Below are 111072 nucleotides of genomic sequence, written 5' to 3'. Positions count from 1 at the left end.
ATGAACCAGGCTGGCAGAGAGACCACCCAATTCAGTGACGGGCCGTAGATCTGCGCGTTGCCAGATTCATTAGAGCCTAAACCGATGACGATGGCGTAGGAGACGACGACCGAGACGACGATCATCGCCGGCCAGCCGAATTTCCGTGAAATGGGAAGGAACAGCGGGTAGAGCGAATAGTAAATGACCTCGCAAACCACGGACCACAAGATGTAGCCGTCGACCGGGTTGTAAGCACGAAGTCCGACCCACTGCGCCAGAACCAGAGCTACAGCGGTCGGAATCATGATCCTGAGGTAACGCCTCTTTAGAAAAGCCACCGCCGACATTTCGGCCGTTCGGAATGGAAAGTGAATACAGAACCCCGAGATGACAAAGAAGACTATGACGGCGGGGTGGCCGGTGAAGATGTAACGCGAAATGCCAGGCATCGACGGCCCAAGCAAATGCGCAAACACAACAGACAGGGCGGCAACTGCTCTGACGGTATTCAGGCCTTCGATTCTATTTGAAAGTGGAAATGATCTCATTCCGCTAACGTAACCGTTAAGCGAAAACTTTAGCAAGAGACAACTATTAGTGTACCTCGCGGTACCTATATTGTGTTGCTGCGCCGGGAAGTCAGCCCTACGCGGCTCTCTGCCCGGGAGCCGGTCGCCCCACGACACCCACACAATCCCGGAGCCCACCCCATGCTCGTCCCTAACCGGCGCGCGGTGCTGAGGCGCGCCTGGTCGGTCCGTCTGATGGCGCTTTCCTGACGAAGCTGTTCAAAAGGGATCCGAAAGGAAAAACCCGACGGGATGCTTCGGGTCTTCATGGGGGATTTGTCTCAGCGAATTGGAAGTCACTCCCAAGGGGTGTCCGGTTCCTGACTACGGCAGAGGAAATAGCGGCACTTTCAATCCCGGCAGGATTGCGTTATTCCGCCGAGAGACGGAGGGATTGGACTTGGATGCTCCTGCACATCAAGAGTTAGACATACAGGCGCGCGGTCGCATACGCGGCTTAGATGGACTTAGAGCAATATCGCTACTTCTGGTGCTGATGGCTCATTGGTCACCGCTTCCCTTTCTCAACAACGTCGCCGAATGGGGGCGAGGCGGGCTCTTAATATTCTTCGTGATCAGCGGATTTCTGATCACAAGAATCCTCGTCGACTTAGCCGGCCGAAGGCGTGAGGCTGAGGGGTTCCAGCTTCTCCAGGGCTTCTACGGCCGCCGGTTCTTCCGCATTCAGCCCGTCTATTATCTGGCTCTCGCATTTGTCATTTGCATAGGACTGAATGACGCTGTGCGGGAGGATGTGATTTATCACGTCTTCTTCGTGCAGAATCTCTCAAATGTATTGATTCGAAACGACATCGGAACTTATGGGCCGGCCGCCCCCTGGTGGTCGCTTGCGGTTGAAGAGCAGTTCTATGTTTTCTGGGCACCAATCGTCATCTTTCTCCGACCGAATGCCTGGAAGCTTACGCTATTGGGGGCATTTGCCCTTGCGATCGGCTGGCGCGCTTTTGCCTGGTATGCCGATCTTGGGCAAGCGAATGTTCTCGTCACACTCGGAAATTTGGATTCATTGGCTGCTGGCGCAGCGGTCGCCATCATCACGTCGACAGGCCGGATTACGCCTGCAGTGTCGCGCTGTTTCTCCGCTATGATGGCGGCTGGCATCGCGGCGCTCTGCCTGCTGTCATTGACAGAGATGAGCGAAGGTATCCTCGCGTTTCGGAGTAGTTTTGTCGGTAAAGTACTTGCCGACGTGCCGGTTTATATGATTGCCTCATCGCTGATATTTTTCTTGGCTGTCGGCAAGGCGACGACCGCAGCGAAGGTGATGGAAACCCCGGTTCTAGTGTTCATAGGCAAGCGTAGCTATGGTGCCTATGTCTATCATCAGGTCGTGAACTACACGTTCTTTTTCTTCGTGACACCCCATTGGCTGGAGCCAAGTTTCGGCGTGAAGCCTGAATTGCATGGTCCCGGTGAGTTCTTGGTTTTCACCTCAATAACACTGCTGCTCGCGGCCCTGTCCTACAAATACATCGAGCAGCCGATATTCAGGCTTCGTGATCGGATCTATCCGACTATTCGATAGCGTTCGTTGAACGTGTCGCCTTACTGAGTAACCAAAACACATCGCCCGTCTCCTGCGAGACGGCTGCTTTGCCACACCCCAAAATCCGGAGCCTCCCATGCTCGTCCATAACTGGCGCGAGGTGCTGAAGCGTGCCTGGTCGGTGCGGCTGATGGCGCTGGCGCTGCTCTTCATCGTGCTTGAGCCCGTCATCAATTTCGTCGCCGCAACCTGGGTGTCGCGCAACCTCTACATCCAGCTCGCCATGTCGGCGGCAACGGGGCTTTTCGCCGTGGCGGCGATCGTTGCCCGGATCTTCGTCCAGCAGAAAATCTCAGGAGAATTGAATGGCAAACCGCCTGCAGAAGGGTAGTGCCGCCGCGGCCATGGCTGTGGCGCTTGTCGGCTCGTTCGAGGGATTGCGCCAGAATGCCTATCCCGATCCGGCCACACAGGGACAGCCGTGGACGATCTGCTATGGCAGCACCAATGGCGTGAAGCCTGGCGATCACAAGACGGTGGAGCAATGCAAGGCGCTCTTGGCGCTGGAGCTCAAGACCTATGCGCGCGGCGTCGAAAGCTGCGTGCGCGTGCCGCTGCCGGATGCCCGCTTCGTGGCGCTGACCTCGTTTGCCTATAATGTCGGCGTGAGGGCGGCCTGCGGCTCGAGCGCGGTCAGGCTCATTAACCAGGGCAGGACGGCCGAGGGCTGCGAGGCGCTTTTGAAGTGGAACCGCGCCGCCGGCATCACCTTTCCCGGCCTGACGCGGCGCCGGCAGAAAGAGCGCCAATTCTGCCTGGAGGGCATCTGATGTTCTCCCTGCTCGACACGCTCAAGATGGGCGCCGGCATCGCCGCCGGCCTGGTGCTCTATCACCTCTATGCCGTTTCGATCGGCTATCCCTCGGCGGCCCGTGAGGCGCGGGCCGGCTATGTCCTGCTGGCCGAAAAGAGCGCCGCCGATGCGAGAGCGGCCGAGATGGAGCGGCAGCGCAATGCGGCGGCCGAGGTCACCGAAGAGCACCGCAAGCGCCTTATGGCCGCAGAGGCATCCGAGCAGGTGGCCAAAGACACACTCGAAATCGAGATCCAATCCTATGAGCTTCAGCTTTCGGAAAAGAACCGCGCTTGCGCTGTCACTGCTGCTGATCGTCAGTGGCTGCTCCGCCACGGTGCGGCTGAACAAGGCGGCGGTGATGAAGGGGCAGGCGGCGGCCGGCATCGCGCTGCCGCCCTTGCCCGATGATCTCCTGAGGCAGGAGGCGCATGCGCCTGTTGTGGAAGGCGAGCCTGTCATCGCCATCCTCGCCCGCGAGCGCCAGGCGCTCGACCGCGCCAATGCCCGCCAGGGCCGCACCATTCGCTTCTATGACGACCTCACCAGCAGATTTGGAACACGCCGATGATGAATGCCATTTCGCTTGCCCTTGTTAATCCGATGCTGAGTGGCGGGGGCGGGGGCGGAGATCCCGATCGCTATATGTTCTTCGCGTCGCGCAATCGCATGCCGTCGGGCACGATCGTCACCGCCGCATCAGGCACGAATTACGTGTGCAGCAAGATCGTCGTCAACACGCCGCAATATAAGACCAGAACCTTCCGCTTCCACTTGTCCGGCTTCGCCTCGACGGAAGGCGGCAACGCGCCGCAGGAGACGGTTGTCACCGGCACGATCGGCACGCCAGGCAATTCTGTGGTCGCCGATGCGATGTTCATCCGGGTCGCCGGTGTCTTTTACCAATGCACCTTCGCCGGTCTGAACACGCTGACGGTTGCCGACCAGACGAACGGCGCCTGGACCGATGAGCTGACGATTCCCGATGTCGACCCGGAAAGCGAAATCGAAATCTGGCTATTCTATCATACCGCCGTCGGCGACAAGATCTGGCCCGTCTACCGCATCCAGAAGCATCGCGGCGAGCGCGTCTGGGGCGCCGGCGATCTCGCCACCCTCTTGGCCTTCAAGGACACCCCGCTTGCCGACAGCACGGCGGCACTCGATACCAATTACGCCACGCAGACGCAGCCGCAATATTACGGCCCCGACTTCATGGTCGCCAAGGGCGATTGGGACGGAAGGCCGGTCGCGCTTGCTATCGTCGACAGCCTGGGTGAGGCGCGCCAGCAGTTTTCCGCGGCTGCCGACGCGCGCGGCAATCTCGGCTGGTTTCGCCGCTGGCTCGACAGGAACGGCGGCATCGGCCGCATTCCCTTTCTGATGATCGGCATGCCGGGATCCGGCTCCGTGCGTGAGCTAACCGGCAGCGGTGCGGCGATCGCGACCCGGCGCTGGGCCATTCTCGATGAGATCGCCACCTTCAACAGCGGCAAGAAGCCGTTCACCGTCATCGCCAACCAGATGGGCCAGAACGACACGGCCGCCACCTACGCCGTCTTCTTCACCACCAACTACAGAAGCCTGATCACAAGGCTTCGGGCGCGCTATCCCGGCGTCAGGATCGTCGCCTTCCCGCCGCTCGGCCGCACCGTTTCCACCCGTACGGTGACCTTGACGTCGGTCGGCACAGTCGTAACCGCAACGATCGCATCCGGCATCAGTGGCCTGGCGACCGGGCAGACGGTTTCGATCTCCGGCGCTGCGCAGACGGAGTACAACGGCAATGTGGGGATCACGGTCACCGGGCCGACCACCTTCACCTATAATTTCGCCGGATCGGCGACGTCGCCGGCAACGGGCTCCATCAGCGCCAACGACCTCTATGCGAGAGCGGAGTATCAAAACGTCTCGGCCAACAACAGCTGGCCGGCGGACGGCACGGATGCCTCCGGCAAATGGCGCCTTCGCAACGACATTCTCGCCAAGACGAGCGGCTGCTGCGACGATGCGATCGACACCTATGCGGCATGGGTTTCCAGCGTCCGGGATGGCGTCTGGCCTGGTATGCTGGAGCTGCCGAGCACCACGGTGACGGTGCAGGCGGGAACGGACGGTGTCGCGAACTACACGACGATCGAGGTTGCGGATGCAAGCATTTTCGGGCCGGAACAAGAGATCAACACCTATGCCGGACCGGATGGCATTGCCCGCCTGTCGACGACCTCGATCGGCAGCATCTCCGGCAACACGATCACGATCTCGATCCCGCGCGCCACGGTGCTGCCGGTCGGCTCCATTGTCCGCCCGAGCGTCACGCCGGATGGCGTTCATCCCTATGGCGCCGTAATCGACCGTATCGCCGGCGGCATTCCCCAATCCGAAAAGCTGAAATTTTATCCCTAAGGCGTAGCGAGCGGTTACAGAGATGACATCCAATGACGATATTCTCCGCGCTCTCGGGCGCGTCGAGGGAAGGCTGACCGGCATCGAGGAAAACGTGGCACTTCTGCGCAATGAGGTCAGCGATGAAAAGGCCAATGCCCACGATAGCCGCGCCGTGATCCATACGCGGCTCGACAACCAGGCAAGGCAGATCGCAAATCTCGATACCAGGGTGGCGATCAGCGGCGGTGTCGACGCGCAGATCCGCGAGGAGATCAAGAGCCTCAAGGGGACCGTCGAGAAGAACCAGGAGGCGGTGGCGCCGGCGCTGGAAGAATGGAAACGGATGAAATCGATCGGGTACGGGATATCGGGGCTGATCGCCTTTGCCGGGCTGACGATCGGGGGGATGATTGCCTATGCCAGCGACGGCGCGGTGGCAGCGTTAAGGCATTGGTTGAAGATCAGTTGAGCAATTGCTCACGTATTCCGTGCTGCTGTCATTTTGTTGCCGACAACGGAGCAAGTAAAACAAATTTTAGACTTTGCTAACGAACAAATCTGTTCCGTGGTGGTTTTCCTCTCAGGAGGAAACAGTCATGAAGAGCATGAACCATCGCCAAGTTCGCATTCCCGGTCCGCGGGAGCATGATGTCGCCGAGCATTGCCGCAAGTTCGGTATCGGTCCGGCGGAGGAGAAGAAGCTGAAGAAGCTTCTCGGATCCCGCGCGCCGCTGCACGAGATCCAGGCCAACGCTCCGCCGCGGCAGCCGCGGTGGCGCTAGCGACGCTTCAACGACCTGTCACCCTTTCACGCCGCATTACGACGATGATTCAAAGAGTGAGAGAACGGAGCAACGAGCCCCAGAGGCGAGGGAGAAAAATCCCGCTAGCGGGCTTCCCAGGTCGCCGATAACGCTGCCGACCCACTCCGACTCGCTCAAAACCCCGCTCAGGCGGGGTTTTTGCTGGCTTGTGATGAAAGTTCTCTGTCTTCCCCGGGGTCGAAGCATACAAGTCTAACGATTGGAACATGACGGGAACAATTGTGACTTGTTCCTCCAGCGGATGTTCCGGCACGCGGGCCTATTTGCGGTGCCGTTCCCTGCGGAACTTCCGACAAAGACTGGCGTTGTGGCCGACGGACCGCGTAGCAGGTCTCGTCTCCTGTACCAACTGCTACCCCTGCAGTCGCTGCGCGGTCCACTCACCCATCTTATATGGCGGAAGCGCTCTGCTTCCTGGCGATGAACGGCAACGATCTCGGCCCGTCAACCGCTCGTGCAGACAAGGCGCGAGCCTTGCAAGCGGATCAATGCTGCAGCTGGCGCGACAGCATGAGGATGTAGTCGTCGGCGATATCGGCGACCACCATGGCGGCTTCTGCCGGCTGATATCCCTTGCAGACCGCGTCACTGACGATTTTCATCACCGCCGATTCAAGCGCCTCCCGGCAGTCGGACAGACTTTCGACATGCGGGGATTTTGCACGAAATTCTAAGACGTTATTCATTGCATACCCTCCATTTGATGTTGCCCGGCCCCTATGCGTGGAAGCTGCCTCTTCGCTAAGAGGCAGGCCACGGTTCCGGCGAACTGCTTCAGGAATAAGAAACGTTACCCTGAGGATACGATGGCACAGGGCCTGACGTATTCAAGCGTATGCTGATATTAAGGTAAGCCAGTAGGGTTAATTCGTCCGCTGATGTTGCATCGTGGCCTCGCAAGCAGATGCGGGGAGCTGTTAGAGTTCCACGCCGGCAAGTCCTATCCTGCTTCAGGCGCTGATGCGGCGGCCGGCCTTATCAGCCTCTTTGCGATTGGCGCCGTATTTTTCGATGATGTCTTTGGCATCCTCGTTGGAAATACGGTGTTTCTTCGCGAAGTAGATGACGTCGTAGGGTCCGTCGGTCGCGGCCGCGTTTTTCGTTTTGTCATTGGTCATGATTTTTCCTTTCATGGAAATGTAGAGCCGAGTGGCGCGTCACGTCAGGACGCGCCAGCTGCATCGTCTCATCAGGATTTGAGAGCCGGCATCACGTCAACGTCAGCCGGATGGGCTTCGTTCCGGATTATCGATGAGACCGGGCTGTCGTATGTTTTTCCCAGATCTGGGTTGCCTGAGCTGCGGTGCCGGTCTTGTGGAAGCGCAGCAGGTGAAGCCCTTCCGCCCGTCGTTTTTCGTCGAAGGCGCTGTTTTCGTAGTCGGAGCCTTCGACGATGCTCTCGCTTTGAAGAACGGCCTTCAGTTCCTGTACGAAGTGTCCGGTGATGTTGAAAAGAGTTTCGTTCTCGGGTGCCTGGTTCATGGTTTTCCCTATCGGTGGTCGCGTGCCATTAAACGCGATGCTGGCTCAGCAACCGCGTTGGTAAAAAGCATCAAGCAATCCGCGCCCCTATGGGAAGGCTGGTATCGGACAGCGCTTAGCCGTGTCTGTCTGGAGTTCCATATATGGTGCAGCAACGCCGCCCTGCGAATCGAGGGGGCACGGCAGGTCTGAAGGCCGCACCTTAAACCACTTGCCTCCCAGATACCATATCAATCGAAATGCCGAAGAATATGGAGGGAGCAGGACGGTCTTCGCTTTCCGAGTTTAAGGCAAGCGATCCGGGTTCCCACCAAAACGGTTGCTTTTGCAGAAGGGACCAGGCGTGGATGCGCTCGTCATGCCGGGCCGGCGTATCGGTCAGCTCATCAGAGGTACCCTGAACAAGCACGCTCTTCCACGTTCGGTTTTCGCTGAATTCTTCAACCTGAACACAGGCGGGTGAATTGGCCCGCAATAGATCAACCTTCAGGCCCGGCATGGAAAATATAAAAAGCCGGTCCTTTTCATACGCATAATGAATGGGAACGATATAGGGATATTTGTCGCCCAGACATGCCAGGTGCCCACGGGTGTGGCTTGCCAGAAAGGCGAGGCAATCTTGTTCACCCATTTCTCGCAATTGCATTTGCGTTGTCCAGTTCCGTCGTCAGCGTTACAGACCCTCGTTTGACAAGCACAGCGAGGCGCGTCTTGGCCGTGGTCCACGGTGTTCCAGCGCCTACCAGAACACATCCTTGAAGACGACATAGACGATAAAAGCCACGCTGATCGCCGGCGTCAATTTCACCAGAAAGTCGATATAGCGGAACTTGCCGACATGCTGGACCAGGCTTTTCCACGAATGGATGTTTGCCGTGGCTGACATGATGCCCTCCTTTGGGGCCGGGGAACTCTAACGACCACTGAAGCAGTGCTCGTTCACAAACTGCCACTACACCAAATATGGGTGCCAAACGTCTGCGCGACAAGGCGTGGCCAATTCCCGGTCAGGCAGAGAGATCACGCCGCTGCGCACAATCGCCAAGCGCGGCGCGAGCGCGCCGCGAGGACGGGGCGCGCCCATAGAGGATTGTGCTTTTACCTCAACCATCGCTTCGATCAGTTTCAGGCGATCGAGTTTTTGCCGCTGATCGTCGTAGAGCCTGCCCAACAGCTCGTAGGCTAATCCCGAGGGGCTGCCTTTGACCAGTAGTCTCCCGATCACCATTTCCTGATGGGCAATGCGGCGCGCGGCCTTCACGATATGACAACGTGCAAGCTTGAGGTCTTTCGGCCGGTATCGTGTCGAAACCATATTCTTAGCTCCCCCGCATTTCCGTGATTCCTGAGAAAAACGGAAATACTCTAGCGAAAATCTTCGGCCTTGAGCGTGAAGTTGTTTCCGCGTCGATGCTGATAAGCTCTCGATGCGGCCTCCTGAATGGAAGAACGGGCGGCATCGAAGGCATTAAGGTATGCGGCCTCGGACGAACTCTGCGTGATAGTACTGCCGAGTGCGCCTTCTTCGACCAGAAACCGGACCTCGAACATGCCGTCATAGCCGGTGAAACGCACGCCTTTTCGCACTTCGTCGAAGCTCCGGCTTCTATTTGGAAAGATAAGTGCCATGGCGGTCGATCCTTGGAGGTGGGCGCGGGCCGTTGACTCGGAGCCGGCGATGAACTGGATGCACGTAGAGAACGAGGCGCTTGATGCCAAAGCCTGTCGGCATGCCCGACCGCCGACCAATGTTAATGGATAGTCTGCACGATGACCCTGTTCTCAAGCAAGGCCTCAGATGTCTTGATCAAGCGCACGGTGCTCGCGATAACCTCGTCGGAATAAACAGGGTCCGCACGGGAAATTTCATCCGTCATATCGCGGAGAACGCTGTTTATCTCAAGCAGAGACGGCACAAGGTCGAGCAATCCATCAGCCGCCAGCCCGTAAGCCAGGCGGCCGATCGCCTCACTGAGGTGATCTAAAAGCGCTCGCCTTTCGGAAACCGCCAATGCCGACGGCCTTGTGAGGGTCGCTTCACCGTTGAACTGCATGATGCGTATCCTCCCCCCTCTAAAATGGGTTTTGCGACGGCATTATCAATGGCTGCCGGCGAATGAGGTTGCGGCCAGGTGGCAAAGAGCGCAAGCTGAGCGATCGGCGGGCACGATAAGGGCACCGTCGCTTGGGGCGCGCACGTGAACCCTAGCCCCAATGAAGGAGGACACAATGTCTTCCCCATCTGATCCGTTTTTCGATGTCACCAATTTGAGAATGCTGGAGCGCATTCTTCGAAAGGCCGGTTTCCGTGGCGGCGAAACTTACGCGATCGATATCAGCGAGATCAGCGCGACGAGTTTCCTCATTCATTGTTTCCAAATAGGCATCGTCGATGAGGCCGCGCTGAGATCGGCTTTGAGAATGTATCTTGCAACCCAGTTGAGTTCGAACCCGCGTCCTCAGGCGATCGAAGACGCGTCTTTTGCAAGATGGCAGGATGACGGCGGCGCTCCGGAGAAGGCCTATCGGATTGGCCGGTATACGGCGCCCCGGCGTGCCAACGCATCGCGACGGCCGGTCGGTTATCGCTTTCCAAAAACCAGGCTGCCTGAACGATGATCGGTGAAGGCCGCCGAACGCGACAGGGCAGAATTATCGCTTCTAAATCGCCGCATCGAACCTGATTCATGTTCGTAGTTAGGCGTGTCGTTTTTCCTGAACGGCTACACGCGTCTGAACGGCATGCATCGCGATCTGATGTGACACGACGAAAAAGGATGAAAACATGTCCCGGAACCGCGCCGATCAAAAGGACGACGCCGGGAAACGCGCGATCATCGCTTCGGCGCAGAAGAGCGCAACGTCAAGCCCGACTGCCGACGATCTGATCACACAGGCTCGTCACGCCCGCTCACCGTCGGCCGAGCACGGGATCGATAGGGGTGCTAACCAAGCCTATGGTGTGGCGCGGACACACAAAGGTCCGTTCGACAACGCCACGGCATTCAGCGCGCCCACCTACGAGCATGATCTCCCGACGAGGCAGCAATTGGAGGCCGCCCAACGCAGCCAATCCGATGCGATAAATCAGCAGGAGGCAAACCGTCAAAGAGGCAACCACGGCAGTCAGACAAAGAGGGCGAAGCGGAAATCTCCCTGAGCAGACGTAGGGCGAGAGCGACCGCATTCTGCAGGTACGCATCCATGTCTTCGCCGACCAAGCCGAACACGGTTCGAACGCCACCACGCCGGTCGGTCGAAAGCCCGCTCTCACGGGCTTCTCCTTTCAACCTTCAACTTGAGCCCTCAGGCCGCGCTGAACGGCACGGCGACGAAGGTCTTGCTACCAGACGCGGCCTTCAGACCGCGGCAAATGGCACGGCGACAAAAGTCTTGATACCGTCGCGTTCGACGAGCAGCAGCACCGATTTGCGGCCGGCCTTGCCGGCGTCGGCAATCGCGGCCTTGACGTCGCGGCTGTTGTGAACCAGCTTATCGTTGACCGAGACGATGACATCGCCCGACTGGATGCCGGCGGCAGCGGCCGACTTGTCGGGATCGACGCTGGCGACCACCGCGCCGCTGACGGCGCGCGGCAGGTTGAGCTGCTGGCGCATGTCGACTGTCAGGTCGGCAAGTCCGATCCCGAGGCTCGGCTGGCCGCTGCTCTCGCCCTTGTTGTCCGAGCTTTCGGCCGCAGCCTGCTTCTGGCCGTCCTCATTGCCGCCGACAGTGACGTTGAGATCGATCGTCTTGCCGTCGCGCCAGATGCCAAGGGATTTTTTGGCGCCCGGCGAAAGGTCGGCCACCAGCCGCGACAGATCCTTCGGCGTCTTGACGGTCTCGCCGCCGACCGAGGTGACGATATCGCCCGGCTTAACGCCGGCCTGCGCCGCCGGCGTATCGGCGGTAACGGCGGCAACCAGCGCCCCGCCTGTCTTGTCGAGGCCGACGGCATCGGCGACGTCTTTCGTCACCGGCTGGATCTGCACGCCGAGATAGCCGTGATCGATCGAGCCGTTTTTCTGCAGCTTGGCGACGATCGCCTTGGCTTCATCCGAGGGGATGGCGAAGCCGACGCCGACGCTGCCGCCGTTCGGCGAATAGATCGCAGTGTTGATGCCGACGACATTGCCGCTGCGGTCGACGAGCGGTCCGCCGGAATTGCCATGGTTGATCGGCGCATCGATCTGGATGAAATCGTCATAGGGCCCGCTGTGCAGGTCGCGGCCGCGCGCCGAGACGATGCCTGCCGTCACCGTCGTGCCGATGCCGAAGGGGTTGCCGATCGCCAGGATCTGGTCGCCGAGCTTCAACTGGTCGGAATCGCCCCAGGCAATCGTCTGCAGGGGCCTGGGCGCCTCGATCTTCAAGACGGCGACATCGGATTTCGGGTCGGTGCCGATCAGCTTGGCCGGCAGTTCCGTGCCGTCGTCCAGCGTCACCTTGATGTCGATGGCATTGTCGATGACATGGTTGTTGGTGACGATCACGCCGTCCGGGCTGATGATGAAGCCGGAGCCGAGCGCCATCGCCTGCTGGGAAGGCCGGTTTTTCGGTGCCTGGTGCGGCAGCGGGATGCCTTGATCCTCGAAGAACTGGCGGAACTGCTCGTCCATCGGCGAGTCCTGTTGGTCGGCGCTGACGTCGGTCGCCTTCATTGTCGTGGTGATGGTGACGACGGCAGGTTTGTCGGCATCGACGATGGACGCGAAGGAGCCGCTCGCGGCCAAGACGCCGCCGCTATCGGCTGGCGCGGCAATGGCGTTCGAGCCGTTGATGGTGAAGGGCAGACAGGCCGCGCCGGCGATGATGGCCGCCCCGACCAGCGCTGCAGCGCGGTGTTTGCTTAAGATGTGTGACATGGTGATGGTCCCTTGCGAGAGTGTTGGCTTTGGATGGCGTCGTGGTTCCACGTCTTGGGACCTGGCGTCGGATGGCGTTTGGCGCCAATGCCTCCGATCGCAGCGCAGTCGTTGGGGTGGCGACCGGGACAATCGAAGAATTCGCGCTCGGGATTCATATGATCGCGGCCGGCGGATTTACAAATTAAATATTGATCATGTTTATATTGCCGATTTGTAAGACATTACTGGAATTTAATCTTTGTGCCGACGGTTTTTGAACCGGGTGCCACACGCTGGGTCTTCCGGCCGAGGTTTGGCTTCGCAGCGCGTTCTCCCCAGCGATTTTCATTCGAAAATAAATGGACTTATTCCCGAATCCGTTGATCCGATCGCCGCATGCGCCCGTAATTTTGCCGACAGATGATCATGCTGCTGTTTCTGGAAATTGTCTGCCCGAAACTTGTTGCGAATATAAAATGTTAGTAGACTCTAAATTATTTCTTCTGCAGAAAGTATAGACTGCGAATCGGCGGGTTTCGCGGCAGCATATGAGGGGCGATGGGCAAGGCAGTGGAGCGGGGGCGCAACGGCAAGCGCGGCGCGCATGTGACGTTGAGCGATGTGGCGAAGAAGGTGGGCGTCAGCCCGATCACCATCTCGCGCGCGCTTCGTAATCCTGAGATCGTCTCGGAGGATCTGCGCGAGGTGATCCTGCGCACGGTCGACGAGATGGGTTATATCCCCAATCTTGCCGCCCGGGCGCTGGCCGGCCGCCACAACGGCAGCGTCGGCGTCATCACGCCCGCCTTGCATCAATACGGCTTCACCGGCCTGATGACCGGTATGGAGGATCGCTTCCGCGGCACCGAGTTCACCGTGCAATATTCCAATACGCTGAACCATGGCGAGGGGGAGGCCGGCCTGCTGAAATCTTTCCTGACGCAGAAGCCGGCCGGCGTCATCATCGCCGGCGCCGAATCCTATCGTGATCTTCTGCCGCTGATCGAGCGTGCTGCCTGTCCCATCGCCCATATCGCCGATCTCAGCCAGGAGCCGCAAACCCTGGTCGTCGGCCTCGATCACTATGCGGCCGGCGCCGAACCCACCCGTTTCCTGCTGTCGAAGGGCTATAACAGGATCGCTTTCATGGGCCGCGGCGCGGATGTCCGCTCGCGCCGCCGCATCGAAGGCTATGAGGCTGCGATGCGGGAAGCCGGGCGTTTCGACCCCGATCTCATTATCGGCGGCGATGCGCCAAGTCGCACCGGCCTCGGCAGGCAGCTGTTTTCCAGCCTGTTGCAGCGCGTGCCGGATATCGATGCGGTCTTTGCCCAGAGCGACGAACTGGCGCTTGGCGTTCTCATCGAATGCGCCGTGCGCGGCATCCGCGTGCCGGAGGATGTCGGCATCTGCGGCTTCAACGATCTGGAATTTTCGGCCTTCACCGAGCCGTCGCTGACGACGGTGCACATACCGCGCTACGATATCGGCTACCGCGTCGCCGACATGCTGCTGCGCGCCGTCCGCGGCGAGCCAGCTGATGAAGACAAGGCTGACTTGGGCTTTACCATTATTCCGCGGGGTTCCACGCGGTAATCTGGTCAGACACACCGACAATAGACGTGGAGCCTAGCCTTGCGGAAGCTTGGACTGGGCATAGCCAAGATTATTCCGTATATGGGTGAAATGACAATCACTGTGCTGAAAAATGGATAAGGCGGGACTGTCTTTTGACAGAATGCGCACCTTTATTCGCGTCGCCGAGCGCAGCAACCTGTCGATGGTCGCAAAGGAACTGGGCGTCGGCCAATCCACCGTGACGCGGCACCTCAATGAACTTGAGGAGGCTGTCGGTGTGCCTCTTCTCAGCCGAACCACGCGTCGCGTCACCCTTACGGAAGAAGGTAGTCGCTACTATACCAACTGCCTTCAGATATTGCGCCTGGTCGAACAGGCTGCTGAAGAAGCCAGAGATGCCCGTCAAGCCCCTGCTGGCGCAGTTCGCCTTTCCTGTACCGCAGCACTTGGCGTAATGCATGTCACGCGAATGATCTTTGACTTTCAGGACAGGCACCCGGATATCCGCGTCGACCTCAACCTGACGGACGAGCGTATCGACCTGGTTCGCGAAGGCGTCGACGTGGCGCTCCGTCTTGGACCTCTCGCCGACAGCTCGATGAAGCTTCATGCGCTCGGAGAGAGCCAGCGGCTGCTGGTCGGCGCTCCGGCTTATTTTTCTGTCCGCGGACGGCCGCAGCGCCCGGCCGATCTGTCGCGCCACGAAACCGTTGTGATGTCCAACGTGGCAGGCAGCAATCAGCTCCTTCTTTCCTCTCCCGATGGCGCCAGCCTGATGGTCCCGGTCAGCGGCCGTTTGCGCGTCGATCACGGGCTTGCGGCGCGCGAAGCCCTTGCCGCCGGCCGCGGCATTGGTCCCACACATCTCTGGCTGGTTCACGATCTTCTGGAAGACGGCCGGCTAGAGGTCGTGCTTGGCGACTATCGGCCTTCGCCGGTTCCTGTAAGCTTGCTGATAGTTCCGGAGCGTGCAGCCATTGCCCGCGTTCGACTCCTCGTCGACTTTCTGGCCGCCGAGGTCGCTAAGCTGCCGGGAATCCGGCCATCGTAAGCCTCTTGTTTTCAGGCATCCCGTTCTCGCAAAACCGCTGCCGCACCTTTGCGAGACGCTTCAACCTCCGAAAGAGCGCTTGTCGCCGCGCCACCCCGACGTCCGCAGAAACTGCTCCCAGCCGAGCGTTCCGGGATTCAGGCGACGGCTCCATTCGAGATCGTGCTCCTTGCCGAAATAGCCATACTCGACAGCATATTCGACCATCCCGAGAATCTCTCGAACGAGAAGTTCGTTGGCGGCAAACTCCGGAAAATAGGCGAGCAGGCCGTCCCTGGTGAACGCATTTCGATACTCGGCCTTGAGGCCGGTCACGCGTTGAAAGGTTGCGACCATCTCGCGCGGAGAAATGATATCGCCGACGATCGGCAGCGTTTTGCCGTTGTAGCGCTCGGGGTTCGAGAAGATCTCGAGGACAACAGGCCCGGTCGCCGTCAGCGGATCGACAAAAGGTGCTGCGAAATCTTCCGGCAGATAGATCGGCAAGAGCAGGGTGTCGCCTTCCATGCGCGGCGCATAATATTCACTTAGATTCGTATAGAAGAATGCCAGCATAATGAAGGAATGAGAGATCGGCAGGCCGCGAATGTAATCTGCAACGCGCGCTTTATCGGTAAAATGCGGCGCATATTTCGTCCCACCGGTGATCTTGTCGATATTCTCGAGCGTGCTGAACACAATGTGCCCGACGCCGGCCTCGACGGCCGCATCCGCCAGCTGCCGGCCGAGCGGAGCCTCGCTTGTCTCCGGCGGGGCGATCGGCGGCGTCATCAGAAAGGCGCCATCCGCGCCCTTGAACGCAGCAACGAACTCATTCTGGCGGCCGAGTTCGAGAGGCACGGTGGCGATTTCAGCGCCGAGCTTCTCAAGACGTAGAGCTTCGGGCGAATCCTTTTTCCGAGTGAAGGCACGGACGCGGAAGCGCTGGCTCTCAAGAAGCGTTGCAACGACGCTGCGCCCCTGTTTGCTCGTTGCACCGGTAACCGCGATCAATGGCTTGTTGTCTGTAGACATAGCTTCATCCTTTCCCTGTCATTTGCCGCCGACCAGAGTGGCAGGCGTCTTTACAAGGCAGCGCAGTCGGTCCGTGCCGATAGCCACCTCGACTGTGTCTACCCTATCGAAACAGGCTCTATCGCTGTAGATGGCTGAAAAGCATAAGATAATGCCGTTTTATGGATAAGTGGCGCCCGGCCGGGCGCCGATACCAGTCGGTAGCGCATCACGGATCGGAAACACCGGCAGTCAGGGAAGGACGGGCGGCTCGATCTCTGCCATCCACATCACTTTTCGCAAAGCCTTCGGCCGCCGGAATATGGCTGATAGGTACAATCGGACGGTCGAAAGGAGCGGTAGCTGCGCGAGCAGGCGGTGATGTTACAGGACTGCGGCGCGCCTTGGCCCTCGACGGCTGCTTCTGTCGATCGCACTCCGTCCAACGTCGGTTCGGTCGTCGCCTCGCGCATGAAGTCCCGCCAAATATGCGCTGGCAGGGCGCCGCCGGTCACCCCCTTCATCGGCGCGTCATCGTCATTTCCAACCCAGACACCGACGACGAGGGCTTCCGTAAAGCCGACGAACCAGGCATCACGATTGTTCTGGCTCGTGCCGGTCTTACCGGCGGCAAACGTGCCGGGATCTGCTCCGCGTCCAGTACCGCGCTCGACCACCAACTGCAGAAGGCCGAGGAGATCGGACTGGTAGGGCGAAAGATCGACATTCGGCTTTGATTGTGAGCCAACGCGAAACGTCTTGGGCTGCCCTGCCGCTTGAAAGTCGATGATGCCCCAGGGTTTGACAGGGGCCCTGCCGAATTTGACGGACGCATAGGCGCTGGTGAGGTTAAGCAGATTTACTTCGGATGTGCCAAGCGCCAATGACGGCGTGTTGGCCAGCGGCGCATCGATGCCGAGTTCGCGCGCGGCTGCGATCACATTGTCTAGACCCACCTCTTGCGCAAGCGTCACTGACGCGGCATTGAGCGATCGCGCGAACGCCTCGGCAAGCGTTACCCAACCGCGATAGTTGCCACCGGAATTTTCTGGCGACCAGCCGTCAATGTCTATTGGCGCGTCCAGAACCTGGTCGGACAGAGTGAGCCCAGCCTTCAATGCTGCGTAATAGACGAACAGCTTGAAGGTGGAACCCGGCTGGCGCATCGCGGTGACGGCGCGGTTGAACTGGCTCGCCTTGTAGTCGCGCCCGCCAACCATCGCAACGACCGCGCCGTCGGGCGTCATCGCAACCAACGCCGCCTGCGATGCTGCGACCGTCTTTCCTTCACTGTCCAGGGCTCTTTTCACGACCCTTTCGGCGATCTGCTGCAATGTCGGCACCAGCGTGGTGCGCACCGTAGTCGAACCCGGCGAGGAGCCGGCGATTTCGCTCGCTTGCGGCGAAATCCAGTCGGCAAACCAGCTTCCGGAACGCGGCGTTGGTGTCGTTGGGTGCAGGCTGGCAAAGCTCGTCTTGGCTTCCGCCGTCTGCGGCGCGGTGATCTTGCGATTGGCCGCCATCGCGTCGAGGACGACCATGGTGCGCTGCCGGGCGCCTTCGAAATTGTCGATGGGATTCCATTGGCTCGGCGCCCGCAGCAATCCCGCCAGCATCGCCGACTCAGGCAGGTTGAGGGCGCCGACATCCTTGTTGAAATAGATGCGCGCGGCGGCAGGCATGCCGGTAGCCCCCGCGCCAAGATAGACGCTATTCAGATAGCGCGTCAGGATTTCCGCCTTGCCGAGCTTCCACTCCAGCCAGAATGCGATCACGACCTCCTGAATCTTTCGTTTTATTGTTCGGTCGCTGTCGAGGTATTGCAGTTTGATCAGTTGCTGGGTGATAGTGCTGCCACCCTCCACCACCGAGCCGGCCTCCAAGTTCCGCAAAAGCGCCCTCGCGATGCCCCTGGGATCGATGCCGAAATGACCCATGAACCGGCGATCTTCAATCGAAAGGACGGCATCGATCAGATGGGGTGGAAACTGGTCATATCGAGCATATGGCCCTTGATAAGGTCCCTGTCTTACCAGCGGCGCGCCGTCGGCGGTTTCCAGCACCACGACCGGCTTTAACGTTCCATCCCGGATTTCGCTCCAGGGCACGTCTTTCAGTGCCCACACCAGAATGCTTCCGACGAGGAGGCAGACAACAAGGAAGGACCCGAGAGCGAATTTCCACCAGCCCGTAATGAGCGATGCGCTCCAACGGCTTTCACGCTTTGAACGCCGATCGCGAATACCGCGCCCGGCTTTGACCAAAGCAGTCGCCATCCAGTTGTGCGGAGCTGGCGGGATTCCAAGCGGCGCCGACCTCCTTGGCTTCGTCCTCCAAGACAATGCGGCCGTCTTGATCTTTGCTAAAGCAGAACTTGCCTGCAAATCTTGACGTATCGCACGTAATAGAGTCCTGACGGCCCGTCTGGTTTGGTCGAAGGATCCGTGGGGCGGCTGCGGGTCTTCGCCTTGGGTGGTTCCCGGCGAATCCAAGGCGGCCGCTTGCGCTGCCGAATCTGGGGTCTGATCGCGACCCGAGCTCGAGCTGCTAACGCTTTCACCTGAGGATTCGGGAGAATTGGGCATCGATTACCGCTAAAAAGCCAACGCACAATGACCTATATAGCCGGGGATGCGGACTGTTCCACCGCAAAAGGCCCCAACGGACTGCTGCGATGACAATGACGGCAACTATGCACCAGACATCGAGAGGGCAACCGCCACGTTGAAGCCGCTCTCAGCCAGCCAGGAGGTCAAGACTTGGCGAGGGGATCAGAGCTGGGCTTCGAGAGAAGTAACGGGGTTTCTCCTGCCTCCCAGGACCATTTCAGATAGCCCCAATCGGCCGAAAGCCCAGGTGGAGAGCTTGTCGCAACGTCCCAGGACCTGATCGATTTCATTACTGCAATTTGCGCCATCGCCGTTCGGCAGGAATCCGCCGGCCGCAGTCACCGGATTCGGCCTCGCATAAGAGGCCAGTGTTGCTGGCCCCTTATCTCTTATCAAATATCACTTGCAGCGCTCGACCAGAGGTCGGCCGCTTCGGCGGCCGTCATGCGCCGCACTTCGGCCTCGTGGCTGCGGCTGGCGAAGAGTTCGCTGGCCATGATCTGTTCGGCAAGATCGGCCGGAAGCGAGAGGATGACGCGGCCTTCGCCATTGTGCAGTCCGCCGAGTTCGGTACGCTTGCCCGTCACCATGCCGCCGGCAACCGTATTGTTGGTCTCCGGGTCGATTAGGATGAAGGAGCCGGACAGCCGGTTCTGCTCATAGGGGTCGAAGATCGCCGCTTCCTCGAAGACAAGCCGGACTTTGCCGATGGCGTTCATGTAGAGCCGCTGGGCGGCAGTCCAGGTGCCGGTCTTCAGCTCGAGTTGACTGAGCGGCTGCACCTGAACGCGCTGGCGGCGCGAACCGCTCTTCAGCCAGTAGCGTTTTCCGGGCTCGATGCCCTCAGGCTGCAGCGCGACGATCTGCGCGTCGAAGGCAAGGCCGACCTGCGGCTGGGCGTCGATCGAGACGATCATGTCGCCGCGCGCCACATCGACCTGGCGGTCGAGCACCAGCGTGATCGCGTCGCCGGCAACGGCAGCGTTGCGAACGAGATCGAAGGTGACGATCTTCGAGACATTGGCGACCATGCCCGACGGCAGGATCATGACGCTGTCGCCTGGCTTGACCGAGCCGCCGGCAACCGTGCCCTGATAGCCGCGGAAGCTTTCGCCCGGGCGCGACACGCGCTGCACCGAGAGCCGGAAGCCGACCGTCTGCGACGAGCGTACGGTCGCAAGCTCCAGCGTCTCCACCAGCGTCGGGCCGCTGTACCACGGCATGGCTGCCTGGGCGGAATAGACGACGTTTTCGCCCTTCAGCGCCGACATCGGAATGGCGGTGATCTGCTTGACGCCGAGCGACAGGGCAAATTCCCGGAATTCATGGGTGATCTTGTCGAAGCCGGCGCGGTCGTAGCCCGTCAGGTCGATCTTGTTGACGGCAAGCACGAACTGCTTGATCCCGAGCAGCGAGGCGATCGTCGCATGACGGCGGGTCTGCTCGAGAATGCCGAAACGGGCGTCGACCAGCAAGATGGCGAGGTCGGCCGTCGATGCGCCGGTCGCCATGTTACGGGTATACTGCTCGTGGCCGGGCGTGTCGGCGACGATGAAGGAGCGCTTGTCGGTCGAGAAATAGCGATAGGCGACATCGATGGTGATGCCCTGTTCGCGCTCGGCCTGCAGGCCGTCGAGCAGCAGCGCGAAGTCGGGCAGGCCGAGATCGTTCTGCTTGCCGGTGGAATCGCGCTGCAGCGTGGCGGCCTGGTCTTCCTTGACCGCCTTGGTGTCCCAGAGCAGGCGGCCGATCAAGGTCGACTTGCCGTCATCGACGCTACCGCAGGTAATCAGTCGCAGCGGGCGCGTGTCGCGCTGGGCCTTCTGCGGCTCGGCGGCGGGCAGGCTGACGACGGTGGCGGCCGAGACGGCGGTTTGGGCTGCGGTCATCTCAGAAATATCCTTCACGCTTCTTCTTTTCCATGGAGCCGGACTGGTCGCGGTCGATGGCGCGGCCCTGGCGTTCGGACACCGTTGCGATTTCGAGTTCGGCAATCACCTCTTCGAGGGTGGTCGCCTGTGAGCGGATGGCGCCGGTCAGCGGGAAGTCGCCGAGGGTGCGGAAGCGGATCATGCCTTCCTGGCGGACTTCGCCGGGCAGCAATTCCAAGCGCGGATCCTCGGCCAGGATCATCATGCCGTCGCGCTCCACGAACGGCCGCTTCTTGGCGTAATAGAGCGGCACCAGCGGAATGTCTTCGGCCTGGATGTAGCGCCAGATGTCGACCTCCGTCCAGTTCGACAGCGGGAAGGCGCGCACGCTCTCGCCCTTGCGGATCATGCCGTTATAGACGTTCCACAGTTCCGGCCGCTGGTTGCGCGGATCCCAGCGATGGTCCGGGGTGCGGAAGGAATAGATCCGCTCCTTGGCGCGGCTGGCTTCCTCGTCGCGCCGCGCGCCGCCGAAAGCGGCATCGAACTGGCCGGCATCGAGCGCCTGGCGCAGGCCTTCGGTCTTCATGATGTCGGTGAAGGCCGCCGAACCGTGGGTAAACGGCGTGATGTTTTCGGCCGCGCCGCGCGGATTGATGTGTTCGATCAGATCGAGTTCGTACTTCTTGGCGGTCGCGTCGCGGAAGGCGATCATCTCCCGGAATTTCCAGCCGGTGTTCACATGCAACAGCGGGAAGGGCACGCGGCCGGGATAGAAGGCCTTGCGCGCCAAGTGCAGCAGCACCGAGGAATCCTTGCCGATCGAATAGAGCATGACCGGACGCTCGAATTCGGCGGCGACCTCGCGGAAGATGTGGATGGATTCGTTTTCCAGCGCCTTGAGATGCGGGTCGAGTGGCGCCTTGGCGCTCTGGGGATTGCTGAGTTCCGTATCCGGACGGCTATCGGGCATGTTTTACTCCAGACTGTCGATCCTTTGCGGTTTGCCGCAAAGCAGTTCCTGATGCTGGCTTTCCCAAGGCTGCGGCGGTGGCCGCGCCCGGGTTCGGTAAGCCGTGAATTTGATTATTGTGCGGCGATCACCGCGGCCTCTTCGGCGACATGCAGGCCGCATTCGCGCGTCTCGTCCTGCTCCCACCACCAGCGGCCGGCGCGTTCCGGCTCGCCGGGCTTGATTGCCCGCGTGCAGGGCTCGCAGCCGATCGAGGGATAGCCACGCTGATGCAGCGGATTGACCGGCACGCCGTTGTCGGCCACGAAGGCCTTGATTGCCTCCAGGTCCCAATCGGCGAGCGGATTGACTTTCAAGAGGTGGCGTTCGGCGTCGTATTCGGCAAACGGCGTTTCGGCGCGATTGGCCGATTGGCCACGGCGCAGGCCGGTGATCCAGATCGCAGCGCCTTCCAGCGCACGCGCCAGCGGCTTCAGCTTGCGCATGCCACAGCAGGCATGCCGGGCTTCGACACTCTCGTAGAAACCGTTGAGGCCGTATTGCGCCGCATAGGCGTCGATGTCGGCCTGTTCAGGCTCGAAGCGGCGGATCTGAATGTCGTACTGGCTTTCCGTCTCTTCGATCAGCGACAGCGTCTCGGCAAACAGCCGGCCGGTCTGCAGCGTCGCAACATCGATCGGCAGGCGGTGCGTGCCGATCTCGGCGGCGATCACCTGGTCCTCGATGCCGAGCGAGGTGGTGAACACCACGCGGCCGCCAAGGCCGGAGACCAGCGACAGACGTCCAGCGAGGTCAAGACCCGCCAGTGCGTCGTTCAGCGCCTCGGCTCTAGCAATCGGCCCTTCTTCCGCAATCGTATTGTTAACAGTCATGGGAATCCTGTCCTTTGTTGACGGGAGTATCGCAGCTCAGGCTTGGGTCGGACAGAAAAAGGGATTTCGAAAGCTGCGGCCGGAGGAGCAAATATCTCTCCGAAGCTGCCGCGATGCAGAAAAGCAGCCGCCCGCGGACGAAATCCGCGCTGGCAGCCTGAATGTCTATAAGATTTGTAGACTTACACGCGGCCTGTCAATCCGAAATCTGAAGTGATGCCGAAAAAGATGCGGAAGACGCGGTTTAGGCGTAAATTGCGCCGGCTCGGCCGAGGGTGAAAACAAGGCCGAAAACGCTTGATCCTCAAGGCTTTCTCCGGTGCGTTCAAATTCCGTTCATGCTGGCTATGCCATAGAGGCGAAAGTACTTCCGTAGCGGTGCGAAGATTCGTGCCGCCTGTGTGTGTCGATGGTCTGAGATGATTACGCAAAAGGCGAAATATGCGCTGCGGGCGCTGACGGTTCTGGCGGATGCCGATGCTGACGAACCGGTGATGATTTCCGATATCGCCGCGCAGCAGAAGATCCCGAAAAAGTTTCTCGAACAGATCCTGCTCGACCTGAAACATCACGGCATCGTCGTCAGCCGCCGCGGCAAGCAGGGCGGTTATCTCCTCTTGAAACCCGCCCACACCATCACCTTCGGCGAGATCCTGCGCATCGTCGACGGCCCGCTCGCGCCGCTTCCGTGCCTGTCGATCACCGCCTATCGAAAGTGCGACGATTGCGACGGCGAGCAGAACTGCCAGATCCGCCACGTCTTCGCCAAGGTGGCTGACGCCACCCGCAAGGTGCTGTTTTCGACGACCATCGCCGATGCCGCCCAGCCGGCCCGCACCGCGGAAGTCACCCGGCTGCTCGCCTGAGCGACGATCGGCCGGTTTGCCCAGTGCTGTTGCGCGTCATTCACAACGGCAGGGTGTTGCGACCATCGCGGATGCCGTGGGTCGAAGTCACGCCTCTCGTGGACCGATCTCAGCTTTCCGCCAGTTCCCTGGCGCGCCGGGCCCTGATCGCTGCGGCAATGAAGACGCGCGACAGGCCGTGATAGAGCGGCTCTCGCGACAGCAGGCGCGAGGTGACGTAGCCGATCATCGATACCGCCATGATCGGGATGACGGCCTGGTGATCGCCAGTCATTTCCAGAATGATGACGAAGGCCGTCATCGGCGCCTGCACCACGCCGGAGAAATATCCGGCCATGCCGAGGATCGCCGCAAGCGCGATGCCGCTGCCCATCAACTGGCCGACCGTGCTGCCGAAACCGGCGCCGATGGCGAGTGAGGGCGCGAAGATGCCGCCCGGAATTCCCGAAATCATCGACAGGAAGCCGGCAGCAAGCTTTTCGAGGAAGAACAGCAGGGGCAGGGGATTGCCTTCGACCGCGCCCTTCGCCTGGTCGTAGCCGGTTCCGAAGGTCGTACCATCAGACAGGATACCGATGACGGCGACGGCGAGGCCGCAGGCCGTTGCCAGCATGACCATCCGCCGCAGCGGCTGCGAATGCGTGAAGCGGCGGACATGCTGGCCGATATGGAGCGCAAGCCCGCTGAAGGCCGCACCGAGCGCGCCGCCGCCGATGCCGCAGACGAACACCAGTTCCCAGTCGCGCAGCGATGCCGGCGCCACCGCGGTAGAGCCGAAATAATTGTAGCTGCCGGCAAGCCCGAGGGCGGCAAGGCCGGACAGGATGACGGCGGTCAGAACCAGGCCGTTGGCGCGCGATTCATAGGTCCGGCTCATCTCTTCGATCGCAAAGACGATGCCGGCGAGCGGCGTGTTGAAGGCGGCGGCGATGCCGGCCGCCGAACCGGCAAGGATCAGTCCGCGGGCCTGCGCCATGCCGCCGAAGCGGGCAACCGCCAGCATGATCGATGCGCCGACCTGCACGGTCGGCCCTTCGCGGCCGATCGATGCGCCGCTGAGCAGCCCGAGCACCGTCAGCACGATCTTGCCGAAGACCAGCCGCAGCGACAGCAGGCGGGTGCGGTCTTCCGGATCGCGCAGGTGCCGGGCGGCAATCGCCTGCGGAATGCCGCTGCCCTGCGCATTCGGGAAAAACGTTGCGGCAAGAGTGGCCGACAGCATGAAGCCGAGCGGCGTAATGACGAGCGGCAGCAAAAAGCTCCATTCGCCGGAGGTGGTCACGCCGGCAAAAGCGCGCTGGGCGAGATCCGCCAGCCTGGCAAAGCCGACGCTGATGACGCCGATCGCAAAGGCGCCGAACCAGAAGATCAGCCGCGGGCGCCAGAGCGCGAGGGAACCCCATAGAACACGGGATCGACGAAGAAGTCTGGACTTGCGATACAACACGGGCATGCCGGAGCGGATGTTGAACAGAGCCTCTTCCTAAACCGGTTTGCAGGGAAAGAACCATCTCTTTCTTCGAAATTCGCCGCCGACGAACTTCGCCGACAGGCAACGATAGCTCTCTCCAACCATCACCGATCGCTCACCGCCGCCCTTGGATTGACCCACGGTTCCTGGTTCGAGCGCGCCAGCGGCTGTTTGCCGAGGATATGGTCGGCGGCCTTTTCGCCAGTCATGATCGACGGTCCGTTGAGGTTGCCGTAGGTGACGTGCGGGAAGATCGAGCTGTCGGCGACGCGCAAGGCCTCGACGCCGATCACCCGGGTCTGCGGATCGACCACTGCCATCGGATCGTCCTTGGCGCCCATCTTGCAGGTGCCGCAGGGGTGATAGGCGCTTTCCAGATGCTCGCGCAGAAAGGCGTCGATCTCTTCGTCGCTCTGCACGCCTTCTCCGGGCTGGATCTCCGCCCCGCGATAGTGGTCGAAGGCTGCTTGCCCGAAGAGCTCGCGGGTGAGGCGCACGCAGTGGCGGAATTTCTCCCAGTCCTCGGCATGGCTCATATAGTTGAAGCGCAGCACCGGGTCGGCTTTGGGATCGGCGGAGCGCAGCGTCACGCTGCCGCGCGATTTCGACAGATTGTAGCCGACATGCACCTGGAAGCCGTGGCTTTTGGCCGCCGCCTTGCCGTCATAGCTGATCGCCACCGGCAGGAAATGGTACTGGATGTCGGGTTGCTTCAGCCCGGGCGCGGAGCGCAGGAAGGCACAGGCTTCGAACTGGTTCGAGGCGCCGAGCCCGCCCTTGGAAAGCAGCCATTGCGCGCCGGCCACGCCTTGCCAGAACCAGGGCAGCCAGGAATAGAGCGACACCGGCTTGGTGCTCACCTGCTGGAAGTAGAATTCCATATGGTCCTGCAGGTTGGCGCCGACGCCCGGCCGGTCGGCCTTCACCTCGATGCCCATTTCTTGGAGATGGCCGCCCGGACCGATGCCCGACAGCATTAGCAGCTTCGGCGAATTGAACGAAGAGGCCGAGACGATCACCTCGCGGCTTGCCTTGACGACCTCTATTTTGCCGTTGCGCTCGATCTCGACGCCGGTCGCCCGGCCGTCCTCGATGACGATCCGGCGCGCCAGGCCGTAGATGATCCCGACATTTTTCCGCTTCAGCGCCGGTTTCAGATAAGCGTTGGCGGCTGACCATCGGCGGCCGGAAAAGATGGTCTGCTCCATCAATCCGAAGCCTTCCTGCTTGCTGCCGTTATAATCCTCAGTCGTCTCGAAGCCCGCCTGTGTGCCGGACTCGATAAAGGCGTGGAACAGCGGATTGGTGAAGCCGCCGCGCTGGACGTGCAGCGGCCCGTTTGTGCCGCGCCAGCCTTCCTCGCCGCCATGCGAATGCTCCATCCGCTTGAAATAGGGGAGAACATCGGCATAGGCCCAACCGCCGGCGCCGAGTTCCTCCCAGCGGTTGAAATCCTCAGCATGGCCGCGCACATAGACCATGCCGTTGATCGAGGAGGAGCCGCCGATCACCTTGCCGCGCGGCGCGGTGATGCGCCGGTTGTTGAGATTGGGCTCCGGTTCGGAAAGATAGCCCCAATTGTAGCGCTTCATGCTCATCGGCCAGGCAAGCGCTGCCGGCATCTGGATGAACGGCCCGAAATCGCTGCCACCGGCCTCAATGACGAGGACGCTATTCTTGCCGTCTTCAGAGAGGCGATAGGCGAGCGCCGAGCCGGCGGAGCCGGAGCCGATGATGACGAAATCTGCTTGCATGGTTTTTTCTCTCGCGTTTTGCTTCAGCCGTCGCGTCGCGTCGCCCCCTCATCCGGCTGCCGCCACCTTCTCCCCAAAGGGGAGAAGAGACGTGCCGCGGCCTCTCGGTTCCCCCTTCTACCCTTGGGGAGAAGGTGCCCGGCGGGCGGATGAGGGGGCTGCCTGCGCTGCGATCAATAAGGCGCCGCCACCGGCCCCATGCCGACATAAACCGTCTTCAGCTCGGAATAATGCTCCAGCGCGGCCAGCGAATTCTCCCGGCCGAAGCCGGATTGTTTCGAGCCGCCGAAGGGGATTTCCACCGGGCAGAGATTGTAGGTGTTGATCCAGAGCGTGCCCGCCTCGAGCCGGTCGACGACGCGATGGGCGCGGGTGAGGTCGGCAGTGAAGACGCCGCCGGAGAGCCCGAATTCGCTGGCATTGGCGCGTGCGATCACCTCGTCCTCGTCGTCGAAATCGAGCACCGACATGACGGGCCCGAAGATCTCCTCGCGGGCAATGCTCATCTCGTCGGTGACATCGGCAAACACGGTCGGCTGCACGTAATAGCCTTCGCCGGAGACGTTGTTCGGAATGCCGCCGCCGGCAATCAGGCTCGCACCCTCGGCCTTGCCCTTCTCGATGTAGGAAATCACCTTCTCGCGTTGCGCCCAGGAGACCATCGGCCCGACCTGCGTCGCCTCGTCCATCGGATCGCCGATCAGCATTGCCTCGGTGCGCGCCTTCAGCCGCTTCAGGAATTCGGCCTTGATCGCCTTCTGCACGAAGACGCGGGTGCCGTTCGAGCAGACCTGGCCGGTGGAATAAAAATTGCCGAGCATCGCCCCGCCCACCGCCGAATCGAGATCGGCGTCGTTGAAAACGATCAGCGGCGACTTGCCGCCGAGCTCCATCGTCACGTGCTTGAGATTGCCGGCCGCCGCCGCCGCCACCCGGCGCCCGGTCGGCACCGAGCCGGTCAGCGACACCTTCGCGACATCGGGGTGGTTGACGAGCAGCGGCCCGGTGTCGCGGTCGCCCTGGATGACGTTGAAGAGCCCCTTCGGCAGCCCCGCCTCATGCAGGATTTCGGCGATCTTCAAGGCGCCGAGCGGGGTGTTTTCCGAGGGTTTGAACACCATGGCATTGCCGCAGATCAGCGCCGGCGCCGCTTTCCAGCAGGCGATCTGCTGCGGATAGTTCCAGGCGCCGATGCCGACGCATACGCCGAGCGCCACGCGCTTGGTATAGGCAAAATCCTGGCCGAGCGGGATATGCGAACCGTTGAGGCCGGCCGGCGCAACGCCGCCGAAGAATTCGAAGGCATCGGCGCCTGAGGTCGGGTCGGCGACGATCGTCTCCTGGATGGGCTTGCCGGTATCGAGCGTTTCGAGTTCGGACAGCGCCCGGTTTCTCTCGCGCATGATGTCGGCCGCCCGTTTGAGGATGCGCCCGCGCGCCATCGGGCTCATCGCCGCCCATTCCGGCTGGGCGCGCTTGGCGGCCGCAATCGCCTTCTCGACGATCGCAGGCGTTGCCGCGTGCAGCCGGGCGATCACCTCGCCGGTGGCCGGATAGAGGCTCTCGATGACGGTGCCGTCGGTATCCTCGACATATTCGCCGTCGATGAAGTGCGAGGCTTTCGGCTGGGCTTTCATGTCATTTGTCCTTGGGTGGTGCGATGTGGCTTTTCCTTCTCCCCTGGGGGAGAAGGTGGCCCGCAGGGCCGGATGAGGGGGCGGCAGTCTCGGCCTTTCGGCCGTTCGCTCCTGCGTCGCTCACCCCCTCATCTGTCCCTCGGACATCTTCTCCCCGCTGGGGAGAAGGGGAAACGACGGCCAGAAGCGCATTCAGATAATCCTCGGTCAGCGCGATCGAGGCTTCGATGCCGATCGGCGCCGATTTCAGACTTTGCCTGATATAGAGCCCGTCGATCATCGCCGCAGCGCCCTCGGCGATGCGTTCTGCGGCGTCGGCGGGCAGCAGCGCCTTGAGATCGACGAGCAGGTTGGAGCGCAGCCGTCGGGCATAGATCACCAGGAAACGCCGCGTCTCCTCGGAGCGCTGCGCCTCGGCGTAAAAGGCAAGCCAGGCGGCGATCGTGTCCGGCGCAAACTGGTCGGCGTGGAAGCTGACCCGGATGACCGCCGAAAGCCTGGCGCGCGGCGTCCGGGCTGCACGGAGCGCCGACACCGTATCGCTGCGCAATTGTCTGAGAAGCGAGCGGATCGTCTCGATCAGCAATTGTTCCTTGCTGCCGAAATAATGATGCGCCAGGGCAGGGGAGACGCCGGCCTGGCGGGCGATGTCGGACATGGTGACGGCAAGCGAGCCGTGATCGCCGATCACCCGCAACGCCGCATCGACAAGCGCTTTCCGGCGCACCGGTTCCATTCCAACTTTAGGCAACCGCCAACTCCCCTATTGTCGGTAAGGATATTTTTGATTGACTGATCAATCAACAAAAATATTTGCTGAATTGATTTCGCGCACATCTTTTAGGGAAGAACTGGGGCAACATATTAGGAGTTGATCAGGAGGTGTTCTATGACCAGCGTCTTCAACGAAATGCCCGCATCCTCGCTGCGCTCGAAATGGGCATGGTTTCTCGGCCTCGGCGTACTGCTTCTTATCTGCGGCCTCATCGCTCTCAGCAACCTGTTGATGGCGACCGTCGCCTCGGTCTTTTATGTCGGCATGCTGATGCTGGCAGGCGGCGTCATCTACCTCGTCCACGCTTTTCAGTTGCGCCGTTGGGATCAAGTGCTCTTCTGGGCCCTAAGCGGCGTCCTTTATGTGCTTGCCGGCATCTGCGCCTTCATCAATCCTATCTTTACCTCGGCGGCCTTGACCCTGTTTCTGTCCATTGCCCTGCTGGTGGCCGGCATCTTCCGTCTCTGGGTTGGAATGCGGATGCGACCGCTGAAGGGCTGGCGCTGGATCGTTGCAAGCGGCGTCATAACGGCGCTGGCCGGCTTTGTCATCGCCCTGGGCTGGCCGGTGAACAGCCTCTGGATCCTCGGCCTGTTCCTGGCCGCCGATCTCATCATCCAGGGCTCGACGATGATCGCCTTCGGCCTCGGCATCCGTAGTTAAAGCCTTTTTGATACGCCTATTTTGACAAGGGCATGACAGGGGATTAGACTTAAGGGGTATGGACCGCTCGCCAAAAGCGGGTGGCCCTGTGTGCGATCGCCGCAAATGGTCATGCGTCCCCCAAAGGCAGGGTTCTGCCTGAATAAAAAAGGGAGGAAGTTCATGCCGATGGTCACCGTTTCCATCTCTCCGCAACAGGCAGCGGGCATCCGCGCCGCCGTCGACAATGGCGGCTATGCCTCGAGCAGCGAGGTCGTCCGCGAGGCGCTCCGCCTCTGGGATACCGCCCGCAAGCTCAACGAATTCCGCGACAATGTTCTCGACGACGAGGGCGCTCCATCCGGCGGCAGATGTGTCGCCGATATGTTCGCCGATCACGAGGCCGAGCGCCGCCGCTCCGCCTGACGAAGCGCCTGATTGTATTTTTGAATTCAAAGTAAACGCGGAACGCGTGGCCGCGTCCTGCGTCTTTCACAAAACTTTCATATTGGCGAAAGGGTTCATTGATCCTTCCGGGGCATCTTCCTGACCAAGAAGAACAAGTCACAGTGGAGATCAGCCAAATGAAGAGCGGGACTTCCCTGGCTGCCAACGTCGAGCCCGGCGTCCTGCGCCGCTATGCTAGCGACCAGATCGTCACGTTTGCCAAGCTCGTGGTCGAGAACGCTTTTCAGCCGATCGTCGAGGCCGGCACCGGCACGGTGTTCGGCTATAAATCCCTTATGCGCGGCCAGGAGCGCATCGGCTACGACACGCCGGTCGACATTCTCGATGAGGCTCATCAGGCAGGCCAACTGCTGCAGCTGGAGCAGATGCTCGCCAGCCGCGCGCTCGCCAAATTCGCGACGCTGTCGAATTTTTCCACCTCGACGCTGTTTCTCAATCTCGATGTCCGGCTGATCCCTGATGGCGAACGCCTGGTCGAGAGCCTGCTACAGCACCTGCGAAAGGCGAATGTTCCGCCATCCTCCATCTGCTTCGAGTTCTCCGAACGCTTCGACAACACCAGCGTGCCGGAATTTTCCGCCTTGGTGTCGAAGCTGCGCAAGGCCGGTTTCAAGCTGGCGATCGACGATTTCGGCGTCGGTCACGGCGAGATGAAGCTGCTTTGCGATCATTCCGTCGATTACCTGAAGATCGACCGCCATTTCGTCGCCGAGATCGATCGCAGCCCCCGCAAGCGCCACCTGCTGAAGAGCATCGTCAACATCGCCCATGTGCTCGGCACCCGCGTCATCGCCGAAGGCATCGAGACCGAGGCCGAATTCATCACTTGCCGCGAATATGGCGTCGACCTCGTCCAGGGCTGGTTCATCTCCCGTCCGACGACGCACATATCCGAGCTGGCGCCGTCTTTCCCGCATCTGCAGGAACTCGGAAAAAGCAAACGTAACAGCCAGTCGCTCGACGAAATCCTCATCCGCAAGCAGATCGAACTCTTGCCGACGGTTTACGAGAACGACAGCATCGACAGCGTCTTCGAACTCTTCCGCCGCAACCCGCGCCAGGCCTTCTTTCCCGTGCTCAACGCCAATAACGAGCCGCGCGGCATCATCCACGAGCAACACCTCAAGGAATATATCTACCAGCCCTTCGGCCGCGATCTCCTGAAGAACAAGATGTACGAGCGCAGCATCTCGCATTTCGTCGAAATGGCGCCGATCGTCGGCCTCGACAGCGACGCCGAGCAGCTGATGGCGATCTTCGCCAATATGGAAGGCAGCAACTGCCTGATCCTGACCGATAACATGCGCTATGCCGGCGTCGTCTCCGCCGCCTCGCTGATCAAGGTCATCAACGAGAAACAGCTGAAGACCGCCCAGGACCAGAACCCGCTGACCGGCCTGCCGGGCAATCGTGCCATCCGCGATTTCATGCGCCAGTCCGGCCGAGACGGCGATGAGGTCCGCCACTTCTGCTACTGCGATTTCGACAATTTCAAACCGTTCAACGATGCCTACGGCTTCCATCTCGGCGATCACGCGATCTCGTTGTTTGCCGCGCTGATGCGCCGCTATTTTTTCGCCGAGCGCCATTTCCTCGGCCACGTCGGCGGTGACGATTTCTTCATCGGCGTCGTTGGCTGGACCAAGGAGGAGCTGACGGAAATCCTCGACCGGCTGATCAGCGATTTCCACGACGATGTGCTTGACCTTTATTCCGACGAGCACCGCGCCGCCGGCCGCATCCTCGGTCACGACCGCGCCGGCGCCGAAGCCTTGTTTCCGCTGATGCGCTGCTCGATCGGCGTCATCGAACTGCCGGAAGGCCTCGTCATCGACGATATCAACCGCGTCAGCGCCGAGATCGCCGTCATCAAATCGGCCGCCAAAGAGAGCGAGGAAGGTCTCATCTTCCATCTCCTCCAGCGCCGTGCGTCTATTTAGACGCGCAAGGACGCTGCAGAGCTTATGCAGCGGGCGAGGCGAATTGACGCCCTTGCCATTTCCGGCCTTCCCAAGCCTGCAGGGCTGACTTATTTCCTTGGCGCAGAGCATTTCAAGCAAAAGTGTGCAGCGGTTTTGCGTCCGGAATGCCTGAAAAATGCTTCAGGGAGGGTCGCGCTATGTCACTGCCTCAGGAAATGCGTTTCGTCGATCTGCCGTCCTTCGGCGGACCGGAGGTGATGACGATTGGCAAGCGCCCGTTGCCGGTGCCGGGTGAGGGCGAGGTTCTCGTCCGCGCCGAGGCGATCGGCGTCAACCGCCCCGATGTCGCCCAGCGCCAGGGCAGCTATCCCGCGCCCAGGGGTGCGAGCCCGATCCTCGGCCTGGAGCTTTCTGGCGAAATCGTCGCGATTGGCGCAGGCGTCAGCGGCTATCGCGTCGGTGACAAGGTCTGCGGTCTCGCCAATGGCGGCGCCTATGCCGAATATTGCCTGCTGCCGGCCGGCCAGATCCTGCCCTTTCCCAAGGGTTATGATGCGGTCAAGGCTGCCGCCCTTCCCGAAACCTTCTTCACCGTTTGGGCCAATCTTTTCCAGATGGCCGGGCTGACGGAAGGCGAGACCGTGTTGATCCATGGCGGTTCCAGCGGCATCGGCACGACGGCGATCCAGCTCGCCCGTGCCTTCGGCGCCGAGGTCTATGCCACGGCCGGTTCAGGTGAGAAATGCGATGCCTGCGAAAAGCTCGGCGCCAAACGGGCGATCAACTACAGACGCGAGGATTTCGCCGAGGTGATCAAGGCCGAGACCGGCCACGGCGTCGACATCATCCTTGACATGATTGGCGCCTCCTATTTCGAGCGCAATCTCGCATCGCTTGGAAAAGACGGCTGCCTGTCGATCATCGCCTTCCTCGGCGGCGCCGTTGCCGAAAAGGTCAATCTCCAGCCGATCATGGTCAAGCGGTTGACGGTCACCGGCTCCACGATGCGCCCGCGCACCGCGGAAGAAAAACGTGCCATCCGCGACGACCTGCTCTCCGAGGTCTGGCCGCTTTTGGAAGCCGGCACCGTCGCCCCCGTCATCCACAAGGTCTTTGCCTTTGAAGAGGTCGTCGAAGCCCATCGGCTGATGGAAGAGGGCAGCCACGTCGGCAAGATCATGCTGCGCCTCGGCTGAGCGTTTTATCCGCGTTGCGGGCGACGTGCATCAATGTCAGTGAGACGCCGAGAGCCAGAACGCCGGGCAGCGCCATCAGCAGATAGAGCCAGTAGGCCGCCGACAGCGCCCCTGATACACCGCCGGGATCGACGAGGCCGGCGCCATTGGCGATGACGCCGGCAAAAGCGGCTCCGAAAGCGCCGCCGAGCGAACTCATCGTCGGGATCGCCGAGGACGCCTTGTCCTGTTCGTTGTCGGCAACCAGCGTCAGGACCATGGCGACGAGATGCGCCCAGCCAAGACCGACGCCGACGCCCATCATGAACATGCCGATCGCTGCCGGCACGATGATGAGCACATGCGCATTCGGATTGTCGCTGGCGAGGAAGAGCGCGAGGCAGGCCGTCGCCGCCGCCTCGATAAGCGCACCGGCAACGATGGCCAAATACGCCTTCCGGCCGGTCAGCGAGCCGCTGAGGAAGGCCGCAAACGTCCAGCCGAGGGCGACGAGGGCGACGAGATAACCCGAGACAAGCGGCGTCACCCCGTGCAGGACCTGGAGGAAATAGGGAATGAAGACGTCGCTGACGAGCACGACCGTCATGGCGAGCATTGTCAGGTAAACGCGTGCAATCGGCCTGGAAAGGCTGACGGCGCCGGAGGGCAGCAGCCGGTTCGGGCTTCTCCCCTCGATGAAAAGCATGCCGGCGACCGCGGCGATCGAGGCCGCGATCAAAGCGATTTTCGCAGCCGTCGTTTCGATCGTTCCGGCGGTGCTGACCATCAGCACGGCGCCAAGCAGCAGCCCGATCTGGGCAACCGGCGTCTTGGCCTGCTCACGGTCGTCTTCGACCTCGGGCAACAGCCGCGGCGCCAGCACCGCCATCACTAGGCCGAGCGGCACCAGCACGATGAAGGCATAGCGCCAGCTGCTGCCGGCGGCGAAGAAGCCGCCGAGCGTCGGTCCGATGACGGTCGCCACACCCCAGATCGCCGCATAAAGCGTCGACGCCTTCGTCCATAGCGGCTCGGGATAGACGAATCGGATGAAGGCATAGCCAAGCGCTGCCAGCGCCCCGGTGCCGAGACCCTGCACCGCGCGTCCGAGCAACACCACCGGCATCGACGGTGCGGCTGAAGCAATCAGGCTGCCGACGCCGAAGACCAGCGCGGCGATCACATAGATGGCGCGAAGCCCGATCCCCCGCGGCCGCATGGCGACGAAGATCGAGCCGAGCACAGCTGCGGCGACGAACAGGCTGGTGACCCAGGAAAACAGCGCCAGCCCGCCGATGTCGCGCACGATCGAAGGCGCGATCGTCGCCATGATGTAGCTCTCCACCGCATAAAGCGCCACGCCGCCGGCAAGCATCAATGTTGCCGGCAGGTGCTCGGGCAGGAAAAGGCGGAGGAGGGAGCTGGCATTGGGGGCGGCTGTAGTCTGTTCGATATCGGACATGGGACGATCCCGAGTTTTTGCTGGCGAAGGATTATTTTCCAAGTTATAAATTGGAAATTATATGCAATCCGGATTAAAACAAGATGTCACTTGGAAAAGTATGCGTCAGTCCCCCGCCAACCGCATCCTGATCCTGATAAAAACCGAGGGCCCGCAGCTTGGCGCCGCGATCGGCGATGCGCTCGGCATTTCGGGCGAGGCCGCCCGTCAGCAGCTCGCCAAGCTGGCAGAGCAGGGGCTGGTCGAACCGGTCACCGTCGGCGCCACGGGCAGGGGCCGGCCGCGTCAGCTCTGGCACTTGACCGCTGCGGGCAACCGTCAATTCCCCGACGGCCATGCCGAATTGGCCGCCGGCCTGCTCGGCACGCTGGTCGAACAGCTTGGCCCCGCAGCCCTCGACACCGTCATCTCCGCCCGCGAGGCGGAGACGTTGCAGCGCTATCGGCAGGAACTGGAAAGTGTCGGCGACCTTGCCGCGCGTATCGCAGGCCTGGCCGCTATCCGCACCCGCGAGGGCTATATGGCCGACAGTTGGGGCGAGGCGGACGGCTCGTTCATGCTGGTCGAAAACCACTGCCCGATCTGCGCGGCGGCCACCGCCTGCGCCGGCTTCTGCCGCTCGGAACTCGAAACCTTCCGCGCCGCCCTCGGCGCCGACGTCGAGCGCAGCGAACACATCCTGCTCGGCGCCCGCCGCTGCGCCTACCGCATCACGCGTCGTTGACCGATACCGCTCGCAAGCAGCTCGCGCTTCAGGCCGGCTGCTGCGCCTGACGCTTGCTGCTTTCGAGATAAAGCAAGACTCCGATCGACGCGAGACCTGCAGCGGCGCCGACGAAGGCGGTTCCGGAATAATCGGTGATCGCAGTGCCGAAGGCGAAGAGCCCGGCGGCGATGCCGGTGCCGATGAAGGTGTTGAGCGAGATCAGCGAGGTTCCGAGACCCGGTCGGTCCGCGATCAGGTCCTGCAGATAGGTGATCGGCACGCTGAGGATCACCGCCGCCCCGCAGGCGTTGAGGAGGAGCAGCGCATAGATGTGCCAGGGCGCCGAGGCAAATCCGAGCAGCAGCAGATAGCAGCAATAGATCAGCGCTCCGAAGGCGAGCACATGCACGGTGCGGAACCGCCGTTGCGCCATGCCCCACATCATCATGAACGGCATTTCGAGAAAGGCCGTCAGCCCGGCGATGAAGCCGACATCGACCACGCTTCCATCAGCCGCATGGGTGATGATCAGCGGCAGAAGCATACTGTTTAACCGCTGCAGCCCGAAGAGCAGCGCCATGACGCCATGACGATGACGCGCGAAAGTACATAGGGCATGAAGATCCGCTTCAGCGATGCAAAGAACCCGGGCTGATCGGGGGACGGACCGGCCGTGCCGTTTCCGGGCGCGAAGAAGAAATACAGGCAGAAACAGGTGAAGCTTGCGAAGGCCGCGATCCCATAGGCCGGCGTCATCGACGGCGAATTGACCAGATAGAGGCCGATCATCCCCGGCGCCAGCGCCCATGAGCCGGAAAACAGCGCCCGCACCGTTGCGGTGATCCCCGCCGCCTGGCCGCGATCCATCTGGTTGGTCCTGGCGCGCAGGCTGGCAAACAGCAGCGAATAGGTGGAGTTGCTCATCGGCACCAGCAACAGCGTCGAGACGATGAAGACCGCCGGGCTGTGAAAGATCGCGATCGATCCGAAGCCGAGCATGCCGGCGACGGAAAGTCCCAGCACCAGCGGCCGCCGCTCTTTCAGCCTGTCCGACCAGATGCCGAGCGTCAGGCTTGTGGTAACGTTGACGATCGCCGAGAAGAAGATCAGCGCCGAATAGACGCCGTTGCTCAGGCCCAGTTCGTTGATCCCGATGATCGACTGATAGGGCGCGGTCGAGGCATAGGTGAAGGCCAGCGCGACGAGCGTCACGGCCGGAATGCGGATCCGGTTATCGCGCAGGATCAAGGAAAAAGTGGATGGCATGGGGCGGTTCCTGATGCACCACCTTTAGCCGCATCGGCTACATCAGAGAAATGATAGTTTTCGATCACTTCGGTCAATTCTTGTGATGATCGTTTGGATGCTGTGATGGCTGTGCGACGGAACATCGGTACTTGCCGGATTGAGCGAGGCCTGGATCCCAGGCTCAGGGCTTGGGATGACGGAGATTGGCTGCGCGTTTCCGCCAAACTCGCCACGCGCGGAGCGGTAGCCGCTAAGTGGCCGTCGCTACACCGGGACAAAACGTCAACACCGTTGGCTTTCGCCCCCTGACGCGTTATGCCTGCCGCAACCCGTCAGAACCCGGATGAGAGCCCATGACCAATCCCGTCACCGTCGAAGTTACCCGCGGCCTGCTTGTCGAAAGTCGCCATCGCGGCGCGGTGGCTGTCGTCGATGGCGACGGCAAGCTTGTCTTCTCGCTGGGCGATATCGACGCCGCCGTCTTCCCGCGTTCGGCCTGCAAGGCGATGCAGGCGCTGCCGCTGGTCGAAAGCGGAGCAGCCGATGCTTACGGTTTCGGTGACAAGGAATTGGCGCTGGCCTGCGCTTCGCACAATGGCGAGGACGAGCATGTAGCGCTTGCCGCGTCGATGCTGTCGCGCGCCGGCCGAAATGCCGACGTGCTGGAATGCGGCGCCCATTGGTCGTTCCACCAGAAAACCCTCATCCATCAGGCCCGCACGCTCGATGCGCCGACCGCGCTGCACAACAATTGCTCGGGAAAACATGCCGGCTTCATCTGCGCCTGCTGCCACCAGGACGTCGATCCGAGAGGCTATGTCGGCTACCAGCATCCGCTGCAAGTCGAGATCCGCGCGGCGATGGAAAGCCTGACCGGCGCCGTGCTTGGCGCCGAGAGCTGCGGCACCGACGGCTGCTCGATCCCGACCTATGCCGTGCCGCTCAGGAGCCTAGCCCACGGCTTTGCCAAAATGGCGACCGGCGTCGGTCTGGAGCCCTTACGCGCCAAGGCATCTCGCCGCCTGGTCGAGGCCTGCATGGCCGAGCCCTTCTATGTCGCGGGCTCCGGCCGCGCCTGCACCACGTTGATGCAGATCGCCCCCGGTCGCATCTTCGTCAAAACCGGCGCCGAGGGCGTTTTCTGCGCCGCCATCCCGGAAAAGGGCATCGCCATTGCGCTGAAATGCGAGGATGGTACCACCCGCGCAGCCGAAGCCATGGTGGCGGCGACACTCGCCCGCTTCTTCGAGGCCGAAGAGAAGGTGCATGCCGCCCTGATGGCCCATGCCGCAACGTCGATGCGCAATTGGAACGGCATTCATGTCGGCGATGTCAGGGTCACTTCCGCCTTGGCCGGATGAGTGCGAGGCGCATGTATAAGTTATTAGAAAAATAAGAATTACCTAATATAAAGAGGGTGCGTCCTACGATCGCGGATTCACCCCTTCGGGGCGACGTGAGCACAGTCCAAGCCATGAGGGCAGGGCATGTTTGCAGGCCGCTATCTCTGGTGGATGCTGATGGGTATCGGCATCTTCATGTTCACCGCGCTAAGCCGCGACTATATCACCTGGCTCGTTATGCAATTGTCCGGCTGTGGGAATATGGCCGGCGCCTGCGAACCGGCCATCCTGACAATATCGAGCGTGCTCAAACCCGCCTGCATCTGGACCGCGATCGGCGTGCTCTTCATGGCGACGCTGCTCCGGCTTCACTATCTCTCGCTCATCTGGTTCTGGGGGCCGATTGTCGCGGTCTGGTTCGTCGCATCCACGCCGGTCCTCCTCTTCCTGGCAGCGGACGCAACGGCTCTGACGCGACCCGCCACGGTGGCGGCGCTGCCTGTCGCCTTCCTGTTTCTGGCCGCTTTCGTCGCCTATCTCATGCTTACCCTCGAGGATGGCGACATGCCGCTCGCAGCCTCGGTGCCGTTGCGCTTCACACTCGGCCTGACGGCCGTCTACGGCGCGCTTGCTGGGGTAGCCTTCATGTCGGAACTGTCGCGAGCCGCCGGAACCCTGCTCGACATGCCGGCACTTTCCGTCGCCATCGCGCTGGTGCAGCCACATCTGCAGACAGCGCTCACTCTTGGAACCGGCAGCATGGCGCCCGCTTATGCCGTGCTGGCGGCCTTCGTCGCGGCTCTTGCCGCAAGCCTCTTGCTGCATGCTGCCGCGCCGCCGGCCCGCCGCGCCATCACGCTGCGGCGATCGCGCCGTTGAGGTCGCGATAGGGCTTCAGCCGCTCGGCCGTCATCTCCGCCGGCACGATCAATCCCGCCACCTCGGAAATTCCAAGCACAGGGCAGGGCGAGACGAGATCGAATTTCTCCTCCGTCAGCAGCACATGCGTTTCGGCCGCGCAGCCGGCGATATGCCGCTTGATTGCCGCCTCCTCGAAATCGCCGGTGGAAAGCCCATGCACCGGATGCGCGGCAGTGACGCCGAGGAAGAACAGGTCGGGGCGCAACTGCGAGATCGCCGCTGCCGCTGCCGCGCCCGTTGCCACCATCGAATGTTTGTAGAGCCGGCCGCCGGTGAGGATCACCTCGGCGGTCGGGTGGTGCTCGAGTTCGGCGGCGATCGTCGGGCTGTGGGTCGCAACCGTCAGCGGCATGTCGCGCGGCAAGTGCCGGGCGATCTCAGCCGTCGTCGTGCCGCCGTCGAGGAAGATCATCTGTCCCGGCCTGACCATCGCCGCCGCAGCAGCACCGAGCCGTGCCTTGATCTCTGACGAGACGCTGGCCCGCGCGGTGAAATCCGGCAGGTCGGGCGAAAGCGGCATCGCGCCGCCATGCACCCGTTTCAACAGCCCCTCCGCCGCCATTTCCCGGAGATCGCGGCGGATCGTGTCTTCCGAAAGGGAAAAATCCTCGGCGACGCGCTTGGCGATCACCTGGCCATCACGGCGCAATATGTCGAGGATGAGGGTTTTGCGTTGTGACGTCAGCATGGGGTCTCTGCACGAAATTAAACATATTAGCCCGATATTGCACGAACAGACTCGACATTCAAGAAATATCATGCATTTTCACGAAATCCCGTGCATGAAGCCGGGAGTGCTCACGCAGAAGCGGAGCGATGGAGTGGATGATGTTGATTTTGATTGCCGGCCCATATCGGTCCGGAACCGGCGACGACCCGGAAAAAATGGCCGCCAACTTGAAGCGGCTGGAGCAACCCTCGCACGCACTGTTTGTCGCCGGCCACGTGCCGATGATCGGCGAATGGTTGGCCCTGCCGATCTGGCACGCCGCCGGCGGTAAGTCGGTCGGGGACGCGCTTTACGAGGAGATTTTCCACCCAGTCGCCGGCCGGCTGCTGCAGCTCTGCGAAGGCGTGCTGCGCCTGCCGGGCGATTCCAAGGGGGCGGATAACGACGTGCGCATCGCCAGGGAGCGCGGCATCCCGGTCTGGCATCGGCTGGAAGACGTGCCGGGCTGCGGCTGAAGACTTGCGCGGCGCCTCAGCGTTGCTCTTCGCTTAAGCTCAGCGCATTTGCGGCTTTGCTCACTCCCTCGACCGACCCTTCGGGGCGGTTGAGGGAGACGGCACGGCATGCCGATCATTGCTCCTCGCCCGCGCCGACGCAGAGACAAAACCCAATCTCCCCAGTTCCGGCGCACCCATCCCTGCGCTATATCACGTGCCGAAAGGGAGTGGATCACGATGCTGACATTGTACTACGCGGCAGGAACCTGCGCGCTCGCAAGCCTTATTGTCCTGGAAGAATCAGGCCTCGCCTTCGAAACGAGAAAGCTCAGCTTCGCCAATGGCGAGCAGCGCTCGCCGGACTATCTGAAGATCAACCCAAAGGGCCGTGTGCCCGCCCTTGTCACCGAGCGCGGCGTGCTGACGGAAACCCCGGCAATCCTCAGCTTTATCGCTGAAAGCGCGCCGGACGCCAAGCTGGCGCCGCTCGGCGATGCCTTCGAATTGGCAAGGCTGCAGGCCTTCAACAGCTATCTCTGTTCGACCGTGCATGTGAACCATGCCCATCGCCCGCGCGGCTCGCGCTGGGCCGGCGATCAGGCGGCGATCGAGGCGATGAAGGCGAAAGTGCCTGAGAATATGGCGGATTGTTTCACCCTGATCGAAGAGACGATGTTCAAAGGCCCCTGGGCGATGGGCGAGGCCTATTCGCTCGCCGATCCCTATCTCTTCGTGATGACAGGCTGGCTGCCGTCCGACGGTGTCGATCCCGCCCGCTTCGAAAAGGTCAGTGATCACCACGCGCGCATGCTGCAGCGCCCCGCCGTCCAGCGGGCGCTGGCCTACGATCGAGGCTGATATCCGGAACGGGCAGCAAGTTTCCTCGGCGCCCGGAACAGCCAGGCGCCGATGAGCCGCAACCGTAATTCCTCGTCGCCGATCACGGCGGCGCGCACTGGCAGATGGGGCCAGCCGATATAATGCGCGGTCTGGAAATAGATGTCGGGCGCCATTTCGAGCAGATGATCCTTGTCGTCCAGACCTATCGAGATCACGATCGTCTCGGCGTCCTTCACCGCGACGAAGCTCCTTCCGGCGACCTTCAGCGCCGGGTTGCCATAGGAGGTGCTTTCCTCGACATCGAGCAAGCCTGCTTCCGCAGCCAGCTGCTTGAGGCGCTCAAATATTGCATCGACGTCGCCGGCCATTGTCTCACCTTCCCCTCATTGATCCGAAACCTGAAACCACGCCCGCTTCGGACAGAAAGCGGAACCTTTGTCAGCCTGCCGATGCGGCGGTGAACACCGCCAGCTGGGCCGCGAAAGCACGCTGATAGGCCGGCCGGGCTTCGCCGCGGGCGACATAGGCGGCAAGGTTTGGATATTCCTCCAATAGACCCGATGCTTGCGCCCTGAGCAGCACCGTCACCATCAGCAAGTCGCCGGCGCTGAACGCACCATCGAGCCAGTCGGCATCGCCAAGGCGAGCGGAAAGGCTCCCCAGCCGCTTGAAGATGCTGTCTTCGAGGGCACGCAGGCGCTGCTCGTACCAGGGTTCGTCGCGCTCGAGGATTGTGGCGAGGCTGCGCTCGAAGATCGGTGGCTCTACTGTGTTGAGCGCGGCAAACATCCACGTGACAGCGCGTGCCCGGGCATTCGTATCCGCCGGCAGCAGTTCCGCATGGCGCTCGGCGATATGGAACACGATCGCGCCGGACTCGAACAGAGCGAGATCGCCTTCTTCATAGGTCGGAATCTGCCCGAAAGGATGAAGCGCCAAATGCGCGGGCTCCTTCATCGTCTTGAACGAAACGAGACGAACCTCGTAAGGCTCGCCCGCTTCCTCGAGCGCCCAGCGAACGCGCATGTCACGCGCCAGACCCCGGCCGCGATCCGGCGAGCGTTCAAAGGCGGTAATGGTAATCATCATCGCTTCCTCCCTATAATTTTATCCTTAGATCGATGCCGATGTAAGGCGTTATACAATGGCTTGAAGACGGCTGGCGAAACGAGATTCCGACACCGATGCTCGCGATAATCCTCGCCGGGGCCAGATCAATTCAGCGCGGCAAGCCTTGAGACTATCGCCAGATCCCTCGCAAGGCCCCGCCAGACGGGACATGAACCGTGGAGCCGGGCTGGATGCCGGCCGTAACGAGATTGCGGACCGTCTTGTTGGTGAAGAGGCCGCGCATCATGGCTTACCAGTTTCCACGGCGCGATGAGAAGACGTTCAGGTCGCTTGGATTGTCGCCGCGCTCGATCAGATGCCGACCTACTTCCGCTCGACCGTCAGTACCATCGGCATGGCCCAATTGGCCTCGGAAATCGGCCAGCTGAGCAGGTTTACGCTGTCGTCGTCCACCTGAGCTTCCCATCTAGCGTAGAATTTTTGCCGATAGTCATTCAGCCGGACACTTCGGCAGGCGAGAGGACCGCCGTCGAGATTGAGGGCCACCTTGAGATTGAGCGGCGAGGTCTTCAGAAACTCTGCCAGCCGGTCGAGAGAAAAGAACGCGTCCTTTGTCGTGCCGATGACGATACGTCCCAAATCGTCCCTGGCGACGAAGGTTCGGTTGGCGAGCCAGCGGCTTTTCACATTCACATGAGTCTGCCCGTCGTCGCCGATCAGGAGCGGATAGGAAACCATGGCGTTCGACGCGCCGGCAAAGGCGACCCGCCAATCTTGATGGGTCAGATCGCGGATATCGGCAGCGTCTTTGCCGGCAATGAAGGCGCCGGCCTTCGCGTCATATTGCTGGGGCCCCATCGCAATACCCTCGCTGATGAACGGCGTGTCGGGCCTGCCATGCATGTCATAATAGCTGCCGTTGACGATGAGCACTGCGTTGGGCAAAGCCTTTTCCCATTCGTCGATGCCGGTATCGCCCGCAGCCGCATTACGGGTGACGAATCGAAAGCGGGCCGGGTCAATTCTGCTGAGAAAGATCCGGTCGACCTCGCGGCCATCGGCAAGAACCGGCAGCTCCGCCACTTCGAAGCCCGTCTCCGGCTCTTGCCAGACCAGCGGCCCGGGCAAAACGGCCGGGATTACCGGGCTCAACGCCAACCGCATGGAGGCGGAAAGGCGCTCGTCGTCAGGTTTGACTTTGACCCAATAGGTTCCACCGCGCCGCAGGACGGTGTTGAAACCATAAACACCCGCGACCTGCCAGAGCCAGCCGGCGCTGACGACAATGACGACCGTTAAAATTGCTAGGAGTCCGAACAGGATTTTTCGAATTGCTGGCACTGAAAATCTCTTTGCTGAAACAGATAGGGCTTCGCGACGCCGGGTTGGCGTGGCGTCGCCCGAATGCAGCTCCCAAGTAAGGTTTTTCTACGGTGGAAAGGCTGCCCGCTCTGTCGAAATAGCCCCTTCAGCTTGCCAGGGCCAGTCCTCCGTAACGGCTGATTTCGCTCTCGATCTGTCTGACCAGAGTGTCGAGCGCCGGGTTTCGCCTCTTGCGCCCACGACGGAAGACATAGGAGGCGACGGCAGCCTGTCGGTGATGATCTGCATCTCAGGCGGAAGTGATGGGGTGACGATGGAGGGCGTCTGGATGACATCACGCAATTGATTGGTCCCCTGCGAAGCCTGGACAAAGAGGCCGGCGAGCTTCAGTATCAATCCGCATTCGCTCATTCCGGTATCAGGCCCCAATAGGAGAACGCCTTTGTTTGCCGTCGCAAAATATTCAGAACGCACTGGCCGAGGCGGAAGGACGAGACGCGGCTCGAATTCAATCGAGGGCTAGTCTTGCTGCTCGGCCTTGACGCGCCAAAGCTGGCGCATGTCCAATGTCGAGAAGAATATGATCATCGAATTGACTGCTTATGATTTCGCCGCGTTGCTGAACGGCGCCGCGCCCGCAGATACGCGCCTGGTTCCCGATAGCGCGATCGCCCCTCCGGATGTTCTGGAGATGCTGGCGAGGATCGCCGCGGAGATCGGCGCCGAATTTACCCCCTCCGCCTGGATGATTGTCGAGGATGGCGAGATCGTCGGACTGTGCTCCATCATCCGTGCGCCTGAGAACGGCGAACTCCACATAGGCTATGGGATTGTTCCGGGTCGCGAGCGGCGTGGATACGTCACGCGCGCTATCGGAGAATTGCTCGAATGGGCGCGGAAAGACCCGCGCGTTAGGCTCGTTTCGGCCGATACGGGCGTGGAAAACATCGCCTCGCAGCGTGCCCTTGAACGCAACGGATTTATCCGCACCGGCGAACGCATCGATCCGGAAGACGGTCAGGTGATTTGCTGGCAGGCATCGATCGCCTAAGCGGCGCGCACCGTCACGCGCATTTCGCCAGCGGCGGTTTGGCCTCGGCGGAAAACCCGGTCTCTGCTCCGAGCGGAAGATCGGCAATTTCGCGCATCGACATGCGTTCGACCTCGGGATGCCGAAGCGGATCGTCCTTCCAGACTAGCGTAGTGTCTGCACCGCCCATGGCAAGGGCGGGCTTCAAGAAAAACTTCAGCAACGACATGGCATGCCTCGCTTTCTCCGGCGGTGCGGGATGATGGTCGCAGGCAGTAATGTCGGCTCTCCTAAGCGGATTTTCAATTGAGATTAATGCGACGCTGCTATAGAAAAACTGCATGAAGAACCTCAACACGGTCCATATCAACGGCCTCAGGGCGCTCGAAGTCGTCGGTCGTCTGGGCTCGCTGCAGGCGGCCGCCGACGAGCTCGGCGTCTCGGTCGGCGCCGTCAGCCAGCAAGTAATCAAGGCCGAAGCCCAGCTCGGTCAGGTGATCTTCGAGCGCACCGCCAGGGGAATGATCGCCACCGCAGCCGGCCGGCCCGTGCTGCTCGCGCTCAACGAGGGTTTTGCCCGTCTTTCGGCGGCGGTGTCGATCGCAAGCCGCAAGGACGATACGATCCTGACCATCTCGGTGGCGCCGGTTTTCGCCGCCCGCTGGCTCGTCTACAGGCTCGATCGCTTCGCCGAGCGTCATCCCGATATCAAGCTGCGGCTGGATGCAACGACCAATCTCGTCAACCCGGCGCTTTGCGATGTCGATATCGGCATCCGCGTCGGCACCGGCAATTGGCCTGATGTGAAGGCCGAACTGCTGCTGGAGCAGGAGGTCTTTCCGGTCTGTTCGCCTGAGATGGCGGCGAGATTGCAAGAGCCAGCCGATATCCTGGCGCTGCCTGCCGTCGTCGACGGCCGCGCCATGTTCACCTGGGAGGTCTGGATGCGCGAGGCGGGGCTGTCAGGCGCGACACCCGCGACCCGCCACGTCTTCAACGATGCCTCGCTCTGCCTCGATGCGGCGATCGCCGGGCAGGGCGTCATGCTTGCCTGGCAGACCCTGGCCGCCTTTGCGCTCGCCGAAGGCCGGCTCGCTGCCCCCTTCGGCATTCGCGCCCGAACCGGCTTCGGCCATTACTTCGTCACTGCCGAAGGCACGCGCGAGCCGAAGAAGGTCAGGGATTTCAAAGCCTGGATCCGCGAGGAAATGACCGGCACGCAGGCGCTGTTCCGGTAACTCAGGCCTCGGCCGGCTCCAGGCTGCGGCCCGCCTGCATCGCCTTATAGGCCTGGCGAGACTGGCAGCGCTCGATCCACGCCTTGATATTGGGATGTGCGTTGAAAACGGCCTCCTCGCTCTGGGCGTAGCGCAGCACCTCGGCGATATTGAGATCGGCAACAGTGAAGCGGTCGCCGACGATCCATTCCCTGCCGGCAAGGTGGTTTTCGAGAGCCGCAAGCGGCCGGCGCAGCGCGCGGCAGGCGGCGGCGATCACCTGCTTGCCCTCATCGCTGTTTTCCAGGCCGTTATCATAGGTCAGAACGATCTTTACCGTCTCCGGCTCGACCTGCGAGGCGGCCCAGATCGACCACATCGTCAACAAACCGTCTTCTTCGACGGTTTTCCCGGAAAGCGGACCGCCATGTTTACGGGCGAGGTAGAGATTGATCGCCAGCGACTCGTGCATGACGAACTCGCCATCCCTGATGCTGGGGATCTGTGACATCGGGTTGACCGCACTAAAATCCGGGGAGTGCGTGTTGAGGGGCGCCTCTGATGCCAGCGGGTCTGCGAGCCGCTTGGCTTGCAGCACCGGCACCGACCGGAACTCCAGCCCAAGCTCCTCCGCCATCCAGTAGACGCGCGAGGCGCGCGATCGATAAACTCCGTAGATTGTCAGCATGAACGTATCCCCTCAATGTTTCCGAGAGACCGTAGTTGCGCGATCGGCCCCGGAAAAGTCCCTGCCGCTGATGGGATGATGAAAGCTTTTGATGGCGGAGTTCCAGGCACTCGCGAAAACGAAGTCACGAAACGCGGTTGCGCTCGACGGTGAGCTGCGCATAAGGCGAGCCGCCGCCGGCCATCTCGGCCGACACTTTCTTCTCCCACTGGAAGCCTAAAACCGCGCCTTCTGTGGTTTCCTGGAAGATATTGTCGGTGATGACGGCGGTGCCGGCGCCATCGGCGACCGAGACGGCGCATCCCACAGGCGCCTTGCGCACCACATTGCCGCTGACGACGACGTTGCGCAGATAGGGACCCCAGCCGATCTGCATTCCCCAGCGCGGCGCGCCTTCGATCACATTGCCTGAGATCAGCGTATCGGCCTCCGCCGCGATGCCGATGCCGAAACCGACCTCGTGCTGGTAAGGCCCTTTCAGCGTCAGGTTGCGCACGACATTGCCGGTCACGCTCGCCAGCCTGCCGCCCTCGTCGAAATTGGCGATCGAGATGCCGTTCGCTGCTCCGTCGATCATGTTGGCGGAAACGACGGCGCCCTCGAAGGCGAATTCCACATAGATCGCCGTCTCGCCGGATCGCCGGCACTGGTTGCTGCTGATCTGGATGTCCGATGCCGAATTTGCGCGGATCGCCGTGAAGGCGCAGTCGGAGATATGGTTGTTCACCACCATCACCCCGTCGGCACGGAAGATATTGATGCCGTTGCCGTTTTCGCCGGTGCCGCCGTCATTGGCGCGGATGTTGGAGATGCGGTTGCCGGAAACGACTGTGCCGTCCTCCGCCTTCTTCCAGCGATGCACCAGGATGCCGCCATTGCCGCAATCGGAGATCGTGTTGCCGGTGACCGAAAGATTGGCGGAATCGACCGCATAAAGCCCGGATTGCCCGGCACCGGAAATACGGCTGCGCTCGATCCGCCCGCCGCAGCGCTCCAACTGCAGCCCGTGTTTGCGGCTGCCGCCGATCTCGCAATTGTCGATCAGCAGTTCGTCGACGCCGGTAAATTGCAGCAGACCGCCGGCGTGGTCGGCGAGCGAGCGATTGCCGCCGTCGATGACGAGATTGGAAAGCTCGATGCGGCGCACGTTCTCGGCCGAAAACAGCTGGCCTTCGCCGGTGTAGACGATCCGCGAGGCGCCGGGCACGCCCGATATGCGTGTATTGTCGGGCAGGGTCAGATTGGATATCCGGTAGGTGCCGGGCGGCAGGAAGACCGGCACGTTTTCCCGCGCCGCCTGTTTGATCATCTGCTCAAGGTTGCGGTTTTTGCGGTCGCCGCTTTCGGGAATGGCGCGATATTCCGCTGCGTCGATCGTCCCGCGCAAATTGGGCTCGGCGGCCGCCGTCCGCGGCGAGGCCAGCGCACGCGATGCCCCGTCCGCAATCGCCGAGGCGGCGAGAAGGAGCAGCATGTCGCGGCGTGAAGGCATCCCGGGCTCCCTGATCATGGCGTGTTCATTCATTGGCATGTCCATAGCAGGAAACATGCCAGGGGGCCTGTCTCTTTCTGGGGCAGGCGGCCGGATTTGCGGTTATGGCGATCGGCAACGGCAGGATATCGCCGCGGATTTTGTCGTCTTGTTCACCCTTTCATTTAAGCAAGCCGAAGGGAATGGGGACTACTTTGAAGGGAATTTTTCGGGTGACGATGCGGGGTGTGGGCCTTCGGCCCACCGGGGAGAATGGCGGCATGCACGAACCGAGTGCCAGGCGATGGGAATCGACCGATGCCCTGTCGGCCGAAACGCGGCGCGTCGTCGCCGCGACGGAGGCGATGATGGCCTCGACTGCCCATCACCTCTCCGAAGGCATCGAGAACCTGCGCCTCAAGGCAATCGTCCACGAACTTCCGGATTTCCTCTACGTCAAGGATCGTGACGGCCGCTTCGTCTTCGCCAATGCCGTCACCGCCAGCAGCCTCGGCCTCGAGAGCGCTGATCTGCTCACCGGCAAGCGTGATTTCGACCTGTTCGATTTCGAGACGGCTCGCCGCCATTTCGATATCGAGCAGCAGATCATGGCGACGGGACAAGCCTCTATCGACATGGAGGAAAGCTACGTCCTGCCCGGCGGCAAAAGGCCGATATGCCGGCTGACCTCGAAGATACCGCTGCGCAACGACCGCGGCGAGATCGTCGGCCTGATCGGCGTCTCCCGTGATATCACCGAACGCAAGCTTCAGGAGGATCTCCATCGCGGCCAGGCGAAACTGCTCGAAATGATCGCCCGCAACGAGCCGTTGCCGATGATCCTCGAGGCGCTGGTCCTGATGATCGAGGAGCAACTGACGGATATCGATGGCTCGGTGCTGCTGCTCGACAGCGAGGGCACCAGGCTTTACCACGGCGCGGCGCCCAACCTGCCCGGCGGCTACAGCCGGCTCATCGATGGTGTCACGATCGGTCCTAAGGTCGGCTCCTGCGGCACCGCCGCCTGGCGCGGCCAAGCCGTGATCGTCGATGACGTGATGAGCGATCCGCTGTGGGAGGATTTCCGCGCCTTGATTGCCCCCTTCGGCTTCCGCTCCTGCTGGTCGACGCCGATCGCCACCGCGCAGAATAACGTGCTCGGCACTTTCGCGCTCTATTCCAGACAAGTCCGCCGTCCCACAGAGCACGAGATGAAGCTGGTGGCGCTCGCCACCCACATTGCCGGCATTGCCATCGAGCGCAAGCGTGTCGATGACCGCATCCACTTCATGGCCCATCACGACGATCTCACCGGCCTGCCGAACCGCGCCTTCCTGAAGGAACGGCTGGCGAATATTCTCGACCAGGCCCGGCGCAACAACCGCAAGGTCACCGTCGCCTATATCGATCTCGACAATTTCAAGGATATCAATGACGGCCGCGGCCACGCCGCCGGCGACGAGGTGCTGAAGGAAACCGCCGCCCGCATGGCCAACAGCGTCAGGGCATCCGATATGGTGGTGCGCCTCGGCGGCGACGAATTCCTCGTGGTGCTCGTCCATCAGTCGAGCCACGATGCCGGCATCACCCGCCGTCTGCGCGAGTTGCAGAAGGCCATCAACCGGCCGATCCGCAGCGACGGCGGCGAGATCACCGTCACTTCGAGCATCGGCGTCGCCGCCTTTCCCTTCGATGGCGCAACCTCGGAAGTGCTTCTCGCCAATGCCGACCGCGCCATGTACCGCGCCAAGGTACTCGGCCGCAACACATTGCAGCACCACGATGGCGGCAGTACGCCAGTCGGAATGCCGCTCGGCGAGCAGGAGGAATTGCACCAGGCGATCACCGGCGACCAGCTTTTCCTGCAATACCAGCCGCAGGTCGATGTCGCCACCGGCCGCATCACCGGCATCGAGGCGCTGGTGCGCTGGAACCATCCGGCCAAGGGCAGGGTGCCGCCGGTCAATTTCATCCCGCTTGCCGAAGAAACCGGCCTCATCGTTCCCCTCGGTCTGTGGGTGCTGAACGAGGCCTGCCGCCAAGCGCGCCTATGGCAGGATATGGGCCTGACGCCGCTGACGATCGCCGTCAACGTCTCCACCAAACAATTCGCCGATCCGGATTTTGCCACTCACGTCGCCGAGGCGCTGGAGCGCCACCGCCTGCAATCGCGCTGGCTGGAACTGGAGGTCACCGAAAGCGTGGTAATGCAGGATGCCGACCGCGCGCTCGCCATGATGGAATCGCTGCGGGCGCTTGGCGTGCGCCTGTCGATCGACGATTTCGGCTCCGGCTATTCCAGCCTGGCGGCACTGAAGACCTTCCCCTTCGACCGCCTGAAGATGGACCGTTCGCTGGTCGAAGCCCTGCCGGGCGACAAAACAGCCGTCGCCATCGCCTCGGCGGTGATTTCGCTGGCGCAGACGCTGAAGCTTTCGGTTCTCGCCGAAGGCGTCGAGACCGACGCCCAGATGGAGTTCCTGCGGCACGCGCGCTGCGAGGAGGCGCAAGGCTACCGCTTCTCCAAGCCGGTTTCGCCGGAAGAGATTCCGGCATTGCTGCGGGCGCGGGACCTCTGAGATTTAATCTCACAAGCCTGCCAATCGCCGCGATTTCTAAACACGAATGATATTGAGCCGCAGAGCGCTGACGACGGCCTGCGTTCTCGTCGTACATCCCAGCTTCTTGATGGCGCTGCCGATGTTATGGTTGACCGCATTCTCCGTGAGATCGAGAAGCTTCGCAATTTCATTGCCCTTCCTGCCGCCGGCAGTCAGCGTCAGGCAGTCCAGTTCGCCCCGCGTAAATTCGATGGGCTTGTGTTTCTCGTTCAATGTGAGTTGTGAAAGCCGGTCATAAATGAGTGTGGCGATAAATAGGAGCTTCGCCATTTCGATCATGTCGAAATTCCGTAGCCCAGAAATCGACATGGCGCCGCGTCCGCCCGCGGCATCGTGAACAGGAAAATAGGCACCTTTTCCCATGCCATACCGGTAGAACAGCTCGATGACCGTGGACTTCTTGCCCTCGCCACGATCGGTATTGATCGCTTCGACATCATAATTGAACGGGCTGGTCGATCTCAGCATTCGACGGATGACCGGACTGTCGATCATCAGATTATGGGCGTCATAATAATCCACCATTTCCGCCGGCCAGTTGGTAATGATTTTGGTTGCGCCTATTTCGACGAAGTCGACCGTGGGTAGCGTCATGATCAGGAAAGCATTCATTCCAAGGTCCTGAGTGAGGCCCTTCATATATTTGAACACTTCGTAATGCGTGTTGAAGCCTGCCGCGACTTCCTCGATTCGATTAAATTCAGCCTCGAGCTTCATGTCTTTCTCCGATCCGCCGTTCGCATGCGGGATGGCCACTGGTGTACCCGCCGAAGCGCCTGTCTCGGAAGTCGATTCCATACGCTCGAAGGCCGATTCAACTTTGCCGCCGCGGAGGAAGAATCGAACGGCCGCCAGGTACCGGAACACAAGCATAAAGGGGCGGGTAATACTTAACAAAAAGTAAACCAATCCTCGGGCTTTTGGGGACAGGCCAAGGTGAAAAATCCCCAGCTTGACCTCCGAGATCCTCGCCGAGGGATATTCTACCGTCCTGGAGTCTCTCCAATGGAGAAGTTTAAGTCATTGATTTGGATTTGTTAATTCCAACAAAAAGCTCCCGGCGCCAAGCGCTGCTTTGCCGAGCAGTTCGGTTAATGGGTGCTTAATGAATTTAGCGGATTTTATTTTCAGGTTGCTCGTCCAGCACAAGCCCGTGATGGGTCGCGCCAATCATTCGTTCAGACCTGAGTAGGGGGAACAGCATGAAGAAAATAGCGTTTGGTTTCGGATCTGATGCCAAGGCAATATTGGCGGCAATGAGCAGGTCACAGGCCATCATCGAGTTCGACCTCACCGGCAAGATTCTAACCGCCAATGCTAATTTCTGTGCCGCGCTCGGCTACAAGTTGTCTGAGATTGTCGGCCAACACCACAAGATATTCGTCGAGCCGGCGGACGCCGCGTCGGCCGACTATCGCGAGTTCTGGGCGAAGCTCAGCCGAGGCGAGTACGATCAGCGCCAGTACAAGCGCATCGGCAAGGGGGGCAAGGAAATTTGGATTGAGGCTTCCTATAACCCCGTCTTCAGCGGCGAAAAACCATACAAGGTCGTGAAATTCGCGACCGACATTACGAAGCAGAAGCTGCAAAGTGCTGAAGACGCCGGCAAATTGAACGCACTTTCGCGCGTCCAGGCGGTTATCGAGTTCACACCGAAGGGCGAGATTCTGTCGGCGAACGAGAATTTCTTGTCGGCTCTCGGCTATCAGATTGCGGAGATCACCGGTCGCCACCATTCCATGTTTTGCGAAAATGCTTACGTCAACAGTGACGAATATCGGCGGTTCTGGGAGCGTCTGTCGGGTGGGGAGTTCGTCGCGGATGAGTTTCTGCGCATAGGCAAGGGCGGAAAAAGGATCTATATCCAGGCCTCCTACAATCCGATTTTCGACATGAACGGCAGGGTATTCAAGGTTGTCAAGTTCGCGACCGACGTCACTGCCCGCGTGAACAATGTCGATCAGCTGGCAGGATCGTTGATGGCCCTGTCTGGCGGAGATTTGACCCAGGAAGTCGCAACACCGTTCATTCCCACACTGGAGAAACTCCGGACCGACTTCAACGCTGCGGCTACCAAGCTCCGCGAAGCGATGCAGGTCGTCGCCCAAAATGCAACGGGTATCGCTGCCGGAGCTCAGCAAATTCGTTCCGCGTCGGACGATTTGTCAAAGCGCACGGAACAGCAAGCCGCTTCCGTCGAGGAAACCGCAGCTGCGCTTGAAGAGATCACCACAACGGTTTCCGATTCCAGCAGCCGCGCCCAGGAAGCCGGCCAGTTGGTGCGAAGGACCCGCGAAAATGCCGAGCGCTCCGGAGCGGTGGTCCGCAGCGCGGTCGAGGCGATGGGGAAGATCGAAACATCGTCCGCGGAAATCGGCAATATCATCGGCGTCATCGACGAGATTGCGTTTCAGACCAATCTATTGGCGCTTAACGCAGGCGTCGAGGCGGCACGCGCCGGCGACGCCGGCAAAGGGTTTGCGGTCGTAGCGCAAGAAGTTCGCGAGCTTGCTCAGCGATCAGCCAAAGCGGCAAAAGAGATCAAGGAGCTCATCATCGCATCCAACGAGCATGTGAAGAGCGGGGTGACCCTCGTTGGCGAAACCGGCAAGGCCTTGGAGGAAATTGTCGCCCAGGTTCAGCAGGTCAACGGCAATGTTCTCGCGATCGTCGAAAGCTCGAAGGAGCAGGCGACGGGATTGAAGGAAATCAACACCGCCGTAAACACCATGGACCAGGGTACGCAGCAGAATGCAGCCATGGTCGAGGAATCGACGGCAGCCGCCCATAGTCTCGCCAGAGAGGCTGACGCGCTCTTCCAGCTGTTAGGGCAGTTCAACATCGGCGGCCTGGCCTCACGACAACCACGCCCCGTTGTGGCAACTCCAGCTTCCAAGCCCGTCGCATCGCCACCGCGCGCAATGGCTGCGAAGGTGAGCGCCGCCTTCCATGGCAATGCGGCAATTGCCGGCGGCGACTGGCAGGAGTTCTGAGACCGGGCGCGGCGGTTCCTCATTTCATAGCCTTGCCGATCGCTTCGATCTCGTTCGTCCAGATGCCTGCCGCATAATTCTGCGGCAGGCGCGCCAGGAGCGCGGGGTCGTCGATGCCGGCGGAAAAATCGCTACCGCGATAGGGGCCGAGCACGAAGACCTCAGTTCCGGCATCCTGCATCCGGTTGAGAAAACGGTCCGGCCAGCCCCAGAGCCATGGCGCAATGTTGATCGGCACCAGCATCATGGCGTGTCTGCAGGCATCCGGCAGCAAGCCGGTCCAGCCATAGCCGATGTAGCCGGTAAGGCAGGTCTTCAGGCTCTTGCGCGAGGCGGTCTTGAGATCGGGCACGAGCCGGCGCAGGACATCGATCGGCTCGTCGCCGCCATAAACGATGATCTGAGCCCGTCGCTCAGTGGAAAGCCCGTTCAGCACGGCTGCGAGCTTTTCACCCTCGGATGGATCACGGCTCTTGACGTTGATGAGGAAGCGCCGATCGGGAAAAGTCGAAAGCACCTCGGCAAGCGTCGGCATCATGCCGATGCCGCGGCCGCGAAACGGAAACGTCTGGCCGCCATCGGCGGTATAGCCGTAGCCAATGTCGAGCTTTCGCATCTCCGCCATCGAATGCTCGCGCGTGACGCCGCGGCCGTCGGTGCGGCAGTCGAGCGTCCAGTCGTGAAAGACGGCGAAAGCGCCGTCCGTCGTCGGATGCACGTCGATCTCGACAATATCGGCGCCGGCAGCAAAGCCTGCCTGCATCGAGCGGATGGTGTTTTCGAGGTAATCATGTTTCGGCGGCAGCATGCGGCTCGCCGTGCAGGTATCGTTCTTCAGATCGGTCTCGTCGAACCGCTGGGCAATGCCGCGATGGGCGAGTAGTTCAGGCTTTCCCGGACGCTGCTCCGCCAGAAGGCTGGTATTGTTGAGGTAGATGCCGGCCGCGGCCAGTGCGATTGCGCCGGCGCAATAGAAAAGCTTCCTGCCCAATGCCGCTCCTCCTGATTGCACCTAGAGATTCAACAGCTAGAAAGCGATTCTGGTTGTTCTTGGGCTCTTTTCCGGCTTTTCTATGCCAATGGCTTATATGCCGGAAAGGATTGTCATCGCGATGGAACAACAGGACGACGAGCTCATCCATTTCGAAGCGCATGGCGCGGCCGCCTTGCCGCCGGCCGCCGTCGAAGGTCATGTTGGGCGGGACGGCGCCCGCATCTGGTATGCGACCTATGGCGACGGCCCGCCGGTCATCCTGCTGCATGGCGGCCTCGGACATAGCGGCAACTGGGGCTACCAGGTCCCGGCGCTCCTCAGCAGCGGCCGCCGCGTTGTGCTGATCGACAGCCGCGGCCATGGAAGAAGCACCCGCGATTCCCGCCCCTATACCTATGAGTTGATGGCGGCGGACGTTCTCGCCGTCATGGACGATCTCTCTCTCGAAAGGGCGGCCTTCGTTGGCTGGAGCGATGGCGCCTGCATCGCTTTGATCCTCGCCATGACGGCGCCGTCGCGTGTCGAGGGCGTCTTCTTCTTCGCCTGCAACATGGATCCGAGCGGCACGCTGGAATTCGTCCCGACCCCGGTCATCGACCGCTGTTTCAGCAGGCATGCCAGGGATTATGCCGCATTGTCCGCGACGCCGGACGATTTTCAGCCCTTCGTCGAGGCGGTCAGCCTGATGATGCGGACGGAGCCGAATTATCAGGCTGCCGATCTCGCCAGGGTCGACGTATCGGTCGCCATCGCCCTCGGCGAGCACGACGAATTCATCAAGCCCGAGCACGCCGAATATCTTGCCCGCGGCATTCCCAACGCGCAGATGATCTATCTCACGGGCGTCAGCCATTTTGCGCCGCTGCAGCGGTCGGCGGAGTTCAACGCCGCGGTGTTGTCCTTCCTTGACGACATCGGCACACAAAAAAATGAAGACTTGCGGCGTTGAGCCGCGGCAGCGGAATTTCTTAAGAATTCGGTAACTTTTTCGTATCGGCAAACGTAGGATCCTCTGGGAAGGATTCGTTTGTCGTTCGTTCACGGAAACCTTCGGGCCGCCGCCCACCCATGCGACTTCCTATGCATGGGCGGATTGTGCGGTTCGATGGCCGGTGCTCGATCCGCGGCTCCCCCGCTTGAATTGAGAAGGCCAGGGAGCCGGAATGATCAGCATCGATATGGAAGAAAGAATTTCGATCGCGCGCAAATCGCTGAATGACGCCATGGGTTTTCAGGCGTCGGGAGATCTCGAAAGCGCCGAGAAAGCCTATGTCAGAGTCCTGCACAAGGACTATCGCACGATAGATATTCTACCGCTCCTGGCGGGTGTCGTCGCAAAGAGAGGCGATGACGAAACCGCTCTCTACTACTGGAATAAACTGCTCGGCCTCAATCCCGGCCATCTCGTCGCCCTCATGGAAAAAGGTGCGCTGCTGCGCCGGCTCGGCCGGTCGGCGGAAGCGGTCGGCTGTTATGAGATGGCGCGTGGCCTGTCACCGGAAAATCCTGTCGTGCGCAACAACCTCGCCGTGGCGCTCGCCGATTCGGGCCGGCAGCCGGAGGCGCTTGCCGAGTTTCGTCATGTTCTGCGGCTGCAGCCGGACAATATCAACGCCTGGCATCAGATAAGGCGCATCTCTTCATCGATCGTACCCTTCTGGCACATCGCCATGATGAACGACACCAGACGCAACGACGCTTTCGAAGCGGCGATCCGCCGTGCCATAGAGCTGCGCGGAGCCGACGCGCAGATCCTCGATATCGGCGCCGGCAGCGGCCTGCTGTCGATGATGGCGGCGCGCGCCGGCGCTACCAATATCGCGACCTGTGAGACTGTGGCTGTCATCGCGCAGACCGCGGAGCGGATCATCGCTGCCAATGGTTATCGCGAACAGATCGATATCTTCGAAAAGCCCTCGACCGAACTTTCTGTCGGCAGGGAGATGAAAGCTCGCGCCGACATTCTGATTTCCGAGATCCTTTCCAGCGATCTCCTGGCCGAAGACGTGCTGAAAACCTTCGAGGACGCCCACGCCCGACTGGTCCGCGAGGACGCTATCGTCATTCCACGCGCCGCCGCTGCCATGGGCTGCCTGGTTGCCAGCGAAACGCTCTCGAACTATGCCCATGTCGGCGAGGTCTGCGGCTTCGACATGTCGCAGTTCAATGCGCTCGCCCCGCTGCGTCTGCCGGTTCACGGTACGATGACCGAGTGGACCAGGCTTTCGGATGATTTCGAGATCGCCACAGTGGATCTCACCGCTCGCAAACATACTGCTGCGTTGCGTAAGATATCGGTGCCTGTTCAGGCAAACGGCACCGCAGTCGGGGTCGTCCAGTGGATGAAAGTCGATCTGATCGAGGGCGTGGTTTTTAGCAATCACCCCGACGACTATCATGATGGCGGCTGGCTCCAGGTTCTTCACACCTTCCCGCAGCCGGTAGACGTCCGTGCTGGGACGTCACTGGACATGCTGGTTGGCCACGACAGAACGAGCCTGCTGATGACACCGCTCGTCTGAGCAACCGGCTTGCGTCACCGCCAAGGAGATCATCATGGCCGTCTTGAGGAAAGGCGGCCATTGACGTTACTGTCCGAATTGTTTCGACCAGCGTCCGATGGAGTCGAGCTTATGCATTGCGCGTTTCCGGCGCATTCGACAATCCCTGTTTTCGCCCTCTGGCCTCGCGTCCATTTCCCGCTATCTCTCGTTTCATGAGACCTGATGCGCTGCTCTATCCTGCCCCCGAAGGGCTCTATTGTCCGGAAGGCGGCTTTTATGTCGACCCGGTGCGGCCAGTTGAGCAGGCGCTCGTCACCCATGGCCATTCCGACCATGCCCGGCCGGGCCATGTGAACGTACTTGCCACCCGCCAGACGCTCGACATCATGCGCCTGCGTTACGGCGAGGGTTTCTGCGCCAGCGAGCAGGCTGCGGCCTTCGGCGAGGAACTGCTGGTCAACGGCGTCAAGGTGAGCTTTCACCCCGCCGGCCATGTGCTCGGCTCGGCCCAGATCGCCATCGAGAAGAATGGCACCCGCATCGTCGTCTCCGGCGATTATAAGCGCCGCCCCGACCCGACCTGCGCCGCCTACGTTCCGGTCCCTTGCGATGTCTTCATCACCGAGGCGACCTTCGGCCTGCCGGTCTTTCACCATCCCGATCCGATGGATGAGATCGGCAAACTGCTGGCCTCGCTGCGGCAATTTCCCGAGCGCACCCATCTCGTCGGCGCCTATGCGCTGGGGAAGGCCCAGCGCGTCATCCGGTTGCTGCGCGATGCCGGTTATGCCGAACCGATCTATATCCACGGCGCCATGGAAAAACTCTGCGACTATTATGTCGAACAAGGGATCGATCTCGGCGAGCTGCTGCCGGCCACGGTCGAAAGCCGTGACAAATCCGCCTTCAAGGGTGCCGTCGTCATCGGCCCGTCATCGGCCTTCGCCGACCGCTGGGCCCGCCGCTTCAACGAGCCGCTGCCGGCCTTCGCCTCCGGCTGGATGATGGTGCGCCAGCGCGCCAGACAGCACGGCGTCGAACTGCCGCTCGTCATCTCCGATCATTGCGACTGGCCGGAACTGACGGAAACCATTCGGGAACTGCACCCGGCCGAGGTCTGGGTGACCCATGGCCGCGAGGAGGCGCTGGTGCGCTGGTGCCAGCTGCAGGGCATCAAGGCCAAACCGCTGCATCTGGTCGGTTATGAGGATGAGGCAGATTGAGGCGATGAGCGGCACCCTGGATCAAAACCCCTCCCCAACCCCTCCCCAAAAGGGGGAGGGGCTTAACCTGCCGCATCGTCTCGCGATGAAATCACCGAAAACGCTGCGGTCGAAGGAGGACAAGGCAGTGCCGCATATTAGCCCCTCCCACCTGTGGGGAGGAGTTGGGGAGGGGTCTTTCCCCGGAATGCGGAGGTCAAGATGAAAGCCTTCGCCGACCTCCTCGACCGCCTGGTCCTCACCCCCAGCCGCAACGGCAAGCTGAAGCTGCTCACCGATTATTTCCGCGACACGCCGGACCCGGACCGCGGCTACGGTCTGGCCGCCATCGCCGGCACGTTGGAGGTGCGCAACGTCAAGCCCGCCATGCTGCGCGAACTGGTGCTGGAGCGCATCGATGAGGTGCTGTTCCGCTATTCCTATGACTATGTCGGCGATCTCGCCGAAACCATCTCGCTCGTCTGGGATAATGAGCAGGATATCGACCGTTCGGCCCTTTCGCAGCCGCGTCTCGGCGAAGTCGTCGCCGGCATGAACGCGCTCGGCCGCACCGAAGTGCGCGGCTTCGTCCGCGATCTGCTCGACCGGCTGGATCCGTCCGGCCGCTTCGCCTTCATCAAGCTGGCGACCGGTGCCATGCGCATCGGCGTTTCCGCCCGGCTTGCCAAGCAGGCGTTGGCCGACCTCGGCGATAGGGACGTCACCGAGATCGAAACCCTCTGGCACGGCCTGCAGCCGCCCTATGAGACGCTGTTCGCATGGCTGGCGGCTAGCGGCGAAAAGCCGGTGCTGGCCACCCCGGCGATCTTCCATTCGGTCATGCTCGCCAATCCGGTGGAGGAGGGGGATCTCACCAGTCTCGATCCGGCGAGTTATGCCGCCGAATGGAAATGGGACGGCATCCGTGTCCAGCTCTCCCGCTCCGGCGATCGGCGCAAGATCTATTCCCGCTCCGGCGACGACATATCTGGCGCCTTTCCCGATATTCTCGAGGCAATCAGTTTTTCCGGCGTCGTCGATGGCGAGTTGCTGGTCGGCGGCACCGCGCGCTCCAACAGCCCGACCCGAACCTTTTCCGACCTGCAGCAGCGGCTGAACCGCAAGACGGTGACGGCAAAGATGCTTGCCGACTACCCGGCCTTCATCCGTACCTATGATCTGCTTTTCGACGATGAGGAGGATGTTCGCGGCCACCCCTATATCGATCGCCGCGACCGGCTGGCCGAGATCATCGATCGCGCCCCCCACGACCGTTTCGACCTCTCGCCGCTCGTGCCGTTCTCGTCGTGGGACGAACTTGACCGTCTCCGTGCCGCCCCGCCCGATCCGGTCATCGAGGGCGTGATGATCAAGCGCCGCGACAGCGTCTACCAGGCCGGCCGCATGAAGGGGCCCTGGTTCAAGTGGAAGCGCAATCCCTATAATGTCGATGCGGTGCTGATGTATGCCCAGCGCGGCCACGGCAAGCGCTCCAGCTACTATTCCGATTTCACCTTCGGCGTCTGGGCCGATGACGAGGACGGTGAACAGCTGGTGCCCGTCGGCAAGGCCTATTTCGGTTTCACCGATGCCGAACTCGAAGTGCTCGACAAGTTCGTGCGCAACAATACCACCGAACGTTTCGGCCCGGTGCGGGCGGTGCGCGCCGACAAGGATTTCGGCTTCGTCGTCGAAGTGGCCTTCGAAGGCATCAACCGCTCGACCCGGCATAAATCGGGTGTCGCCATGCGCTTCCCCCGCATCGCCCGCCTTCGCCCCGACAAACCCAGCTACGAGGCCGACCGGCTGCGCACGCTGATCGCCATGATCGACGCCAAGCCGGGGTGAGGGCCAATATCCTGTGCAACAATGCCGCAGGACGATATTTTCAACACGATGTGTATTGGCGGCAACGATCTTCCGGTGCAAATCTCGCGTGCCGGGGAAATGATTTGGGTGCTGCGTTATGAGCTCGAATGAACGGAATTCCTTTTTCCTCCAACGCCGTGCCGTGCTGGCCGGTCTTGCCGGCGCACTCGTCCTGCCGCAAATGGCAGCGGCGTTCGACGTTCCGGATGAACCGCGGCTTGCCAAGCGCGATTATGCCAAGGTCCGCCACCATTTCCGCACCAAGCTTTTGCAGAAGGGCCCGGCGCCCGACAAATACGAACTGCTGAGCGCACCTGCCGACGCCGACAAGATCTTCTATCGCTCGGGATACGGCGAGCTGGAACTGGCCGCTTGGGTCTCGAAGTACAAGCGTGAGCGCGTCGGCAAGCCGGCTGTGCTCTTCCTGCACGGCGGCAACGCCATGGGCGCCGGCCACTGGCAGCTGATGAAACCCTATATGGATGCCGGTTATATCGTGATGATGCCGTCGCTGCGCGGCGAAAACGGCCAGATGGGCAATTTCTCCGGCTTCTACGACGAGGTCGACGACGTTCTCGCCGCCACCGAGCGCCTGGCGCATCTGCCGGGTGTCGATTCGGGGCGCCTGTTCATCGCCGGCCACAGCATCGGCGGCACGCTGACCATGCTGACGGCGATGAGCACCCAGAAATTCCGCGCCGCCGCGCCGATATCGGGCAACCCCGACGCATTCCGCTTCTTCAACCGCTATCCCCAGGATATCCGCTTCGACGACAGCAATACGCGTGAATTCGAGGTGCGTTCAGCACTGTGTTACGCCCACAGCTTCAAATGTCCGGTCCGTGTCGTCCATGGCACGGAGGAGCCGCATTTCAACGACCGCGCCGATCTGCTGGCCCGCCGCGCCCGCGCCAACGGCGTGCATATCGAGACCGAAACCGTCGCCGGCAATCACACCTCGGCGCTGCCGGCCGAGATCGAACAGAGCATCCGCTTCTTCCATGGAGTTGCGGCCTGATTTTTTGCCGCCGCTTCAAATACAGGCCCGTTAGGCCTATATTCCCGGCATGAAGACGGACGCAGAGAGCATGGTTGTGCCGAACGACTTCCCCGAGCTGAAATCGCTCGTCTGGAATCGCGATCCCGCGCGCGCGATACCTGCCTGCGAGGCTTTCGCGCTGTATGAACGCAACTGGCGTTTCGTCGATACCGGCCGGCTGACTGAGCGGGAGATGCGGCTGATCCGCGAACTGGCTGCCGCCTACGGCAACGGTGTTCTGCTCGTCTCCTGATTTTCCGTTTCTTTATCGTTCGCCTTTAAGCTTGGGCAGAAACCAGGTGGCCATCATGGAATTCAGACGTTCCGAACATCGCACCATCGCTGCGGCCCTTCGGCTGATGAAGGCGGATTTTTTTCTGGCCAACAAGTGTTGGTTTGCCGGCGGAACAGCCATTGTCATGCTTCTCGACGAATACCGGCTGTCGCTCGACGTCGATTTTCTCTGTGCGGATAGCGAAGGATATCGCGTCTTGCGCACGGCGGCGGTCGAAAGCGGCGTGGGAGCGTTTTTTGGGGAGCCGGTCACGACGCTCAGGGACTTCAGGACGGACCAGTACGGCGTGCGGACGGTCCTTGCCCTCGACGACCAGCCTATTCGCTTCGAAATCGTGCGCGAGGCGCGGATCGCTCTTGAAGGCGCTTTCGATTCGCGGCTGAATGTTTCAATTCTGTCGCTGCCTGATTTGTTTACCGAAAAACTGCTCGCCAACCGCTGCCAGGACAGGGCTGTCGCCTACCGTGATGCTATCGACCTCGGCATGCTTCTCACCCGCTACACGGAGATTCCCGCTGCCGCCGTTTTGAAGGCGACGCAAGCTTATGGGCAAGACATTGAACGCAAGATCGGTTGGGTCATCACCAGACTTGAGGACGAGACCGAATTGAGACATGCCGCAAGCGTTCTACAGATGGACGGCGATCTTGCCGTGCGGGCAATCGCCGCCCTTAGTGGCGAGGCGCAGCGGCTCTGGTTGTTTTAATCTCCCGGCTTTCCCGCCCGCCATCAACACCAGCCTCGCGCCAGCCGCGAATGCCATCGTCCCGGCAGATGTCGCTGTCTTGCCGACCGTTGATAAGGGTGGTTCCATGAATTTTCTGCGCCGGGTCTTCCCGATTGCCGGGCTGGTGGTGGTCGTTGCGTCGCTGAGCGCCTGCAACATCCTCATTCCCGATGTCGCCGCCGATTCGCCCGCCCGTTTCGTCCAGGAAACTTCGCCGGTCTTCTATCAGCCGCCCGGCGTCGATCCGCGCCGGGTGCGGCCGATCCCCGATCAGCCGGTGCCGCAGACGCGCGAGCTCTACAAGACCCAGTTCCATCAGACTTACGGCCTGCCGGTCACCAATCCGGTGCACATGGCGATGTATGGTGCGCTTCGCGATGAGGATTTCACCCTGCCGGCCATCCCCGTCAGCCGTGTGCAGCCGCAGTTCCTGCGCCAGGAGGTCGACTACCAGACCACCGAGCGTCCCGGCACCGTGGTCGTCGATACAAAGGCGCATTACCTCTATTTCGTCGAAGCGAACGGCAAGGCGATGCGTTATGGCGTCGGCCTCGGCCGCGATGGTTACGCCTGGTCCGGCCGCGGCGTCATCCAGTGGAAACAGAAATGGCCGCGCTGGACACCGCCGGTGGAAATGGTCTCACGCCAGCCCGAGGTTCGCCCCTTTGCTGCGGAAAACGGTGGCATGAACCCGGGTCTCCAGAACCCGCTCGGCGCCCGCGCCATGTATATCTTCAAGGAGGGGCAGGATACGCTCTATCGTATCCACGGCACGCCCGACTGGCAGTCGATCGGCAAGGCCACCTCGTCGGGCTGCGTGCGCATGCTGAACCAGGACGTCGTCGATCTCTATGACCGCCTTCCTGCCAAGGCGGAGATCGTTGTGATGTAGCGCTGCAACAGCGCCGCCGATATCGTCCGCCCAAGGCCGGACACGTCTGCGTGAAGCTATGGTTTATTTGGCGCAAGCCGATAGATCTTCTGATGTTGTTATCTCGGATTCCCGCATCAGAGGAAATCAGTCCCGCGTCATGAGCTTCGATAGACATCTTTCCCGCCGCAGCTTTCTTTCCTTTTCGGCATTGACAGCAGTATCCGCGCTCACCGGCTGCGCCTCTTCGGCCAATACGGTAACATCGGGCGATACGACGATCACCTACCGTTCGCCCATGCGCCTGTTCCAGTCCCCGGAAGCGTCGAGCACGCCGAGCGGGGCCGAGCTTGCCGTCATGTATGGCCCCGTCGAGGACGGCGGCTTTCTCATCCCTGCCGTTCCCTACGAGCAGATCGACCCGCGCTATTATCGCCAGCGCGTCCTCGATCCCACCGGCCAGCCCCCCGGCACCATCGTCGTCGATACGCCGTCGCGCTTCCTCTATCTCGTCCAGGGTGACGGCATGGCGATGCGTTATGGCGTCGGCATCGGTCGCGAGGGTTTCGCCTGGCAGGGCTCAGGCGTCATCCAGTGGCGTCAGAGATGGCCGCGCTGGAAGCCGCCGAACGAGATGGTCGCCCGCCAGCCGGAACTCGTCAAATATTCGATCGAGAACGGCGGCATGGAGCCGGGCCTGAAGAACCCGCTCGGCGCCCGCGCGCTCTACATCTTCTCGAACGGGGAAGACACGCTCTACCGCCTGCACGGCAATCCCGACTGGCGCTCGATCGGCAAGGCAGTCTCTTCGGGCTGCGTGCGGCTGCTGAACCAGGATATCATCGATCTCTACGATCGCGCTCCGACGAAAGCGCCGATCGTCGTCTTGCAGTAATGTCACCGAGGCGGCCGTCAACCAGCCGCCTCGGATTACTCCGTTTTCCCCGGTGAAACGGCCCGTTTTGCGCCCGCGAGAGATTTATTTTTCAAAAAACCATTGCTTAATTCGCTAAATATCCTACATGGTGCGTATCGAATTGCTTGCGACCTTTGTCCACGCGCTGAAGCGCTCCGTCAGATATCCTCTCAACATCGATACGGCTTGTCGGACATTCCGCAGGCGAAACACAAACGGTTGAAAAGGAGATCGTTATGAATTCAGGCGTCGTCAAGTGGTTCAATGGCACCAAGGGTTTTGGCTTTATTCAGCCCGATGATGGTTCTACGGACGTTTTTGTCCATATTTCAGCGGTCGAACGCGCCGGTATGCGCGAACTCGTTGAAGGTCAGAAGATCCGCTACGATCTCGTCCGCGACAAGAAGTCCGGCAAGAATTCGGCCGATAACCTTCAGGCCGCATGATTTGTCATTCGCCTGTGCTGACCATAATGGCAGCGAAATGGCTGAGTGACTGGAAGAGGTCGGGTGCCAACCCGGCCTTTTTGCTTTGACCGCTGGGCTTTTCCGAATGACCTCGTTCTGATTGACCAGTGAGCAGCCGAAAGTCGAAGGGACGCTGAAATGGGCAGACCAAACTATAAGATCGGCGATATGATCGTGCTGAAATCCGGTCTTACCCGCACGGCGAAGGCCGACAAGCGCTGCCGGATCGCCAGCATTCTGCCCAACGATCACGGGCATGTGCAATATCGCGTCCGCTTCGACGCGGAAAATTTCGAACGCCGCATTACTGAGGCCGATATCGATACCGGGGAATCGCCATCCAGAGCTCCCCTGGAGATAGCGGCCAAGTCCGACGGCGCAGAGCCCTGGCTGAAGTTTTCGAGCATCAGAACGGGCAAGTAGTTTCGCCGTTTCATTATTGACAGTGCGGCCTCGCCGCCGTGACAGGAAGGATATCACTTTGCAGGTACTCGTCAGGGATAACAACGTCGATCAGGCGCTCCGCGTGCTCAAGAAGAAGATGCAGCGGGAAGGCCTTTTCCGAGAAATGAAGGCGCGCAGCGCTTTTGAAAAGCCGTCCGAGAAGCGCGCCCGCGAAAAGGCCGAGGCCATTCGCCGCCAGCGCAAGCTTGCCCGCAAGAAGCTGCAGCGCGAAGGCCTGCTGCCGGCACCGAAGAAGGTTCTCCGCGCCCGCTAACCCGGCCGTGGAATCACGGCCCGGCCGCTGCATCGCGGCCAACGTGGAAGCACGGTCCGTCCGTGGAATCGCGTGCTAACGCGGAATCACGGCTGACTGGCGAATCACGGCTTGGCCGCGGAATTGCGGCCAGCTGTGGGATCATGGCCTAGCCGCACAATCGCGGCTTTCGACCATGAAACCATGGTTCAGCCGTGAATCGCGCCTAAATCAGCCGTCATCACCTGAGAAAGGGGCACATGACCGCCACCAAGGGAGAATTCTTCAATCCCGCCAAGCTTTCGTCTCGCGACAAGGCGGAAGCGACCGATCACACGGCGCGCGCCATTATCGCGGCCGAGGCCTCGGCCCGTGACAAGAAGACGGAAAAGTTGAAGGCCCTGCGTCTGCAGCAGGAGGCTGAGGCCGGACCTGAAGCAGCGCCCGCAAAGAAGCGCCGGTCGCCGGCCAAGGCGGCTGTGAAGCGGCCGTGATCCTCGGCCGCAGAACCGTTAGGCTATCCCTCTTAGACTAACCGGGCGGATGCGGTCAGCCGCCGCCCGTGCCGGCTCGGCCGAGATTGCCTCGCAGCCGATGCAGCATGTCGCGCATCGCGGCCATTTCCTCGAGCGTGCAGCCGGCGGCTTGCCCGATCGCCGTCATGATCGTATCGATCTCCCCTTTCATTGACTGACCTTCCGGGGTTAGCGACACGATCACCTGCCGCTCGTCGCGCAGGTCGCGGATGCGCTTGATCAGTCCGTTCTGTTCCAGCCGCTTCAGCAGTGGCGACAGCGTGCCGGAATCGAGATCCAGCTGCTCGCCGATCGTCTTCACCGGCAGCTCGCCGCGTTCCCACAGCACCAGCATCACAAGATACTGCGGATAGGTCAGGCCGACCCTGTCGAGAATCGGCTTGTAGGCGCGGGTGAAAGCATGCGCCGTCGCGTAGACCGCAAAGCACAACTGCTTTTCCAGCCGCTTTTCCTCCTGCGGTATCTCCATCGTCTTTATCGTGTGCGCTTTCATATCCATCATCCCTGAGGTCCGATTGTCCTCTTTTCGAATTCGAAATGCAATTTGCAAAATTCACTTGCGTACAATTTAATTGTGCAATATTAAAAGTCCAGCCCCAAACGACGGGCCAATCAAAGGAGATCGTCATGCCTATTCTCTATACGACCAAAGCCTCTGCCACCGGCGGCCGCGCTGGCCGCGCCGTTTCCGAAAACGGCGTTCTGGACGTGACGCTGACCGTTCCGAAGGAACTCGGCGGCGATGGCGCGACCGGCACCAATCCCGAGCAGCTCTTCGCCGCCGGCTACTCCGCCTGCTTCCTCGGTGCTTTGAAATTTGTCGCGGGCCAGCAGAAGGTCAAGATTCCGGAGGACACGACGGTCTCCGCCAAGGTCGGCATCGGCCCGCGTGAAGATGGCACCGGCTTCGGCATCGAAGTGGCGCTCACGGTAAACATCCCCGGTCTCGACCGCGAAACCGCCGAAAAGCTCGCCGCCGCCGCCCACATCGTCTGCCCCTACAGCCACGCCATGCGCACGTCGACCGAAGTTCCGGTCACAGTTGCCTGATCGATTCCAAAGGGAGCGGCAGCCCTATCGGCTGCCGCGACCTCGCGGGACAGGAGGCGTATCCTATTCAGCCGCTGCCTCTTCGCCATGACGGGAGCGGCGGGGCGAGGGTGCCGATTTCGGGATCTCTGCCGTCATCGATGACAGCGCCTGCAGATCGCCGCGCAGCCGCGTGCAGTTGCCATCCGGCAGCGTGCCATCAATCCCCGCATGCGTGCTCTCCCAGATTGGCAGTGCCCTTGCCAGTGCCGCCTTGCCTTCGCCGGTGAGGACAAGCAGCCGGCCACGTCTGTCCCTCGGATTCTCCACCACTGTCACCCAGCCCTTGCGCTGTAGCGGCTTCAGCGCCGCCGTCAGCGTCGTCTGGTCCATGGCCAGCAAGGCAGCGACCGGTCCCATCGGCGGCGGCTCCGGCCGGTTCAGCGACATCAGCAATGAAAACTGCCCGTTAGTCAGCCCGGCCGGCCTCAGTGCATCGTCGAACAGCCGGGCAAGCGCCCGCGCCGCGCGCTGCACATGCAGGCAGAGGCAGGTGTCGCGCACCAGCAGCGTCGTGGAAAAGGGAATCTCGATCGAATTTGACATGCTTCATTTCTATTGATATCAATGTAATTAGTCAAGGAGAAGGAGATGAGCCGGCTTCACCGGCAGGCGCCGGAGGAGGGCGCATTTCATGCAGAATGAAGTTGTTTCCCGCGAGGAATGGCTCGAAGCCCGCCGTGCACTTCTGGCAAAAGAAAAAGAGGCGACGAGGCTGCGCGATAGCGTCAACGTCGCGCGCCTGGCGCTGCCCTGGGTGAAGGTCGACAAGGATTATGTCTTCGAAACGCCTGAAGGCAGGAGGTCGCTAGCCGATCTCTTCGACGGCCGCAGCCAGTTGCTGATCTACCATTTCATGCTCGGCCCGGATTGGGATGCCGGCTGCCCCGGCTGCTCCTTCCTGTCGGATCATGTCGACGGCGCCTTGCCGCATCTGAACCATCACGACGTCACCTGGGTCGCCGCCTCACGCGCGCCGCTCGACAAGATCGCCGCCTACAAAAGCCGCATGGGCTGGAAATTCCCCTGGGTCTCGTCCTTCGGCAGCGATTTCAATTTCGATTATCACGTCTCTTTCAGCCCAGAGGATCTTGCCAAAGACAATGTCTTTTACAATTTCACTCCCATGCTGCCGGCTGATGCCAATGACGAACTGCCGGGTCTCAGCGCCTTCTACCGCAATGACAAGGGCGAAGTCTTCCATACCTATTCGAGTTATGCCCGCGGCCCGGAGGAATTGATCGGCACCCTGATGATCCTCGACCGGGCGCCGAAGGGCCGCAACGAGGACAGCACGATGAATTTCGTGCGCCGCCACGACGAATACGACGAGGCTGCCAAGACGCCATCCTGCTGTCACTGAAATAAGGCCAACATCATGCAAGGGAGAGAAGGATGTTGAAGACCGCTGAAGTGCTGAAGGAACATTCCTTCCTGGAAAGGCTGATCGGCGAATGGACCGTCACCGCACCGGAAATGTCCGGCGACGAGCGCTGGACCGAAGCCGTCCGCTCGCTGCATGGCATCTGGTGGGTTGCCGAAGGCACCGGCCGCATGCCGGATGGCAAGCAAGGCACCAGCATCCTGACGCTCGGCTATAACGCCGCCAAAGGCAAATATGTCGGCAGCTGGATCGGCAGCATGATGGACTATATGTGGGTCTACGAGGGTGAACTCGACGCCTCGGGCAACGTGCTGGATCTCTATACCACAGGGCCCGACTTCAACAGCGAAGGGCTTGCCGATTACCGCGAGCAGATTGCCTTCGTCGACGCCGATCACCGCACCTTCATCTCCAGCGTCAGGCAGCCGGATGGTGCCTGGAAACAGTTCATGGAAGCGCATTACACCCGCAAGACCTGACAATCACGGCGCTCAAGCCTAAAGGGAGAGTATGATGTCTGAGACGCATGGAAAGTTCATCTGGTGCGAGTTGATGACCCCCGACACATCGGCTGCCGCGAAATTCTACAGTTCGGTCGTCGGCTGGAGCACTTCCGAAATGCAAGTGGAGGGCATGCCGCCCTATACGATCTTCGAGGCGAATGGCATCGGCGTCGCCGGCCTGATGGAATTTCCGGCCGAACTCGAGGGCAAGGGCATCCCGCCGAACTGGACGGGTTATGTCGATGTCGACGACGTTGACCAGTCGGCCAAGGATTTCGCCGCCAATGGCGGTTCGGTCCGCCGTCCGCCGGACGATATCCCGAGTGTCGGCCGTTTCGCCGTCGTCGCCGATCCGCATGGGGCAGTGCTCTGCATCATGACGCCGGCGCCGATGGACAAAACCTGGCCGGAACTAGCCCCCGATGCGCCCGGCAATATCGGCTGGCATGAACTCTATGCCGGCAACGGCAAAGACGCTGTCTCCTTCTATTCCAAGCTGTTCGGCTGGACGAAGGACAGTGAAATGGACATGGGTCCAATGGGCGTCTACTACCTCTTCGCCCACAACGGCAAGCAGATCGGCGGCATGATGACCAAGCCGGAAAACATCCCGATGCCGTTCTGGAGCTATTATTTCATCGTGCCGACCCTCGATGCCGCGATTGAACGCGTCACCTCAGGCGGCGGCAAGGTCGTCCACGGCCCGATGGAAGTCCCCGGCGGCAGCTGGATCATCCAGGCCATGGACCCACAAGGCGCCTTCTTCTGCCTGGTCGCACCGAAGCGGTAGTTTTGGGCTGCTTTTGGCGTCGTGCCACCGGCCCCCTCATCCGCCCTCACGGGCGGCTGAGGGGGCTGCACGGCACACCCTCAAACCCCACTCGCCACCGATGCAAAAAAACCTTCCGGGCTCCCCACCTCCACCAGCCGCTTCCTCTCGATCAGCCAGAACCGGTTGCCTACCGCCCGCACGAAACTGCGGTCGTGCGATACCAGCAGGCAGCTGGCTTCGTGCGCCATCAGCTCGCTCTCCAGTGCTTCCTGTCCCTCGATGTCGAGGTGGTTGGTCGGCTCGTCGAGCAGGGTGAAGTTCGGTTCGGTCAGCCTCAGCACCAGCATGCCGAGCCGCGCCTTCTGACCGCCGGAAAGCTGGCCGATCGGTTTTGCCTGCATGTCGATCGTCATGCCGGCACCGGCAAGCAGCGCGCGTGCCCGCTGATCGCCGACATCGAAGCGGCGGATAATCGTGCCGATCGGCGTGTCGGTGTCGGCAAGATCGGCAAGCGCCTGGTCGCCATAGCCGAGAACCAGCGACGGCGTCGCCTTGATGCTATCGCGCGCGGTCTCCGGTCTTTCGATCGCCTGCTTCAGCATCAAGACCAGCCGCGACTTGCCGGCGCCGTTCAGGCCGAGCAGCACGATCCGGTCGCCCTGGCAGATGAATTGCCGGCCGGTCTTGAACAGCAGCGTTCCATCCGGCGTCGTCACCGCCGCATCCTCCAGCGTCACCAGCACCTTGGCATGCGTGCCGCGGTTGGTAAGCCGGATGGCGCCGGCCGAGCGCTCGAGATGCGCCGGTTTTGCTGCATCCTCCAGCTTCTCCGCCCGCTGTTTCAACTGCTTGGTCTTGACGACGAGCAGGTCGCTGCCGGAGTTGATGCCGATATTGTTGAGCTTGGCCGCCTGCCTGCGCAATTGCTCCGCCACCTTGATGTCACGCTCATAACGCCGGGCTTCGGATGCGTCGGCCTCGTCGAGGGCGGCGCGGGCCCGGGTATAGGGCAGGGCGAAGACCGGCGATTGCTCCGGCCGCAGGAATAGCGTCCGGTTGGTCGTCGCATCGAGGAAGGCGCGATCGTGGCTGGAGAGGATAACCGGCACGTCGCGGGGGAGCGCATTCAGCCAGCCCTCCAGCTGCGCGATCTTTTCGAGGTCGAGATGGTTGGTCGGCTCGTCGAGCAGCAGCACGTCGGGTTCGCTGACCCAGCTGTGGGCAAGCATGGCAAGCCGCTGCCAGCCGCCGCTCAACTGCTTCAGCGGCCGCCGGCGCATGACCTCCGGCACCTCGAGCGATTCCAGCACCACGTCGACGCGCCAGCTTTCGCTTTCGGCCTGATCGGCAGGCAGCGCCTGCAGCACCGCATCGTAAAACGGCGTATCGAACATTGCGGGCGGCACATTCTGCGCGACATGGCCGATAGTCAGCCCTCGCGCTTTGGTGATCTCGCCCTCGCTTGGTTCGAGCGCGCCGGTGATACAGGCAAGCAGCGTCGATTTTCCCCGCCCATTGGCGGCGACAAGGCCGATGCGGTCGCCGGAATTGACGACGAGATTGAGTTTGGAAAACAACGAATTGCCCAGCGTCACGCCGAGATTGCGGATAGCGATGAGTGTCATGATCGTTCTCTGGTCCTGATCGGGTATCGCGCGCGACCCGGGGCGTTCAACCATCACGGGATTGCGGGAAATTGGCCCGGGAAATTACAGGAATGCGCGCTCGAACCTTAGGATACGGCGCCGCATTGGCCACGAAGGGCAGACCACGAGGAGATGTCGAGAAACGGTCTCTGGTCAGCCCTGCAAACGCATTTGCAGGGCGTTGACGGGACCACGCTGGCGATTAAACCGAAAATAATATTGCATTACGTGATCCTCCTTTCTCGAACGGTTGCAGGATTGAAATAACATCGCCCGCAGAAAGAGGCAAGAGAACCGCAGCAGCCGGGATTTCCGGTGGCGCTGGCGGCGTCGGTGATCGACGCCAACGCGAGCCTCGAAGGACGAGGCGGGTGCACTGGCGGTTGTGGACACAAGGAGCAGCGGCGAGCGCGTCCTTCGAGGCTTCGGCCTTCGGCCTGCGCGCCTCAGGATGAGGGAGGTTGGAGGGTGCCGCGCCTCTGTTAGGTGGGCGCAAGTGGCTGTCTCTCTGCGACTACCCCACCAGATCACCGCCCGCCAGCTCCAGCCGCCGTTCTATCCCGATGCTCTCGAGAAACGTTTCGTCATGGCTGACGACCAGCAGGGCGCCGTCATAGGCGCGCAGTCCGGCTTCGACCGCTGATATCGAGTCGGTGTCGAGATGGTTGGTCGGCTCGTCGAGGATCAGCAGCGGCGGCGGTGCTGAACCGAGAACGCAGGCAAGGCCGGCGCGCAGCAATTGCCCCCCGCTGAGCGTCGAAACGGCCTGCAGCGCCGCATCGGCCCGGAACATGAAGCGGGCAAGGGCGGCCCGGCAGGTGTTTTCATCGGAATGCGGATTGATCCGGCGGAAATTATCGCGGATCGAGGCTGAGGGATCGAGAAGGCTGACCTTCTGATCGAGCATCGCAAAGTCGGTCAGCACGGTGACCGTGCCGGCCCAGGGCTTGAGTTCGCCGGTGATAAGCGAAAGCAGCGTCGTCTTGCCCGAGCCGTTGCGGCCGGTGACGGCGATCCGTTCAGGCCCCGTCACATCGAAGGAGAGATCGCGGATGACGGGGTCGCCCGGCCGATAGCCGGATGTCACACGATCCACCCTCAGCACCATCTTGCCGGCCGCCAGTCCGGTCGGCGGCAGGGTCACCGACAGGGGCTGCAGGATCTCGATTTTCTCGCGCGCAGCCTTTCCCTCGTCCAGCGCTTGGGCGCGCCGGCGCTCGGCAAGGCGGACATTGTCGCCACCCGTCGTTTCGCTGCGCTCCTTCATGCCGCCGAGCATAATGCGCGGGATGCCGCCCTTGGCGGCCATTTTCCGCCCCGTGCTGTCCCGATGCGCCTGACGTTCCACCGTCGCCTGCGCCTTCCTCGCGACCTCGGCCATGCGTTTCTCGGCATCGGCGAGATCGTGCTCCGCCGCCGCAAGCTCCAGCGCTTTGCGCTGGCGATAATGGCTCCAATTGCCGCCGTAGCGCGTGGCACTAAGCGATGTCAGTTCGACGATCGCATCGACGCTTTCAAGCAGTTCCCGGTCATGGCTGACGATGATCGCGCCGGCCCGCAAGCTCGAAATCAGCGCGATCACCGCCTCGCGGCCATCGCGATCGAGATTGTTTGTCGGCTCGTCGAGCAGCAGAAAATCCGGTTCGGTGAAAACAAGCGCGGCAAGCCCGGCCCGCGTGCGCTGCCCGCCGGAAAGCGCGGCAAGCAACGTCTGCGGTGGCGCGTCGAGCCCGGTGCGATTGAGTGCTGCGGCAATGCGCGCTGGGAGCATCCAGTCCGCCGATACAAGCTCGTCGGCCGTTGCCTCACCGGCTTCGGCGCGCTGGAGAACGCCAAGCGCATCCGTCACGCCGAAGAGATCGGCTATGGATTCATCGGCCGCCACCTGCACGCTTTGGCGCAGGATGCCGAGGCTGCCGCCGACCGATACGGTTCCCGAATGCGGCTTGATCTCACCGGAGACGAGCTTTAGCAGCGTCGTCTTGCCGACGCCGTTGCGCCCGACGAGACCGATGCGCTCCGCCCCGAAACTTAGATCGAGATCGGAAAAAAGCGGCCGCCCGTCAGGCGCGGACCATGAGACTTGGGAGAGGGTGATTGATGCAGGCATGGATATGGATTTCTCCGTTGGCAAGGCGAACTGGCGTTGCGATCGGGTTGAAATCCATTGCGGCACACATCCTGTTGAAATGGTCGATGGCAGGTAATCTAGGGAATAAACGCTTCCGAATCAAGGCGGGGAACGATCTTGCCTCCCTGCTGGCGGGCGTCCGAAGGACGGGTCGAGACCCGTGGCTCGACCCCGGTCGGTGCCGGCAGGTGGATGAGGGCCATGTTGCCCGTGAAAACCCTACCGCTTCAGGCTCCCCAATATCCCGCGCACCAGCGCCCGGCCGACTTGCGTCGCCACCGTGCGGGCCACGCTCTTCATTGCCGCTTCCACCACCGTTTCGCGTTGGTAACCGGAGGCTCGGCCGCGCGATTGGCCGCGGTCCTTGTCGTCGTCATTGCTGCCGCCGAAGCCCGGCAAGGTCCAGCCGGAGGTGGTGGTGCCCGGCTGCTCATGGGCGGCGTCGTCTTGCGCCCGCTTGGCGGCATCGGCATCGGCCGCTTTCCTGGCGCGCGCGGCCAGTAGCTCGAAGGCGGATTCGCGATCGATGTCCTCGTCATAGACGCCAAGGACCGGGCTCCGGTCCATGATCTGCTGGCGCTCGGCATCCGTTACCGGCCCGACGCGGCCGGATGGCGGGCGGATCAGCGTGCGCTCGACGATCGAGGGGGCGCCCTTGGCCTCCAGCGTCGAGACCAGCGCCTCGCCGGTGCCGAGATTGGTGATGACGGTGGCGCAATCGAAGGCCGGGTTGGGGCGGAAGGTATCGGCCGCCGTTCTCACCGCCTTCTGCTCGCGCGGCGAATAGGCGCGCAACGCATGCTGGGCGCGGTTGCCGAGCTGGGCGAGCACCGTTTCCGGCACGTCGAGCGGGTTCTGCGTCACGAAATAAACGCCGACGCCCTTGGAGCGGATCAGCCGCACCACCTGCTCGACCCGTTCGGTCAGCACCTTCGGCGCGTCGTTGAAGAGCAGATGCGCCTCGTCGAAAAAGAAGACCAGCTTCGGCTTGTCCGGGTCGCCGACTTCGGGCAGTTCCTCGAACAATTCCGATAGCAGCCAGAGCAGGAAGGTGGCGTAGAGTCGCGGGTTCATCATCAGCTTGTCGGCGGCCAGCACGGAGATCTGGCCGTAGCCGTTATTGCTGGTGCGCATGATGTCGGAGATCTTCAGCGCCGGTTCGCCGAAAAAATGCTCGGCGCCCTGCTGTTCGAGAACGAGCAGCGCCCGCTGGATCGAGCCGACCGAGGCCTTGGAGATCAGCCCGTACTGATTGGAAAGCTCGGTGGCATTCTCGCCCATATAATTCAGCAGCGAGGTGAAATCCTTGAGGTCGAGCAGCGGCAACCCGCCCTGGTCGGCGATCTTGAAGGCGATGTTGATGACGCCTTCCTGCGGTTCGGAAGCATCCATCAGCCGGGCGAGCAGCAGTGGCCCCATCTCGGCGATCGTGGTGCGCACCCGGTGGCCCTTCTCACCGAACAGATCCCAGAAAATCACCGGAAACTGATCGAATTCATAGTCGGTGAAGCCGATCTGCTCGGCCCGCTTGGTGAGGAAATCCTTGGGCTCGCCCTTGGCGGCAATGCCGGAAAGGTCGCCCTTGATATCGGCGGCGAAGACCGGCACGCCGGCCCGCGAGAAGCCCTCGGCCAGCACCTGCAGCGTCACCGTCTTGCCGGTACCAGTGGCGCCGGTGACGAGGCCGTGGCGGTTGCCGAACTTCAAGTCGAGATATTCCGGCTTGTTGATGCTGTCGTCGGGATTGCGGCTCGCGCCGATGAAAATCTTGCCATCCTCGATCATCCGCAAATGCTCCCTTCGGCTATGCCGGTCTTTGTTGAGAAGGCTGGCTCCTGCCGCCTTCATCGAACCATCGTTTCCCTGTTATAAGCAGGCTGGCGGATGCGGACAACTGTTTGCATCGAAAGCAAAACTGGACAATGTGCCGCCGTGCGCGCCCGGCTTGAGTTGCGCTCGAATCTCGAATAACGTTGACGTTAACGTCAAAATAACAGGAGGCTGACGATGAATGAAATTGTGACCCAGATCGCCGATCGTGTGGGCATTGCGCCTGATCTGGCCGAAAAGGCGCTCGGCATGATGCTCGGTTTCCTGCAACGCGAGGCCGCTGATGGCCCTGTCGCCCGGATGATCGAAGCAATCCCCGGCGGCGCCGATCTCGTCGCCCAGTACAATGGCGCAAGTGCTGGCGGTGGCGGTCTGCTCGGCGGGCTGATGAGCTCGCTCGGCGGCGGCGGCATCATGGGTCTCGGCCAGCAGCTGATGGGCGAAGGCCTCGGCATGGGCGAGATCACCTCGCTCGCCAAGGAAACCATCGCCATCGCCAAGCAATATGCCGGCGAAGAGGTGGTCGACGAAGTCGTTGCCTCCGTCCCGGGCCTCAGCCAGTTCGTCTGAGACGAGAGATCGGCAGGAGCCTCGCTTCGTTGCGGGGCTCATTGCTCTCGTGCCGGAAAAACCGGGGTGAACAGCAACGTTGCCTCTCGAATGGAAGGAGAGCCGGATGACCGTCTGGCGCCCGTCGCAGCAGATCAGGGTGAAGGTGATCGGCCTCGCCTGGCGGGAAGACCGGTTGCTCGCCGCGGAGGTCGAGGAAGATAGCGGCCGCATCAAGGGTGTTCGCCCGCTCGGCGGCGCGATCGAATTCGGCGAAAGCCGCGAAGAAGCGCTGCACCGCGAATTTAGCGAGGAACTTGAGACGGCGATCCGCATCGTCGGTCCCTGGCTCCTGCTTGAAAACATCTACGAGCATCATGGCGAGACCGGTCACGAATTCATCTTCGCCGCCGAAATCGAACTGGCGGATGCATCGCTCTATGAGCGCGACGAAATCCGCTATTCCGAACTTGACGAGACGGCGGCGACGGCGCGCTGGTTCGGCCGCGATACACTGCGTGACGCCGGCATCGATCTCTATCCGACAGGCCTCGACAGACTGCTGTCACGCTGGCGCGATTGAGCTGGAAACACCGCCGGTGCAAGGCTCCCATACAGCGCGCCAAACTTTGATCGTCAGTGACGGTAACGAAGGAACAACGAGGTCGTATTCGCTGTTCTATCAGCATCGCTGAAATCAGAAGGAATAGCATCATGCGCAGGTTTATTGCAGCAACGACGATCGCTCTCCTCAGCCTCTCCGCCCCGGGTCTTGCCCAGTCGAACATGGGCATGGACGCCAGCGGCCGGATCGACGGCACGCCGCCGCTCGGCACCGCGCCGGGCGTCGAAACACAAAGCGGACTGATCATCCCGCTCGACTCGATGGAAACCGGCAGCATTAACGACAATGGAACGTCGAGCGGTCGCGTCGACTGGGCGCGCTGCCCGCCGCGCAAGACCCGTGGAGCGCTTGCGACCGAGGGCGGCAACAGTGGCGCCTCCACCAGCGCCGCCTGCCGTGACAACGGAAAGCAATAGAGAAATTCCAGCAAAAGTGTGAAGCGGTTTTGCGTTCGGAATTGCGTAAAACAAAGAGCTAAAGCGCGTCGCATGAATCACGTTAACTGCGACGCGCTTTAGCGTTGGGGAAGGGCGCTATTTACCGTCCTTCTTGTCATGGTTCAGGATGACACCGAGTTCATGCCACCGCCGCCCGTCACGCTGGATAAGCTGGTCGGCGCAGGCCGGTCCCATGCTGCCCGGCGCGTAGGCCTCGGGCACACTCTCATCCGTCTCCCAGATGTCGAGGAAGGGCTGCACCGCCGCCCAGCCGGCCTCGATGCCGTCGGCGCGCTGAAACAGCGTCTGGTCGCCGATGAAGAGATCGTAGAGCAGCGATTCATAGCCGGTGGTCTTGCCGATATCGAACTTGTCGGCATAGCGGAAGTCGAGAGAGACCGGCGTCGTATCGACCGAAAGCCCCGGCGACTTGATCGAGATTTCCATGCTCATGCCCTCGTCCGGCTGCACCTGGATCACCAGCCGGTTCCGCGGCAGGCGGCTCTGGACGTCGGTCTCGCGAAACTGCGCGAAGGGCACCGGCTGGAAGGTGATGACGATCTCGGTGTCGCGCGCCGTCAGCGCCTTGCCGGTCCTGAGGTAGAAGGGCACACCCGCCCAGCGCCAGGTATCGGCATAGAGCTTCAGCGCCACATAGGTCTCGGTCCGGCTGTCGGGCGAAACGTCCTTGCTATCGCGATAGGCCGGAAGCGCAGCACCGTTGAGCGGGCCGGCGGCATAGGCGCCGCGAACGCCATGTGTTTTTGCCTCCTCGGGCGTATAGATGCGCAGCGCCTTCAACACCTTGCTCTTCTCGTTGCGGATCGCTTCGGCATCGAAGCTGTTCGGCGGTTCCATGGCGATCATCGCCAGGAGCTGGAACAGATGGTTCGGCACCATGTCGCGCAGCGCGCCGGTCGCATCGTAGAATTTGCCGCGGCTGCCGACATCGACGATCTCGGCGGCAGTGATCTGCACATGGTCGATGTAGCGGCTGTTCCACAAAGACTCGATCATCATATTGGCAAAACGCGCCGTCATCAGGTTCTGCACCGTCTCCTTGCCGAGGAAATGGTCGAGCCGGTAGACTTGGCTTTCCGCGATCTGGGCGAGGATTTGCGCATTGAGCGCCTTGGCGGAGGCGAGATCGGTACCGAATGGCTTTTCGATGGCGACGCGACGGAAGGTGCCGTCCTTTTCATCGGTCAGGCCATGGGCGCCGAGCTTTTCGACGATCGAGCCGAAAAAGGATGGCGGCACCGCCAGATAGAAGGCGGCATTGGCATCCGGCCCCAGCCGCTTGCCGATCTCGGTGAAAATTTCGACCTTGGTGAAATCGCCCGCCAGATAGGAAATGCGCCGGCGCAGGCTTTGCCAGGCCTCGTCTTTCACCGTCGGCTGTTCGCCACTGAGATGATTGAGAAATTCGTCGAGCCGCCCGCGCAGAAACGCGTCGTCGCCCGGTTCGATGCCGACGCCGAGAATATGAAGATCGTCGCCGACGAGGCGCTCACGCGTCAGGTTGATGATCGCCGGCACCAGCAGGCGGCGCGTCAGGTCTCCCGTGGCGCCGAAGATGACGAGGGTGACCGGCGGGGTAGGGGCAGCGTTCATGTGTGTCATCTCCTGAGATTTTCGGGCCGACTATTTCGGGCCGACTATAATGCGCATCGGTTTCGCCGCAACATATGCGGGCGGGGATAACAGGCATTTGACATTATCTGAGGCGGCCTGGGTGCCGAGGCTCCTCATTCGGCTGCATGAAGACCCATGAAGACCCCACAAGAGGGAGGGACTAAGCTGTGGTCCCTGGCGGTGACCAAAACGAGAAGTCTTGCTGGCTGTTACCGTTCTGCGGATTGCTGCGATGGAGGTTATGTGAAGCGGTGCGGCATTTCAGCCCTTCCCCCTTGTGGGGAGGGGTCTGGGCTGCGGTCAGAACCGGAGAGCAGTGATTAGCCTCCGGTTATCCCTTCACCGCCACCATGAAAATCCGCGGAAACCGCAGCAGCACCCGCCCATCCGACATCTTCGGATAGGCCTTTTCCACCCGCGCGAGATAATCCGTCAGGAAGGCCTGGCGATGCTTTTCGCCGGCATGGGTGAGATAGGGCATCAGCCCGGTGCCCTTCACCCATTCGACGATCGCCGCGCCATCCGCCATCGGATGATTGTAGATGGTGTGCCAGATATCGACGCGCGCGGCTTTGGCGATCAGCCTGGAATAATAGGCCGAAGGCGGGGCCAACGCCTGGCGGCGCACGCTCTTTTCCTCGAAGGCGGCCTTCCAGGCCCCCGCATGCGCCGTCTCCTCCATCATCAGATGCGAGGGTTCGCCAAGATTGTCGGGCATCTGCACCGCCAGCACGCCGCCTGCGGAAAGCCCGTCCATCAGCCGGTCGAAAATATCGAGATGATCGGGCAGCCATTGGAAGACCGCATTGGCAAACAGCAGGTCGGCCGGCTCCGTCGGCTGCCAGCTGCCGAGATCGGCTTCGACGAAGGCCGTGCCTGGAAGCCGCTTGCGGGCCGCCTCCAGCATGTTCATGTCGCTATCGAGACCGGAGACGCCGTCGGCCCCATAGCGCTCGATGATCAGTTCTGTCGAATTGCCCGGCCCGCAACCGAGGTCGACAGCGCGGCGAAGGCTTTGCAAAGGCACCTGCGCCAGAAGATCGCGCGCCGGTCGTGTGCGCTCATCCTCGAATTTCACATATTGATGGGCGGACCATGCCATGGGCGGTACCTCCTGATGTTGTGGCCGTCGAGCTTGACGATCTTATAGGCGATGCAAGCGCCCGCCGACCTTCACTCCGCAGACACAAGTATTTTGTCCACGCGCCTTCCGTCGAGATCGACGACTTCGAAGCGCCATCCGCCTCTCGTGAAGCTCTCACCCAGCTCCGGCAGATGTTTCAACTCTTCCAACACCAGGCCAGCCACGGTCTGATATTCGAGATCGTCATCGAGCTTGAGATTCAAGAACTCGGCGAATTCGTCGATCGGCGTCCAGCCGGACACCAGGTACGAACCGTCGTCTCGACGAGCGATGGCCTGCTCGTCGATAGGTCCCTCCTGGAGCGCCCCCATGATCGCTTCCAAAATGTCACCCGACGAGACAATCCCCTCGAAATGGCCGTACTCGTCAAAAACCAGCACCATGTGGACTGGCGATTTCCTGATGGCTTCAATCACATTGATCGCCGTTGAAAGGTCTGAAACCACCGGGACGTCTTGCGTCAGAGCCTTGATATCGGCAGTGCCGTGTTCCGACATCGAGTCGTAAAAGTCCTTGACCGGAAGGATGCCGATCACCTCGTCCGAACTGCCTTTCCGAACCGGCAGCCGAGACCGTTTCGTCCGGTGCAACTGAGTTCGAATTTCATCAAGGCTGTCGTCGATATCGATAATTTCGACGTCTCGTCGCGGCGTCATAAGCGCTCGGGCGGTGCGGTCCGCCAGGCGCATAACGCCGGATATCATCGCGGACTCTTCGCTTTCGATAACGCCGGCCGACTGCGCCTCGGCCAGAACAGTTTTGATCTCTTCGTCAGAGACGTTATCGCCACCTTTTCCGGCTTGGCCCAAGAGCTTGAGCACAAGATTTCCGGAGGCGTTCAGAAGCCACACGAGCGGCAGCGCGATTTTTGAAAGCACCGCCATAGCCGGTGCGACCTTCGCTGCAACGGCTTCGGGTTCTCGCAACGCGATCTGCTTTGGAACAAGTTCGCCGACAATCAAAGAAAGATAGGTGATTGCCACGACGACTGAACCGACGCCAATCGCGTCGGCGACCGTCGATGACATTCCCTGTGTCTCCAGCCATCCGGTCAAGCGGCTGCCGAGCGTGGCCCCTGAGAAGGCGCCCGAGAGAACACCGACCAGTGTGATGCCAATCTGAACCGTAGAGAGAAAACGACCGGGGTTTTCGGCAAGTTTGATTGCTTGCGCTGCACCCTTGCTCCCATGGTCAGAGAGAACCTTGAGGCGGGCTGTTCGAGAAGACACAACAGCCAACTCCGACATGGCGAGCACACCATTGACGATGGTGAGAAACGCCACAATTCCAATTTCCAGAAACACAGGGACCCTATTCGTTGAGGTTTCAATGCCGCATCGACAAGGCGACGCAGCGAGGTGTTCGACGAGGCGCTACATACGCGTCGCCCATCGTCATTCCGTCGTCGTATTACATCAGTGTCGCTTCCATCGGTCCTCAGAATTCCGTGAGGCGGCAAGCCCGACCCGGGTGGAAGGGTCGGAAATGCGGTCGAAAAACATCCGTGATTCGGCAAGAGCCGGCTATGCGGCGGCGCGTCGTTCGCAATGATCTGGAAGCAGGCCGCTCTCTGCGGGATGTACCCTGGGCGGGGCGGACACGAAGCCGCCTACAGTGGTCGCCAGCTTCCTCGGCCGGAAGATCTCGGCTGGAACGGGCGGAACTTGTACTGGATGGGTCGCTGTCAGGCATGTCGCAATTTTGGCGGTGAAACGGTGCCGGCGCAAGAGGCACCGGGCAAAAATCCTCATAGCCTACTGATGTGACAGTTTTGAAAACGGCGGCAGTACCGCGTTCTGATTGAAGGTTTTAAAAGTATTGTTCGTGTTTCCGCATGATGCCGAAAGCCGCTCGAAGCGGCCCGGCATCACGCGCTCGCGCCATCAAGCCGCCAGAATGGTGATCCCGTAAGCATTGGCCGCCGCGGTCATGCGGGCGATGGTCTCAGGCGAGGGGGCTTTCAGCGGCTCGGTCGTGCCTTCCGCTTCGATGAATTCGGCCATGTCGCGATCGACGATCGCGGAAAAGACAGCCGGGGCTGTCCCGCGGTTGGAATAGCCGTGCACCATGAAGGGCGGAATGGTGACGATATCGCCCGCGCCGGCCTCGATCTCTTCGGGGCCGTTGTCGGTGAGCCGCCAGATCGTCAAACGTCCCGCGAGGATGCGAAACACTTCCGGGCTCGCATGCGCGTGTTTCGGGGTGCGGCTGCCGGGCGGCACGGTGACGTCGAAGATGTTGAGCCAGGTTCCGCGGATACGGACCTGTCGCTCGATCCGGTCGCCGAGGACGAAAAAGCGCTTCGCGCCTTCGCCGGCAGGCATTGTCACAAATGAGTTGGACATCATGTCCCTTTCTTTTTTCGGGCTTTTCTCCCGGGGCTTTTTCTTGCGGGCGCAGCCGTTAGACCTTTGCACCGCCTTTGACAACAGCCTTGTTACCGAAGGCACCGTCGCCACATAGCTCGGGCATGGGACATGCCTCACGAAGCTGAGAGGCTGATATCGGTGCGACGGATCTATTTCGCAAGGTCCGCCAGCGCTGGCCAGCCGTGCGGAAATGACAGGGCTGCGGCGTTTCGAAAGGCTCCGCGCCTGTAATACCGCCGACACAGAAGGGGCGCATAGAACGCGGCGGCTGTTCCGGCCGTCCCTTCACGCCGTCACGGCGTCATCGATGGAGCGCATCCATGTCTTCTCTTCCCGTCGTCGGCGCCGCCATGACGCTCGTTGAGCTCGAGCTTCACCGAAGCTGGCTCTTCGAAAAGTCCCGCGATCTCGAATTGCAGAGTTTCGTCGATGCCGAGGTTCTGAACGGCGACTGGGCGCCGCTCGCTGCGCGCGCCCGCAGGCTTCTCGACGGCCATACCGGCCGCCTCGGCATTCACGGCCCGTTCTGGGGTTTTACCATCGCCTCGGAAGATCCGGATATCCGCGCTGTCGTCACCCGGCGGCTGCTGCAGGGCCTCGACGTCTGCGCCGCCATCGGCGCGACGCAGATGGTCGTCCACAGCCCTTACACCTCGTGGTCTTACAACAATCTCGACAACAATGACGGTGCCCGAGGGGATCTGGTCGAGCGCGTGCATCTGACGCTGCGTGACGCCGTCAGACGCGCCGAGGATATCGGCTGCACCATGGTCATCGAAAACATCGAGGACAAGGATCCCAGCATCCGCGTGGCGCTGGCCGAAAGCTTCAATTCGCCCGCCGTCGCCGTCTCGATCGATACCGGCCACGCCCATTATGCCCATGGTTATACCGGCGCGCCGCCTGTGGATTATTACGTCAAGGCCGCCGGCAACCGCCTGCAGCATGTCCATCTGCAGGATGCCGACGGCTATGCCGACCGCCACTGGAGCCTCGGTGAAGGCTCGATCCACTGGCACGCCGTCTTCGCAGCCCTCGCCAAGCTCGAAAGCAATCCGCGCCTGATCATCGAGATCAAGGACAAGTCGAAGATCCCGGCTTCCGCGGCCTATCTCGCCTCGATCGGCTTGGCCGAATAGGGTTCGTTGTCCGCCCATTCCCTCTTCTCCCCAGCGGGGAGAAGGTGGCCCGAAGGGTCGGATGAGGGGGCCGCACGGCACGCCATTCATGATTGCCCTTCGCATCCGCTCCGTGCATTCGCGGCTTCGCCGCTCACCCCCTCATCTGCCTGCCGGCATCTTCTCCCCGTTGGGCAGAAGGCAATCGTGGCGGCACCTTACTCCCTCCTGTGCTTGCCACAGGCGAGAGGGTGGAATTCCCTCATGAAAACCGGGTGATCACACTGATCCCCGTCGCCTCTGCCTTGTCGAGCGCCATCAGCGCCGGCACGGCCTCCTCCAGGCTGACCCGACGTCCGATCAGCTTCTGCGGCGCGATCTTGCCGGCGGCGAGCATCGACAGCATGGCGTCGTAGCGCCAGGCCTGCATGCCGTGGCTGCCGTAGATCTCCAATTCGTGGCCGATCACCTGCGCCATCGGAATCTGCGGCGTGGCATGTTCGCCGAGCATCAGCCCCACCTGCACATGCCGGCCGCGCCGGCGAAGATTCTTGATCGAGTTGAAACAGGTGGCGGGATGGCCGAGCGCGTCGATCGAGACATGCGCGCCACCCTTGGTGATCTCGCGCACCGCCTCCGCCACGTCGGCGACGCCTGAGGCATCGACCGTTGCCACTGCCCCGCATTCTCTGGCGAAGGCAAGTTTCTCCTCGGAGATATCGATGCCGATCGCATTCGCCCCGAGTGCGGTGGCGATCATGATCGCCGACAGGCCGACGCCGCCGCAGCCATGCACGGCGATCCATTCGCCGGGTCCGGTCCTCGCCTGGTCGGCGACGGCTCGAAACGAGGTGGCGAAGCGGCAGCCGAGGCTTGCCGCCGTCGCATCGTCGATCGTATCGGGCAGATGCACCAGATTGGTGTCGGCATAATCGATCGCCACATATTCGGCGAACGATCCCCAATGGGTGAAGCCCGGCTGGAACTGGTTGGGGCAGACCTGCTGGTTGCCGGAATGGCATTCGCTGCAATGGCCGCAGCCGGAAACGAACGGCACGGTCACCCGGTCGCCCACCTTGAAACGCATCACGCCGCGGCCGGTGGCGACGATCTTTCCGGCAAGCTCGTGCCCCGGCACATGCGGCAGGCGGATATCGGGGTCGTGTCCCATCCAGCCGTGCCAATCGCTGCGGCAGAGCCCGCTGGCGCCGACCGATATGACGACGCCGTCCTCGGAAGGCGTCGGATCGGGCAGGATGCGAATCTCGGGCGCCTGTTCAAAGGCTTCGTAGAACATGGCTTTCATCGGTGTCTTCCTTGTTCAGTGATTGCGCCCATGATGCATCCGCCAAGCTGCCATTCCAACATCCATTCCCATCACTTTTGCTGATGCACCCATCGCTCAAGTGACCGTTGTCGCGCACGAAAATTGCGGCCAGGCGTCATCCTCCGGCATTTTCTTGCTTCCATGTTTCCGGTCTGGATTTATCCTTGACCCGGCTTGCCGACGGGGTTTTTGCTCAACCAGCTTTTTAGGGAGGGCAGCATGGCCGTCGATACATCACCGCGTTCAACCACCTGGACTCACGTCGACGGGGAATGGCTCCCCGGCAATCCGCCGCTGATCGGGCCGACCTCGCATGCCATGTGGCTGGGCTCGACGGTCTTCGACGGCGCCCGCTGGTTCGACGGCATTGCGCCGGATCTCGACCTGCACTGCCAGCGCATCAACCGCTCGGCGCTGGCCATGGGCCTGAAACCGGTGAAATCGGCTGAGGAAATCGCCGCACTCGCCTGGGAGGGTGTTGCCAAATTCGAGGGCGCGACGCCGATCTACATCAAGCCGATGTATTGGGGCGAACATGGTTCGCCGGGCAGCGTCGTTTCCGTCGATGCGGAATCGACCCGCTTCGCACTCTGCCTGTTCGAGGCGCCGATGGGCGGCCATGGCGGCACCAGCCTCACCGTCTCGCCCTATCGCCGCCCGTCGCCGGAAACGGCGATGACCGAGGCGAAGACCGGCTCGCTCTATCCGAACAGCGGCCGGATGATCGCCGAGGCCCGCAGCCGCGGCTTCGACAATGCGCTGGTGCGCGATCTCAACGGCAACGTCGTCGAGACCGCCTCCTCGAATGTCTTCCTGTTGCGTGACGGCGTGGTGATGACGCCGGCCGCCAACCGCACCTTCCTGGCCGGCATCACTCGCGCCCGAGTCATGGGCCTTTTGCGCAAGGCCGGTTTCGACGTCGTCGAAGCAACGCTGTCGGTCGAGGACTTCCTCGCAGCCGACGAAATCTTCACCACCGGCAACTATTCCAAAGTCGTCGGCGTCACCCGCCTCGACAGCCGCGATTTTCAGGAAGGCCCGGTCACCCGCAAGGCGCTGGACCTCTACATGGACTGGGCCCACGGACGAAGCGAGAGTGAAGAGTGAGAAGCCGCTGCAATCGATCCAGTCAATCGATTGCAGCGACGAACGCCCGAAGCGCAAGCGAAGGGCTGGCGCGATCCCGCCGGCAAATCCCAGCCTGCGTCCACCCCCCCTCTGCCCTGCCGGGCATCTCCCCCACAGGTGGGGAGATCGGCAGGAGGTCATGCCTCGCTCTAAAATGACGACGTCTGTAAGGCCCGTTGTCTGGGGAAACCATCGCCCCATCCGATCTCTCCCCTTGTGGGGAGATGCCCGGCAGGGCGGAGGGGGTGCCATCGACCCCCGAGCCCATTCTAAAAAAATGTGAGAGCAGGCCTGCTTCAGGCCCTCACGTCATCCACTTCCGATGCTCCGCAAATCTCTCCGCCAACAGATCGATGAACAGCCGGACCTTGGTCGGCAGGTGGCTGCGGTTGGGGTAGACGGCGTTGATGTTGAATTCCACCGGCCGGTAGTCGGGCATGATCTTCACCAGCCGCCCTTCGGCGATGTCGTCGAACACCACAAAGCTCGGCGCCAGGAAGATGCCCTGCCCATTCAGCGTCAGGAAACGCAGCATTTCGGCGCTGTTGGAGACGACGTTGCCGCCGATCTTGACACTCTCCTGCTTACCCTCGCCATCCTCGAAGCGCCATTCGTCGCCATAGGGGTAATAGGCATATTGCAGGCAATTGTGATCGGCGACCTCGGCCGGGCTTTTCGGCATCGGGTGGCTCTCGAAATAGGCCGGCGAGCAGACCAGCATATGGCGCCAAGGCGTCAGCTTGCGGGCGACCAGCGACGAATCCGGCGGCGGCACGGTGCGCATCACCAGGTCGTAGCCGTCTTCGATCATGTCGACCATCCGCTCGCCGACGCTGAAATCGAGCGCGATCGACGGGTAAAGCTCCATATATTCGCTGACGACAGGCAGCAGGAACCGCACGATGGCGCTGCTGGTATAGACCTTCAGCGTGCCGCGCGGCGTCGTGTTCAGCGCCCCAGCCGTCCGATCCGCCTCGTCGAGTTCGGCGAGGATCTGCGACGAGCGCTCATAGTAATATTTGCCGGTTTCCGTCAGGCTGACCTTGCGTGTCGTGCGGTTGAGCAGCCTGACGCCGAGCCGGTCCTCCAGCGATTGCACGTGATTGCCGACCATGGTCACGGACATGTTGAGCCGGCGCGCGGCAGCGGAAAACCCGCCGCATTCCACCACGCGGCCAAAGACGGCGAGGCTTGTCAGTCGATCCATATTGTCTCCGGATTATCCGCTGAGAGTTGATGATCCTTCCCGATATAAGCAGATTATCAGAATGATTGGCAGGGTGCATTTTCCTTCGCATCGAACAGGGCCCCGCAAAAACGGGGCGACAGACGAAGGAGAAGGACGATGGTCGAGTTACCCCGCAAGGATGTTTTCGAAACTGCCGGACAGGCCGAGTTGATCTTGGCTGACGAAACCGCGCGGGCGCCCGTCGCCGAGGCGGCTCCCATGCCGGTCGCCGAAGCGCCGGTTTCCGACGCTCCCAAAAAGGCCGGCCGCGCAATATTCAAGCGCGCCGTCGTTGCCGCCGCGCTGCTTGCCGGCGTCGCCTTATCAGGCGATTTCGGCTACCGCTACTGGACGGTCGGTCGCTTCATCGAATCCACCGACGATGCCTATGTGAAGGCCGATTACACCACCGTCGCCCCGAAGGTCGCCGGCTATATCAGGCAGGTTCTGGTCAACGACAACGACGCGGTCAAGGCAGGCCAGGTTCTTGCCAGCATCGACGATCGTGATTTCCAGGCCGCGCTTTCCCAGGCGAGAGCCAATCTGAAGGCGGCCGAAGCCGCCATCACCAATATCGATGCCCAGATCGCCCTGCAGCAGTCGGTCATCGGGCAGGCGAGGGCGACGATCGATGCTTCGCAGGCCTCGCTGGATTTTGCCGTCTCCGACGCCGCCCGCTCGGCCCGCCTCATCAGCAATGGCGCCGGCACCCAGTCGCGCGCCGAACAGACCCAGTCGGCCCGCGACCAGGCAGCTGCCGCCGTCGAGCGCGACCGGGCGGCTCTCGTTGCAGCGGAGAACAAGGTGCCGGTGCTCCAGAGCCAGCGCGAGCAGACGGTTGCCGAGCGCGACCGGGCAGCTGCGGCCGCCCAGCAGGCCGAACTCAACCTGTCCTATACTGATATCGTCGCCGCCGTCGACGGCACGGTCGGCGCCCGGTCGATCCGTGTCGGCCAGTATGTCACCTCGGGCACGCAGCTGATGGCCGTGGTGCCGCTGCATGCCGTCTATGTCGTCGCCAATTTCAAGGAAACGCAGCTGACCTATGTCCGTCCCGGCCAGTCGGTCGAGATCAAGGTCGACAGCTTTCCCGATATATCGATCAAAGGTCATGTCGACAGCGTTTCGCCGGCAAGCGGCCTGGAATTCTCGCTGCTGCCACCGGACAATGCCACCGGCAACTTCACCAAGATCGTCCAGCGCATCCCGGTCAAGATCGTCATCGACGACCAGGCGCTGAGCGGCCTGTTGCGCTCCGGCATGTCGGCCGAGCCCGAAATCGATACCAAGGCTGCCCAGAGCGGGCTGTTCAGGCGTCCAAGGCAGCCGAGGGGGGATTATCCAGCCACGCTGGATGATCCTTCTCCAAATTCCCGAATTATCACCCGAACCTCGTCATGAGACAGTTTTCCGCAAGAGCCGGAAGGAGATACGTCATGGCCACTCTTCAGATCGCCGCCAACAGCAATTCGCGCAAGCCCGCCGCTGCAGCGCCCGTGCCCGCAGCCATGAGCCCGCTTCGCATGTGGACGGCCGTTGTCGGCTCGACGCTCGGCGCCTTCATGGCGGTGCTCAACATCCAGATCGTCAATGCCTCGCTTGCCGATATTCAGGGCGCCATCGGCGCCGGCAGCGATGACGGCGGCTGGATCTCGACCTCCTATCTGATTGCCGAGATCGTCGTCATCCCCTTGAGCGCCTGGCTGGCGCGGGTCTTTTCCCTGCGCAACTATCTGCTTGTCAACGCCATCCTCTTCCTGATCTTCTCCATCGCCTGCGCCTTTGCGGCCAACCTGCAGCAGATGATCATCCTGCGCGCCATTCAGGGCTTTTCCGGCGGCGTGCTGATCCCGATGGCCTTCACCATCATCATCACGCTGCTGCCTAAGGCCAAGCAGCCGATCGGCCTTGCCCTCTTTGCCCTGTCGGCCACCTTCGCGCCGGCGATCGGCCCGACGATCGGCGGTTACCTCACCGAGAACTGGGGCTGGGAATATATCTTCTACGTCAACCTGGTGCCGGGCGCGCTGATGGTCGGCATGCTGTGGGCCTCGCTCGATCGGGCGCCGATGAACCTGAAGCTGCTTTCTAAGGGCGACTGGCCGGGCATCGCCACCATGGCGATTGGCCTCGCAGCCCTGCAGACCGTGCTGGAAGAGGGCAACAAGGAAGACTGGTTTGGCTCTGATTTCATCCTCCGCCTGTCTGTTATCGCCGCCGTGTCGCTGACCCTGTTCATCGTCATCGAGCTAAGGGCGGCCCATCCGCTCCTCAACCTTCGCCTGTTGCTGCGCCGTAACTTCGGCTTCGGCATCGTCGCCAACTTCCTGCTCGGCATCGCGCTCTATGGTTCGGTCTTCGTGCTGCCGATCTATCTGACCCGCATCCAGGGCTATAATTCCGAGCAGATCGGCATGGTGCTCGCCTGGACAGGCATCCCGCAGCTGCTGCTGATCCCGCTGGTGCCGCAGCTGATGAAACGGTTCGACGTTCGGCTGCTGATCATCGTCGGCTTTGCCCTCTTTGCCGCCTCGAACTTCATGAACGTGCATATGACCGGCGACTATGCGAGCGACCAGCTGTTCTGGCCGAATATCGTCCGCGCCATCGGCCAGGCGCTGGTCTTCACCCCGCTTTCGGCGATCGCCACATCAGGCATCGAGCAGGAGAATGCCGGTTCGGCGTCGGCGCTCTTCAACATGATGCGCAATCTCGGCGGCGCCGTCGGCATCGCCTCGCTGCAGACCTTCCTGTCGAAGCGCGAACAGTTCCACTCGAACATTCTGACCAACTCGGTCTCGGTCTTCGAGGAAGCCACCCGCGATCGTATCGCCAGGCTCACCGGCTACTTCATGAGCCACGGCGTCAGCGACCAGGCGCTCGCCGGCCACAAGGCCGTCGTCGCCATCGCGCTCAGAATACGCAAGCAGGCCAATATCATGGCCTTCAGCGACACCTTCTTCCTGCTCGGCGTCGCCCTCGTCGTCGCCCTGGTTGCAAGCCTGCTGCTCAGGAAACCCGGTCAGCTCTCAGGTGGCGGTGCTCACTAACCCCCGCGCGCCCTTAAGGAGGACAACGCCATGATATCAGCGATCCATGCTCCCGATCTCGATCGGTTTCAGCCAAAGGCCGCCGGCCATGCCGTCAGCGCCGGGGCGCTGCTCTCGATCATCGAGTGGCTTTCCGGCGATGAATGCCATGCGCTCGACGAAGCGGGCCTCGTCTCCGGCCTCGGCCGCAGGCTTCAGGCGCTCGGCCTGCCGGTCGACCGGTTGACCCTGCATCTGATGACGCTGCATCCCGAGTTCATCGGCCGCACCATCGCCTGGGCGCCGGGCGAGCCGGTCGAGATCCACGACCGGGAACATGGCGCGCGGGTCGCCATCGCCAATACACCGCTGCGCAAGGTCATGGAAACCCGCGAACCGCTGGTCGTCGATACCAGAGACAGCGTGCATGGCCGCTGGCAGCATATCGATGTTTTCGCCGATCGCGGCCTGATGCAGCTTGTCATCGCGCCGCTCTGCAATGTCGACGGTCCGGTCAGTGCCGCCGTCTTCGGCACGCGGCGGCCGGGCGGCTTCACCGCCTCGGAGCGGCAGCTGATCGAGCGCATCCTGCCGGCGCTGCGCAACACCAGCGAGCTGCGCATCCTTCGCCAGGTCGAGCTCAGCCTGCTCGATACCTATATCGGCCCGCTGACGGCCAGCCGCATTCTTGCCGGCCGCATCCGCCGCGACGAGATCGAATCGATGGAGGCGGCCCTGCTGCTCTGCGATTTGCGCGGCTTTACCGAACTGTCGAATAAGCTGCCCGGCAGCACCGTGCTCGGCCTGCTCAACGCCTATTTCGACAGGATCGTGCCGGCCATCACCCGCGAGGGTGGCGAACTGCTGAAATTCATGGGCGATGCCGTGCTCGCCTTTTTCCCGGGTTACGACGCGGCCCATTCCTGCGGCGCCGCTCTCGCCGCGGCCCGTGCCATCCTCGATGAGATCGACCATTTCCAGTATGAGGGCATCGCCGTAAAGGCCGGCATCGCCCTGCATTACGGTGAGGTCAGCTACGGCAATATCGGCTCCGGCCGCCGCCTCGACTTCACCCTGATCGGCCGCGACGTCAACCTGGTCAGCCGCATCCAGACCGCCTGCAGCGAGTTGGGAGAGGCCCTGTTGATGTCGGAGCCGTTCCGCAAAGAGGCCGGGGCAGGGGATGTGGTGTCGGTCGGCGCGCATGGGCTGAAGGGGTTTGCGGAGCCGGTGGAGTTGTTCACGATCGTGCGGTAGGTGTGTGGTAGGACCCCAGGGCAGAGGGGGTGCCACACCTCTCACCCTTCCGCTATCTTCCTCCCATACTGCGCCAACCCCACAACACCGAGGAAGAATCCCATGACCGTACTGTCCGACGAACAAGGCGAGATCATCCGTGAGCTGGGCGTCGCCGCCGAGATCGATCCCGATCACGAGATCGAACGGCGAACCGATTTCCTCAAGGATTATCTCGTGGCCTCGGGCATGCGCGGCTATGTCCTCGGCATCAGCGGCGGCGTCGATTCGCTGACGGCGGCGCTGATCGCCCAGAAGGCCGTGCGCGAGCTGCGTGACAGCGGCCATAAGGCCGAGTTCATTGCCGTGCGCCTTCCCTATGGTGTCCAGGCGGACGAGGCCGATGCGGAGAGGGCGCTTGCCACGATCGGCGCCGATCGTTCGATGGTGGTCAACATCAAAGAGCCGGCCGATGCGATGCTTGCCGCGGCCCGCAGCGGCGGCCTTGCTCTTGCCGATGCCGGTCGCCAGGATTTCATTCTCGGCAACATCAAGGCCCGTCAGCGCATGATCGCCCAGTTCGCCCTTGCCGGCGCGCTCGGCAGTCTCGTCATCGGCACCGATCATGCCGCCGAGGCGGTCATGGGCTTTTTCACCAAGTTCGGTGATGGCGCAGCCGATATCCTGCCGCTCGCCGGCCTCAACAAGCGCCGGGTGCGCCTGCTGGCAAAGCGGCTCGGCGCGCCGGATAAGCTGGTGTTCAAAGTGCCGACCGCCGATCTCGAGGACCAGCGGCCGTTGCGCCCCGACGAGGAGGCCTATGGCGTCAGCTATGACGACATCGACGATTTTCTAGAGGGCAAGCCGGTCGGCGAGATCGCCCGCCGCCGCATCCTCGCCGCCTATCGCGCAACCGCCCACAAGCGCGCTCCGCCGGTTGCCGTCAACGCGCTGTGAGGGCAGGCCTGAGATCGGGATGCCGGGTTTGCCCTTGCCCTAAGCGGTCCGCGAACATGCCGGCAAGCCCCATACGGGAGATTGAGACGGCAAGCTGCCGTTAGAGCATGATGTCCTCCGAAAACTGTGAGCGGTTTTCGGAGGACATCATGCTCTGTCTCCCTAAAAGGCCGGGACGATGCCCGGCCTTTGATTGTTTGGTTCATGCGGTAACGCTAAGAACGATCTTGCCCTTGGCGTGCGGCCGGGTTCCCTCCAGCATCTCATGCGCAGCAATGGCTTCGGAAAGCGGCAGCACGGTGCCGACTTGGGTCACGAGCGCGCCTGATTCCACCATCGCCGCGATGTCGGCGAGCTGTGCCGTCGTGACCTCGACCAGGAAGAAGAGGGCCTCGACGCCGTGCGCCTTGGCAAGCTCCTGGTCCGGCTGTGATACTGCGGAAACCAGCCTGCCGCCGCGCTTCAGCACCGCAAAGGAGCGCGTCTGGGTTTGCCCGCCGACCAGATCGATGACGGCGTCGACCTCGTGGCTCAAATCCTCGAAACGCTGGCTGCGGAAATCGATCACCGTATCGGCGCCGAGTTTGCCGACCATCTCGACGTCGCCGCCGCTGGCCGTCGCAATGACGGTAAGCCCGGCTTTGCGGGCAAATTGCACCGCATAGGCGCCGACATTGCCGGCCGCGCCATGGATCAGCACGGTCTGCCCAGCGTCAAGCTTCGCATGGTCGAAGAGCGCCTGGCGCGCCGTCACCGCGATCACCGGGATCGATGCCGCCTCGATGTCGCTGATCGTCGCCGGCTTGCGGGCGATCATGCCGGTGGCGGCAATGGCATACTCTGCGTAGGCGCCGACAAAGCGCTGATTGGTAACGCCGTAGACGGCATCGCCCCGCACCACATGGGTGACATCAGGCCCGACGGCTTCGACGGTGCCCGAGAGGTCGGAGCCGAGCGTCAGCGGCAGCGGCTGGGGCAGGGCGCTGTGGCCGGAGCGGATCCAGCCGTCCCACGGTCCGACACCGGCTGCCTTCACCTTTACCAGGACCTCGCCTGCAGCAGGCATCGGGCGTTCGATTTTTTCTGGTACAATTGCCTGCGGCGGGCCAAAGGCATGCACTCTATAGGCCGTCATCGTCTGGCGCATTGTCATCTCCTATCGTTGGGGAGCCGGCTCTTCGGCTATCACGGGAGGCAAGATGCAGTCGGCGCAGCCTTTCGATAATCCGGGAAGTTCGAGAAGGATCATCCGGCGCCGGCGGATAATCGCCGGCGCCGGCAATGCCGTCAATTGCCTTTCACGTAGCCGAGCGCCTCGATGATCCTGCCGTCCGTCACCCGCATCAGGTTGACGCCGCGCACCGATTGCCCTTCGTCCTCTCCCCAGCAGAAGCGCCAGAGGAGGATACCGCGTTCGCCGGTGACGATCATGTCCTCGGAAACGAACCAGGTGCCGGGGGTGGTTGCGATCCCGCTCCAGAGTTCGATGCAGGCCGCCCGCCCGACATGGCGGGATCCGTTCGGCGCCGGCTGCGTGTTCTCGACGATGCTGTCTTCGCCGACAAGTTCATCGAGTGCTGCGGGATTGTGCGACAGGAACACATTGTTGAACCGCCGCAGGATCGTCTCGGTCGAAGCCGCGTTCATGGCCGCACCGGCGAGCCCGTTCGCCCCGACGAGGCGACATAGGCATGCGGCGCGAAATAGACGCCGTCGGCATCGAAGGCTTCGAGATCTTCGGCCTGCATCGCCTCGCGCACCTTCGGGCGTTCCGCCACGCGGCCGAGGAAGCCAAGCAGCGCCGGCCATTTTCTGAGATCGACATCGATCCAGGGCGACCAGTTCAGGCAGACGAAGAGATAGGCGTCCGCCACCGTGAAGGCATCGCCGGTGAGATAGGGTCCGGCAATGCGTCCGTTCAGCCAGGTGAGCCGCTTTGAGATTAGCGCGCGGATCTCCGCATGGACGCTGGCATAAAGCGGGTTGAACAGCATTACCATCGGCTTGTGCAGTTCGGCGGTGATGAAATTCAGATAGGATTGCACCTCGTTGCGGCTGATATTGCCGACCTCGGGCAGCATGGCTGATCCCTGCGGCACGCTGTCGGCGAGGAATTGCACGATCGCCGGCCCCTCGGTCAGCACTTTGCCGTCGTCGAGCAGCAGCGCCGGGACATAACCGTTGCCGTTGATCGAAAGGTAGTCCTGCCCGTCGCTCGTTCTGTTGGTTTGCCGGTCGACCTCGACCAGTTCGATATCGAGCCCCAGCTCCCGGCAGACGATATGCGGCGACAGCGAGCAGGCAGCGGCGTTCATATAGAGTTTCATGGCGATTTCCTCTCTCAGTTCCTCTCTTGGCGCAGCCGGTCGATGCCGGCTGTTCATGCCATTGAACATTTGTACTGTTTCGCATAAAATAACGTTCGTCAAGAATTTAATGCGAAACGGTACAAAATATGAAGGATGAAAAGAAGCGCGGCCGCCCGAGGGGTTTCGACGCCAAGGCCGCACTCGCCAAGGCGCGGGATGTCTTCTGGGACAGGGGCTTTACCGCCGCCTCGCTCGACAATCTGAGTGCCGCGACCAAGCTCAATCGTCCGAGCCTCTATGGCGCCTTCGGCGACAAGGAGGATCTCTATCTCGATACGCTGGAGGGTTACCGGCAGGACGGCATGGATGCGCTGGCTGAGGCGCTCAATCCGTCACTTCAGCTGCGCGACAATCTCGCACGCGTCTATGCCGGCGCGTTGGCGGTGTATCTGCATGGTGAAACCGCCGCGCGCGGCTGTCTCCTGATCGGCACGGCAACGGTCGAGGCGGTCGAGCATGAGCGGGTCCGCGAGGTGCTTGGCCGCAGCCTCAGCGATTTCGACGGCGAGATCGAAAAGCGCATGCGCCTTGCGGTTCAAAGCGGCGAGCTTCCGCAAGGCGCCGATCCGCAGATGCTGGCAATGCTCGCCTCCGCCGTCATGCATTCACTCGCAGTCCGCGCCCGCGCCGGCGACAGCCGCGAGACGCTGGAAGCGATCGCCAGCTCAGGCGTCGAGCTGATCTGCGGGAGCGTCCAGCGAAGCTGACTGGGGGTCCGTCTCGGCATCCCGCGGCCGCACCATCCAGGCATAGGCAGCACCGCCGAGAAGCAGCACCGAGGTGCCGAGGAAAACCGCCCGCATGCCGATATGGCCGCCGACAAAGCCGCCGAGGACCGGACCGGCCACCTGGCCGATATATTGCGAGGAGATGGAAAGCCCGAGAATGCTGCCGGCCGCGCTATCCGGCACGCTGTGGCGGATGACGGCGGCGATGCAGGGCAGGAGCCCGCCGAGTGCTGCGCCCATCAGGAAACGCAGGACGATCAGCTGCCAGGAACTGGTGACGAAGGCCTGCGGGATCAGCAGCAGTCCGGCGACGGCGAGCGCGCCTGAAATCACCGGCCAATGGCCGATCCGGTCGGCAAGCTTGCCGAGCCGCGAGGCGGAAAGAATGCTGCCGAGGGCGGCGGCCGACATGACGATGCCCGAAATCATCGTGACTTGGTCCGCGACCGGCACGATCTGCGCGACATAAACGGTGATGATCGGCTCGATCGACATATTGGCGAACATCAACAGCATGCCGGTTGCCAGCATGGCGATGACAGGCCGTTTGTCGCCGATGGATTTCCAGCCGCCGCTGGCCTTGGCCGCCTGTTTGCGGGCCGGCGATTTCTCCTCCTTGATCAGCAGGATCGTGGCGAGAAAGGCGAGGAAGATCATGCCGCCGGCCGCCAGAAACGTGGCGCGGATGCCGATGACCGGCGGCAGCGCCCCGCCAATCAGCGGCCCGACGAGATTGCCGGCCATGATGCCGGAAGAGAGAACGCCGAGCGCCCAGGCCGAGCGGTCCTTCGGCGTCTGCGTCGCCACCAGCACCATCGAGCCGGAGGCATAACCGCCAGCAAGGCCGACGAAGAGGCGCAGCGCCACCAGCTGCCAGACATTACCGGCCATGCCCATCAGCGAGATCGCCACCGTCATGCCGAGGCTGGCGCGCACCAGCATCAGCTTGCGACCGTAAATATCACCGAGCCGTCCCCAGATCGGCGCGACGAGAGCCGCGGCCAGGAAGGTGGCACCATAGGCGATACCAGACCATTGCACGATCGCCGCATGGTCGCTGACGCCGAGTTCCTCGACATAGAGCGGCAGGAAGGGCAGCAACAGCGTCATCGCCACGATCGTCGTGAAAGAGCCGACCAGCGAGATCGCGAGGTTGCGCTTCCAGTAGATCGAGCCTGCCCTAGCGCTCGCCGCGTCCAATTGAGTATCGGTCATTCCTTGCCTCGGCGTCGATCATGAAGGCGCAGTTGCGCGGCAATCTGGATCATCTCGGATAAAAGTGTTAGATATAACTGATTGCATAATGCAATCGGATAATCGGAGGATATTGCCATGAACGATATGCGCACGAGGCAACAGACAGTCCGCGATCTCTACGCCGCCTATCTCGAAGACCGCAAGGATAAAGTCGACGCCATGCTGGCGGAAGATTTCACCTTCTCCAGTCCGCGTGACGACCATATCGACCGGGCCACGTATTTCGAGCGCTGCTGGCCGAAGGAGCCGTTCTTCCGTGCTATCCACATCGAGTTCCTGGCGGTCGACGGCGACGAGGCTGTTGTTCGCTACCGCGCCGAAAAACTCGACGGCGGCAGCTTCTGCAACATAGAAAGCCTTCGTTTCCGCGGCGACAAGATCGCCGCCGTGGAAGTCTATTTCGGCCGCAATCTCTGATCGCGGCTGGCGCGGTTTACAGGATCCGAATTGCCGACGTGACGATGATGACCATCGAGACCGCCACCATCAGCGGCCGCACCGGCAGCCGCTTGACGAGGACGGCGCCAAAGGGCGCGGCAATGACGCCGCCGATGATCAGGCCGATCGCCGAATTGAGCTCCGACCAGCCGAGCGTCAGGATGAAGGTCAGCGAAATCGTCAGCGTTACCGCGAATTCGGTGAAATTGGTCGAGCCGATCACCCGCTTCAGGTCATGGCCGCGCCCGATCAGCGTGCTGGTGACGACAGGTCCCCATCCGCCGCCGCCGATCGCATCGAGCACGCCGCCGCAAAACCCGACGGGCGGCACGGCCCAGTCGCGCACCTCGCGTTTTGCCGGTGGCCGAAAGGCCTTGTAGAGAATTAGCAAGCCGATCGCGATCAGGTAGGCCGACACGAACGGTGCGATCACCCTGCCGTCGATATTGGCCAGCAGATAGGCGCCGATCGCGCCGCCGATCATGCCGGCCGGTGCCAGCCGCCCCACCAGGCGCCAGTCGACATTGCGATGATAGGCATGCGAAATGCCCGACGCGGCCGTGGTGAACATCTCAGCCACATGCGTCATCGCGCTGGCATTGGCCGCCGGCACCCCGAAGGCAAGAAGACTCGTCGTCGACAGCACGCCGAAGGCCATGCCGAGTGCTCCGTCGACGATCTGCGCGCAGAAGCCCACCACGATGAAGAAGAAGATATCCGATGTCATGCGGTCCCCTCAGACGAACGGTAGCATCAGAATCCGCGATGCGGAAAAAATCTTAATTCAAGCGGAAAGTCCGCGCTGTTTCAGCCGAACAATTTTGAAGAAGCCGTTCGGAAAGACCGGCAGGATTTCGACGGCGGAAAAATCGCCACGCCGCTCGGCCCAGGCGAGGATACGATGGATGCGGAAGGCGGAGGACCAGCCGATGTGACGCACCAGCGGCGCCACCGCCGCCTCGATCGCGCCCTGCAGACCGGCGCCGTCTCCAAGCTTGCTGGCCAGGATGATTTCGCCGCCCGGCCGCAGCACCCTGGCGCATTCGTCGAGCGCCCGCTCGGGCTCGGGGATCAGGGTGATGACGAAGGGCAGGCAAACCGCATCGAAAGACCTGTCGGCAAAGCTCAGCGCATGCGCATCCATCACGTCAAGCGCCTGGACGTGCTGCAGATCCTCGCGTTTCGCCTTTTCGCGCGCCCGGGCGAGCATGTGTTCGGAAATGTCGATGCCGGTCACCCGGCAGCGGCTGGCATAGTGCCCGAGCGTCAGGCCGGTGCCGACGCCGACCTCCAGAACATCGCTGCCGGCTGCGGCGGCAAGCGCCGCCAGCTTGCGGTGGCCATCACGGAGAATGCCGCGACAGACGCGGTCATAGACCGGTGCCCAGCGCTGATAGATTTTCTGTTGATCTTCCGCGCTGCTGCGAAGCTCCGACATGCCGCACCTCCCTGAAGCCCAGGCCTCAACTCCTAAGGGTAGGTTCCGGTTCCGCTCGGATTGTGACCGAAGGCACAAAATCGCCTGGCAGGCCGACCCGCGGCTGCCTATTTTGCCGGCATGAGCCCAAGCTCTTTGGCGTCCAGCTCGCTGCCGATCTCGACGGTTTTCTTTTGTTTGTCGTAGACGCAGATCTGGGCGATCAGCCCCTTGGCGCCCTTCGGTTTCCCCGTCAGCAGGGCAAGCCCGTAATGGGAAGTGCCGAAGGGATCGACGGCGGCATTCGGATTGTCGATGGCGACAGCCGCCGTCTTGCACTTGGCCTCCACGTCAGCCGCCATCTGTTTCCAGGCCTCATCCGAGGATGCGTGCGCCGCAGCTGAGAGCAAGGGAAACGTGGCCATCGCCAGCAGCGGGATTATATTCCTGTTCATATCGGGTCTCCATTGAGGTCAATCGCGGGGAAGCGGTTTTCGGTGCGGATATCCCAAGCAATTTGCAGGCGCGATTCCATCGCGGCAACTGAGGCAAATTTTCCTCCGACGGATCGTTTTTTGATATTTCGCCGGTTGCCTCTCCCCCTTTCCCCTCCTATGTTCCGCCTCACCTGCCGATGACGCAATCTATTGCAAGGAGATCTGATATGGCTTTCGAATTGCCTGAACTTCCCTATGATTACGAAGCGCTTGCTCCCTTCATGTCGAAGGAAACGCTGGAGTTTCACCACGACAAGCACCATAAGGCCTATGTGGACAACGGCAACAAGCTTGCCGCCGAAGCCGGTCTTTCGGATCTCTCGCTCGAAGACGTGGTGAAGAAGTCGTTCGGCACCAATGCCGGCCTCTTCAACAACGCTGCCCAGCACTACAACCACATCCATTTCTGGAAGTGGATGAAGAAGGGCGGCGGCGGCAACAAGCTGCCGGGCAAGCTCGAAGCGGCCTTTACGTCCGATCTCGGCGGCTACGACAAGTTCAAGGCCGATTTCGCCACTGCCGGCGCCACCCAGTTCGGCTCCGGCTGGGCCTGGGTTTCCGTCAAGAACGGCAAGCTCGAAATCTCCAAGACCCCGAACGGCGAAAATCCGCTGGTTCACGGCGCCACCCCGATCCTCGGCGTCGACGTCTGGGAACACTCCTACTACATCGACTATCGCAACGCCCGCCCGAAATATCTCGAGGCCTTCGTCGATAGCCTGATCAACTGGGACTACGTCCTGGAACGCTACGAAGCAGCCACGAAGTAAGCGGCCCCGGACTCGCAGCCCACGGGCGGCGATGTCAGTCAGCCTCTTCGAACTTGGCACCCGGCGCCTCAAACGCCGGGTGTTTCGTTTTGAAAGACAAGCCGTCACATCCCTGTCATCGGCCGCTCCTAATCACGCCCCATGTCTTTTTCTGCTCTTCCCCTGTTCCGCTTCGGCATCATCGCCGACCCGCAATATGCGGCAATCCAGCCGCATGCGGCCATGGACCGCTATTACGCCAACAGCCTCGCCAAAGTTGCCGAGGCGATCGAGGTCTTCAACGGCGAGGAATTGAGCTTCGTCATGACGCTCGGCGATATCATCGACCGCAGCTTCGCAAGCTTCGACGATATCCTGCCGGTCTACGGCAAGCTGAGGCATGAGGCGCTCTTCCTGCTCGGCAATCACGATTTCTCGGTCTCCTCCGGCCATCTCTCCGAAATCGCCGCCCGTCTCGGCATGCCATCGCCCTATTACAGCGTCTCGCGCCACGGCTGGCGTTTCATCGTGCTCGACGGCAACGAAGTCAGCACCTTCGCGCCGCCCGAAGGCCATCCGCATCGGGCGCTGGCCGCACGGATGCTGACCGTGCTGCAGGAGCAAGGCGCCAGAAATGCCCATCGCTGGAATGCTGCGCTGAGCGACGAGCAGTTCACCTGGCTCGGCGATGAAATATCAAGCGCAGCCGCGGCCGGCGAGAAGGTGATCGTCATGAATCACTATCCCGTGCATCCTCCCGGTGAGCACGACATGTGGGATTGCGACCGCATCGTCGCGCTGCTCGCCTCGCACGACAATGTCGTCGCCTATCTCAACGGTCACAACCACGTCGGCAATTACGGCAAAGCCGGCGCCTGCCACTTCGTCAATTTCAAGGGCGTGGTCGACACCGAGACCGAAAACGCCTTCGCCATCGTCGAAGTCTACCCCGACCAGATTGAAATCCGCGGCTTCGGCCGCGAGGAGAGCCGGACGTTGGCTTTTTAGGCTGGGACGGCTGTACGGCTCTTTTGTGCTGCTCGGTTTATCCTGCGCAGGGATCGTCAGAGGTAAGCCGGGTGCGCCCTCGATGGAGCACCTAAGGCGCCAGTGCGAGTCTGGTGCAGCGCGCCCACACCCTCCGTCATCCTCGGCCTTGAGCCGAGGATCCATGCGCGCTGCTGATAGAGGCCAACGTGGATCCTCGGCTCAAGGCCGAGGATGACGGAGGAGGGATAAATGTCGGCAGTCCTTTGGCGGCGTCGAAGATGTGCCAGGCACGAAAGGCGCTTCACCAGGCTCATGACACTGACCCCTGCTCGTGGCTCAAACGCCGCCAAACGTGTTCGCACAAACGCCCGGCTATTACACAGGCACTGCCTTCTCCGTCCAGCCGCTGGTCCACAACTCCCGCAGTCGGTCGCCGTCGCCCGTGAAGAAATCCTCGCTTGCCGCGCAGTACTCCACCCGGTCGCTGCGGAAATTGCGAATCGCCTGGCGCAACTCGCACCAGGCGACGATATTGGCGGTCTGCGAATAATAGATCAGCGCGATCGGCTGGATCGTCCGTTCGCTGGCCCGACCAACCTCGTCGCGGTAGTCGAGCATCAGCTTGCGTTCGTCGCGGATCGCCCGGCGCACGATCGCAAGATCGAAGCCAGCCGGCTGGGCGATCGAGCCCCAGGCATAGAGCGCTTTGCTGTCCATTGCCTGGCGCAGCGGTGCCGGCACGGCGCCGGCGATCTTCTGGTTGACCCGGCGCGCGGCCTGCTTCAGCTCCTCGTCGGCCGTCCGTTCGAGCAGCGCCAGCGACAACACGATCGCCTCCATCTCTTCGATCGAGAACATCAGCGGCGGCAGGTCGAAGCCCGGCCGCATGATATAGCCGATGCCGCGCCCGCCCTCGATCGGCACGCGCATCGCCTGAAGGGCGGCGATGTCGCGATAGATCGAACGCACGGTCACCTCAAGCGTCTCGGCGATAACAGCCGCCGTCATCGGTTTTCTGGCGAGCCTCAGGATCTGAATGATCTCGAAAAGCCGCGAGGCCTTGCGCATTTTGCCTCTCCCATCCCTTACGCTCCTGACAATACACTGTCAGTTGGGTTCCCGTATAGAGCCGCCTATCAGATTGAAATCAATTAGGGTCTCTGAAAACGGCCCGCAGAACTCAAGGCGGTAACTGACATGAACTACCACGAAAACCTCTGGCTTTTCTTCGTCCTTCTCTTCGGCATCATCATCGTGCCGGGCATGGACATGCTCTTCGTGCTCGCCAATTCGCTGACCGGCGGCGTCAGGCGGGGGCTCGCGGCAACCGGCGGCATCATGGCCGGCGGCGCCGTGCATTCGGCCTATGGTGCGGCCGGCGTCGGCGTGCTCGTCACCATGCTGCCGCAGCTTTTCAACGTGCTGCTTGTTGCCGGCGTCGCCTATATGATCTGGATCGGCATTTCCTTGATCCGCAGTTCGATCACCGTCGAGGCGGTCGGGCCGGGGACGGCACGCTCCGGCTGGCGCGCCTTCCGCCAGGGGGCCGTCACCTGTCTGGTCAATCCCAAAGCCTATATTTTCATGTTCGCCGTCTATCCGCAGTTCCTCAAGCCGGAATACGGCCCGGTCTGGATGCAGGGCCTGATCATGGGCGCCATGACCGTCGCCACCCAGTTCGCCATCTACGGCACGCTGGCGATGACGGCCGGCCGCAGCCGCGACCTGCTTGTCGCAAATCCCGACGTCACGGCCTTCGTCGGCCGCTTCGCCGGGCTGCTGCTGGTTGCGGTCTCCGCGCTCAGCCTCTGGCAGGGGTGGAAAAGCGCTTGAGACACCTGTACCTATCACATTGTTTTTATGATGATCCGGCAAAACGTGACTGCCCGAATGGCATGGATTTTGTCATCCTCCCGGTGCAGATTGGCCATGGCCACCTTGGCCCCGGAAAATGCAGAAGAGAAATGGAGAGGAATATGAATTGGAAAGCAGTAGCTGCCGCCGCGGCGATGGCCGGCATAGCCTTCGGTTCGGTGAGCGCCGCCGACGGCACCCATGATTCGCGCATTGCCCTGATGAAGCAGATCGGCGGGGCGGCAGGCGCCTTGGGAGCTATCGCCAAGGGCACCAAGCCCTATGACGCCGAAGCGGTGAAGGCGGCGCTGACGACGATTGCCGCAACGGCCAAGGTTTTCCCCGATCAGTTCAAGCCGGGCACGGAAACGGGCGACGAAGAAGCGAGCCCGAAGATTTGGGAAAACATGGATGATTTCAAGGCGCGCGCCGCGAAGCTCTCCGCCGATGCCGAAACCGCGCTCGCCCAGCTTCCGGCCGATGAAGCGGCTGTCGGCGCCACGGTCGACACGCTCGGCGCCAGTTGCGGCGGCTGTCACAAGGCCTATCGCCTCAAGAAGTGAGCGATAGGTCGTTTTGATCAAGAGCAATTCCAGCAAAAGTGTGCAGCGGTTTTGCGTCCGGAATTGCGTAAGCAGAAGATACCCGATCCTCGATCCGCGCTGGCTTTGCCGCCAGTGCGGGTCGTCTTATTCTCGGCGCGGGAAAAATTCGACAAAAAGGGGAGGCGGAGCATGATCCGCAGGTTCATCCGGTTGCTGCTCTGTCTGATCGGCGTCGCCGTGCTCGGCGGTGGCGCCTTCTATCTGGTGACCGCGCCCGATCCTCTGCCGGAAAGCCATTGGGCGGGTCTCGGCGCCCCGGATCCGGCCAACGGCCAGATGGTTTTCTGGACCGGCGGCTGCGTCAGCTGTCATTCAGCCCCCGGTTCCGAAGGCGATGCCAGGCTGACGCTGTCAGGCGGGCTGGCGTTGAAGAGCCCGTTCGGCACATTCCACGTGCCGAATATCTCACCCGATGAAAAGGCCGGCATCGGCGGCTGGACGCTGGCCGAGTTCGGCAATGCGATGAAGCGGGGCGTCGGACCGGGCGGTCAGCATCTCTACCCTTCCTTTCCCTATGGCTCCTATGCCCGCATGAGCGACAAGGACGTCAACGATCTCTTCGCCTTCCTGAAAACCCTGCCGAAGAGCGCAAACGTCGCGGCCCCGCATGAGCTGCCGTTCCCGTTCAATATCCGGCTGGCGCTCGGCGGCTGGAAATTTCTCTATTTCAACGACCAGCCGCGCGTCGCCCTGGCAAAGAGCGACGACAAGATCAAGCGCGGCCAATATCTCGTCGAAGGTCCCGGCCATTGCGGCGAATGCCATACGCCGCGCGATGCGCTCGGCGGCTTCCAGGCAGATCAGTGGCTCGCCGGCGCCCCCAATCCGGAAGGCAAGGGCCGCATACCCGATATCACCCCGGCCTCCAAGAGCATCGGCGGCTGGAGCGAGGCCGATATCGCCAGCTACCTCGAAACCGGCTTCACGCCAGATTTCGACACAGCCGGCGGCTCGATGGTCGATGTGCAGCAGAACATTGCCCGTCTGCCGCCCGCCGACCGCGGGGCGATCGCCGCCTATCTGAAGGCCGTGCCGGGCCGTTAGAGCATGTCGCTGTTTAAGCGATCGACTGCATATAGCGCATGCCGGTCACCGGACGCGGGGTGAAATCCATCTGTTCGTAGAAGCGGTGCGCCAGCACGTTTCCGGTCGCGGCGCTGACGGAGAGGTAGCCGCAGCCGGCATTGCGCGCGGTCTCGCGGGCCCGGTCGACGAGCAGCTGGCCGGTGCCATGACCGCGATGGCCGTCGCGCACGAAGAGATGGTGCAGGTCCATGCCGCGCTTTCCCTCTTGCGCTCTGTAGAGCGGCACCAGAATGGCGTAGCCGATCAGCCCTCCGTCGGTTTCGGCAACGAGCGCCGTGATCCACGGCAGCGGGCCGAAGAGGTCGCGCTCCAACTGCTCCGGCGTCGTTCCCGCCGCATCGCCGTGATGGGCGGCAAGCAGGGCAATCATCGCGTTGAGTTCGGGCAGGTCGCGCGGCTTGGCGGCGCGGATCGTCACCACCGATGGGCGCATCAATGAAATTTCGCTGTCTTCGATTTCGGTCATGGTCTTCGCGTCCTTTGATAGTCTGCCGTCAGGACGCTGCCGATACAACAAAGCCGCCTGACGGCGGCTTGTTGACAATATGATCTTGTCCAGCCGCCCTTTACAGGTACAGCCAAAAATACGAGCGGCTCTGGTGCGCGTTTTTGATCATGGGTCATCAATCGTCGGAAACGCGGCGTTTGTCAATGGCGTCGGAGCCGGACGCTGAAACACGCCATCGGCCTTGATATCGGTCAAGCCCATCGATAGTATACCCCCCTATTCTATATGAGGACTCACCGTGTCCCACACCACTCTGCAGAAAAAGAAGCTCGTCGCCCGTGTCAGCCGCCTGAAGGGGCAGATGGAGGCGGTCGAGCGCGCGCTCGAGGCCGAGCGCCCCTGCGGCGAGATCCTGCAGCTGCTTGCCTCCGTCCGCGGCGCTCTGACCGGGCTGACCGGCGAGGTTTTGGACGATCACCTGCGCGAACATGTGCTGAATGCTGCCGACGACGCTGCAAGGGCGGAGGCGGTCGAGGAAATATCGGAAGTCTTGCGAACCTATATCCGCTGATTGCCGAGACGAAGGAGCCTGTAATGAGTGCCGGAATCGGGAAAGCTGCAATGAATACCTTTGAACACGACCATGTCTTCCTCGGCGCGGATCATCAGCGCAACGAGCGGCGCATCTGGCTGGTGATCGCGCTGACGGCGGTGATGATGGTGGCGGAAATCGCCGCCGGCACCGTCTACGGCTCCATGGCCCTGGTCGCCGATGGCTGGCACATGTCGACCCATGCCAGCGCTCTGCTGATTTCGGCGCTCGCCTATCTCTTCGCCCGCCGGCAGGCGCGCAATCCGCGTTTCACCTTCGGCACCGGCAAGCTCGGCGACCTCGCCGGCTTCGCCAGCGCCATCATCCTTGCGCTGATCGCCCTGCTGATGGCCTGGGAAAGCCTGTTGCGCCTCTCAAATCCCGTGCCGATCGGCTTTGCCCAGGCGATTGCCGTCGCCGTGATCGGCCTTGCCGTCAATCTCGTCAGCGCCTGGCTGCTTTCCGGCGGCGGCCATGCCGCGCATGGCAATCATGCGCACGCGCATCACCATCACGGCGACCACGCCCATCATGGTCATGGTCATGGTGATCACGGTCCCGGCCACGCAGAACCGGGCGACAACAATATCCGCGCCGCCTATCTGCATGTCATCGCCGATGCCTTGACCTCCGTGCTCGCCATCGCGGCGCTGACGCTCGGCAGCCTCTACGGCTGGCTCTGGCTCGACCCCATCATGGGCATCGTCGGCGGGCTGGTCATCGCCAATTGGTCCTGGAGCCTGATGAAATCCTCGGGCGGCGTCCTTCTCGACGTCGTCCCGCACGGCGAGACTTTGCCGGCGGAGATTCGCGAGGCGATCGAGACGGAGGAAGACCGGATCACCGATCTGCATGTCTGGCAGGTCGGCCCCGGCCACCATGCGGCGATCGTCGCGGTCGTCACCTCTGAGCCGCGCGAGCCGGCCTTTTACAAGGGCAGGCTTTCGGCGCTGACGGAATTGTCGCATGTGACGGTCGAGGTCACCCGCGCCGCGTGATCGGCGTGCGGCCGACAAAGTCGCTCGGCGAACAACAAGGTTGCTCGGCGGACGACATTGTCGCCGCGGGGACGAGATGCCGCCGCAATCGCCCCTTAGCTTTGTGTTCCTCACCGCCGGAGGAATCATGGATCTCAGTCTTACCCGCCGTATGCTGATAGGCTCGGCATTGTGCCTGCCTGCACTAACGCTTCCCGTCAGAGCCCAAGAGAAGAGCGAGGAAGACAACGACAACATCGAGCGGCGCCTTGCCGCGTTGGAAAAACGCACCGGCGGCCGTCTCGGCGTCTCGGTGCTCGACACTGAGACGAGCATTTCCTTCAACTATCGCGGCAGCGAAGCCTTTCCGATGTGCAGCACCTTCAAGGCGCTGGCAGCCGGCTTCGTGCTCGCCCGTGCCGACAAGGGCGAGGAAAGCCTCGACCGCCGGGTGACCTATGGAAAGGACAAGCTGGTCGACTATTCGCCGCTCAGCGAAAAACACGCCGGCACCGATGGCATGACGGTCGCCGAACTCTGCGAGGCGGCGGTGACCGTCAGCGACAACACGGCCGGCAACCTGCTGCTCGAAAGTTTTGGCGGTCCGGCGGGTTTGACCGACTGGCTGCGTTCGATCGGCGACGGCACGACGCGTCTCGACCGCACCGAACCGACGCTGAACGAGGGCAGGAAGGACGATCCGCGCGACACGACGACACCGGATGCGATGCTCGACACGCTCGGCAACCTGACGCTCGGCTCGATCCTCACCGAAGCCTCCTCAGACAGGTTGATCGCCTGGCTGGTGGCCAGCACCACCGGCGGCGAGCGGCTGAGAGCCGGCCTGCCTAAGGAGTGGAAAGTCGGCGACAAGACCGGTACCGGCCCGAACGGCTCCCTCGGCGATATCGCCGTCATCTGGCCGCCCGACCGCGGCCCGATCGTCGCGGCCGTCTATATCGCCGAGGCGACCGCGCCGGTGAAGGAGCTCAATCCCGTCTTTGCCGAAGTCGGCCGGATGATCGCCGAGATGGTTTGAGCGGGAAAATGCGAAGGGCATAATCGGCAGCTGTCTGGTTCGCGGGTCTTTCTTCTGCAAGGAGAGGGCACCCTCTCCATCACGGCAGCGTATAGGCGATCACATAGTCGCCGGGCTTGGTGCCGACCGACCCGTGACCGCCGGCGACCATGACGACATATTGTTTGTTGTCATCCGCCGTATAGGTCATCGGCGTCGCCTGGCCGCCGGCGGGAAGCCGGGCCTGCCACAGCTCCCGGCCGTTGGTCACGTCGTAGGCGCGCAGGTAATTGTCGACCGCAGCCCCGAGGAAGGCGACGCCGCCCTTGGTCAGCATCGGTCCGCCGATGCCCGGCACGCCGACCTTGAAGGGCAGGGGTAGCGGCGTCATGTCGTGCACGGTGCCGTTCTTGTGCATGTAGGCGATCTTGCCGGTGCGCAGATCGACGCCGGCGACATAGCCCCATGGCGGCGCCTGGCAGGGGATTTTGAGCAGCCCGAGGAACGGACCCATGAAGACGCCGTAGGGCGCGCCGTCATTGCGGTTGAGCCCCTGTTCGCTGCCCTTCTCGTCCTGGCCGCGCGGCGGAATGTCGGCGGCCGGCACCAGGCGCGAGGTGAAGGCGAGATAGGTCGGCATGCCGAACATGATCTGCCGCTCCGGATCGACCGCGACCGAGCCCCAGTTGAAGGTGCCGAAATTGCCGGGATAGACGATCGTGCCCTTCAGCGACGGCGGAGTATAGCGGCCCTCGTAGCGGTAACGATGGAAGTCGATGCGGCAGGCGAGTTGGTCAAACAGCGACACGCCCCACATATCCTTCTCCTTGAGCGGGTCGGGCGAGAAGGTTAGATCGGAGATCGGCTGCGTCGGCGAGGTGTGGTCGCCGGAGACCGCACCATCAGGCGCTGGAATCTCCTTGACCGGGATGATCGGCTCGCCGCTGCGCCGGTCGAGCACATAGAGATCGCCTTGCTTGGTCGGGCCGACCAGGGCCGGAACGACGCTGCCGTCCGGTTTCGTCACGTCGATCAGCGCCGGCTGGGCCGGCACGTCCATGTCCCAGAGATCGTGATGCACTGTCTGGCGCACCCAGCGCAATTGGCCGGTGGCGATGTCGAGGGCGACGATCGAGGAGGAGAATTTCTCGACATTGTCGCTGCGGTTGATGCCGATCTGGTCGGGCACCTGGTTGCCGAGCGGGATGTAGACCAAGCCGAGGCCCTCGTCGACGCTGAAGACCGACCAGCTGTTCGGCGAATTGGTCGTATAGGTCTGGCTATCGGTGATCGGCATCGTCACGTCGGGATTGCCGGAATCCCAGTTCCAGAGCAGCGCGCCGGTATTGATGTCGAAGGCGCGGATGACGCCGGATTGTTCCTCAGTCGAATAGTTATCGTTCACCGCGCCGCCGACGATGATCTTGCCTGCCACGGCTACCGGCGGCGAGGTGGAATAATAATAGCCGGCCGGGTTGTAGCGCATGCCGGTTTCCAGATGCAGCACGCCCTGATCCGCAAAGCTGGTGCACACCTTGCCGTCCGCCGCGTCGAGCGCGATCAGCCGGGCATCGGAGGTCGGCAGGTAGACGCGCTCGGCGCAGGGCTGGCCGGCGGCCACATTGGGATCGGCATAATAGGTGACACCGCGGCAGGTCTGATGCTGCCGGTTGGGGTTCATCCCGGAATTGGCGTCGTATTTCCATTTCTCCTTGCCGGTTTTGGCGTCGAGCGCGATCGCCCAGTTGTGCGGCGTGCAGAGATAGAGCGTGTCCTTCACCTTGAGCGGGGTCACCTGATAGGTCGTCTCGCCGACATCGTCCGGGCGTTTGACGTCGCCGGTCTGGTATCGCCACGTCTCCTTGAGGGTGGAGACGTTCTCGGCGGTGATCTGGTCGAGCGGCGAATAACGCTGGCCGAAGGGCGTGCGCCCATATTGATGCCATTCGCCGTCGGGGACGCTGCCGCCGAAGGCGGGGTTGGCGGCGACCTGATCCTTCGGCAGTTCGCCGGCAAGATCGTGCGGGTCTGTCGTCATCGAATAGAGCGCGACGAGGATGGCGAGAATGACAGGCACGGCGAGCGGCCAGGGATTGGCGCCGTAGGTGATGCCCGTCGGGCTGCGAAAGCCGAGCGGCCGGCGGATCCACGGCGTCAGCAGCCAGAGCCCGAGCAGGATGATCATGCCGCCGCGCGGGCCGAGCTGCCACCAGTCGAAGCCGACCTCCCAGATCGCCCAGGCGAGTGCTGCGACGACGAGCACCGCATAGACCCAGAGCGCCACCGCCTTGCGCATCAACAGCAGCCCGGCGGTGATGAGGAACATCAACCCGGCGAACAGATAAAATATGCTGCCGCCGAGCGTGACGAGCCAGAGCCCGCCGCCGCTAAGCGTAAGCCCGATGATGATGAAGAACACGGAGGTGATGACGATCGCCATAAGGGCTGTCTCCCGCTGAGGTTAGCCGGGGTGAAGGATCGGCGGAAAAGTCCCGCCGATCAGGCAGATAGCGCGAAGGAAATGCCTTTCAACGGCCATATTTGCCGCAGGCTGCGGCGGCCATTGGACATGCACGGACCAGGCTCGATACAGCCTGGCATAGCGCTTTTAGGCTCAGCAACCGTTGTGCCAGCCGGATGAAGCCGATCGCTGTGAGGCGGCCACTGGAAGGCAAGACCGCAGTTACGTCCCGCAGAAGGTCGCGAGCACCCGTTCGTCCGGCTTCGGCGGTTCCATATAAGCGGCAAAGCCCGGCTGGTCTTCATAGGGTTTCGAAAGCACGGTCAGCAGCGCCTCGAACAGCGAGAAATCGCCGTTCTCGACCGCGGCCTCGATCGCCTGTTCGACCCGGTGATTGCGCGGAATGAAGACCGGATTGACGCTGCGCATGGCCAGAGTGCGCTGAGGCGCCGTCTGCGGATCGCGCGACAGTCTCTCGCGCCACTGCGTGAGCCAGGTGCCGCAGGCCTCCGGTTCGCGAAAACTCGCGGCAAAGGCAGGTTCCACAGCGCCGTCGCCGGCAAGATCCGACAGCCGCCGGAAAGCCAGGGTGAAATCGGCGCCCTGCGCCTGCATCAATGACAGCAGCGCCTGCACCAGGTCGAGATCTCCGTCCTCTTCGCCGGCAAGACCGATTTTCTCTCGCATGCCGGCCAGCCACGCAGCCTGGAACCGTTCGCCATAGGCTCGGATCACCGCATTCGCTTTGTCGACCGCGCCGTCGGGCTCTTCGTCGATCAGCGGCAGCAGCGTTTCGCCGAGCCTTGCGAGGTTCCATTGGCCGATGCCGGGCTGGTTGGCATAGGCATAGCGGCCATGCTGGTCGATCGATGAGAAGACGGTGGCCGGATCATAGGTATCCATAAAGGCGCAGGGGCCGAAATCGATCGTCTCGCCGGAAACGGTCATATTGTCGGTGTTCATCACCCCATGGATGAAACCGACATGCAGCCAACGGGCAATCAGCGCCGCCTGCCGCTCCGAGACCGCCGAAAACAGTGAAAGATATGGATTGTCAGCCGTTTTCAGGGTGGGGTAATGCCGGTCGATCACATAGTCGGCCAGCGCTCGCACGCCGTCGGCATCGCCCCTGGCCGCGAAGTACTGGAAGGTGCCGACGCGGATATGGCTTGCCGCGACCCGGGTGAAGACCGCGCCCGCCAGCACCTCTTCCCGGTAGACCGGCTCGCCTGTGGTCACCGCCGCCAACGCCCGCGTGGCCGGAATGCCGAGCGCAAACATCGCTTCGCTGATGATATATTCGCGCAGCACCGGCCCGATTGCCGCCCGCCCATCGCCGCGGCGCGAAAAAGGCGTGGGTCCGGCGCCCTTCAGCTGGATATCGAAGCGCCTGCCGCTGCGGTCGATCACCTCGCCGAGCAGGATCGCCCGCCCGTCGCCGAGCTGCGGCGAGAAGCCGCCGAACTGATGGCCCGCATAGGCCATCGCCAGCGGTTCGGCACCTTCGGGAACCAGATTTCCGGAAAAGATCGCCGCGCCGTCGCGCCGCAACGCCTCGACGTCGAGCCCGAGCTCGGCAGCCAGCGGCTCGTTGAGCTTGATCAGCGAGGGCTCCGCCACCGAAGTCGGCGTCTGCGCCGCAAAGAAGCGCTCGGGCAAGCCGGCATAGCTGTTGTCGAACGGAAAGGCCGCGGCGGCCCGGTTTTTCTGCAGGGTGGAGGTCATGCTTCATAGGTAGGGCCGGGGTGCGCTTGGCGCAAGCCGGTTTGGTTGAAGACCCCAAAGCCCTTCACGAAGAACAGGCCGATGCAAGGAATCGTGATCTGCCTTTACCTCTCGTCAAAGCTGGTTTGCCATAAACGACATAGCGCCGCCATGATCGCGAGCGTATAGCAAATCGTCTCCCCTTGGCTTTGCGCCATGTCATCCCCGCGGCCCTGCTGCCTGCTGTGCTCCGCCGCGCCACCGCGAGTGATTCCGGACGATGTCGGATCAGATTTACCAGGCGCCGATGGTTCGGCGCGCCGCGCCCAATTTCCGGGTGATCGCGATGATTGTCGCGAGTGCGATGCTGATGGAAAATATCGACGCGACTGTGCTTGCGACCGCGCTGCCCACCATG

At 61.9% G+C, this 111072-nt stretch carries 111 protein-coding genes and 6 pseudogenes (2 of these 117 only partly in view); 63 read left to right on the top strand and 54 right to left on the bottom strand.

The genetic code is table 11. From position 1 onward, the window contains the following. On the bottom strand, positions 1–530 hold the 5' portion of the coding sequence (locus HJB82_RS09245) for an acyltransferase (protein WP_221139857.1). 433 nt of this gene lie to the left of the window's left edge; the window shows 530 of its 963 coding nt (coding positions 1–530); its start codon is at positions 528–530; the stop codon falls past the left edge of the window. Positions 531–951: 421 nt separating this feature from the next. On the opposite strand from HJB82_RS09245, the gene HJB82_RS09240 reads away from it, so the two are divergent. The 8 genes and pseudogenes from HJB82_RS09240 (at position 952) to HJB82_RS09205 (ending at position 6081) form a co-directional block, all read left to right on the top strand. Further along, positions 952–2097 carry an acyltransferase gene (locus HJB82_RS09240; protein WP_221139856.1) on the top strand — a complete coding sequence of 382 codons (1146 nt, stop codon included), beginning with the start codon at positions 952–954 and terminating at the stop codon, positions 2095–2097. 97 nt (positions 2098–2194) lie between these two features. After that, entirely contained in the window at positions 2195–2449 is a 255-nt protein-coding gene (locus HJB82_RS09235) for a hypothetical protein (RefSeq protein ID WP_221139855.1), read from the top strand. Next, complete coding sequence (locus HJB82_RS09230) at positions 2424–2888, top strand: lysozyme (protein ID WP_221139854.1); 465 nt, start codon at positions 2424–2426, stop codon at positions 2886–2888. The genes HJB82_RS09235 and HJB82_RS09230 overlap by 26 nt, the downstream gene beginning before the upstream one ends. Next, positions 2888–3247: pseudogene (locus HJB82_RS09225) on the top strand (hypothetical protein); the annotation flags it as partial. The gene HJB82_RS09230 and the pseudogene HJB82_RS09225, both read left to right, overlap by 1 nt. Positions 3248–3269: 22 nt before the next feature. Beyond that, the gene (locus HJB82_RS09220; protein WP_221132172.1) at positions 3270–3482 is read left to right on the top strand and encodes a hypothetical protein; all 213 of its coding nucleotides are present in this window, start codon (positions 3270–3272) and stop codon (positions 3480–3482) included. Then, positions 3479–5317 (top strand): SGNH/GDSL hydrolase family protein, encoded by a 1839-nt coding sequence (locus HJB82_RS09215; RefSeq protein ID WP_221139853.1) that lies wholly within the window; start codon positions 3479–3481, stop codon positions 5315–5317. Before HJB82_RS09220 ends, HJB82_RS09215 begins: the two co-directional genes overlap by 4 nt. A gap of 22 nt (positions 5318–5339) precedes the next feature. Beyond that, positions 5340–5768, top strand: a complete 429-nt coding sequence (locus HJB82_RS09210) for a DUF1515 domain-containing protein (RefSeq protein WP_221117032.1) — start codon at positions 5340–5342, stop codon at positions 5766–5768. 127 nt (positions 5769–5895) lie between these two features. Continuing rightward, positions 5896–6081, top strand: a complete 186-nt coding sequence (locus HJB82_RS09205; protein ID WP_207583389.1) for a hypothetical protein — start codon at positions 5896–5898, stop codon at positions 6079–6081. A gap of 527 nt (positions 6082–6608) precedes the next feature. Here HJB82_RS09205 and HJB82_RS09200 read toward each other — a convergent pair. The 8 genes from HJB82_RS09200 to HJB82_RS09165 all read right to left on the bottom strand — a co-directional run bounded on the left by HJB82_RS09200 (position 6609) and on the right by HJB82_RS09165 (position 9659). Beyond that, the gene (locus tag HJB82_RS09200; RefSeq protein WP_207583390.1) at positions 6609–6809 is read right to left on the bottom strand and encodes a hypothetical protein; all 201 of its coding nucleotides are present in this window, start codon (positions 6807–6809) and stop codon (positions 6609–6611) included. Between the two features lie 264 nt (positions 6810–7073). Then, positions 7074–7241, bottom strand: coding sequence for a hypothetical protein (locus tag HJB82_RS09195; RefSeq protein WP_003587904.1), 168 nt, complete (start codon positions 7239–7241; stop codon positions 7074–7076). A gap of 127 nt (positions 7242–7368) precedes the next feature. Continuing rightward, a complete protein-coding gene (locus HJB82_RS09190) occupies positions 7369–7605 on the bottom strand; it encodes a hypothetical protein (protein ID WP_207583391.1) in 237 nt (78 codons plus the stop codon). A gap of 202 nt (positions 7606–7807) precedes the next feature. After that, positions 7808–8251, bottom strand: a complete 444-nt coding sequence (locus HJB82_RS09185) for a pyridoxamine 5'-phosphate oxidase family protein (protein ID WP_207583392.1) — start codon at positions 8249–8251, stop codon at positions 7808–7810. A 93-nt stretch (positions 8252–8344) separates the two neighbouring features. Beyond that, entirely contained in the window at positions 8345–8491 is a 147-nt protein-coding gene (locus HJB82_RS09180; RefSeq protein ID WP_221139852.1) for a hypothetical protein, read from the bottom strand. A gap of 66 nt (positions 8492–8557) precedes the next feature. Beyond that, on the bottom strand, positions 8558–8920 hold the full coding sequence (locus tag HJB82_RS09175) for a hypothetical protein (protein ID WP_221139851.1): 363 nt from the start codon (positions 8918–8920) through the stop codon (positions 8558–8560). A 50-nt stretch (positions 8921–8970) separates the two neighbouring features. After that, positions 8971–9234: a DUF1488 domain-containing protein gene (locus HJB82_RS09170; RefSeq protein ID WP_164010733.1), complete on the bottom strand. Its 264-nt coding sequence runs from the start codon at positions 9232–9234 to the stop codon at positions 8971–8973. Between the two features lie 122 nt (positions 9235–9356). Then, complete coding sequence (locus HJB82_RS09165; RefSeq protein WP_221132168.1) at positions 9357–9659, bottom strand: hypothetical protein; 303 nt, start codon at positions 9657–9659, stop codon at positions 9357–9359. A 175-nt stretch (positions 9660–9834) separates the two neighbouring features. Between HJB82_RS09165 and HJB82_RS09160 the strand changes: the two genes are divergently transcribed. Both HJB82_RS09160 and HJB82_RS09155 read left to right on the top strand, forming a co-directional pair. Beyond that, positions 9835–10224 (top strand): hypothetical protein, encoded by a 390-nt coding sequence (locus tag HJB82_RS09160; RefSeq protein ID WP_207583396.1) that lies wholly within the window; start codon positions 9835–9837, stop codon positions 10222–10224. Between the two features lie 166 nt (positions 10225–10390). Further along, positions 10391–10765 (top strand): hypothetical protein, encoded by a 375-nt coding sequence (locus tag HJB82_RS09155; protein ID WP_207583397.1) that lies wholly within the window; start codon positions 10391–10393, stop codon positions 10763–10765. A gap of 199 nt (positions 10766–10964) precedes the next feature. On the opposite strand, the gene HJB82_RS09150 is transcribed toward HJB82_RS09155, so the two are convergent. Next, complete coding sequence (locus HJB82_RS09150) at positions 10965–12470, bottom strand: DegQ family serine endoprotease (protein ID WP_207583398.1); 1506 nt, start codon at positions 12468–12470, stop codon at positions 10965–10967. A 540-nt stretch (positions 12471–13010) separates the two neighbouring features. On the opposite strand from HJB82_RS09150, the gene HJB82_RS09145 reads away from it, so the two are divergent. Together HJB82_RS09145 and HJB82_RS09140 are read left to right on the top strand one after the other, a co-directional pair. Next, positions 13011–14048 carry a LacI family DNA-binding transcriptional regulator gene (locus HJB82_RS09145; RefSeq protein ID WP_207583399.1) on the top strand — a complete coding sequence of 346 codons (1038 nt, stop codon included), beginning with the start codon at positions 13011–13013 and terminating at the stop codon, positions 14046–14048. A 112-nt stretch (positions 14049–14160) separates the two neighbouring features. Next, entirely contained in the window at positions 14161–15081 is a 921-nt protein-coding gene (locus HJB82_RS09140) for a LysR family transcriptional regulator (protein WP_221117029.1), read from the top strand. Between the two features lie 60 nt (positions 15082–15141). On the opposite strand, the gene HJB82_RS09135 is transcribed toward HJB82_RS09140, so the two are convergent. The 5 genes from HJB82_RS09135 to HJB82_RS09115 all read right to left on the bottom strand — a co-directional run bounded on the left by HJB82_RS09135 (position 15142) and on the right by HJB82_RS09115 (position 22399). After that, positions 15142–16095 (bottom strand): NmrA/HSCARG family protein, encoded by a 954-nt coding sequence (locus HJB82_RS09135; RefSeq protein WP_221139850.1) that lies wholly within the window; start codon positions 16093–16095, stop codon positions 15142–15144. 269 nt (positions 16096–16364) lie between these two features. After that, positions 16365–18659, bottom strand: a complete 2295-nt coding sequence (locus HJB82_RS09130) for a PBP1A family penicillin-binding protein (protein ID WP_221139849.1) — start codon at positions 18657–18659, stop codon at positions 16365–16367. 416 nt (positions 18660–19075) lie between these two features. Next, a complete protein-coding gene (cysN, locus tag HJB82_RS09125; protein WP_207583403.1) occupies positions 19076–20572 on the bottom strand; it encodes a sulfate adenylyltransferase subunit CysN in 1497 nt (498 codons plus the stop codon). 1 nt (position 20573) lies between these two features. Then, on the bottom strand, positions 20574–21527 hold the full coding sequence (gene cysD / locus HJB82_RS09120; protein WP_207583404.1) for a sulfate adenylyltransferase subunit CysD: 954 nt from the start codon (positions 21525–21527) through the stop codon (positions 20574–20576). A 113-nt stretch (positions 21528–21640) separates the two neighbouring features. Then, on the bottom strand, positions 21641–22399 hold the full coding sequence (locus HJB82_RS09115; protein ID WP_207583405.1) for a phosphoadenylyl-sulfate reductase: 759 nt from the start codon (positions 22397–22399) through the stop codon (positions 21641–21643). Between the two features lie 419 nt (positions 22400–22818). On the opposite strand from HJB82_RS09115, the gene HJB82_RS09110 reads away from it, so the two are divergent. Further along, a complete protein-coding gene (locus HJB82_RS09110) occupies positions 22819–23265 on the top strand; it encodes an Rrf2 family transcriptional regulator (RefSeq protein WP_007626992.1) in 447 nt (148 codons plus the stop codon). A gap of 109 nt (positions 23266–23374) precedes the next feature. Here the strand turns inward: HJB82_RS09110 and HJB82_RS09105 are convergent, their stop codons facing one another. The 4 genes and pseudogenes from HJB82_RS09105 to betI form a co-directional block, all read right to left on the bottom strand. Further along, entirely contained in the window at positions 23375–24718 is a 1344-nt protein-coding gene (locus HJB82_RS09105; protein ID WP_207583406.1) for a chloride channel protein, read from the bottom strand. Positions 24719–24840: 122 nt separating this feature from the next. Beyond that, entirely contained in the window at positions 24841–26490 is a 1650-nt protein-coding gene (betA, locus tag HJB82_RS09100) for a choline dehydrogenase (RefSeq protein WP_221132164.1), read from the bottom strand. A gap of 173 nt (positions 26491–26663) precedes the next feature. Continuing rightward, a complete protein-coding gene (gene betB / locus HJB82_RS09095; RefSeq protein ID WP_207583408.1) occupies positions 26664–28127 on the bottom strand; it encodes a betaine-aldehyde dehydrogenase in 1464 nt (487 codons plus the stop codon). A 157-nt stretch (positions 28128–28284) separates the two neighbouring features. Beyond that, positions 28285–28878: pseudogene (gene betI / locus HJB82_RS09090) on the bottom strand (transcriptional regulator BetI); the annotation flags it as partial. A gap of 138 nt (positions 28879–29016) precedes the next feature. Here betI and HJB82_RS09085 point away from each other — a divergent pair. The 4 genes from HJB82_RS09085 to HJB82_RS09070 all read left to right on the top strand — a co-directional run bounded on the left by HJB82_RS09085 (position 29017) and on the right by HJB82_RS09070 (position 33130). Next, the gene (locus tag HJB82_RS09085; protein ID WP_207583410.1) at positions 29017–29565 is read left to right on the top strand and encodes an HdeD family acid-resistance protein; all 549 of its coding nucleotides are present in this window, start codon (positions 29017–29019) and stop codon (positions 29563–29565) included. A 162-nt stretch (positions 29566–29727) separates the two neighbouring features. Further along, complete coding sequence (locus tag HJB82_RS09080; RefSeq protein ID WP_221139848.1) at positions 29728–29970, top strand: type II toxin-antitoxin system ParD family antitoxin; 243 nt, start codon at positions 29728–29730, stop codon at positions 29968–29970. Between the two features lie 158 nt (positions 29971–30128). Continuing rightward, the gene (locus HJB82_RS09075) at positions 30129–31952 is read left to right on the top strand and encodes a GGDEF domain-containing protein (RefSeq protein WP_221139847.1); all 1824 of its coding nucleotides are present in this window, start codon (positions 30129–30131) and stop codon (positions 31950–31952) included. A gap of 179 nt (positions 31953–32131) precedes the next feature. Continuing rightward, a complete protein-coding gene (locus tag HJB82_RS09070; RefSeq protein ID WP_207583413.1) occupies positions 32132–33130 on the top strand; it encodes an NAD(P)H-quinone oxidoreductase in 999 nt (332 codons plus the stop codon). On the opposite strand, the gene HJB82_RS09065 is transcribed toward HJB82_RS09070, so the two are convergent. Next, positions 33111–34571: an MFS transporter gene (locus HJB82_RS09065; RefSeq protein WP_221139846.1), complete on the bottom strand. Its 1461-nt coding sequence runs from the start codon at positions 34569–34571 to the stop codon at positions 33111–33113. The genes HJB82_RS09070 and HJB82_RS09065 overlap by 20 nt on opposite strands. Positions 34572–34671: 100 nt before the next feature. Here HJB82_RS09065 and HJB82_RS09060 point away from each other — a divergent pair, with 100 nt between their 5' ends. Beyond that, positions 34672–35295 carry a metalloregulator ArsR/SmtB family transcription factor gene (locus HJB82_RS09060; protein ID WP_221139845.1) on the top strand — a complete coding sequence of 208 codons (624 nt, stop codon included), beginning with the start codon at positions 34672–34674 and terminating at the stop codon, positions 35293–35295. 28 nt (positions 35296–35323) lie between these two features. Here HJB82_RS09060 and HJB82_RS09055 read toward each other — a convergent pair. Then, positions 35324–36543: pseudogene (locus HJB82_RS09055) on the bottom strand (MFS transporter). Between the two features lie 335 nt (positions 36544–36878). Here HJB82_RS09055 and HJB82_RS09050 point away from each other — a divergent pair. Further along, the gene (locus HJB82_RS09050) at positions 36879–37886 is read left to right on the top strand and encodes an asparaginase (RefSeq protein WP_221117016.1); all 1008 of its coding nucleotides are present in this window, start codon (positions 36879–36881) and stop codon (positions 37884–37886) included. 126 nt (positions 37887–38012) lie between these two features. Continuing rightward, positions 38013–38747 carry a hypothetical protein gene (locus HJB82_RS09045; protein WP_207583419.1) on the top strand — a complete coding sequence of 245 codons (735 nt, stop codon included), beginning with the start codon at positions 38013–38015 and terminating at the stop codon, positions 38745–38747. Here HJB82_RS09045 and HJB82_RS09040 read toward each other — a convergent pair. Next, positions 38722–39477 carry a DeoR/GlpR family DNA-binding transcription regulator gene (locus HJB82_RS09040; protein WP_221117014.1) on the bottom strand — a complete coding sequence of 252 codons (756 nt, stop codon included), beginning with the start codon at positions 39475–39477 and terminating at the stop codon, positions 38722–38724. The two genes, HJB82_RS09045 and HJB82_RS09040, sit on opposite strands and share 26 nt — an antisense overlap. Before the next feature lie 140 nt (positions 39478–39617). Here HJB82_RS09040 and HJB82_RS09035 point away from each other — a divergent pair, with 140 nt between their 5' ends. Together HJB82_RS09035 and HJB82_RS09030 are read left to right on the top strand one after the other, a co-directional pair. Beyond that, on the top strand, positions 39618–39974 hold the full coding sequence (locus HJB82_RS09035) for a DUF4406 domain-containing protein (RefSeq protein WP_221117013.1): 357 nt from the start codon (positions 39618–39620) through the stop codon (positions 39972–39974). A gap of 219 nt (positions 39975–40193) precedes the next feature. Beyond that, complete coding sequence (locus tag HJB82_RS09030; protein ID WP_221117012.1) at positions 40194–40814, top strand: glutathione S-transferase family protein; 621 nt, start codon at positions 40194–40196, stop codon at positions 40812–40814. On the opposite strand, the gene HJB82_RS09025 is transcribed toward HJB82_RS09030, so the two are convergent. From HJB82_RS09025 to HJB82_RS31530, 5 genes and pseudogenes are all read right to left on the bottom strand, one after another. After that, positions 40799–41164, bottom strand: coding sequence for an MmcQ/YjbR family DNA-binding protein (locus HJB82_RS09025; RefSeq protein WP_221117011.1), 366 nt, complete (start codon positions 41162–41164; stop codon positions 40799–40801). The genes HJB82_RS09030 and HJB82_RS09025 overlap by 16 nt on opposite strands. 70 nt (positions 41165–41234) lie before the next feature. Next, on the bottom strand, positions 41235–41885 hold the full coding sequence (locus tag HJB82_RS09020; RefSeq protein ID WP_221139844.1) for a glutathione S-transferase family protein: 651 nt from the start codon (positions 41883–41885) through the stop codon (positions 41235–41237). A 169-nt stretch (positions 41886–42054) separates the two neighbouring features. Beyond that, positions 42055–42237, bottom strand: a pseudogene (locus tag HJB82_RS31990) (hypothetical protein); the annotation flags it as partial. Next, positions 42231–43208 carry a phosphodiester glycosidase family protein gene (locus HJB82_RS09015; RefSeq protein ID WP_207583425.1) on the bottom strand — a complete coding sequence of 326 codons (978 nt, stop codon included), beginning with the start codon at positions 43206–43208 and terminating at the stop codon, positions 42231–42233. The pseudogene HJB82_RS31990 and the gene HJB82_RS09015, both read right to left, overlap by 7 nt. A 127-nt stretch (positions 43209–43335) precedes the next feature. After that, positions 43336–43490: pseudogene (locus HJB82_RS31530) on the bottom strand (LysR family transcriptional regulator); the annotation flags it as partial. A 259-nt stretch (positions 43491–43749) separates the two neighbouring features. On the opposite strand from HJB82_RS31530, the gene HJB82_RS09010 reads away from it, so the two are divergent. Continuing rightward, positions 43750–44241 carry a GNAT family N-acetyltransferase gene (locus tag HJB82_RS09010; protein WP_221117008.1) on the top strand — a complete coding sequence of 164 codons (492 nt, stop codon included), beginning with the start codon at positions 43750–43752 and terminating at the stop codon, positions 44239–44241. Positions 44242–44254: 13 nt separating this feature from the next. Here the strand turns inward: HJB82_RS09010 and HJB82_RS09005 are convergent, their stop codons facing one another. Beyond that, positions 44255–44449, bottom strand: coding sequence for a hypothetical protein (locus HJB82_RS09005; RefSeq protein ID WP_207583427.1), 195 nt, complete (start codon positions 44447–44449; stop codon positions 44255–44257). Positions 44450–44561: 112 nt separating this feature from the next. On the opposite strand from HJB82_RS09005, the gene HJB82_RS09000 reads away from it, so the two are divergent. Beyond that, on the top strand, positions 44562–45458 hold the full coding sequence (locus tag HJB82_RS09000; protein WP_221132157.1) for a LysR substrate-binding domain-containing protein: 897 nt from the start codon (positions 44562–44564) through the stop codon (positions 45456–45458). 1 nt (position 45459) lies between these two features. Here the strand turns inward: HJB82_RS09000 and HJB82_RS08995 are convergent, their stop codons facing one another. Then, entirely contained in the window at positions 45460–46125 is a 666-nt protein-coding gene (locus HJB82_RS08995) for a glutathione S-transferase family protein (protein WP_221132156.1), read from the bottom strand. Positions 46126–46249: 124 nt separating this feature from the next. Next, complete coding sequence (locus HJB82_RS08990) at positions 46250–47617, bottom strand: TIGR03808 family TAT-translocated repetitive protein (RefSeq protein ID WP_221139843.1); 1368 nt, start codon at positions 47615–47617, stop codon at positions 46250–46252. A gap of 260 nt (positions 47618–47877) precedes the next feature. Between HJB82_RS08990 and HJB82_RS08985 the strand changes: the two genes are divergently transcribed. Further along, a complete protein-coding gene (locus HJB82_RS08985) occupies positions 47878–50175 on the top strand; it encodes an EAL domain-containing protein (RefSeq protein ID WP_221139842.1) in 2298 nt (765 codons plus the stop codon). Between the two features lie 36 nt (positions 50176–50211). On the opposite strand, the gene HJB82_RS08980 is transcribed toward HJB82_RS08985, so the two are convergent. After that, entirely contained in the window at positions 50212–50934 is a 723-nt protein-coding gene (locus HJB82_RS08980) for a LuxR family transcriptional regulator (protein ID WP_207584278.1), read from the bottom strand. Between the two features lie 485 nt (positions 50935–51419). Here HJB82_RS08980 and HJB82_RS08975 point away from each other — a divergent pair, with 485 nt between their 5' ends. Next, positions 51420–53210 carry a PAS domain-containing methyl-accepting chemotaxis protein gene (locus HJB82_RS08975; RefSeq protein ID WP_221139841.1) on the top strand — a complete coding sequence of 597 codons (1791 nt, stop codon included), beginning with the start codon at positions 51420–51422 and terminating at the stop codon, positions 53208–53210. A 19-nt stretch (positions 53211–53229) separates the two neighbouring features. Here HJB82_RS08975 and HJB82_RS08970 read toward each other — a convergent pair whose 3' ends face one another. Then, on the bottom strand, positions 53230–54201 hold the full coding sequence (locus HJB82_RS08970; protein ID WP_221139840.1) for a glycerophosphodiester phosphodiesterase family protein: 972 nt from the start codon (positions 54199–54201) through the stop codon (positions 53230–53232). Between the two features lie 121 nt (positions 54202–54322). Between HJB82_RS08970 and HJB82_RS08965 the strand changes: the two genes are divergently transcribed. From HJB82_RS08965 to HJB82_RS08905, 13 genes are all read left to right on the top strand, one after another. Then, positions 54323–55153 carry an alpha/beta fold hydrolase gene (locus HJB82_RS08965; protein ID WP_221117000.1) on the top strand — a complete coding sequence of 277 codons (831 nt, stop codon included), beginning with the start codon at positions 54323–54325 and terminating at the stop codon, positions 55151–55153. Positions 55154–55367: 214 nt separating this feature from the next. Next, positions 55368–56726 carry a tetratricopeptide repeat protein gene (locus tag HJB82_RS08960; protein WP_221139839.1) on the top strand — a complete coding sequence of 453 codons (1359 nt, stop codon included), beginning with the start codon at positions 55368–55370 and terminating at the stop codon, positions 56724–56726. A 194-nt stretch (positions 56727–56920) separates the two neighbouring features. Beyond that, complete coding sequence (locus tag HJB82_RS08955) at positions 56921–57931, top strand: ligase-associated DNA damage response exonuclease (protein ID WP_221139838.1); 1011 nt, start codon at positions 56921–56923, stop codon at positions 57929–57931. A gap of 201 nt (positions 57932–58132) precedes the next feature. Beyond that, entirely contained in the window at positions 58133–59758 is a 1626-nt protein-coding gene (locus HJB82_RS08950; RefSeq protein ID WP_207583437.1) for a cisplatin damage response ATP-dependent DNA ligase, read from the top strand. A 118-nt stretch (positions 59759–59876) separates the two neighbouring features. Next, positions 59877–60797 (top strand): S9 family peptidase, encoded by a 921-nt coding sequence (locus tag HJB82_RS08945; protein WP_207583438.1) that lies wholly within the window; start codon positions 59877–59879, stop codon positions 60795–60797. A gap of 70 nt (positions 60798–60867) precedes the next feature. Next, positions 60868–61071: a hypothetical protein gene (locus HJB82_RS08940; protein WP_246762733.1), complete on the top strand. Its 204-nt coding sequence runs from the start codon at positions 60868–60870 to the stop codon at positions 61069–61071. A gap of 55 nt (positions 61072–61126) precedes the next feature. Beyond that, positions 61127–61819: a nucleotidyl transferase AbiEii/AbiGii toxin family protein gene (locus HJB82_RS08935; RefSeq protein ID WP_221139837.1), complete on the top strand. Its 693-nt coding sequence runs from the start codon at positions 61127–61129 to the stop codon at positions 61817–61819. 106 nt (positions 61820–61925) lie between these two features. Further along, a complete protein-coding gene (locus tag HJB82_RS08930) occupies positions 61926–62732 on the top strand; it encodes a L,D-transpeptidase (protein ID WP_221116999.1) in 807 nt (268 codons plus the stop codon). A gap of 139 nt (positions 62733–62871) precedes the next feature. Continuing rightward, positions 62872–63606, top strand: coding sequence for a L,D-transpeptidase (locus HJB82_RS08925; protein WP_207583442.1), 735 nt, complete (start codon positions 62872–62874; stop codon positions 63604–63606). 257 nt (positions 63607–63863) lie between these two features. Next, the gene (locus HJB82_RS08920; protein ID WP_003546468.1) at positions 63864–64073 is read left to right on the top strand and encodes a cold-shock protein; all 210 of its coding nucleotides are present in this window, start codon (positions 63864–63866) and stop codon (positions 64071–64073) included. Positions 64074–64232: 159 nt separating this feature from the next. Beyond that, positions 64233–64517, top strand: a complete 285-nt coding sequence (locus HJB82_RS08915; RefSeq protein ID WP_164010656.1) for a cold-shock protein — start codon at positions 64233–64235, stop codon at positions 64515–64517. 58 nt (positions 64518–64575) lie between these two features. Beyond that, positions 64576–64812, top strand: coding sequence for a 30S ribosomal protein S21 (gene rpsU, locus HJB82_RS08910; RefSeq protein WP_003569533.1), 237 nt, complete (start codon positions 64576–64578; stop codon positions 64810–64812). Between the two features lie 239 nt (positions 64813–65051). Continuing rightward, positions 65052–65285, top strand: a complete 234-nt coding sequence (locus HJB82_RS08905) for a hypothetical protein (protein WP_164010655.1) — start codon at positions 65052–65054, stop codon at positions 65283–65285. A gap of 55 nt (positions 65286–65340) precedes the next feature. Here HJB82_RS08905 and HJB82_RS08900 read toward each other — a convergent pair whose 3' ends face one another. Continuing rightward, positions 65341–65829, bottom strand: a complete 489-nt coding sequence (locus HJB82_RS08900) for a MarR family winged helix-turn-helix transcriptional regulator (protein WP_207583445.1) — start codon at positions 65827–65829, stop codon at positions 65341–65343. Between the two features lie 125 nt (positions 65830–65954). Between HJB82_RS08900 and HJB82_RS08895 the strand changes: the two genes are divergently transcribed. Continuing rightward, positions 65955–66377, top strand: a complete 423-nt coding sequence (locus tag HJB82_RS08895; RefSeq protein ID WP_003580247.1) for an organic hydroperoxide resistance protein — start codon at positions 65955–65957, stop codon at positions 66375–66377. Between the two features lie 63 nt (positions 66378–66440). Here the strand turns inward: HJB82_RS08895 and HJB82_RS08890 are convergent, their stop codons facing one another. Beyond that, entirely contained in the window at positions 66441–66962 is a 522-nt protein-coding gene (locus HJB82_RS08890; protein ID WP_207583446.1) for a MarR family winged helix-turn-helix transcriptional regulator, read from the bottom strand. An 88-nt stretch (positions 66963–67050) separates the two neighbouring features. Between HJB82_RS08890 and HJB82_RS08885 the strand changes: the two genes are divergently transcribed. From HJB82_RS08885 to HJB82_RS08875, 3 genes are read left to right on the top strand one after another with little or no spacing between them, the layout of a single operon-like run. Then, positions 67051–67779, top strand: a complete 729-nt coding sequence (locus HJB82_RS08885) for a thioredoxin family protein (protein WP_207583447.1) — start codon at positions 67051–67053, stop codon at positions 67777–67779. Between the two features lie 32 nt (positions 67780–67811). After that, on the top strand, positions 67812–68279 hold the full coding sequence (locus tag HJB82_RS08880) for a DUF1579 domain-containing protein (RefSeq protein WP_221139836.1): 468 nt from the start codon (positions 67812–67814) through the stop codon (positions 68277–68279). A gap of 34 nt (positions 68280–68313) precedes the next feature. Next, entirely contained in the window at positions 68314–69093 is a 780-nt protein-coding gene (locus HJB82_RS08875) for a VOC family protein (RefSeq protein ID WP_221116997.1), read from the top strand. 80 nt (positions 69094–69173) lie between these two features. Here the strand turns inward: HJB82_RS08875 and HJB82_RS08870 are convergent, their stop codons facing one another. The 3 genes from HJB82_RS08870 to HJB82_RS08860 form a co-directional block, all read right to left on the bottom strand. Beyond that, complete coding sequence (locus tag HJB82_RS08870) at positions 69174–70700, bottom strand: ABC-F family ATP-binding cassette domain-containing protein (protein WP_207583450.1); 1527 nt, start codon at positions 70698–70700, stop codon at positions 69174–69176. Between the two features lie 535 nt (positions 70701–71235). Next, positions 71236–72831: an ABC-F family ATP-binding cassette domain-containing protein gene (locus HJB82_RS08865; protein WP_221132149.1), complete on the bottom strand. Its 1596-nt coding sequence runs from the start codon at positions 72829–72831 to the stop codon at positions 71236–71238. A 240-nt stretch (positions 72832–73071) separates the two neighbouring features. After that, positions 73072–74637: a helicase HerA-like C-terminal domain-containing protein gene (locus tag HJB82_RS08860; RefSeq protein WP_207583453.1), complete on the bottom strand. Its 1566-nt coding sequence runs from the start codon at positions 74635–74637 to the stop codon at positions 73072–73074. Positions 74638–74859: 222 nt separating this feature from the next. Here HJB82_RS08860 and HJB82_RS08855 point away from each other — a divergent pair, with 222 nt between their 5' ends. The 3 genes from HJB82_RS08855 to HJB82_RS08845 all read left to right on the top strand — a co-directional run bounded on the left by HJB82_RS08855 (position 74860) and on the right by HJB82_RS08845 (position 76272). Further along, positions 74860–75252: a hypothetical protein gene (locus HJB82_RS08855; protein ID WP_207583454.1), complete on the top strand. Its 393-nt coding sequence runs from the start codon at positions 74860–74862 to the stop codon at positions 75250–75252. A gap of 106 nt (positions 75253–75358) precedes the next feature. Then, positions 75359–75814 carry an NUDIX hydrolase gene (locus tag HJB82_RS08850; RefSeq protein ID WP_207583455.1) on the top strand — a complete coding sequence of 152 codons (456 nt, stop codon included), beginning with the start codon at positions 75359–75361 and terminating at the stop codon, positions 75812–75814. Between the two features lie 131 nt (positions 75815–75945). After that, entirely contained in the window at positions 75946–76272 is a 327-nt protein-coding gene (locus tag HJB82_RS08845) for a hypothetical protein (protein WP_207583456.1), read from the top strand. A gap of 117 nt (positions 76273–76389) precedes the next feature. Here HJB82_RS08845 and zwf read toward each other — a convergent pair whose 3' ends face one another. From zwf to HJB82_RS08825, 4 genes are all read right to left on the bottom strand, one after another. After that, positions 76390–77907 (bottom strand): glucose-6-phosphate dehydrogenase, encoded by a 1518-nt coding sequence (zwf, locus tag HJB82_RS08840; protein ID WP_221139835.1) that lies wholly within the window; start codon positions 77905–77907, stop codon positions 76390–76392. A 352-nt stretch (positions 77908–78259) separates the two neighbouring features. Then, positions 78260–79030, bottom strand: a complete 771-nt coding sequence (gene tam / locus HJB82_RS08835) for a trans-aconitate 2-methyltransferase (protein WP_207583458.1) — start codon at positions 79028–79030, stop codon at positions 78260–78262. Between the two features lie 71 nt (positions 79031–79101). After that, positions 79102–80376, bottom strand: coding sequence for a hemolysin family protein (locus HJB82_RS08830; RefSeq protein ID WP_207583460.1), 1275 nt, complete (start codon positions 80374–80376; stop codon positions 79102–79104). Between the two features lie 579 nt (positions 80377–80955). Further along, complete coding sequence (locus HJB82_RS08825; protein ID WP_221116993.1) at positions 80956–81420, bottom strand: cupin domain-containing protein; 465 nt, start codon at positions 81418–81420, stop codon at positions 80956–80958. Between the two features lie 341 nt (positions 81421–81761). On the opposite strand from HJB82_RS08825, the gene HJB82_RS08820 reads away from it, so the two are divergent. Continuing rightward, positions 81762–82580 (top strand): sugar phosphate isomerase/epimerase, encoded by an 819-nt coding sequence (locus HJB82_RS08820; protein WP_221132146.1) that lies wholly within the window; start codon positions 81762–81764, stop codon positions 82578–82580. Positions 82581–82821: 241 nt separating this feature from the next. Here HJB82_RS08820 and HJB82_RS08815 read toward each other — a convergent pair whose 3' ends face one another. Beyond that, complete coding sequence (locus tag HJB82_RS08815) at positions 82822–83865, bottom strand: zinc-dependent alcohol dehydrogenase family protein (RefSeq protein WP_221115356.1); 1044 nt, start codon at positions 83863–83865, stop codon at positions 82822–82824. Positions 83866–84105: 240 nt separating this feature from the next. Here HJB82_RS08815 and HJB82_RS08810 point away from each other — a divergent pair, with 240 nt between their 5' ends. After that, on the top strand, positions 84106–84993 hold the full coding sequence (locus HJB82_RS08810) for a branched-chain amino acid aminotransferase (protein WP_207583465.1): 888 nt from the start codon (positions 84106–84108) through the stop codon (positions 84991–84993). Between the two features lie 325 nt (positions 84994–85318). Here HJB82_RS08810 and HJB82_RS08805 read toward each other — a convergent pair whose 3' ends face one another. Beyond that, positions 85319–86221 carry a LysR family transcriptional regulator gene (locus HJB82_RS08805; protein WP_207583466.1) on the bottom strand — a complete coding sequence of 301 codons (903 nt, stop codon included), beginning with the start codon at positions 86219–86221 and terminating at the stop codon, positions 85319–85321. 138 nt (positions 86222–86359) lie between these two features. Between HJB82_RS08805 and HJB82_RS08800 the strand changes: the two are divergent. From HJB82_RS08800 to nadE, 4 genes and pseudogenes are all read left to right on the top strand, one after another. Continuing rightward, positions 86360–87600, top strand: a pseudogene (locus tag HJB82_RS08800) (HlyD family secretion protein). A gap of 78 nt (positions 87601–87678) precedes the next feature. Then, complete coding sequence (locus tag HJB82_RS08795; protein ID WP_221139833.1) at positions 87679–89292, top strand: MDR family MFS transporter; 1614 nt, start codon at positions 87679–87681, stop codon at positions 89290–89292. 30 nt (positions 89293–89322) lie between these two features. Next, on the top strand, positions 89323–90528 hold the full coding sequence (locus HJB82_RS08790; RefSeq protein ID WP_221139832.1) for an adenylate/guanylate cyclase domain-containing protein: 1206 nt from the start codon (positions 89323–89325) through the stop codon (positions 90526–90528). A 102-nt stretch (positions 90529–90630) separates the two neighbouring features. Next, complete coding sequence (gene nadE, locus HJB82_RS08785; RefSeq protein WP_221139831.1) at positions 90631–91464, top strand: ammonia-dependent NAD(+) synthetase; 834 nt, start codon at positions 90631–90633, stop codon at positions 91462–91464. A 202-nt stretch (positions 91465–91666) separates the two neighbouring features. Here nadE and HJB82_RS08780 read toward each other — a convergent pair whose 3' ends face one another. The 3 genes from HJB82_RS08780 to gstA form a co-directional block, all read right to left on the bottom strand. Continuing rightward, the gene (locus tag HJB82_RS08780; protein WP_259669661.1) at positions 91667–92617 is read right to left on the bottom strand and encodes an NADP-dependent oxidoreductase; all 951 of its coding nucleotides are present in this window, start codon (positions 92615–92617) and stop codon (positions 91667–91669) included. A 134-nt stretch (positions 92618–92751) separates the two neighbouring features. Continuing rightward, entirely contained in the window at positions 92752–93111 is a 360-nt protein-coding gene (locus HJB82_RS08775) for a nuclear transport factor 2 family protein (protein ID WP_221139830.1), read from the bottom strand. Continuing rightward, positions 93108–93791: a glutathione transferase GstA gene (gstA, locus tag HJB82_RS08770; RefSeq protein ID WP_221139829.1), complete on the bottom strand. Its 684-nt coding sequence runs from the start codon at positions 93789–93791 to the stop codon at positions 93108–93110. Before gstA ends, HJB82_RS08775 begins: the two co-directional genes overlap by 4 nt. Before the next feature lie 128 nt (positions 93792–93919). Here gstA and HJB82_RS08765 point away from each other — a divergent pair, with 128 nt between their 5' ends. After that, on the top strand, positions 93920–94540 hold the full coding sequence (locus HJB82_RS08765; RefSeq protein WP_221139828.1) for a TetR/AcrR family transcriptional regulator: 621 nt from the start codon (positions 93920–93922) through the stop codon (positions 94538–94540). Here HJB82_RS08765 and HJB82_RS08760 read toward each other — a convergent pair. Beyond that, the gene (locus tag HJB82_RS08760) at positions 94499–95776 is read right to left on the bottom strand and encodes a multidrug efflux MFS transporter (protein WP_207583475.1); all 1278 of its coding nucleotides are present in this window, start codon (positions 95774–95776) and stop codon (positions 94499–94501) included. The two genes, HJB82_RS08765 and HJB82_RS08760, sit on opposite strands and share 42 nt — an antisense overlap. A 117-nt stretch (positions 95777–95893) precedes the next feature. Between HJB82_RS08760 and HJB82_RS08755 the strand changes: the two genes are divergently transcribed. Continuing rightward, positions 95894–96235, top strand: coding sequence for a nuclear transport factor 2 family protein (locus HJB82_RS08755; protein ID WP_207583476.1), 342 nt, complete (start codon positions 95894–95896; stop codon positions 96233–96235). 16 nt (positions 96236–96251) lie between these two features. Here HJB82_RS08755 and HJB82_RS08750 read toward each other — a convergent pair whose 3' ends face one another. From HJB82_RS08750 to HJB82_RS08740, 3 genes are all read right to left on the bottom strand, one after another. Next, positions 96252–96983 carry a sulfite exporter TauE/SafE family protein gene (locus HJB82_RS08750; protein ID WP_207583477.1) on the bottom strand — a complete coding sequence of 244 codons (732 nt, stop codon included), beginning with the start codon at positions 96981–96983 and terminating at the stop codon, positions 96252–96254. Between the two features lie 57 nt (positions 96984–97040). Further along, the gene (locus HJB82_RS08745; RefSeq protein WP_207583478.1) at positions 97041–97694 is read right to left on the bottom strand and encodes a class I SAM-dependent methyltransferase; all 654 of its coding nucleotides are present in this window, start codon (positions 97692–97694) and stop codon (positions 97041–97043) included. 107 nt (positions 97695–97801) lie between these two features. After that, positions 97802–98128: a hypothetical protein gene (locus HJB82_RS08740; RefSeq protein WP_207583479.1), complete on the bottom strand. Its 327-nt coding sequence runs from the start codon at positions 98126–98128 to the stop codon at positions 97802–97804. A gap of 209 nt (positions 98129–98337) precedes the next feature. Between HJB82_RS08740 and HJB82_RS08735 the strand changes: the two genes are divergently transcribed. Together HJB82_RS08735 and HJB82_RS08730 are read left to right on the top strand one after the other, a co-directional pair. Further along, entirely contained in the window at positions 98338–98940 is a 603-nt protein-coding gene (locus tag HJB82_RS08735) for a superoxide dismutase (RefSeq protein WP_003546549.1), read from the top strand. Positions 98941–99081: 141 nt separating this feature from the next. After that, on the top strand, positions 99082–99927 hold the full coding sequence (locus tag HJB82_RS08730) for a metallophosphoesterase (protein WP_207583480.1): 846 nt from the start codon (positions 99082–99084) through the stop codon (positions 99925–99927). A 357-nt stretch (positions 99928–100284) separates the two neighbouring features. Here the strand turns inward: HJB82_RS08730 and HJB82_RS08725 are convergent, their stop codons facing one another. Next, positions 100285–100977 (bottom strand): YafY family protein, encoded by a 693-nt coding sequence (locus HJB82_RS08725; RefSeq protein WP_221139827.1) that lies wholly within the window; start codon positions 100975–100977, stop codon positions 100285–100287. 129 nt (positions 100978–101106) lie between these two features. On the opposite strand from HJB82_RS08725, the gene HJB82_RS08720 reads away from it, so the two are divergent. The 3 genes from HJB82_RS08720 to HJB82_RS08710 all read left to right on the top strand — a co-directional run bounded on the left by HJB82_RS08720 (position 101107) and on the right by HJB82_RS08710 (position 103412). Continuing rightward, positions 101107–101742, top strand: coding sequence for a LysE family translocator (locus HJB82_RS08720; RefSeq protein WP_221115348.1), 636 nt, complete (start codon positions 101107–101109; stop codon positions 101740–101742). Between the two features lie 143 nt (positions 101743–101885). Continuing rightward, a complete protein-coding gene (locus tag HJB82_RS08715) occupies positions 101886–102326 on the top strand; it encodes a cytochrome c (protein WP_207583483.1) in 441 nt (146 codons plus the stop codon). A gap of 171 nt (positions 102327–102497) precedes the next feature. Beyond that, on the top strand, positions 102498–103412 hold the full coding sequence (locus tag HJB82_RS08710; protein WP_221139826.1) for a cytochrome c: 915 nt from the start codon (positions 102498–102500) through the stop codon (positions 103410–103412). A 13-nt stretch (positions 103413–103425) separates the two neighbouring features. On the opposite strand, the gene HJB82_RS08705 is transcribed toward HJB82_RS08710, so the two are convergent. Continuing rightward, positions 103426–103920 (bottom strand): GNAT family N-acetyltransferase, encoded by a 495-nt coding sequence (locus tag HJB82_RS08705; protein WP_207583485.1) that lies wholly within the window; start codon positions 103918–103920, stop codon positions 103426–103428. 280 nt (positions 103921–104200) lie between these two features. Between HJB82_RS08705 and dmeR the strand changes: the two genes are divergently transcribed. The 3 genes from dmeR (at position 104201) to bla (ending at position 106510) form a co-directional block, all read left to right on the top strand. Further along, positions 104201–104473 carry a metal/formaldehyde-sensitive transcriptional repressor gene (gene dmeR, locus HJB82_RS08700; protein ID WP_207583486.1) on the top strand — a complete coding sequence of 91 codons (273 nt, stop codon included), beginning with the start codon at positions 104201–104203 and terminating at the stop codon, positions 104471–104473. Positions 104474–104496: 23 nt separating this feature from the next. After that, entirely contained in the window at positions 104497–105492 is a 996-nt protein-coding gene (dmeF, locus tag HJB82_RS08695) for a CDF family Co(II)/Ni(II) efflux transporter DmeF (RefSeq protein WP_221132136.1), read from the top strand. Positions 105493–105619: 127 nt separating this feature from the next. Then, positions 105620–106510, top strand: a complete 891-nt coding sequence (bla, locus tag HJB82_RS08690; RefSeq protein ID WP_221115344.1) for a class A beta-lactamase — start codon at positions 105620–105622, stop codon at positions 106508–106510. A 79-nt stretch (positions 106511–106589) separates the two neighbouring features. Here the strand turns inward: bla and HJB82_RS08685 are convergent, their stop codons facing one another. Further along, positions 106590–108929 carry a glucose/quinate/shikimate family membrane-bound PQQ-dependent dehydrogenase gene (locus tag HJB82_RS08685; RefSeq protein WP_221139825.1) on the bottom strand — a complete coding sequence of 780 codons (2340 nt, stop codon included), beginning with the start codon at positions 108927–108929 and terminating at the stop codon, positions 106590–106592. A gap of 243 nt (positions 108930–109172) precedes the next feature. Beyond that, the gene (locus HJB82_RS08680) at positions 109173–110675 is read right to left on the bottom strand and encodes a YdiU family protein (protein ID WP_207583490.1); all 1503 of its coding nucleotides are present in this window, start codon (positions 110673–110675) and stop codon (positions 109173–109175) included. Between the two features lie 259 nt (positions 110676–110934). Here HJB82_RS08680 and HJB82_RS08675 point away from each other — a divergent pair, with 259 nt between their 5' ends. Beyond that, positions 110935–111072: the start of a DHA2 family efflux MFS transporter permease subunit gene (locus HJB82_RS08675; RefSeq protein ID WP_207583491.1), read on the top strand. The gene runs 1329 nt beyond the window's last position; 138 of the gene's 1467 nt are visible here — the first part of the coding sequence; its start codon is at positions 110935–110937; the stop codon falls past the right edge of the window.

This window comes from Rhizobium sp. NZLR10 (assembly GCF_019685125.1).
Classification (GTDB): Bacteria; Pseudomonadota; Alphaproteobacteria; order Rhizobiales; family Rhizobiaceae; genus Rhizobium.
Note: the sequence above shows the minus strand (reverse complement) of the source record. Positions and strands in the feature narration are given on the sequence as shown.

Excerpts from the sequence above, each read along its gene's own strand:
- HJB82_RS09060 (WP_221139845.1), top strand. The coding sequence starts at position 34,672 with ATGCGTCAGTCCCCCGCCAACCGCATCCTGATCCTGATAAAAACCGAG.
- HJB82_RS08900 (WP_207583445.1), bottom strand. The coding sequence starts at position 65,829 with ATGATGGATATGAAAGCGCACACGATAAAGACGATGGAGATACCGCAG.
- HJB82_RS08945 (WP_207583438.1), top strand. The coding sequence starts at position 59,877 with ATGAGCTCGAATGAACGGAATTCCTTTTTCCTCCAACGCCGTGCCGTG.
- betB (WP_207583408.1), bottom strand. The coding sequence starts at position 28,127 with ATGAAAGCCCAGCCGAAAGCCTCGCACTTCATCGACGGCGAATATGTC.
- HJB82_RS08735 (WP_003546549.1), top strand. The coding sequence starts at position 98,338 with ATGGCTTTCGAATTGCCTGAACTTCCCTATGATTACGAAGCGCTTGCT.
- HJB82_RS09185 (WP_207583392.1), bottom strand. The coding sequence starts at position 8,251 with ATGCAATTGCGAGAAATGGGTGAACAAGATTGCCTCGCCTTTCTGGCA.
- HJB82_RS08825 (WP_221116993.1), bottom strand. The coding sequence starts at position 81,420 with ATGATGTCCAACTCATTTGTGACAATGCCTGCCGGCGAAGGCGCGAAG.
- HJB82_RS08995 (WP_221132156.1), bottom strand. The coding sequence starts at position 46,125 with ATGCTGACAATCTACGGAGTTTATCGATCGCGCGCCTCGCGCGTCTAC.
- HJB82_RS09070 (WP_207583413.1), top strand. The coding sequence starts at position 32,132 with ATGTCACTGCCTCAGGAAATGCGTTTCGTCGATCTGCCGTCCTTCGGC.
- HJB82_RS08710 (WP_221139826.1), top strand. The coding sequence starts at position 102,498 with ATGATCCGCAGGTTCATCCGGTTGCTGCTCTGTCTGATCGGCGTCGCC.
- HJB82_RS09190 (WP_207583391.1), bottom strand. The coding sequence starts at position 7,605 with ATGAACCAGGCACCCGAGAACGAAACTCTTTTCAACATCACCGGACAC.
- HJB82_RS08975 (WP_221139841.1), top strand. The coding sequence starts at position 51,420 with ATGAAGAAAATAGCGTTTGGTTTCGGATCTGATGCCAAGGCAATATTG.
- HJB82_RS08935 (WP_221139837.1), top strand. The coding sequence starts at position 61,127 with ATGGAATTCAGACGTTCCGAACATCGCACCATCGCTGCGGCCCTTCGG.
- HJB82_RS09235 (WP_221139855.1), top strand. The coding sequence starts at position 2,195 with ATGCTCGTCCATAACTGGCGCGAGGTGCTGAAGCGTGCCTGGTCGGTG.
- HJB82_RS08790 (WP_221139832.1), top strand. The coding sequence starts at position 89,323 with ATGATATCAGCGATCCATGCTCCCGATCTCGATCGGTTTCAGCCAAAG.
- HJB82_RS09045 (WP_207583419.1), top strand. The coding sequence starts at position 38,013 with ATGTTTGCAGGCCGCTATCTCTGGTGGATGCTGATGGGTATCGGCATC.
- HJB82_RS09000 (WP_221132157.1), top strand. The coding sequence starts at position 44,562 with ATGAAGAACCTCAACACGGTCCATATCAACGGCCTCAGGGCGCTCGAA.
- HJB82_RS08895 (WP_003580247.1), top strand. The coding sequence starts at position 65,955 with ATGCCTATTCTCTATACGACCAAAGCCTCTGCCACCGGCGGCCGCGCT.
- betA (WP_221132164.1), bottom strand. The coding sequence starts at position 26,490 with ATGCAAGCAGATTTCGTCATCATCGGCTCCGGCTCCGCCGGCTCGGCG.
- HJB82_RS09180 (WP_221139852.1), bottom strand. The coding sequence starts at position 8,491 with ATGTCAGCCACGGCAAACATCCATTCGTGGAAAAGCCTGGTCCAGCAT.
- HJB82_RS08865 (WP_221132149.1), bottom strand. The coding sequence starts at position 72,831 with ATGCCTGCATCAATCACCCTCTCCCAAGTCTCATGGTCCGCGCCTGAC.
- HJB82_RS09085 (WP_207583410.1), top strand. The coding sequence starts at position 29,017 with ATGACCAGCGTCTTCAACGAAATGCCCGCATCCTCGCTGCGCTCGAAA.
- HJB82_RS08960 (WP_221139839.1), top strand. The coding sequence starts at position 55,368 with ATGATCAGCATCGATATGGAAGAAAGAATTTCGATCGCGCGCAAATCG.
- HJB82_RS08965 (WP_221117000.1), top strand. The coding sequence starts at position 54,323 with ATGGAACAACAGGACGACGAGCTCATCCATTTCGAAGCGCATGGCGCG.
- HJB82_RS09230 (WP_221139854.1), top strand. The coding sequence starts at position 2,424 with ATGGCAAACCGCCTGCAGAAGGGTAGTGCCGCCGCGGCCATGGCTGTG.
- HJB82_RS09065 (WP_221139846.1), bottom strand. The coding sequence starts at position 34,571 with ATGTCCGATATCGAACAGACTACAGCCGCCCCCAATGCCAGCTCCCTC.
- HJB82_RS08990 (WP_221139843.1), bottom strand. The coding sequence starts at position 47,617 with ATGCCTTCACGCCGCGACATGCTGCTCCTTCTCGCCGCCTCGGCGATT.
- HJB82_RS08765 (WP_221139828.1), top strand. The coding sequence starts at position 93,920 with ATGAAGGATGAAAAGAAGCGCGGCCGCCCGAGGGGTTTCGACGCCAAG.
- HJB82_RS09050 (WP_221117016.1), top strand. The coding sequence starts at position 36,879 with ATGACCAATCCCGTCACCGTCGAAGTTACCCGCGGCCTGCTTGTCGAA.
- HJB82_RS09110 (WP_007626992.1), top strand. The coding sequence starts at position 22,819 with ATGATTACGCAAAAGGCGAAATATGCGCTGCGGGCGCTGACGGTTCTG.
- HJB82_RS08980 (WP_207584278.1), bottom strand. The coding sequence starts at position 50,934 with ATGAAGCTCGAGGCTGAATTTAATCGAATCGAGGAAGTCGCGGCAGGC.
- HJB82_RS08685 (WP_221139825.1), bottom strand. The coding sequence starts at position 108,929 with ATGGCGATCGTCATCACCTCCGTGTTCTTCATCATCATCGGGCTTACG.
- HJB82_RS08815 (WP_221115356.1), bottom strand. The coding sequence starts at position 83,865 with ATGAAAGCCATGTTCTACGAAGCCTTTGAACAGGCGCCCGAGATTCGC.
- HJB82_RS09200 (WP_207583390.1), bottom strand. The coding sequence starts at position 6,809 with ATGAATAACGTCTTAGAATTTCGTGCAAAATCCCCGCATGTCGAAAGT.
- HJB82_RS08880 (WP_221139836.1), top strand. The coding sequence starts at position 67,812 with ATGTTGAAGACCGCTGAAGTGCTGAAGGAACATTCCTTCCTGGAAAGG.
- HJB82_RS08950 (WP_207583437.1), top strand. The coding sequence starts at position 58,133 with ATGAAAGCCTTCGCCGACCTCCTCGACCGCCTGGTCCTCACCCCCAGC.
- HJB82_RS09075 (WP_221139847.1), top strand. The coding sequence starts at position 30,129 with ATGAAGAGCGGGACTTCCCTGGCTGCCAACGTCGAGCCCGGCGTCCTG.
- HJB82_RS09025 (WP_221117011.1), bottom strand. The coding sequence starts at position 41,164 with ATGGCCGGCGACGTCGATGCAATATTTGAGCGCCTCAAGCAGCTGGCT.
- HJB82_RS08725 (WP_221139827.1), bottom strand. The coding sequence starts at position 100,977 with ATGCGCAAGGCCTCGCGGCTTTTCGAGATCATTCAGATCCTGAGGCTC.
- cysN (WP_207583403.1), bottom strand. The coding sequence starts at position 20,572 with ATGACCGCAGCCCAAACCGCCGTCTCGGCCGCCACCGTCGTCAGCCTG.
- HJB82_RS09175 (WP_221139851.1), bottom strand. The coding sequence starts at position 8,920 with ATGGTTTCGACACGATACCGGCCGAAAGACCTCAAGCTTGCACGTTGT.
- HJB82_RS09115 (WP_207583405.1), bottom strand. The coding sequence starts at position 22,399 with ATGACTGTTAACAATACGATTGCGGAAGAAGGGCCGATTGCTAGAGCC.
- HJB82_RS08755 (WP_207583476.1), top strand. The coding sequence starts at position 95,894 with ATGAACGATATGCGCACGAGGCAACAGACAGTCCGCGATCTCTACGCC.
- HJB82_RS09145 (WP_207583399.1), top strand. The coding sequence starts at position 13,011 with ATGGGCAAGGCAGTGGAGCGGGGGCGCAACGGCAAGCGCGGCGCGCAT.
- HJB82_RS09080 (WP_221139848.1), top strand. The coding sequence starts at position 29,728 with ATGCCGATGGTCACCGTTTCCATCTCTCCGCAACAGGCAGCGGGCATC.
- HJB82_RS08860 (WP_207583453.1), bottom strand. The coding sequence starts at position 74,637 with ATGATCGAGGATGGCAAGATTTTCATCGGCGCGAGCCGCAATCCCGAC.
- HJB82_RS08985 (WP_221139842.1), top strand. The coding sequence starts at position 47,878 with ATGCACGAACCGAGTGCCAGGCGATGGGAATCGACCGATGCCCTGTCG.
- HJB82_RS09020 (WP_221139844.1), bottom strand. The coding sequence starts at position 41,885 with ATGATGATTACCATTACCGCCTTTGAACGCTCGCCGGATCGCGGCCGG.
- HJB82_RS08740 (WP_207583479.1), bottom strand. The coding sequence starts at position 98,128 with ATGAACAGGAATATAATCCCGCTGCTGGCGATGGCCACGTTTCCCTTG.
- HJB82_RS09130 (WP_221139849.1), bottom strand. The coding sequence starts at position 18,659 with ATGCCCAATTCTCCCGAATCCTCAGGTGAAAGCGTTAGCAGCTCGAGC.
- HJB82_RS08850 (WP_207583455.1), top strand. The coding sequence starts at position 75,359 with ATGACCGTCTGGCGCCCGTCGCAGCAGATCAGGGTGAAGGTGATCGGC.
- HJB82_RS09160 (WP_207583396.1), top strand. The coding sequence starts at position 9,835 with ATGTCTTCCCCATCTGATCCGTTTTTCGATGTCACCAATTTGAGAATG.
- HJB82_RS08730 (WP_207583480.1), top strand. The coding sequence starts at position 99,082 with ATGTCTTTTTCTGCTCTTCCCCTGTTCCGCTTCGGCATCATCGCCGAC.
- HJB82_RS09150 (WP_207583398.1), bottom strand. The coding sequence starts at position 12,470 with ATGTCACACATCTTAAGCAAACACCGCGCTGCAGCGCTGGTCGGGGCG.
- HJB82_RS08745 (WP_207583478.1), bottom strand. The coding sequence starts at position 97,694 with ATGTCGGAGCTTCGCAGCAGCGCGGAAGATCAACAGAAAATCTATCAG.
- HJB82_RS08925 (WP_207583442.1), top strand. The coding sequence starts at position 62,872 with ATGAGCTTCGATAGACATCTTTCCCGCCGCAGCTTTCTTTCCTTTTCG.
- HJB82_RS08820 (WP_221132146.1), top strand. The coding sequence starts at position 81,762 with ATGTCTTCTCTTCCCGTCGTCGGCGCCGCCATGACGCTCGTTGAGCTC.
- HJB82_RS09135 (WP_221139850.1), bottom strand. The coding sequence starts at position 16,095 with ATGTCTACAGACAACAAGCCATTGATCGCGGTTACCGGTGCAACGAGC.
- HJB82_RS09030 (WP_221117012.1), top strand. The coding sequence starts at position 40,194 with ATGCTGACATTGTACTACGCGGCAGGAACCTGCGCGCTCGCAAGCCTT.
- HJB82_RS08705 (WP_207583485.1), bottom strand. The coding sequence starts at position 103,920 with ATGACCGAAATCGAAGACAGCGAAATTTCATTGATGCGCCCATCGGTG.
- HJB82_RS08720 (WP_221115348.1), top strand. The coding sequence starts at position 101,107 with ATGAACTACCACGAAAACCTCTGGCTTTTCTTCGTCCTTCTCTTCGGC.
- HJB82_RS08885 (WP_207583447.1), top strand. The coding sequence starts at position 67,051 with ATGCAGAATGAAGTTGTTTCCCGCGAGGAATGGCTCGAAGCCCGCCGT.
- HJB82_RS08870 (WP_207583450.1), bottom strand. The coding sequence starts at position 70,700 with ATGACACTCATCGCTATCCGCAATCTCGGCGTGACGCTGGGCAATTCG.
- HJB82_RS08940 (WP_246762733.1), top strand. The coding sequence starts at position 60,868 with ATGGTTGTGCCGAACGACTTCCCCGAGCTGAAATCGCTCGTCTGGAAT.
- HJB82_RS08680 (WP_207583490.1), bottom strand. The coding sequence starts at position 110,675 with ATGACCTCCACCCTGCAGAAAAACCGGGCCGCCGCGGCCTTTCCGTTC.
- HJB82_RS09215 (WP_221139853.1), top strand. The coding sequence starts at position 3,479 with ATGATGAATGCCATTTCGCTTGCCCTTGTTAATCCGATGCTGAGTGGC.
- HJB82_RS09195 (WP_003587904.1), bottom strand. The coding sequence starts at position 7,241 with ATGACCAATGACAAAACGAAAAACGCGGCCGCGACCGACGGACCCTAC.
- tam (WP_207583458.1), bottom strand. The coding sequence starts at position 79,030 with ATGGCATGGTCCGCCCATCAATATGTGAAATTCGAGGATGAGCGCACA.
- HJB82_RS09140 (WP_221117029.1), top strand. The coding sequence starts at position 14,161 with ATGGATAAGGCGGGACTGTCTTTTGACAGAATGCGCACCTTTATTCGC.
- HJB82_RS08775 (WP_221139830.1), bottom strand. The coding sequence starts at position 93,111 with ATGAACGCGGCTTCGACCGAGACGATCCTGCGGCGGTTCAACAATGTG.
- HJB82_RS09010 (WP_221117008.1), top strand. The coding sequence starts at position 43,750 with ATGTCCAATGTCGAGAAGAATATGATCATCGAATTGACTGCTTATGAT.
- HJB82_RS08805 (WP_207583466.1), bottom strand. The coding sequence starts at position 86,221 with ATGGATCGACTGACAAGCCTCGCCGTCTTTGGCCGCGTGGTGGAATGC.
- HJB82_RS09035 (WP_221117013.1), top strand. The coding sequence starts at position 39,618 with ATGTTGATTTTGATTGCCGGCCCATATCGGTCCGGAACCGGCGACGAC.
- HJB82_RS08780 (WP_259669661.1), bottom strand. The coding sequence starts at position 92,617 with ATGACAATGCGCCAGACGATGACGGCCTATAGAGTGCATGCCTTTGGC.
- HJB82_RS09005 (WP_207583427.1), bottom strand. The coding sequence starts at position 44,449 with ATGTCGTTGCTGAAGTTTTTCTTGAAGCCCGCCCTTGCCATGGGCGGT.
- HJB82_RS08845 (WP_207583456.1), top strand. The coding sequence starts at position 75,946 with ATGCGCAGGTTTATTGCAGCAACGACGATCGCTCTCCTCAGCCTCTCC.
- bla (WP_221115344.1), top strand. The coding sequence starts at position 105,620 with ATGGATCTCAGTCTTACCCGCCGTATGCTGATAGGCTCGGCATTGTGC.
- HJB82_RS08855 (WP_207583454.1), top strand. The coding sequence starts at position 74,860 with ATGAATGAAATTGTGACCCAGATCGCCGATCGTGTGGGCATTGCGCCT.
- HJB82_RS08905 (WP_164010655.1), top strand. The coding sequence starts at position 65,052 with ATGACCGCCACCAAGGGAGAATTCTTCAATCCCGCCAAGCTTTCGTCT.
- HJB82_RS09170 (WP_164010733.1), bottom strand. The coding sequence starts at position 9,234 with ATGGCACTTATCTTTCCAAATAGAAGCCGGAGCTTCGACGAAGTGCGA.
- nadE (WP_221139831.1), top strand. The coding sequence starts at position 90,631 with ATGACCGTACTGTCCGACGAACAAGGCGAGATCATCCGTGAGCTGGGC.
- HJB82_RS09155 (WP_207583397.1), top strand. The coding sequence starts at position 10,391 with ATGTCCCGGAACCGCGCCGATCAAAAGGACGACGCCGGGAAACGCGCG.
- HJB82_RS08930 (WP_221116999.1), top strand. The coding sequence starts at position 61,926 with ATGAATTTTCTGCGCCGGGTCTTCCCGATTGCCGGGCTGGTGGTGGTC.
- HJB82_RS08955 (WP_221139838.1), top strand. The coding sequence starts at position 56,921 with ATGAGACCTGATGCGCTGCTCTATCCTGCCCCCGAAGGGCTCTATTGT.
- HJB82_RS08760 (WP_207583475.1), bottom strand. The coding sequence starts at position 95,776 with ATGACCGATACTCAATTGGACGCGGCGAGCGCTAGGGCAGGCTCGATC.
- HJB82_RS09205 (WP_207583389.1), top strand. The coding sequence starts at position 5,896 with ATGAAGAGCATGAACCATCGCCAAGTTCGCATTCCCGGTCCGCGGGAG.
- HJB82_RS08795 (WP_221139833.1), top strand. The coding sequence starts at position 87,679 with ATGGCCACTCTTCAGATCGCCGCCAACAGCAATTCGCGCAAGCCCGCC.
- HJB82_RS08915 (WP_164010656.1), top strand. The coding sequence starts at position 64,233 with ATGGGCAGACCAAACTATAAGATCGGCGATATGATCGTGCTGAAATCC.
- cysD (WP_207583404.1), bottom strand. The coding sequence starts at position 21,527 with ATGCCCGATAGCCGTCCGGATACGGAACTCAGCAATCCCCAGAGCGCC.
- HJB82_RS08810 (WP_207583465.1), top strand. The coding sequence starts at position 84,106 with ATGGCCGTCGATACATCACCGCGTTCAACCACCTGGACTCACGTCGAC.
- HJB82_RS08920 (WP_003546468.1), top strand. The coding sequence starts at position 63,864 with ATGAATTCAGGCGTCGTCAAGTGGTTCAATGGCACCAAGGGTTTTGGC.
- HJB82_RS09165 (WP_221132168.1), bottom strand. The coding sequence starts at position 9,659 with ATGCAGTTCAACGGTGAAGCGACCCTCACAAGGCCGTCGGCATTGGCG.
- gstA (WP_221139829.1), bottom strand. The coding sequence starts at position 93,791 with ATGAAACTCTATATGAACGCCGCTGCCTGCTCGCTGTCGCCGCATATC.
- HJB82_RS09040 (WP_221117014.1), bottom strand. The coding sequence starts at position 39,477 with ATGCTGACGTCACAACGCAAAACCCTCATCCTCGACATATTGCGCCGT.
- HJB82_RS08875 (WP_221116997.1), top strand. The coding sequence starts at position 68,314 with ATGTCTGAGACGCATGGAAAGTTCATCTGGTGCGAGTTGATGACCCCC.
- dmeF (WP_221132136.1), top strand. The coding sequence starts at position 104,497 with ATGAGTGCCGGAATCGGGAAAGCTGCAATGAATACCTTTGAACACGAC.
- zwf (WP_221139835.1), bottom strand. The coding sequence starts at position 77,907 with ATGAACGCTGCCCCTACCCCGCCGGTCACCCTCGTCATCTTCGGCGCC.
- HJB82_RS08715 (WP_207583483.1), top strand. The coding sequence starts at position 101,886 with ATGAATTGGAAAGCAGTAGCTGCCGCCGCGGCGATGGCCGGCATAGCC.
- HJB82_RS08750 (WP_207583477.1), bottom strand. The coding sequence starts at position 96,983 with ATGACATCGGATATCTTCTTCTTCATCGTGGTGGGCTTCTGCGCGCAG.
- HJB82_RS09105 (WP_207583406.1), bottom strand. The coding sequence starts at position 24,718 with ATGCCCGTGTTGTATCGCAAGTCCAGACTTCTTCGTCGATCCCGTGTT.
- HJB82_RS09210 (WP_221117032.1), top strand. The coding sequence starts at position 5,340 with ATGACATCCAATGACGATATTCTCCGCGCTCTCGGGCGCGTCGAGGGA.
- HJB82_RS08890 (WP_207583446.1), bottom strand. The coding sequence starts at position 66,962 with ATGTCAAATTCGATCGAGATTCCCTTTTCCACGACGCTGCTGGTGCGC.